This is a genomic window from Cysteiniphilum sp. GTC20157 (genome assembly GCF_055396795.1).
In genome coordinates this window covers 2,362,272-2,476,593 of the sequence record NZ_AP044698.1, presented here as the reverse complement: position 1 = coordinate 2,476,593, position 114,322 = coordinate 2,362,272, and the positions used below count along the sequence as shown (strand labels likewise).

General features: G+C 39.1%; 115 protein-coding genes, 2 tRNA genes and 2 pseudogenes (2 of these 119 only partly in view). 65 read left to right on the top strand and 54 right to left on the bottom strand.

Annotated features, from left to right (window positions below; all coding sequences use genetic code 11):
* The 13 genes from ACZ5V8_RS11215 to ACZ5V8_RS11155 form a co-directional block, all read left to right on the top strand.
* Window positions 1-51: the end of an FAD-dependent oxidoreductase gene (locus ACZ5V8_RS11215; protein ID WP_464217834.1), read on the top strand. The gene continues 1,002 nt to the left of window position 1, outside the view; only the last 51 of its 1,053 coding nucleotides appear in the window; the start codon falls outside the window, past its left edge; its stop codon occupies window positions 49-51.
* On the top strand, window positions 48-251 hold the full coding sequence (gene thiS / locus ACZ5V8_RS11210) for a sulfur carrier protein ThiS (protein ID WP_440615933.1): 204 nt from the start codon (window positions 48-50) through the stop codon (window positions 249-251). The genes ACZ5V8_RS11215 and thiS overlap by 4 nt, the downstream gene beginning before the upstream one ends.
* Complete coding sequence (locus tag ACZ5V8_RS11205) at window positions 252-1,037, top strand: thiazole synthase (protein ID WP_464217833.1); 786 nt, start codon at window positions 252-254, stop codon at window positions 1,035-1,037.
* Between the two features lie 74 nt (window positions 1,038-1,111).
* Window positions 1,112-2,086 (top strand): YbgA family protein, encoded by a 975-nt coding sequence (locus tag ACZ5V8_RS11200; RefSeq protein WP_464217832.1) that lies wholly within the window; start codon window positions 1,112-1,114, stop codon window positions 2,084-2,086.
* The gene (gene thiE, locus ACZ5V8_RS11195) at window positions 2,086-3,600 is read left to right on the top strand and encodes a thiamine phosphate synthase (RefSeq protein WP_464217831.1); all 1,515 of its coding nucleotides are present in this window, start codon (window positions 2,086-2,088) and stop codon (window positions 3,598-3,600) included. The genes ACZ5V8_RS11200 and thiE overlap by 1 nt, the downstream gene beginning before the upstream one ends.
* Before the next feature lie 112 nt (window positions 3,601-3,712).
* Window positions 3,713-3,874: a hypothetical protein gene (locus ACZ5V8_RS11190; RefSeq protein ID WP_464217830.1), complete on the top strand. Its 162-nt coding sequence runs from the start codon at window positions 3,713-3,715 to the stop codon at window positions 3,872-3,874.
* A complete protein-coding gene (gene upp, locus ACZ5V8_RS11185) occupies window positions 3,871-4,497 on the top strand; it encodes a uracil phosphoribosyltransferase (RefSeq protein WP_464217829.1) in 627 nt (208 codons plus the stop codon). The genes ACZ5V8_RS11190 and upp overlap by 4 nt, the downstream gene beginning before the upstream one ends.
* 110 nt (window positions 4,498-4,607) lie before the next feature.
* Complete coding sequence (locus ACZ5V8_RS11180) at window positions 4,608-4,838, top strand: hypothetical protein (protein ID WP_440615925.1); 231 nt, start codon at window positions 4,608-4,610, stop codon at window positions 4,836-4,838.
* Complete coding sequence (locus tag ACZ5V8_RS11175) at window positions 4,831-5,103, top strand: type II toxin-antitoxin system YafQ family toxin (protein ID WP_440615923.1); 273 nt, start codon at window positions 4,831-4,833, stop codon at window positions 5,101-5,103. Before ACZ5V8_RS11180 ends, ACZ5V8_RS11175 begins: the two co-directional genes overlap by 8 nt.
* Before the next feature lie 267 nt (window positions 5,104-5,370).
* Entirely contained in the window at window positions 5,371-6,948 is a 1,578-nt protein-coding gene (gene rmuC, locus ACZ5V8_RS11170; RefSeq protein WP_464217828.1) for a DNA recombination protein RmuC, read from the top strand.
* A complete protein-coding gene (locus tag ACZ5V8_RS11165) occupies window positions 6,935-8,809 on the top strand; it encodes a glycerophosphodiester phosphodiesterase family protein (protein WP_464217827.1) in 1,875 nt (624 codons plus the stop codon). The genes rmuC and ACZ5V8_RS11165 overlap by 14 nt, the downstream gene beginning before the upstream one ends.
* A 3-nt stretch (window positions 8,810-8,812) precedes the next feature.
* Window positions 8,813-9,301 (top strand): 5-(carboxyamino)imidazole ribonucleotide mutase, encoded by a 489-nt coding sequence (purE, locus tag ACZ5V8_RS11160; protein WP_440615918.1) that lies wholly within the window; start codon window positions 8,813-8,815, stop codon window positions 9,299-9,301.
* A gap of 53 nt (window positions 9,302-9,354) precedes the next feature.
* Window positions 9,355-9,639, top strand: a complete 285-nt coding sequence (locus ACZ5V8_RS11155; protein WP_464217826.1) for a LysM peptidoglycan-binding domain-containing protein — start codon at window positions 9,355-9,357, stop codon at window positions 9,637-9,639.
* A 237-nt stretch (window positions 9,640-9,876) separates the two neighbouring features.
* On the opposite strand, the gene ACZ5V8_RS11150 is transcribed toward ACZ5V8_RS11155, so the two are convergent.
* The gene (locus tag ACZ5V8_RS11150) at window positions 9,877-11,343 is read right to left on the bottom strand and encodes a ketol-acid reductoisomerase (protein ID WP_464217825.1); all 1,467 of its coding nucleotides are present in this window, start codon (window positions 11,341-11,343) and stop codon (window positions 9,877-9,879) included.
* A 163-nt stretch (window positions 11,344-11,506) separates the two neighbouring features.
* Here ACZ5V8_RS11150 and ACZ5V8_RS11145 point away from each other — a divergent pair, with 163 nt between their 5' ends.
* From ACZ5V8_RS11145 to ACZ5V8_RS11135, 3 genes are all read left to right on the top strand, one after another.
* On the top strand, window positions 11,507-12,391 hold the full coding sequence (locus tag ACZ5V8_RS11145; RefSeq protein WP_464217824.1) for a LysR substrate-binding domain-containing protein: 885 nt from the start codon (window positions 11,507-11,509) through the stop codon (window positions 12,389-12,391).
* 94 nt (window positions 12,392-12,485) lie between these two features.
* Window positions 12,486-13,136, top strand: a complete 651-nt coding sequence (rsmG, locus tag ACZ5V8_RS11140; RefSeq protein ID WP_464217823.1) for a 16S rRNA (guanine(527)-N(7))-methyltransferase RsmG — start codon at window positions 12,486-12,488, stop codon at window positions 13,134-13,136.
* Entirely contained in the window at window positions 13,133-14,233 is a 1,101-nt protein-coding gene (locus ACZ5V8_RS11135) for a YeiH family protein (RefSeq protein ID WP_464217822.1), read from the top strand. The genes rsmG and ACZ5V8_RS11135 overlap by 4 nt, the downstream gene beginning before the upstream one ends.
* On the opposite strand, the gene ACZ5V8_RS11130 is transcribed toward ACZ5V8_RS11135, so the two are convergent.
* Window positions 14,207-16,159, bottom strand: coding sequence for a putative bifunctional diguanylate cyclase/phosphodiesterase (locus tag ACZ5V8_RS11130; protein WP_464217821.1), 1,953 nt, complete (start codon window positions 16,157-16,159; stop codon window positions 14,207-14,209). The genes ACZ5V8_RS11135 and ACZ5V8_RS11130 overlap by 27 nt on opposite strands.
* 189 nt (window positions 16,160-16,348) lie before the next feature.
* Between ACZ5V8_RS11130 and nusB the strand changes: the two genes are divergently transcribed.
* Window positions 16,349-16,771, top strand: coding sequence for a transcription antitermination factor NusB (nusB, locus tag ACZ5V8_RS11125; RefSeq protein ID WP_440615909.1), 423 nt, complete (start codon window positions 16,349-16,351; stop codon window positions 16,769-16,771).
* Window positions 16,772-16,780: 9 nt separating this feature from the next.
* On the opposite strand, the gene ACZ5V8_RS11120 is transcribed toward nusB, so the two are convergent.
* A complete protein-coding gene (locus ACZ5V8_RS11120) occupies window positions 16,781-17,983 on the bottom strand; it encodes a hypothetical protein (RefSeq protein WP_464217820.1) in 1,203 nt (400 codons plus the stop codon).
* 170 nt (window positions 17,984-18,153) lie between these two features.
* Window positions 18,154-22,527 carry an RCC1 domain-containing protein gene (locus ACZ5V8_RS11115; RefSeq protein WP_464217819.1) on the bottom strand — a complete coding sequence of 1,458 codons (4,374 nt, stop codon included), beginning with the start codon at window positions 22,525-22,527 and terminating at the stop codon, window positions 18,154-18,156.
* Window positions 22,528-22,753: 226 nt separating this feature from the next.
* Between ACZ5V8_RS11115 and ACZ5V8_RS11110 the strand changes: the two genes are divergently transcribed.
* The 3 genes from ACZ5V8_RS11110 (at window position 22,754) to ACZ5V8_RS11100 (ending at window position 27,004) form a co-directional block, all read left to right on the top strand.
* Window positions 22,754-23,686, top strand: coding sequence for a LysR substrate-binding domain-containing protein (locus ACZ5V8_RS11110; protein WP_464217818.1), 933 nt, complete (start codon window positions 22,754-22,756; stop codon window positions 23,684-23,686).
* Between the two features lie 98 nt (window positions 23,687-23,784).
* On the top strand, window positions 23,785-25,518 hold the full coding sequence (locus ACZ5V8_RS11105) for a phospholipid carrier-dependent glycosyltransferase (RefSeq protein WP_464217817.1): 1,734 nt from the start codon (window positions 23,785-23,787) through the stop codon (window positions 25,516-25,518).
* Window positions 25,508-27,004 (top strand): hypothetical protein, encoded by a 1,497-nt coding sequence (locus ACZ5V8_RS11100; RefSeq protein WP_464217816.1) that lies wholly within the window; start codon window positions 25,508-25,510, stop codon window positions 27,002-27,004. Before ACZ5V8_RS11105 ends, ACZ5V8_RS11100 begins: the two co-directional genes overlap by 11 nt.
* A 10-nt stretch (window positions 27,005-27,014) precedes the next feature.
* Here ACZ5V8_RS11100 and ACZ5V8_RS11095 read toward each other — a convergent pair whose 3' ends face one another.
* The 3 genes from ACZ5V8_RS11095 to ACZ5V8_RS11085 all read right to left on the bottom strand — a co-directional run bounded on the left by ACZ5V8_RS11095 (window position 27,015) and on the right by ACZ5V8_RS11085 (window position 29,654).
* Window positions 27,015-27,893, bottom strand: a complete 879-nt coding sequence (locus ACZ5V8_RS11095; protein ID WP_464217815.1) for a hypothetical protein — start codon at window positions 27,891-27,893, stop codon at window positions 27,015-27,017.
* Between the two features lie 189 nt (window positions 27,894-28,082).
* Window positions 28,083-29,045, bottom strand: coding sequence for a queuosine precursor transporter (locus tag ACZ5V8_RS11090; protein WP_464217814.1), 963 nt, complete (start codon window positions 29,043-29,045; stop codon window positions 28,083-28,085).
* Between the two features lie 21 nt (window positions 29,046-29,066).
* Window positions 29,067-29,654, bottom strand: coding sequence for a hypothetical protein (locus ACZ5V8_RS11085; protein ID WP_464217813.1), 588 nt, complete (start codon window positions 29,652-29,654; stop codon window positions 29,067-29,069).
* Window positions 29,655-29,936: 282 nt separating this feature from the next.
* On the opposite strand from ACZ5V8_RS11085, the pseudogene ACZ5V8_RS11080 reads away from it, so the two are divergent.
* The 3 genes and pseudogenes from ACZ5V8_RS11080 to ACZ5V8_RS11070 all read left to right on the top strand — a co-directional run bounded on the left by ACZ5V8_RS11080 (window position 29,937) and on the right by ACZ5V8_RS11070 (window position 33,009).
* Window positions 29,937-30,643, top strand: a pseudogene (locus tag ACZ5V8_RS11080) (ISAs1 family transposase).
* A gap of 109 nt (window positions 30,644-30,752) precedes the next feature.
* Window positions 30,753-32,078, top strand: a complete 1,326-nt coding sequence (locus ACZ5V8_RS11075) for an MFS transporter (RefSeq protein WP_464217812.1) — start codon at window positions 30,753-30,755, stop codon at window positions 32,076-32,078.
* 37 nt (window positions 32,079-32,115) lie between these two features.
* Entirely contained in the window at window positions 32,116-33,009 is an 894-nt protein-coding gene (locus ACZ5V8_RS11070) for a hypothetical protein (RefSeq protein WP_464217811.1), read from the top strand.
* Between the two features lie 8 nt (window positions 33,010-33,017).
* On the opposite strand, the gene ACZ5V8_RS11065 is transcribed toward ACZ5V8_RS11070, so the two are convergent.
* On the bottom strand, window positions 33,018-33,839 hold the full coding sequence (locus ACZ5V8_RS11065) for an outer membrane beta-barrel protein (RefSeq protein WP_464217809.1): 822 nt from the start codon (window positions 33,837-33,839) through the stop codon (window positions 33,018-33,020).
* Between the two features lie 180 nt (window positions 33,840-34,019).
* On the opposite strand from ACZ5V8_RS11065, the gene ACZ5V8_RS11060 reads away from it, so the two are divergent.
* A complete protein-coding gene (locus tag ACZ5V8_RS11060; protein WP_440615902.1) occupies window positions 34,020-34,532 on the top strand; it encodes a hypothetical protein in 513 nt (170 codons plus the stop codon).
* A 10-nt stretch (window positions 34,533-34,542) separates the two neighbouring features.
* Here the strand turns inward: ACZ5V8_RS11060 and ACZ5V8_RS11055 are convergent, their stop codons facing one another.
* Together ACZ5V8_RS11055 and ACZ5V8_RS11050 are read right to left on the bottom strand one after the other, a co-directional pair.
* Window positions 34,543-35,061 carry a hypothetical protein gene (locus ACZ5V8_RS11055; RefSeq protein ID WP_464217808.1) on the bottom strand — a complete coding sequence of 173 codons (519 nt, stop codon included), beginning with the start codon at window positions 35,059-35,061 and terminating at the stop codon, window positions 34,543-34,545.
* 4 nt (window positions 35,062-35,065) lie between these two features.
* Window positions 35,066-36,070 carry a hypothetical protein gene (locus ACZ5V8_RS11050; protein WP_464217807.1) on the bottom strand — a complete coding sequence of 335 codons (1,005 nt, stop codon included), beginning with the start codon at window positions 36,068-36,070 and terminating at the stop codon, window positions 35,066-35,068.
* A 714-nt stretch (window positions 36,071-36,784) separates the two neighbouring features.
* Here ACZ5V8_RS11050 and ACZ5V8_RS11045 point away from each other — a divergent pair.
* Entirely contained in the window at window positions 36,785-37,348 is a 564-nt protein-coding gene (locus ACZ5V8_RS11045; protein WP_464217806.1) for a hypothetical protein, read from the top strand.
* On the top strand, window positions 37,329-37,718 hold the full coding sequence (locus ACZ5V8_RS11040; RefSeq protein WP_464217805.1) for a hypothetical protein: 390 nt from the start codon (window positions 37,329-37,331) through the stop codon (window positions 37,716-37,718). The genes ACZ5V8_RS11045 and ACZ5V8_RS11040 overlap by 20 nt, the downstream gene beginning before the upstream one ends.
* Window positions 37,719-37,903: 185 nt before the next feature.
* Here the strand turns inward: ACZ5V8_RS11040 and ACZ5V8_RS11035 are convergent, their stop codons facing one another.
* From ACZ5V8_RS11035 to csrA, 5 genes are all read right to left on the bottom strand, one after another.
* Complete coding sequence (locus ACZ5V8_RS11035; protein WP_464217804.1) at window positions 37,904-39,979, bottom strand: ATP-binding cassette domain-containing protein; 2,076 nt, start codon at window positions 39,977-39,979, stop codon at window positions 37,904-37,906.
* Complete coding sequence (locus tag ACZ5V8_RS11030) at window positions 39,939-40,829, bottom strand: efflux RND transporter periplasmic adaptor subunit (protein WP_464217803.1); 891 nt, start codon at window positions 40,827-40,829, stop codon at window positions 39,939-39,941. Before ACZ5V8_RS11030 ends, ACZ5V8_RS11035 begins: the two co-directional genes overlap by 41 nt.
* A complete protein-coding gene (locus tag ACZ5V8_RS11025; RefSeq protein ID WP_440651767.1) occupies window positions 40,810-42,126 on the bottom strand; it encodes a TolC family protein in 1,317 nt (438 codons plus the stop codon). The genes ACZ5V8_RS11030 and ACZ5V8_RS11025 overlap by 20 nt, the downstream gene beginning before the upstream one ends.
* Before the next feature lie 6 nt (window positions 42,127-42,132).
* Complete coding sequence (locus tag ACZ5V8_RS11020; RefSeq protein WP_440615896.1) at window positions 42,133-42,564, bottom strand: LysM peptidoglycan-binding domain-containing protein; 432 nt, start codon at window positions 42,562-42,564, stop codon at window positions 42,133-42,135.
* Between the two features lie 188 nt (window positions 42,565-42,752).
* Window positions 42,753-42,938, bottom strand: coding sequence for a carbon storage regulator CsrA (gene csrA / locus ACZ5V8_RS11015; RefSeq protein WP_117001530.1), 186 nt, complete (start codon window positions 42,936-42,938; stop codon window positions 42,753-42,755).
* 295 nt (window positions 42,939-43,233) lie between these two features.
* Between csrA and ACZ5V8_RS11010 the strand changes: the two genes are divergently transcribed.
* Window positions 43,234-45,321: a RelA/SpoT family protein gene (locus ACZ5V8_RS11010; RefSeq protein WP_464217802.1), complete on the top strand. Its 2,088-nt coding sequence runs from the start codon at window positions 43,234-43,236 to the stop codon at window positions 45,319-45,321.
* Here ACZ5V8_RS11010 and ACZ5V8_RS11005 read toward each other — a convergent pair.
* The 5 genes and pseudogenes from ACZ5V8_RS11005 to ACZ5V8_RS10985 form a co-directional block, all read right to left on the bottom strand.
* A complete protein-coding gene (locus tag ACZ5V8_RS11005; protein WP_464217801.1) occupies window positions 45,318-46,514 on the bottom strand; it encodes an FAD-dependent oxidoreductase in 1,197 nt (398 codons plus the stop codon). The two genes, ACZ5V8_RS11010 and ACZ5V8_RS11005, sit on opposite strands and share 4 nt — an antisense overlap.
* Window positions 46,515-46,528: 14 nt before the next feature.
* Entirely contained in the window at window positions 46,529-47,509 is a 981-nt protein-coding gene (gene truD / locus ACZ5V8_RS11000; protein WP_464217800.1) for a tRNA pseudouridine(13) synthase TruD, read from the bottom strand.
* Window positions 47,509-47,874, bottom strand: a complete 366-nt coding sequence (locus ACZ5V8_RS10995; RefSeq protein ID WP_464217799.1) for a ZapG family protein — start codon at window positions 47,872-47,874, stop codon at window positions 47,509-47,511. Before ACZ5V8_RS10995 ends, truD begins: the two co-directional genes overlap by 1 nt.
* A gap of 8 nt (window positions 47,875-47,882) precedes the next feature.
* A complete protein-coding gene (gene ispF, locus ACZ5V8_RS10990) occupies window positions 47,883-48,365 on the bottom strand; it encodes a 2-C-methyl-D-erythritol 2,4-cyclodiphosphate synthase (protein WP_464217798.1) in 483 nt (160 codons plus the stop codon).
* Window positions 48,366-48,382: 17 nt separating this feature from the next.
* Window positions 48,383-48,742, bottom strand: a pseudogene (locus ACZ5V8_RS10985) (rhodanese-like domain-containing protein); the annotation flags it as partial.
* Window positions 48,743-48,897: 155 nt separating this feature from the next.
* Between ACZ5V8_RS10985 and ACZ5V8_RS10980 the strand changes: the two are divergent.
* The gene (locus ACZ5V8_RS10980; protein ID WP_440615890.1) at window positions 48,898-49,137 is read left to right on the top strand and encodes an Arc family DNA-binding protein; all 240 of its coding nucleotides are present in this window, start codon (window positions 48,898-48,900) and stop codon (window positions 49,135-49,137) included.
* 55 nt (window positions 49,138-49,192) lie between these two features.
* Here ACZ5V8_RS10980 and ACZ5V8_RS10975 read toward each other — a convergent pair whose 3' ends face one another.
* Both ACZ5V8_RS10975 and ACZ5V8_RS10970 read right to left on the bottom strand, forming a co-directional pair.
* Complete coding sequence (locus ACZ5V8_RS10975) at window positions 49,193-49,441, bottom strand: hypothetical protein (RefSeq protein ID WP_440615889.1); 249 nt, start codon at window positions 49,439-49,441, stop codon at window positions 49,193-49,195.
* A 26-nt stretch (window positions 49,442-49,467) separates the two neighbouring features.
* On the bottom strand, window positions 49,468-50,097 hold the full coding sequence (locus tag ACZ5V8_RS10970) for an LOG family protein (protein ID WP_440615958.1): 630 nt from the start codon (window positions 50,095-50,097) through the stop codon (window positions 49,468-49,470).
* A gap of 250 nt (window positions 50,098-50,347) precedes the next feature.
* Here ACZ5V8_RS10970 and ACZ5V8_RS10965 point away from each other — a divergent pair, with 250 nt between their 5' ends.
* Window positions 50,348-51,133, top strand: coding sequence for an enoyl-ACP reductase FabI (locus tag ACZ5V8_RS10965; protein ID WP_464218737.1), 786 nt, complete (start codon window positions 50,348-50,350; stop codon window positions 51,131-51,133).
* A gap of 1 nt (window position 51,134) precedes the next feature.
* Here the strand turns inward: ACZ5V8_RS10965 and glnD are convergent, their stop codons facing one another.
* The 3 genes from glnD to uvrB form a co-directional block, all read right to left on the bottom strand.
* Window positions 51,135-53,684, bottom strand: a complete 2,550-nt coding sequence (gene glnD, locus ACZ5V8_RS10960; protein WP_464217797.1) for a [protein-PII] uridylyltransferase — start codon at window positions 53,682-53,684, stop codon at window positions 51,135-51,137.
* 106 nt (window positions 53,685-53,790) lie between these two features.
* On the bottom strand, window positions 53,791-53,934 hold the full coding sequence (locus ACZ5V8_RS10955; RefSeq protein WP_464217796.1) for a hypothetical protein: 144 nt from the start codon (window positions 53,932-53,934) through the stop codon (window positions 53,791-53,793).
* Window positions 53,935-54,126: 192 nt separating this feature from the next.
* Window positions 54,127-56,148 carry an excinuclease ABC subunit UvrB gene (uvrB, locus tag ACZ5V8_RS10950; RefSeq protein WP_464217795.1) on the bottom strand — a complete coding sequence of 674 codons (2,022 nt, stop codon included), beginning with the start codon at window positions 56,146-56,148 and terminating at the stop codon, window positions 54,127-54,129.
* A gap of 202 nt (window positions 56,149-56,350) precedes the next feature.
* Here uvrB and ACZ5V8_RS10945 point away from each other — a divergent pair, with 202 nt between their 5' ends.
* Window positions 56,351-56,608: a helix-turn-helix domain-containing protein gene (locus tag ACZ5V8_RS10945; protein ID WP_440615883.1), complete on the top strand. Its 258-nt coding sequence runs from the start codon at window positions 56,351-56,353 to the stop codon at window positions 56,606-56,608.
* A gap of 114 nt (window positions 56,609-56,722) precedes the next feature.
* On the opposite strand, the gene ACZ5V8_RS10940 is transcribed toward ACZ5V8_RS10945, so the two are convergent.
* From ACZ5V8_RS10940 to ACZ5V8_RS10920, 5 genes are all read right to left on the bottom strand, one after another.
* The gene (locus tag ACZ5V8_RS10940; protein WP_464217794.1) at window positions 56,723-57,697 is read right to left on the bottom strand and encodes a KpsF/GutQ family sugar-phosphate isomerase; all 975 of its coding nucleotides are present in this window, start codon (window positions 57,695-57,697) and stop codon (window positions 56,723-56,725) included.
* A 112-nt stretch (window positions 57,698-57,809) separates the two neighbouring features.
* Entirely contained in the window at window positions 57,810-59,552 is a 1,743-nt protein-coding gene (locus ACZ5V8_RS10935; protein WP_464217793.1) for a proline--tRNA ligase, read from the bottom strand.
* Between the two features lie 36 nt (window positions 59,553-59,588).
* Complete coding sequence (locus ACZ5V8_RS10930) at window positions 59,589-59,840, bottom strand: hypothetical protein (RefSeq protein WP_440615879.1); 252 nt, start codon at window positions 59,838-59,840, stop codon at window positions 59,589-59,591.
* Between the two features lie 77 nt (window positions 59,841-59,917).
* Window positions 59,918-60,337, bottom strand: a complete 420-nt coding sequence (locus tag ACZ5V8_RS10925) for a type II toxin-antitoxin system VapC family toxin (RefSeq protein ID WP_440615878.1) — start codon at window positions 60,335-60,337, stop codon at window positions 59,918-59,920.
* Window positions 60,334-60,573, bottom strand: coding sequence for a FitA-like ribbon-helix-helix domain-containing protein (locus tag ACZ5V8_RS10920; protein ID WP_440615877.1), 240 nt, complete (start codon window positions 60,571-60,573; stop codon window positions 60,334-60,336). The genes ACZ5V8_RS10925 and ACZ5V8_RS10920 overlap by 4 nt, the downstream gene beginning before the upstream one ends.
* 186 nt (window positions 60,574-60,759) lie before the next feature.
* On the opposite strand from ACZ5V8_RS10920, the gene ACZ5V8_RS10915 reads away from it, so the two are divergent.
* Window positions 60,760-61,410: a 4'-phosphopantetheinyl transferase family protein gene (locus ACZ5V8_RS10915; protein WP_464217792.1), complete on the top strand. Its 651-nt coding sequence runs from the start codon at window positions 60,760-60,762 to the stop codon at window positions 61,408-61,410.
* A 52-nt stretch (window positions 61,411-61,462) separates the two neighbouring features.
* On the opposite strand, the gene ACZ5V8_RS10910 is transcribed toward ACZ5V8_RS10915, so the two are convergent.
* The 3 genes from ACZ5V8_RS10910 to ACZ5V8_RS10900 form a co-directional block, all read right to left on the bottom strand.
* Window positions 61,463-61,936: a TUL4 family lipoprotein gene (locus tag ACZ5V8_RS10910; protein ID WP_464217791.1), complete on the bottom strand. Its 474-nt coding sequence runs from the start codon at window positions 61,934-61,936 to the stop codon at window positions 61,463-61,465.
* A gap of 146 nt (window positions 61,937-62,082) precedes the next feature.
* Window positions 62,083-62,454 (bottom strand): Mth938-like domain-containing protein, encoded by a 372-nt coding sequence (locus ACZ5V8_RS10905; RefSeq protein ID WP_440615872.1) that lies wholly within the window; start codon window positions 62,452-62,454, stop codon window positions 62,083-62,085.
* An 18-nt stretch (window positions 62,455-62,472) separates the two neighbouring features.
* On the bottom strand, window positions 62,473-63,117 hold the full coding sequence (locus tag ACZ5V8_RS10900; protein WP_440615871.1) for a site-2 protease family protein: 645 nt from the start codon (window positions 63,115-63,117) through the stop codon (window positions 62,473-62,475).
* A 94-nt stretch (window positions 63,118-63,211) separates the two neighbouring features.
* Here ACZ5V8_RS10900 and ACZ5V8_RS10895 point away from each other — a divergent pair, with 94 nt between their 5' ends.
* The 9 genes from ACZ5V8_RS10895 to rlmH all read left to right on the top strand — a co-directional run bounded on the left by ACZ5V8_RS10895 (window position 63,212) and on the right by rlmH (window position 69,769).
* Window positions 63,212-65,230 (top strand): M3 family metallopeptidase, encoded by a 2,019-nt coding sequence (locus tag ACZ5V8_RS10895; protein ID WP_464217790.1) that lies wholly within the window; start codon window positions 63,212-63,214, stop codon window positions 65,228-65,230.
* On the top strand, window positions 65,231-65,569 hold the full coding sequence (locus ACZ5V8_RS10890) for a YraN family protein (RefSeq protein ID WP_440615868.1): 339 nt from the start codon (window positions 65,231-65,233) through the stop codon (window positions 65,567-65,569). It begins immediately after the preceding gene.
* Between the two features lie 94 nt (window positions 65,570-65,663).
* Complete coding sequence (locus ACZ5V8_RS10885) at window positions 65,664-66,740, top strand: tRNA (5-methylaminomethyl-2-thiouridylate)-methyltransferase (protein ID WP_464217789.1); 1,077 nt, start codon at window positions 65,664-65,666, stop codon at window positions 66,738-66,740.
* Window positions 66,740-66,964, top strand: coding sequence for a sulfurtransferase TusA family protein (locus ACZ5V8_RS10880; protein WP_440617922.1), 225 nt, complete (start codon window positions 66,740-66,742; stop codon window positions 66,962-66,964). Before ACZ5V8_RS10885 ends, ACZ5V8_RS10880 begins: the two co-directional genes overlap by 1 nt.
* A gap of 3 nt (window positions 66,965-66,967) precedes the next feature.
* On the top strand, window positions 66,968-67,156 hold the full coding sequence (locus tag ACZ5V8_RS10875; protein WP_117001503.1) for a Trm112 family protein: 189 nt from the start codon (window positions 66,968-66,970) through the stop codon (window positions 67,154-67,156).
* The gene (kdsB, locus tag ACZ5V8_RS10870) at window positions 67,149-67,913 is read left to right on the top strand and encodes a 3-deoxy-manno-octulosonate cytidylyltransferase (protein WP_464217788.1); all 765 of its coding nucleotides are present in this window, start codon (window positions 67,149-67,151) and stop codon (window positions 67,911-67,913) included. The genes ACZ5V8_RS10875 and kdsB overlap by 8 nt, the downstream gene beginning before the upstream one ends.
* A complete protein-coding gene (locus tag ACZ5V8_RS10865; RefSeq protein WP_464217787.1) occupies window positions 67,891-68,292 on the top strand; it encodes an HIT family protein in 402 nt (133 codons plus the stop codon). The genes kdsB and ACZ5V8_RS10865 overlap by 23 nt, the downstream gene beginning before the upstream one ends.
* A 236-nt stretch (window positions 68,293-68,528) precedes the next feature.
* Window positions 68,529-69,302, top strand: coding sequence for a peroxide stress protein YaaA (gene yaaA / locus ACZ5V8_RS10860; protein ID WP_464217786.1), 774 nt, complete (start codon window positions 68,529-68,531; stop codon window positions 69,300-69,302).
* Complete coding sequence (gene rlmH, locus ACZ5V8_RS10855) at window positions 69,299-69,769, top strand: 23S rRNA (pseudouridine(1915)-N(3))-methyltransferase RlmH (RefSeq protein WP_464217785.1); 471 nt, start codon at window positions 69,299-69,301, stop codon at window positions 69,767-69,769. The genes yaaA and rlmH overlap by 4 nt, the downstream gene beginning before the upstream one ends.
* On the opposite strand, the gene ACZ5V8_RS10850 is transcribed toward rlmH, so the two are convergent.
* The 3 genes from ACZ5V8_RS10850 to ACZ5V8_RS10840 form a co-directional block, all read right to left on the bottom strand.
* Window positions 69,760-70,059, bottom strand: coding sequence for a hypothetical protein (locus ACZ5V8_RS10850; protein ID WP_464217784.1), 300 nt, complete (start codon window positions 70,057-70,059; stop codon window positions 69,760-69,762). The two genes, rlmH and ACZ5V8_RS10850, sit on opposite strands and share 10 nt — an antisense overlap.
* 119 nt (window positions 70,060-70,178) lie before the next feature.
* Window positions 70,179-70,255, bottom strand: a tRNA-Asp gene (locus ACZ5V8_RS10845).
* A gap of 8 nt (window positions 70,256-70,263) precedes the next feature.
* A tRNA-Thr gene (locus ACZ5V8_RS10840) sits at window positions 70,264-70,339 on the bottom strand.
* A 344-nt stretch (window positions 70,340-70,683) separates the two neighbouring features.
* On the opposite strand from ACZ5V8_RS10840, the gene kdpA reads away from it, so the two are divergent.
* The 5 genes from kdpA to ACZ5V8_RS10815 are packed head-to-tail and all read left to right on the top strand — an operon-like array spanning window position 70,684 to window position 78,455.
* Window positions 70,684-72,396 carry a potassium-transporting ATPase subunit KdpA gene (gene kdpA / locus ACZ5V8_RS10835; RefSeq protein WP_464217783.1) on the top strand — a complete coding sequence of 571 codons (1,713 nt, stop codon included), beginning with the start codon at window positions 70,684-70,686 and terminating at the stop codon, window positions 72,394-72,396.
* A gap of 21 nt (window positions 72,397-72,417) precedes the next feature.
* Window positions 72,418-74,454 carry a potassium-transporting ATPase subunit KdpB gene (gene kdpB, locus ACZ5V8_RS10830; protein WP_464217782.1) on the top strand — a complete coding sequence of 679 codons (2,037 nt, stop codon included), beginning with the start codon at window positions 72,418-72,420 and terminating at the stop codon, window positions 74,452-74,454.
* Window positions 74,455-74,462: 8 nt separating this feature from the next.
* Window positions 74,463-75,023 carry a potassium-transporting ATPase subunit C gene (locus ACZ5V8_RS10825; RefSeq protein ID WP_464217781.1) on the top strand — a complete coding sequence of 187 codons (561 nt, stop codon included), beginning with the start codon at window positions 74,463-74,465 and terminating at the stop codon, window positions 75,021-75,023.
* A 35-nt stretch (window positions 75,024-75,058) separates the two neighbouring features.
* Window positions 75,059-77,776, top strand: a complete 2,718-nt coding sequence (locus ACZ5V8_RS10820; RefSeq protein WP_464217780.1) for an ATP-binding protein — start codon at window positions 75,059-75,061, stop codon at window positions 77,774-77,776.
* The gene (locus ACZ5V8_RS10815) at window positions 77,751-78,455 is read left to right on the top strand and encodes a response regulator transcription factor (protein WP_464217779.1); all 705 of its coding nucleotides are present in this window, start codon (window positions 77,751-77,753) and stop codon (window positions 78,453-78,455) included. The genes ACZ5V8_RS10820 and ACZ5V8_RS10815 overlap by 26 nt, the downstream gene beginning before the upstream one ends.
* 120 nt (window positions 78,456-78,575) lie before the next feature.
* Here the strand turns inward: ACZ5V8_RS10815 and ACZ5V8_RS10810 are convergent, their stop codons facing one another.
* Window positions 78,576-79,091, bottom strand: a complete 516-nt coding sequence (locus tag ACZ5V8_RS10810) for a cytochrome b (RefSeq protein ID WP_464217778.1) — start codon at window positions 79,089-79,091, stop codon at window positions 78,576-78,578.
* A gap of 145 nt (window positions 79,092-79,236) precedes the next feature.
* On the opposite strand from ACZ5V8_RS10810, the gene ACZ5V8_RS10805 reads away from it, so the two are divergent.
* From ACZ5V8_RS10805 to vapC, 4 genes are all read left to right on the top strand, one after another.
* On the top strand, window positions 79,237-80,031 hold the full coding sequence (locus tag ACZ5V8_RS10805; protein WP_464217777.1) for a hypothetical protein: 795 nt from the start codon (window positions 79,237-79,239) through the stop codon (window positions 80,029-80,031).
* Between the two features lies 1 nt (window position 80,032).
* Entirely contained in the window at window positions 80,033-80,902 is an 870-nt protein-coding gene (gene lpxC, locus ACZ5V8_RS10800) for a UDP-3-O-acyl-N-acetylglucosamine deacetylase (RefSeq protein ID WP_440617800.1), read from the top strand.
* Window positions 80,903-81,074: 172 nt separating this feature from the next.
* On the top strand, window positions 81,075-81,938 hold the full coding sequence (locus tag ACZ5V8_RS10795; RefSeq protein ID WP_440617797.1) for a LysR family transcriptional regulator: 864 nt from the start codon (window positions 81,075-81,077) through the stop codon (window positions 81,936-81,938).
* A gap of 8 nt (window positions 81,939-81,946) precedes the next feature.
* Entirely contained in the window at window positions 81,947-82,375 is a 429-nt protein-coding gene (gene vapC / locus ACZ5V8_RS10790) for a type II toxin-antitoxin system tRNA(fMet)-specific endonuclease VapC (protein ID WP_464217776.1), read from the top strand.
* A 44-nt stretch (window positions 82,376-82,419) separates the two neighbouring features.
* Here vapC and ACZ5V8_RS10785 read toward each other — a convergent pair whose 3' ends face one another.
* The 5 genes from ACZ5V8_RS10785 to ACZ5V8_RS10765 form a co-directional block, all read right to left on the bottom strand.
* Window positions 82,420-83,436, bottom strand: a complete 1,017-nt coding sequence (locus ACZ5V8_RS10785; RefSeq protein ID WP_464217775.1) for a bifunctional UDP-4-keto-pentose/UDP-xylose synthase — start codon at window positions 83,434-83,436, stop codon at window positions 82,420-82,422.
* 13 nt (window positions 83,437-83,449) lie between these two features.
* The gene (locus ACZ5V8_RS10780; RefSeq protein ID WP_464217774.1) at window positions 83,450-84,448 is read right to left on the bottom strand and encodes a glycosyltransferase; all 999 of its coding nucleotides are present in this window, start codon (window positions 84,446-84,448) and stop codon (window positions 83,450-83,452) included.
* Window positions 84,449-84,465: 17 nt separating this feature from the next.
* Window positions 84,466-85,620, bottom strand: a complete 1,155-nt coding sequence (locus ACZ5V8_RS10775; protein ID WP_464217773.1) for a DegT/DnrJ/EryC1/StrS family aminotransferase — start codon at window positions 85,618-85,620, stop codon at window positions 84,466-84,468.
* A gap of 31 nt (window positions 85,621-85,651) precedes the next feature.
* Window positions 85,652-86,023 carry an EamA family transporter gene (locus ACZ5V8_RS10770; RefSeq protein WP_464217772.1) on the bottom strand — a complete coding sequence of 124 codons (372 nt, stop codon included), beginning with the start codon at window positions 86,021-86,023 and terminating at the stop codon, window positions 85,652-85,654.
* A 171-nt stretch (window positions 86,024-86,194) separates the two neighbouring features.
* Window positions 86,195-86,635: a CBS domain-containing protein gene (locus tag ACZ5V8_RS10765; RefSeq protein ID WP_464217771.1), complete on the bottom strand. Its 441-nt coding sequence runs from the start codon at window positions 86,633-86,635 to the stop codon at window positions 86,195-86,197.
* Window positions 86,636-87,021: 386 nt separating this feature from the next.
* Here ACZ5V8_RS10765 and ACZ5V8_RS10760 point away from each other — a divergent pair, with 386 nt between their 5' ends.
* The 4 genes from ACZ5V8_RS10760 to leuD are packed head-to-tail and all read left to right on the top strand — an operon-like array spanning window position 87,022 to window position 91,605.
* Window positions 87,022-87,924 carry a branched-chain amino acid transaminase gene (locus ACZ5V8_RS10760; RefSeq protein ID WP_464217770.1) on the top strand — a complete coding sequence of 301 codons (903 nt, stop codon included), beginning with the start codon at window positions 87,022-87,024 and terminating at the stop codon, window positions 87,922-87,924.
* 54 nt (window positions 87,925-87,978) lie between these two features.
* Window positions 87,979-89,631 (top strand): LeuA family protein, encoded by a 1,653-nt coding sequence (locus ACZ5V8_RS10755; RefSeq protein ID WP_464217769.1) that lies wholly within the window; start codon window positions 87,979-87,981, stop codon window positions 89,629-89,631.
* Window positions 89,624-91,042, top strand: a complete 1,419-nt coding sequence (gene leuC, locus ACZ5V8_RS10750; protein ID WP_464217768.1) for a 3-isopropylmalate dehydratase large subunit — start codon at window positions 89,624-89,626, stop codon at window positions 91,040-91,042. Before ACZ5V8_RS10755 ends, leuC begins: the two co-directional genes overlap by 8 nt.
* On the top strand, window positions 91,039-91,605 hold the full coding sequence (gene leuD, locus ACZ5V8_RS10745) for a 3-isopropylmalate dehydratase small subunit (RefSeq protein ID WP_464217767.1): 567 nt from the start codon (window positions 91,039-91,041) through the stop codon (window positions 91,603-91,605). Before leuC ends, leuD begins: the two co-directional genes overlap by 4 nt.
* 126 nt (window positions 91,606-91,731) lie before the next feature.
* Here the strand turns inward: leuD and ACZ5V8_RS10740 are convergent, their stop codons facing one another.
* Genes ACZ5V8_RS10740 through ACZ5V8_RS10710 form a run of 7 tightly spaced genes read right to left on the bottom strand, consistent with a single transcriptional unit; the run spans window position 91,732 to window position 95,862 of the window.
* Entirely contained in the window at window positions 91,732-92,361 is a 630-nt protein-coding gene (locus tag ACZ5V8_RS10740) for an outer membrane lipoprotein carrier protein LolA (protein ID WP_464217766.1), read from the bottom strand.
* Window positions 92,354-92,779 (bottom strand): acyl-CoA thioesterase, encoded by a 426-nt coding sequence (locus ACZ5V8_RS10735; protein ID WP_464217765.1) that lies wholly within the window; start codon window positions 92,777-92,779, stop codon window positions 92,354-92,356. The genes ACZ5V8_RS10740 and ACZ5V8_RS10735 overlap by 8 nt, the downstream gene beginning before the upstream one ends.
* A complete protein-coding gene (locus ACZ5V8_RS10730; protein ID WP_464217764.1) occupies window positions 92,769-93,728 on the bottom strand; it encodes an LpxL/LpxP family acyltransferase in 960 nt (319 codons plus the stop codon). Before ACZ5V8_RS10730 ends, ACZ5V8_RS10735 begins: the two co-directional genes overlap by 11 nt.
* A complete protein-coding gene (locus ACZ5V8_RS10725; protein ID WP_440617863.1) occupies window positions 93,721-94,479 on the bottom strand; it encodes a glycosyltransferase family 2 protein in 759 nt (252 codons plus the stop codon). Before ACZ5V8_RS10725 ends, ACZ5V8_RS10730 begins: the two co-directional genes overlap by 8 nt.
* The gene (locus ACZ5V8_RS10720; protein ID WP_464217763.1) at window positions 94,476-94,838 is read right to left on the bottom strand and encodes an ApeI family dehydratase; all 363 of its coding nucleotides are present in this window, start codon (window positions 94,836-94,838) and stop codon (window positions 94,476-94,478) included. The genes ACZ5V8_RS10725 and ACZ5V8_RS10720 overlap by 4 nt, the downstream gene beginning before the upstream one ends.
* Window positions 94,831-95,472, bottom strand: coding sequence for a phosphoribosylanthranilate isomerase (locus ACZ5V8_RS10715; protein ID WP_464217762.1), 642 nt, complete (start codon window positions 95,470-95,472; stop codon window positions 94,831-94,833). Before ACZ5V8_RS10715 ends, ACZ5V8_RS10720 begins: the two co-directional genes overlap by 8 nt.
* Before the next feature lie 6 nt (window positions 95,473-95,478).
* Window positions 95,479-95,862 (bottom strand): hypothetical protein, encoded by a 384-nt coding sequence (locus tag ACZ5V8_RS10710; protein WP_464217761.1) that lies wholly within the window; start codon window positions 95,860-95,862, stop codon window positions 95,479-95,481.
* Between the two features lie 352 nt (window positions 95,863-96,214).
* On the opposite strand from ACZ5V8_RS10710, the gene ACZ5V8_RS10705 reads away from it, so the two are divergent.
* The 6 genes from ACZ5V8_RS10705 to ACZ5V8_RS10680 all read left to right on the top strand — a co-directional run bounded on the left by ACZ5V8_RS10705 (window position 96,215) and on the right by ACZ5V8_RS10680 (window position 101,981).
* Window positions 96,215-96,769: an L-threonylcarbamoyladenylate synthase gene (locus ACZ5V8_RS10705; RefSeq protein ID WP_464217760.1), complete on the top strand. Its 555-nt coding sequence runs from the start codon at window positions 96,215-96,217 to the stop codon at window positions 96,767-96,769.
* Window positions 96,770-96,872: 103 nt separating this feature from the next.
* A complete protein-coding gene (locus ACZ5V8_RS10700) occupies window positions 96,873-97,379 on the top strand; it encodes a DUF2760 domain-containing protein (RefSeq protein WP_464217759.1) in 507 nt (168 codons plus the stop codon).
* The gene (locus tag ACZ5V8_RS10695; RefSeq protein ID WP_464217758.1) at window positions 97,380-99,164 is read left to right on the top strand and encodes an Hsp70 family protein; all 1,785 of its coding nucleotides are present in this window, start codon (window positions 97,380-97,382) and stop codon (window positions 99,162-99,164) included.
* Window positions 99,165-99,262: 98 nt separating this feature from the next.
* Window positions 99,263-100,270 (top strand): nucleoside-specific channel-forming Tsx family protein, encoded by a 1,008-nt coding sequence (locus ACZ5V8_RS10690; RefSeq protein WP_464217757.1) that lies wholly within the window; start codon window positions 99,263-99,265, stop codon window positions 100,268-100,270.
* An 81-nt stretch (window positions 100,271-100,351) separates the two neighbouring features.
* Window positions 100,352-101,020: a hypothetical protein gene (locus tag ACZ5V8_RS10685; protein ID WP_464217756.1), complete on the top strand. Its 669-nt coding sequence runs from the start codon at window positions 100,352-100,354 to the stop codon at window positions 101,018-101,020.
* A gap of 265 nt (window positions 101,021-101,285) precedes the next feature.
* The gene (locus tag ACZ5V8_RS10680; RefSeq protein ID WP_464217755.1) at window positions 101,286-101,981 is read left to right on the top strand and encodes an outer membrane protein; all 696 of its coding nucleotides are present in this window, start codon (window positions 101,286-101,288) and stop codon (window positions 101,979-101,981) included.
* Window positions 101,982-102,009: 28 nt separating this feature from the next.
* On the opposite strand, the gene ptsP is transcribed toward ACZ5V8_RS10680, so the two are convergent.
* Together ptsP and ACZ5V8_RS10670 are read right to left on the bottom strand one after the other, a co-directional pair.
* On the bottom strand, window positions 102,010-104,268 hold the full coding sequence (gene ptsP / locus ACZ5V8_RS10675; RefSeq protein ID WP_464217754.1) for a phosphoenolpyruvate--protein phosphotransferase: 2,259 nt from the start codon (window positions 104,266-104,268) through the stop codon (window positions 102,010-102,012).
* Between the two features lie 5 nt (window positions 104,269-104,273).
* Window positions 104,274-104,756 (bottom strand): RNA pyrophosphohydrolase, encoded by a 483-nt coding sequence (locus ACZ5V8_RS10670; RefSeq protein WP_440617835.1) that lies wholly within the window; start codon window positions 104,754-104,756, stop codon window positions 104,274-104,276.
* Window positions 104,757-104,906: 150 nt separating this feature from the next.
* Between ACZ5V8_RS10670 and glnA the strand changes: the two genes are divergently transcribed.
* From glnA to ACZ5V8_RS10650, 4 genes are all read left to right on the top strand, one after another.
* The gene (glnA, locus tag ACZ5V8_RS10665; protein WP_464217753.1) at window positions 104,907-106,319 is read left to right on the top strand and encodes a glutamate--ammonia ligase; all 1,413 of its coding nucleotides are present in this window, start codon (window positions 104,907-104,909) and stop codon (window positions 106,317-106,319) included.
* Between the two features lie 271 nt (window positions 106,320-106,590).
* A complete protein-coding gene (locus tag ACZ5V8_RS10660) occupies window positions 106,591-108,168 on the top strand; it encodes a cytochrome ubiquinol oxidase subunit I (RefSeq protein ID WP_464217752.1) in 1,578 nt (525 codons plus the stop codon).
* Window positions 108,168-109,343 (top strand): cytochrome d ubiquinol oxidase subunit II, encoded by a 1,176-nt coding sequence (gene cydB / locus ACZ5V8_RS10655; protein ID WP_464217751.1) that lies wholly within the window; start codon window positions 108,168-108,170, stop codon window positions 109,341-109,343. Before ACZ5V8_RS10660 ends, cydB begins: the two co-directional genes overlap by 1 nt.
* Before the next feature lie 23 nt (window positions 109,344-109,366).
* On the top strand, window positions 109,367-109,531 hold the full coding sequence (locus tag ACZ5V8_RS10650) for a hypothetical protein (protein ID WP_440617830.1): 165 nt from the start codon (window positions 109,367-109,369) through the stop codon (window positions 109,529-109,531).
* Window positions 109,532-109,549: 18 nt separating this feature from the next.
* Here ACZ5V8_RS10650 and dksA read toward each other — a convergent pair whose 3' ends face one another.
* From dksA to ACZ5V8_RS10635, 3 genes are all read right to left on the bottom strand, one after another.
* A complete protein-coding gene (gene dksA, locus ACZ5V8_RS10645; protein ID WP_117001483.1) occupies window positions 109,550-109,963 on the bottom strand; it encodes an RNA polymerase-binding protein DksA in 414 nt (137 codons plus the stop codon).
* Window positions 109,964-110,134: 171 nt separating this feature from the next.
* On the bottom strand, window positions 110,135-111,379 hold the full coding sequence (locus ACZ5V8_RS10640) for a dicarboxylate/amino acid:cation symporter (protein WP_464217750.1): 1,245 nt from the start codon (window positions 111,377-111,379) through the stop codon (window positions 110,135-110,137).
* Window positions 111,380-111,448: 69 nt separating this feature from the next.
* The gene (locus ACZ5V8_RS10635) at window positions 111,449-112,834 is read right to left on the bottom strand and encodes an APC family permease (protein WP_464217749.1); all 1,386 of its coding nucleotides are present in this window, start codon (window positions 112,832-112,834) and stop codon (window positions 111,449-111,451) included.
* Window positions 112,835-113,006: 172 nt separating this feature from the next.
* Between ACZ5V8_RS10635 and ACZ5V8_RS10630 the strand changes: the two genes are divergently transcribed.
* Both ACZ5V8_RS10630 and ACZ5V8_RS10625 read left to right on the top strand, forming a co-directional pair.
* Window positions 113,007-114,116 (top strand): hypothetical protein, encoded by a 1,110-nt coding sequence (locus ACZ5V8_RS10630; RefSeq protein WP_464217748.1) that lies wholly within the window; start codon window positions 113,007-113,009, stop codon window positions 114,114-114,116.
* A 120-nt stretch (window positions 114,117-114,236) separates the two neighbouring features.
* A protein-coding gene (locus ACZ5V8_RS10625) for a hypothetical protein (protein ID WP_464217747.1) crosses the window boundary here: on the top strand, window positions 114,237-114,322 show its beginning. 571 nt of this gene lie beyond the right edge of the window; 86 of the gene's 657 nt are visible here — the first part of the coding sequence; it begins with the start codon at window positions 114,237-114,239; the stop codon falls past the right edge of the window.

Genomic DNA, 114,322 nt, shown 5'->3' with positions numbered 1-114,322 from the left:
GATAAAATAAAAAGTGATATAAAAGATATAAAAATAGTGGAGAAAGTATGATAGAGATCGTATTAAATGGTGAGAAAAAGCAACTGAAAAATCCGCAAACATTGCAGGCGTTATTAACTGATATTGGCTTTGCTTCAAGCTATGCTGCAGTTGCGGTCAATAAATCAATTATTGATCACAGTGCTTATGATACAACACAAATTAAACAAGGTGATGAGATCGATATTCTCACACCAATGCAAGGTGGTTAAATGGAGCAATTACAGCTTTATAATATTAATCTTGATTCGCGCATGCTTTTGGGCACCGCGCTCTATCCAAGCTTGGAGAGCATGTGTGATGCGATTAATACGTCACAAACGCAAATGGTTACCGTGGCATTAAAGCGTGAGTTACATGGCGGTAAAAATAATTTTTTCTGGCAGAGAATACAGCGAAGTGGCTGCCATGTGTTACCCAATACCGCAGGCTGTAAGACAGCAGATGAAGCGCTGATGATTGCCAAAGCAGCAAGGCAAATCTTTAACACGGATTTTATTAAGCTTGAAGTGATTGGTGATAATCATACATTACAACCTAATGTGTTTGAGCTTATTAAAGCAGCAAAAATCCTGATTGATCAAGGGTTTAAGGTATTGCCTTACTGTACTGATGATTTAATTATCTGTCAGCAATTAGTCAATATAGGGTGTAAGGTGATTATGCCATTAGGCTCGTATATTGGCAGTGGGCAAGGTATTGTTAACCCGTCGGCATTTAAACTGTTACGTTCACGCTTGAAAGACATTACACTAATTGTTGATGCCGGTATTGGCACGCCATCAGATGCCGTCTTAGCTATGGAGCTTGGTTTTGATGGTGTGTTGTTAAATAGTGCGGTGGCATTAGCTGAAAACCCGTCACTGATGGCAGATGCTTTTCGTTTAGCGATTGAGTCTGGCAGAAAAGCGTATTTAGCTAAACGCATGCCACAAAGAGAGTTAGCTGAAGCAAGCACGTCATTGCAAGACACACCATTTTGGCATCAAATAAACTAAGTTAAGCTATATTGTGTTATGTGATTTTGTGCTCATGATAAGCATTTTGAACATTTAGGTTGCAAGGAGTAAATATGCCAAATACGAAGGAAACGGAAGTAAGAAGTAAACCAATGATTGCAGTCTCAAGCTGTCTTTTAGGTAATAATGTTCGTTTCAATGGTGCGAATTCGCATAAGAAAATGATTACAGAGGAGTTAGCACTTGTTTTTGACTATCAGCCTGTTTGCCCAGAGATGTCAGCAGGTTTTGGTGTGCCACGTGAGCCTATTTATCTTGAGTTGAAATATAATGATAAAGTCGCGGCAGTGAAACATGATCAAGTGACGGATGTCAGCGCGCAATTGCAACAAGGAGTTGATAAAGTTATATCAAGTCTACAGGATAGTGATGGCTTTATTTTAAAAAAGTCCTCACCCAGTTGTGGCAATGGTAGCGTTAAACTTTACAATGATAAGCATGGGATAATTCACAATAAAGCAGATGGTTTTTTTGTGACAACTATTAAAAAGCACTTCCCTTTTCTGCCACTTGAAGATGAAGGTCGCTTAAATGATCCCTATTTGAAGGAGCACTTTATCAAGCGTGTGCTGTTGACCAGACAACTCAAAAATGAAGTATTACATGCTCAAAGCATTAATGAACTGATGGCTTTCCATACGCGTCATAAAATTATCTTACGCTTACATCATCCTAATTTGCAAAAAGCGCTGGGTCGCTTGCTTGCTAATGCGCATCGGCAAAACTTTGAATTGGTTAAGAAGAGCTATTATGAAATGTTCTTGATGGCGCTTCAACGCGTGGCAACACGTGGCAAACATCATACGATTTTGCAGCGTATGTTGCGTGAAATTAACAAATTGATTTCAAAGCAAGAGCGTGATGATTTGCAACATAAAATTAAACAGTATCATTTAGGCATTTTGCCATTAGCAGTACCTGTTGAAATTATTAAACACTACCTTAAGCGTTATGATATTGAGTTTTTAGCGCAACAAAGTTATCTAAATCTATACCCAGAGTCTTTGGGGTTAATGAGTAAAATGTAATGATGAAAAATAATAATACGAGCCTTTTAGTCATTGGCGGAGTTGATCCAACGGCACACGCAGGTGTATTGCAAGATATCAAAGTAGCCAACTATTTTAAGGTGGATTGTGCTGCAGTGATATCGGCAAATACTGTGCAAAGTGATCGTGATTTTGGCTACCTTAATACGATGGATGATGTTATTTTCTGTGATCAATTTGCCACTATTGTTAATACTCATAAACCGCAAGTGATCAAAAGTGGAGTGCTAGCTTCGATTGCTCAAATTAAGATGCTAAGTAAATTCTTGCAAGTTAATCCACAGGTGAAATATATCTGTGATCCAGTGCTAATGACAAGCTCAGGTGGTAATGTAATGAGCACAGAGGTCGTAAACGTATTAAAGCAGCAACTATTGCCATTATGTTATTTGCTAACACCGAATTTGCCTGAAGCGGCTATTTTATTAAATGACGGGAATATCCATCAAAAATCGCCTGTTGAGGTTGCGAACACATTAAAATCCTTATATGGAATAAAGCATGTTTTACTAAAAGGCGGGCATGCTTTATCAGAAGATCAAAAAGGATGTGACTACTTGACACTTGCATCTCAAGAAGGTGTGCATTATCAAAGCAAAGCGGTCTATGTGGGAGATATACGTGGGACAGGTTGTGCCTTGGCAAGTAGTATTGCAGCCCTTGTCGCGCAAGGTGAAAACATAACTGAAGCGATATGTATTGCTAAATATCATCTATCGCAACAAATGGATAGCGCCGTCAATGATTTATCACAGCTAGATGTTAAGCATTTGAGTTATTATGCTCAAGGTGTAATGGATGATGTGTGTTATTTACCAAAGGTTTGGCATCATACATTTGAAAAAGTGAACTTTCCACAAATGCCTCATGCAATAGGCTTTTATCCAGTTGTTGATCATGTTGATTGGTTGGAGAAGTTGGCGAAATTAGGCATTAGAACCATTCAGTTGCGACTAAAAAATTTATCACCAGATGAGTTGGAAGCTCAAATTAAGAAGGCAAATAGTATTGCTAAAGCCTATAACTTATCGTTATTTATTAATGATCATTGGCAGTTAGCAATTAAATATGGATGCTTTGGTGTGCACTTAGGGCAAGGGGATTTAGATACTGCCAATTTGCATGAGATTGCAAAAGCAGGTCTGCATCTAGGAGTTAGCACGCATAATTATATTGAATTAGCGCGAGCATTAACACTTAAGCCTTCATATATTGCGTTAGGCCCCATTTACCCGACAACGACCAAAGAGATGAAGTTTAACGAACAAGGATTAGATAAATTGCGTCTTTGGCGCAAGCTCTGTCAAGAAACACCGCTTGTCGCGATTGGTGGAATCTTTGAGCCACAAATGCTTGATGTATGGCAGTGTGGTGTCGATGGTGTTGCGGTTGTGAGCTATATAACTAAAGCTCAAGATGTGCAAAAAGCAGTGGAAAAGGCGCAAAGCTTTGAGCAGATAGCGCTGGGAAATCGTATTGAATGTAGTATATGATGACATGCGTTAATAAAGATGGAAATGGCATATCAGGAGCACATAATGCAAGTTCAAAGAATTAAAAAAATCATTTTTACAAGCTGTGCAGTAACAGTATAATGCAGATGTTGTGACACGATTGCAGCAACAAGCAATAAAACAGCAATTTCTAGCAACGCATAGTAAAGAAGAATATCAAGAATGTATTGAAGCCTATGGCTGGATTTCACAGGCTTTTGCACAAGAGAGTTTGTTATTAAGACGTTTTGTAAGCAGGAAAACCAAACAATGAAAACCCATGAAATCATACATCCCATTGTTCAGCATAAATTAAGCCTATTAAGGGATGAATCGACTTCAAGTCGTGACTTTAGAATGATCACCAGTGAGCTTGCCATGCTGTTATGTTATGAAGCATTAAGTGATCTAATGGTTGAAGAGGAGATTATTGAGCATTGGCAAGGATCACTTGCAGTACCTATGCTTAAAAAACCACTACCAACTTTTTGCCCAATATTGCGTGCCGGACTTGGCATGTTAGATGGTGCATTATCTTTACTACCTAATGCACCCGTGACAATGATCGGTGTCGAGCGTGATGAAAATACTGCCAAACCACGCGAGTATTACTTCAAAGCATGCGCTGATCTTAATAGACGCACTGCGGTTATTCTAGATCCAATGCTTGCGACTTCGGGGTCAATCATTAAGGCTATTTCAATGCTTAAATCAAAAGGATGTAAGCGGTTTATTGTCGTTACATTTTTAGCAGCTCCAGAGGGTATTGCGGCGCTTGAGAAAGCGCACCCTGAGGTTGAGCTTTACACGGCATCAATTGATAAGTGCTTAAATGAAAATGCGTATATTATTCCTGGTTTAGGTGATGCAGGTGATAAAATTTTTGGAACACTTTAAGTTGTGTCAGTAATAAAGTTATTGGTTTGTTGCGAGGAGTCAGTATTGTGCGTCAATAATTATGCTAAAATGAATCACAAAGATGTTTTATTGAATCTAAAGGTGTTGTTATGAGTGGAAAAATTCAAGTTACAGTCGATGAAAGTTTAAATAAAGCGATTCATGTTCAGGCGCAAAAAATGGGACTGTCTGTTAGTTCTTATGCAAGATACGCCATTAAGGATTTTATGGAACGAACTAATTCTAAGAAGACATTGCTGGAAAAGGCGTTGGAATCTGAAAGCGAAGAAATTACGCTAGCTGCTTTTAAAGCACAAATTAAGGCGCTGAAAGGTGCTTAAGTTATATCAAAAGAAGGAATTCAAAAAAGCGCTTAAAAAATATCGTCATAAGCAAAAGGTACTGAGTGAATTAGAGGAAGTCGTTGAACTACTAATACATGAGAAGGTTTTGCCTATGAAATACAAAGATCATGAATTATCAGGAAACTTTAAAGGAATTAGGGAGTTACATTTATTTCCAGATGATCTTTTGATGTACATTAAAGTCGAAAGGGACAGCATCACCTTGGTTGCGATAGGCAGTCATGCTGAGTTATTTGGTTAAATAAATTACCTTTGACAGTTTCCTGTGATATTTACAAGCGGTAGCATCAATTTTATGGCATGATATAGCCCAAATTGTTAAAGCATATGTAATGAATCAAGAATAAGTTGCGTCAGTTAGTACCTCTCCCCTTGCGGGAGAGGTCGTGCAGTTTAAGCTGCACGGGTGAGGGGAGTAATTGAATCTCAACTTATTTTTGAATTATTACTATACTATCGTAAATACTTTAAAATGATTTGCGGTGGTTGTAAATAAAAGGGAAAAGTTATGTTGATCGCGCTGATCATTGCCGCCTTTATGTTGGGTCTTATTATTGGGGGTTTATTTGTCAAAGTTTCTAGTAAATCACAACAAATAAAGTTAAAAGAACTTGAGCAGCAGTTGCCTCAAGTTGAAGCGTTACTTCAGGATAAAGACGATCAATTGCAGCAAAGCCAGCAACAGAACTTGGTGTTGACAACGGATCATAAGCATTATCAAGAACAAGAAAAGCGCTTAAGTCAAGAGCTCAGTATGACGAAACAAAAATTTGAGATTCGCAGTGAAGAAGTGCTCAAACTTCAAAATAAGCTGGCGAGTGATGAAGTCAAGATCGATTCGTTAACTAAAGATGGTGAGCGTTTGATGGTTGAGCTTAATAAGCTCTCAACTAAGCATGATGACTTAGTTGCTAAAGTTGATCATTTAACCGAGGAAAAATCATCACTGCAGGCGGAGCGCTCAAAACTCTTAAAACACATCGAAGCACAAGAGCAAAATGCACAGGAAAAAATTGCACTGTTAGAGAATGCCAAAAAGAGTTTAACCGAGCAGTTTGAAAATTTAGCTAATCGTATCTTTGAGGAAAAAGGTGAGAAGTTTGCCAAACAGAATAAAGTCAATCTTGCGGAAGTATTACAACCCTTTAAAAATGATATTAATGAGTTCAAAAAGAAAGTAGATGATGTCTATGTAAATGAAGCTAAAGAGCGAGCTTCGTTGCAAAAAGAAGTTAACAAGTTGTTTGAATTGAATCAAGAAATGAATAAAGAGGCAAAAAATCTTACTAAAGCGCTTAAAGGTGATAAGAAGTTGCAAGGTGACTGGGGGGAGGTCGTACTTGAGCGTGTCCTTGAGTCATCAGGATTACGTAAAGGTCATGAGTATGATGTGCAGACAAGCTTCAAAGCAAGTGATGATGAAGACAATACTAAAGTCATGCGTCCTGATGCGATTGTTCATTTGCCAGATGGCAAAGATGTCATCATTGATGCTAAGGTTTCCTTGGTGAGTTATGATGCCTACACGCGTGCTGATTCAGAGAGCTCAAAGAACGAGTATCTTAAAAAACATATTGAAGCGATTCGTCAACATATTGCGCTATTATCTTCAAAAAACTACGAACGTTTATCGCAGGTTAACTCATTAGATTTTATTTTGATGTTCATGCCAATAGAGGCGGCATTTGTTGTGGCATTTCAGCATGATGATAGCTTGTTTCAAGAAGCCTTTAAAAAGCGCATTATTATCGTAACACCAACAACTTTGTTGGCAACATTAGGCACGATTCGTAATACATGGAAATATGAAAGCTTAAACAAAAATGCCAGCGACATTACTGATCGCGCGACTAAGATGCTCGATAAGTTTCGTGGCTTTGTTGAAGATGTCGAAACACTTGGTAAGCAGTTAGATAAAACCAAAGAAACCTATGATGGCGCACTGAATAAACTGACTAAAGGGCGTGGAAATTTAATTTCGCAAGCGGTGCAGTTGGAAAATATGGGGGTGCATATGAAAAAATCATTACCTCAAGATATTGTTGAGCAATCAGAGTTGGAGTTGTCACAACATGAAGATAAGTAAGTTTATCGCTCATCGAGGGGCAAACAAAGTTGCACCTGAGAATACCATGTTGGCATTTGAAAAGGCCTATCAAGCAGGTATGTGTTGGATTGAGCTAGATGTGCAGCTAAGTGCAGATAATATCCCTTTTATCTTTCATGATAACAATGCTAAAAAGCTCACCGGATTAGACGTTGATCTCACGAGTCAAGCTTGGACTGATATTAGTAAGCTTCATGTGTTAAACGATCGTTTTCCAGAGGTGCATGCTAAGATTCCAACGATGGAAGAGTATTTAGCGTGGATGGCAACTAAACCGGATCTATATACCAATATTGAGATTAAGGACAAGTCTGAGTTTGATGCGGACTATGAGGCGCGCTTAGTTAAACATTTGCTAGATCTTGTTGAGCGTTACCCACAATTACATTCACGCATTTTATTATCAAGCTTTTCAGAGTACGTTTTAGATCAATTGGTAGAAAGTGGAACAAAACTGGCTTGCGAGTTTTTACTTGAAGTTAAAGATTGGCACAGCGAAAAACACACGATTTTTACTGAAACAAAGAGGAAGTTTGATCAGTGGGGCTGTGTTGCTCTTGGTATTAATAGCGCTGTACTTAATCGTCAACGTATTGCCCAGTTAAAAGAAGTCTTTCACAGCGTGTTGGTTTATTCAATTGATTCACTACCAGATGAAGAAATTCATAAGTTACTTAGCGATGGCGCTGATAGTGTATTTATCGATAGTATGACTGTATTGCAATCTGACGTAAAACGCATTGGTTTTTTAGCAACAGGGGATGAGATTACCACCGGTGATGTTATTAATACTAACACCCCTAAGTTGGCTGAGAAGCTGTATGAACATGGCTTTCAGCCGGGGTTACATCTAGCGTGTTTTGATGCTAAAGAAAAGCTCAAAACAAGTCTTCGATTTTTACTACAAGAGCATGATGTGGTTATTACTGTTGGTGGTTTGGGACCCACCGAAGATGATAAGACCTGCGAGGCGATTGCCGAAGTTTTTAATAAACCGTTAGTGTTTAATGAAGATTCTTGGCAGCGAATTTTCACGCGCATTTCCAGTCGCTTTGCAACCGTGCCTGATAATAACAAAAAACAGGCGTATTTTCCTCAAGGTGCTGAAGTGCTTGTTAATGCGCAGGGTACGGCAGATGGTTGTTATGTCAGTATTGATAATAAGCATTTGTTTATGTTACCAGGACCGCCACATGAGTGTTTGCCGATGTTTGATCAGGAAGTATTGCCTAGATTGATCGCATTGGGTTTACATAACACACCGACACGCTATCAATGGCAATTATTGGGTGCCTCAGAAGCACATATTGCCAAGACGTTGAGTCCATTGGCAGCTGCATATAAGCTAGAACTTGGTTATCGCGCGGCATATCCATATCTTGAGGTCAAGCTACATGTCACAGCCGCGCAAGACGTGTCGTTACTTGCTAATGAGATCACGAAGGTGGTTGAGCCGTTTTTAGCAACAACGACTAAGCAACATGCCAGTGAAGCGCTTAAGGCTTATCTTAAAACAGGTGAAGTCAGTATAAGCATGCAAAAGGATGTAACCAAAGGATATGTATATAGCCATTTAGCGCAGTTGATGCCAGTCATCGAAACTAAGCCCAAATTAAGTATCCAGTTGCAAACCAATGGCATGCTTGGATTTTGGAGTAAGAGCGCGCAATTGGTTGATGATCTATCTTTAGTCATTAAGGCAAATGATCATGTTAAAAGTAGGTTCTTTGAACAAGAACATCATGTGCGCTTTAGCAATAAAGGCAAACATAGTTTTCAATTTATATATGAGTGGATTTGTGCACAAGTCTTACATGTTATCGAAAAAGAGGGGATTTAAAGGATGAGTAAACCATTAGTTGGTGTGGTTATGGGTTCAAAGTCTGATTGGGAGACAATGAAAAATACCACGGAAACCTTGAAGCAATTAGGTATTCCTTATGAGGTGCAAGTTGTGTCAGCGCACCGTACACCTGATTTATTATTTGAATATGCACAAACAGCAGAACAAAAAGGCTTAAAGGTAATTATTGCAGGCGCTGGAGGTGCTGCGCATTTGCCGGGTATGCTTGCAGCAAAGACGCATATTCCTGTGCTTGGGGTGCCGGTGCAGTCTAAAGCTTTATCGGGACAAGACTCATTATTATCCATTGTGCAAATGCCAGCAGGTATTCCTGTGGCAACATTCGCGATTGGACGCGCGGGTGCTGTTAATGCTGCTTTGTTTGCATGCAGCATGTTGGCTGTTGAGCATCATAAATACAATGAAGCAATTAAAAAATATCGTCAGGCACAGACGGATAGTGTGTTAAAAGATACAGCTTTAGAATAATTTGCTATACTCGATTTTGCCTATTTATAAAACATTAAACAAAGGAGTTAAAAATGATGAATAAAAAAAGTCTATTGAGCTTAAGCGCTTTAGCAGCAGCTGGTTTGTTGTTAGCGGGATGTGCGACAAAGACGGTTTATCTCACACCGGATCAATATTGCCAAACGTCCACCTTGCAATCCTATACAGTGAAGAAAGGTGATAGTTTAAGCAAGATTGCTCAAGCAAATAATACGACTGAAAGCTGCATTAAATCATTGAATCACTTGAAAGGAAATGTGATTAATCCGGAGCAAAAACTCTATCTTCCTGTCGTGCCTAAAAGTAGCTGGTTATAGTATTTCAAATAAATTTTCTTAAACAAATGCCATGCTGTGATAGTGTTTCCCTATCTGGTATCGGTAAAGCATGTGCAGAAGAAGTAAGCTTAGTAATAATGCAAAAATAAGTTAACTACACCCCTCACCCGAGCAGCTTAAGCTGCACGACCTCTCCCACAAGGGGATAGGTACTAGTTGACGCAACTTATTATTGATTCATTACTTAGCTACAACTGAGTAAGCTTCGATCCTAATTTAGTTTACAACACTGATATCAACAGAAGGGCGTAGTGTTGAGCAAACAGCTAATGCTTCATGTACCGGGTGATTTGTAAATTTTGTAAATGGCGCATCGGCTTGCGCTTTTTGATCAATCGCAGGGATGGCTTGTTGCATTAAGTTGTAATCAAAGCGTGGCGCCCATTTGCGTGCGCCGAGACGCGCGGTAGTTGAGCAGTTGTCAACCATGTGCGCAACACCTTTGAAGTGCATGTAAGGATTCAGTGAGTCAACGGCTTCGATAATTGATTCATTGACAATTTCTGAATAGCTATGACCCTTTTCAGCTAAGACATCGACTTGGGCAATAATGCAAGCAAGGTAAACTCCTGCAGTGATTGGGTCATTTGGTATATTGTTATTATCGCGCTCGTTGCGCACTTTCTCACCAACTTTCCACATATCGGTTCCATCGATTTTGCCCATTGGTAGACGTGAATGGCGTTTGCCTGCTAACGTAACTGAGCGAAATTCATTGCCACTTTCTACATCTTCATAGATCTCGAAAAGGATATCTAAGCATGGTGTATAGGCAGCATTGTAGGCATTCTCAAATTTTTGTTTGTCTTCTGGGCTAAAGCTATCATAAACCTTTTTAAGCCCTTGTGTTGAAATGGTTTTTGAGATATTTCCAGTAATTGCTTCAGCAGTACGCTTAAAGGCTTCTTCAGGGTCAACCCCATTATCGGTAAAGTGGCGATAAAGCACTTCGATGATTCCATGCACGGCACCTAATAGAACACCGCGTTCACCAAAAATATCAGAGCGATATTCCATCTCCATAGTGGTTGGGAAAACAAATGGCGCACCACAGGCAATTGCCCAAGCAAGGGCGTAGTCGGTTGCCTTGCCGTTGATATCTTGATAAACAGCAATGCTGCTGTTTATGCCAGCACCATTGACCGTTTTGCCTTGTTCGTAAAGTCGTCTTACCGAAGGTCCCATACCTTTTGGACACATCGCCACAATATTAATATCATTGCGAATGGGTGCATTGATTGTTTTCATATAGCCGATTAAAAAGCCATGGGAAAAGCCAAGTGTGCTACCTGGTTTTGCGGCAGCAAATATTTCTTTGTAAAGTTCAGCCTGTGCTGCATCAGAGATTAAGATAATTGCTAAATCAGATTTAGAAATAACGTCAAACATCTCACCTAATGTGCCATCTGCTTTGGAGAAGCCGGCTGCTTCAGCAGATTTCTCTGATTTGGAATTAGCGCGTAAACCAACGCATACTTTAATATCCGTATCAGCGAGTGAATCACGCAAGTTTTGCGCTTGCGCAGGACCCTGAGAGCTCCAGCCAATCACACCGATTTGTTTGATACCATCAAATGCCTGTGGTAACTTCGAGAATAAATGACGACCTCCGGCAACGATTGTTTCATTGCTACCGCCTAAGTTGTACTCTTTAACTTCAAAAATATTGCTTTGGATTTTCATGTGGTCTTACCTCGTTGTTTTTGATAATAAAATAAAAATTCGCCGATAGACTTATTGTGCTATAAAATTCATGTTGAAATAAAGTGAATTATCATCAATTATATATTGCGTATTTTGCAATAAAGTAATGTTGGCGGGATGTTGGATGTTGGAGCCATAGTTAATGAATGTGAAAAGTTTAGAAGTGTTTAAAACATTGGCAGAAACGCTAAGCTTTAGTAAAACCGCAGAGCGTTGTTACTTAAGCCCTTCGGCGGTGACAAGAGTTGTTCAAAAGCTTGAAGAGAGTTATAAGGCAAGCTTTTTTGAGCGCAATAATCGCAATGTTTCTCTGACGGATGCTGGTAGGCATATGTATGACTTTAGTGTTAAGGTTCTTGATGCAAATGATGAATTATTTGCGTTATTACATCCAGATGAGGGGAATTTGCGCGGTGATATTCGCCTGTTTTGTACTGTGACGGCGTCATATGTGATTTTGCCACGGATTATTGCCGCACTTAATATGCGCTACCCTAATATTCAGTTGCAATTAGAGACAGGATCAATGCAAAATGCGCTTAGCCTTGTTGCTAGTAAACAAATGGATGCCGGCATTTCATTTGTTGATGAACGTAAGCTTGATGATAGTCTCTGTGCACATCCTGTGCTTATTACTAACATGGTCTTAGTCGTATCGCAAGAAAGCGGTGTCCAGTCAATTGATCAAGCATTAGCGCAATATCCTTTTATTATGCCAATTCAGTTTTTAAACGATAACACGATAGATAAATGGTTAATAGAACAAAAGCGATCACCGCGAATATATGGCGAAGTGGATGGCAATGAAGCGATTTTATCACTCGTATCTTCTGGTGTTGGTATATCGGTGCTGCCCAAGGTGGTGGTAGAACATAACCATTTGGCTAGCAAAATAAAAATGTTTGCACTTAAAAATATGGCGCCAGTAACCGTAGGTATTGTGATGCGTAAACAGGCGATAAAATCACCGGTTAAGCTTAAATTTTGGCAATTATGCAAGAGTTTGGAGATATTGGATTGTCGTTGATTAAATAATGAAGTGATAGAAATGTTGTAAAATAATTTATGGGCGGTATATACTCAAAAATGCAAATTAGGATCTGGAAGGGTTTGTAAATAAAATGATTACATTAGATTGTTTAAATAATATGCTTGACGATAGTAAGGTCAAAATTCGTCAAGCAGCAGAGAAGTTTAATCTCACCATTGATGATGAACAAATTAACCGTTTGATTGACTACTTATCACTATTGAAAAAATGGAATAAAACTTACAATATGACAGCGATTACCCAGTGGGATGACATGCTGGTGAAGCATGTTTTTGATAGCATGTCAGTGGTTTCCTTTATCAAAGGCAAGCATGTTGTTGATGTCGGTAGTGGTGGCGGTTTGCCAGGTATTGTCTTGGCAATTTTGTTACCTGAAGTTAACTTCGTATTAATTGATAGCGTTGGCAAAAAAGTGCGCTTTTTAAGTCATGTCAAAAAAGTGCTAGATTTGGAAAATGTGACAGCTGTGAATATCAGGGTAGAGGCATATCAGCCAGAGGTGTTATTTGATACGGTAATCTCTCGCGCCTTTAGTTCTATTGCTGATTTTGAGCGTTTATGTCAGCATTTATTGGCTGTTGACGGGCAAATGATTGCGATGAAGGGTGGCAAGATTGAGCAAGGTGCATTAGATGCATTGCCGCTAAAGTATGAGATATTTGAAGTTGATGTGCCGCTGTTAGATGCTACGCGTCACGTGATTCGGATGTATAAAGCATGAGCAAGATAACAGGGCTTTTATTTTGCGCGTTACTGGCAGTTATTGCCTATGCTGTTGCCTACTTGCCATTTGCGCCTTTTACCATCTATCATCACAATTTAGAAGTTCACCCATTAGAACCGATGGTACTGTCGATTATTATAGGTATTATCTGTGGTAATGTATTCTTTCGACATAAAGCGCCAGCTCATCAACAGGAAAATTTGCAAGGCGTGATCAGTTCAGCACGCTTGTGGCAGAAGTTGACCCCGGGGGCTAATTTTGCGGCAAAGTCGCTATTGCCTTTAGGTATTGTGTTAATGGGGGTGAAGTTTGATTTACTCTCGGTGCTTAAAGTCTCAGGTCAAGCGTTATTGATCAATCTCATTTGTCTCTTAATTGCTTATGTCGTTACACTGTGGTTATGTAAACGCTTAGGTGTTGACGAGAAAATGTCAGCACTTATCACTATTGGTACGGCAATATGCGGAGGATCAGCAATTGTCGCAGCAGCTCCGGTTGTCAAAGCCAATCAAACGCAAGTAGCAATTGCAATGACTATTGTGTCATTATATGGCTTAATTGCGATTTTTGTTATGCCGCTATTGGGGCATGCCTTGGGATTAGATGAGTTTCAATTTGGCGTATGGGCAGGGACATCTATTCAAGCAGTACCACAAGTGGTGGCAGCTGGTTTTGCTTTTGGCGCAATTGCCGGACAAACAGCAACGATTGTGAAGATGGTCAGGATTTTGCTCCTTGCGCCGATGGTGATGTTGATTGGCATTAAACACCATAAAGCCAATAAAACTAATGATGAAGTGCAAAAAAAGGTCGCATGGCATCAGTATTTCCCTAAATTTATTCTATATTTCTTGGCAGTGGTTGTTCTCAATACCTTGGGGTTATTTGGTTTTCTAGATCGATTAACTGATTTGTCAATAAGCCATTATATTGCCGAAATTTCTGCATTTTGTATGACAATGGCAATGGTCGGTGTCGGTTTAAATACAGACTTAGTTGTCTTGCTTAAATCAGGGGGGAAACCATTATTAGCCGGTGGTTTAGCGATGATTATCCTGCTTATCATATCACTGGGCTTGATTATTGTGCTGTGACCAGTTCTCGGTTAAATTTTGTATGAGCTCTTTAATTGGCATTGGTCGATAGAAATAATAACCCTGGATGCAATCACAGCCTAGCTCAATGAGTTTATCCACCTGTGCTTTGGTTTCAGCGCCCTCAGCAATCAGACTGATATTGAGCTCATTGGCTAATAGCACAATGGCTTTAACTGCACCAATGACGGGTTGATTGTGTGGTTGATCGAGGCGTTGGGTAAAACTCTTGTCAATCTTGATGGTGTTGAAACTATAATTTATAAAACGATTAAGGGATGAGTATTGTGTGCCAAAGTCATCCATGGATAATCCGATATTATGCATTTTAAGTTGCGCAAACATTTGGCTGATGTTTAGCGAGTTACTCTCCAAGTGCTGCATTAGCTGAGACTCGGTGATTTCAAATTCGATATTCAGCCACTTCGGAATGGGGTGCTGCTTGATCTGTTCAATCAATGATTGCATATGTGCTGGAAAGTCATATACAACAGGGGAGATATTAAGGCTTAATTTAAAGTTTTGGTTAGGCGCCAAATCTAACAGACAGAAATAGCATAATACTTCATTAACAACATAGTCATTGAGCTTATCGGCAAGTCCCATACGTTCAACAATTGGAATGAAAATATCAGGTCGAATATTGCCAAGCTCAGGGTGGTTTAGTCGCATTAGGCTTTCACAACCAATAATTTTGCCGCTGCGCCCATCAACAAGTGGCTGAAAGTTAAAATAGAAAGATTTCTGGGCAAATGCTTCATACATATATTTTTCAAGGGTTTGTTCAGTATGATAGAAGTTATCGATGGTTTCATCATAGATAACGCATTCTTGTTTATGACTCTTGGCATAAAATAACGCCAAATCAGCGCGCCGTAAATTTAAGGTGTAATCTAGCTGTGGCGTAAACAGTGACATTCCTAATGCTGTGGTAATACTGAGTGTTTTGTGGTCTATACGATAGCTTTGTTGTATCTGTTCTTGTAGGTGCTTGCCAAATGCTTGTATATCCTCGCTCACAGGAAGCGCTATAAGAACACTAAATTCATTGCCGCCGGTGCGTGCAATAGTGCTTTGTGTTGGTAACACTTCAATTAATCGCTGTGCAAAGGCAATTAATAGCATATCACCTGTATAATGTGAGTACGTATCGTTTATGCGTGCGAAGTGGCAAATATCAATCATTAAAATATAGTGATGATGTTTTGTTCTGGGGAGCTGTTTCTTAACAACAGTCAAAAAAGCTCTGCGGTTATAAAGCTCGGTCAAACTATCCGTCATCGCGAGTTGTTCCAAAAGGACTGCTTTTTTGCTAAGTAATGCATTGCGATCATTGACGTGTCGTAATAATCGTGTCGTTAAGCGACGCATTGAAATAATCACAAAGCTAATAAACAGTAAACTAAATGTCAGTAAGCCTATTAATAAAAGCCACGAATAAATCGAACCAAGATAAGTCATAGGCTGGCTATACTCATCGTGCCATATGGTTATGTGCAGATAGGTAATAATTGCAATAGCAATAAGTATTGTGCTTAAGAATATCAGTGCAGATTTCTCGATGTAAAAACTTAAGGCATAAACGATGGCAAGACCATAGATAATACTAAGAGGCGATAGTAAGCCATAAAATAAATAATCATTAATGATGGCTATAGCTGCAACAATGAGAACAATGTGTGATTTAGTTTGATTGTTTAGCTTAGCGCGAAAAAGCATCAAAATAACTAAAGCTAAAGCCAACAGTAAATCTAGCGTATATTTAAGTGACCAACCACTATCAAAAGCGCGGAATACCGAAAGTGTGCTTAATAGAACCGATGAAATGGCAATTAAGATAAGCATTGCATTAATCAGACGAGTATGTGCCTTTAAGGTGATGACCTCCTCAAGTGTACCCTTTGATCGAATAACATGCTTTGCCATAGATTGTCCTTATCATCTTCCATGGAGAACTAACCAAACTAACCATAAGTATAGATTAATAATCATTGAAATCAGCAATTGACGCTCAAAGTTTAATAAAAAAATAATTAGCGCTATCACATTATCGAGTGATTAGGTATAATTTGCGATCGTATTTTAACTGAGCTAGCATTTTTTAAGGTTTTGCCGATGTCATTAAAAGTCAAAGAGCGCAGACGCGCGCGTTTTCATGCCGTGCAGGCTCTATATCAGCAATCATTGGCGCATACACAAGTCAACGAATTGAAATTGCAATTCTATGCTGACAATGTTGATCGTCATTCCGTTGAGTGGGATTTTTTCTATCGCTTAATCGATGGAGTTGCTAAGAATAAAGACGCCATTGATCAGAAAATCAATCATTATGCGATCAATGATTTGGCGTCAATTAATCCGATTGATTTGGCGATTTTACGCTTAGGCGCTTATGAGCTCATCGATTGTTTAGATGTACCTTATCAGGTTGTTCTAAATGAGTATGTTGATCAAGCAAAAGAATTGGGTACTGAAGAAGGGCATCGTTTCGTCAATGGGCTCTTGGATAAAATTGCTAAAGAAATGAGAAAGCAGTAGTTAACTATTTTAGCTTGATGGTAAGCTCTCGCACAGTGGAGTATATTTAATTTGATTATAATCATTAAATGTTGCAGGACAGAAATCACACAATGAAGAATAGCATTCTTTAACAATGTCACTGCCTTGTTGTTTCACATCTTCACATGAACTTAAATAGGCATTATATGTGCTTTCAACACTGCTACTGCTTTCAACGCTCCCTAGTACACCAACGACAATTGTGCTAGGTGGTGACTTTGTTTGACATAGATTATCAGCAGGTCCATTGTCTGCCCAGTCAACTGTCCAGTAAACAATTGCATCTGTTCCATCATCTGCCTGACATGTCGTTGTGTATGCAGGTGTTGCTGTCAGATAAGTTGTATTACCAACTGTAACGGGAATATTAACAACCGATAAGTTTCCTCCTGTGACGTTAAAGTAATAGTAGTATTCATAGGTATGGGATAATTTTTCTGAAATTACTAACCCTTCAAGGAATGAAGCCACACCTCCAACCAACATTCCTGGAGAGCCGGCTATCAGTTCAGCAATACCAATAGCTATTTTGGCATATTTGAGATCATTGCCAGCAGAATAAGCTTTCCAAGGTGAAGATTCTGGTGTTTTTGTAACAAAAAAGTTTATTGACTCAGAGCAAGTGACTGTAGTATTGCCATTTCCAAGGTTAGCATTTAAGGTGATATTATTGAAAGAAAAACTTATGTTTGCCGAAGTGGGCATACTATGATGGGTAATCGAGGCGTTATAGATTCCAACTTTGTTAGATGAATTATCTCCATACCAACTTGTGGCGCCACTGCCATATTCTGCATTCAATTTTACGTTCCAGAAGCCGAAATCAGGCGATGCCACTTCAGGAAACGTCACTCCTGAAACTGAGGAGGAAGTGAAGTTACTATCATCTATGCCATAAAACCGAATAGAGAGAACTGTACTAGAATCATTTATGCTTATAGATGGTGTTGATGCATTATTTTCAGGACAATTAGCGCCACTAGTACCAGTAAAGGTGGTACAACTTCCTGATCCTTGACTGCTGCCTCCCGACACTTGATACATAAAAGAAGGAAGGTTGCTTGGCATAGTATCGTTTTTGATGTAAGATTCAAAGCTAACACCATTGGCAGCTTTAATGTACATTGGGGGTGGTGTACCAGCAAAGCATATTTGCGCTAAAAGAATAGAAACGAGGGCTGTAGGTCTCATAAAGAATATCTCCTTTTTCATTAGTTTATTAGTTTTAAATAGGGAGGATAAAGGCATTCAAGTTAACTATACCCACTAATCTTTTGTTGATCAGTTTAGTTGAACATGCTGATAATGCCATGATAGATGCCTTAATCCTTGGCAAGAAGTCCATTGATATTTTTAATCAGTTAATTATTGTAAGGCTTAGCAAGTTTAGGAGAATATGCATCTTGGGTGCTGTTATTACCTACTTGCCCATCATTGTTGTTACCAAAGCAATATGCTTTTTGGTCGTTACTGACAAAGCAGTAGCCGCTATAAATCTTTTCAATGGTTTCAGAAACTGAAACCTCACCTTGAATAACTGCAACAGGTGTTTTTTTGCTTGAGGTATTACCTGTGCCAAGATTACCATCACCACCTTTGCCAAAGCAGTACAGCTTATTGTCAGCCTGTATGCACGTTGCCCTGGTTCTGACCATAACATCTTGCATAACAGCCGCTGTTGGAATGGCGCCTGCATGAACTCTAACGGGTACTTTGCTATCGGTTTGATTGTTGATTCCAAGCTGTCCATCACTATTTTCTCCCCAACAATAAACGTAGTTATCATTAGCTATTGCACAAGAATGACTGCCTCCAGTAATTACTTTGGTATAATAAGCACCTTGAGTGAGATCACCCTGTGCAATCGCGACAAAACTATTTTTAGATTGAGTGCTATTATTACCCAAGCGTCCGTTGTCACCTCTGCCGCTACAATAGATCCAGTTATTGCTTGCAAGCACACACGTATTGTCACCAGAAATACTGACTTGCTTGATAGTCTCTCCTGATGGGATGGCACCTTGTGGTACTGCGGTCGGGATATATAATTTAGTGTTTTGAGTGCTTGCCCCAGCTAGTTCACCGTTGCTATTGTCACCCCAGCAATATAACTTTTCGAGATCAGTTGTTGCACAAACATGATCATCACTAACCACAATATCTTGGTAGTTCAGCCCATCCTGTATTACTTTTTTGGGACTAGTTGTTGAAGACAAAATATTATCATTAATACCTAATTGACCATCACGGTTATTTCCCCAGCAGTAAGCCTGACCATTGCTATCAAGTACACAGGTAGTATCTGTCCCTGTTTCAATGCTATGAAGCGTCGCGTCAACAGGAATCTCGCCTTGTGAAACCGCAACTGGTTTAGTTGCAGAACCTGAAAATGAGCTCCCTAATCTGCCGTTATCCGAGGCTCCCCAACAATAGGCTTTGTTATCATGCCCAATACCGCAAGTACCCAAGGAAGAGTAACTGCTAGATAAAGTCTTCCAAGCATAACTTTGGATATTAAATTCAACGATAGAATTGCTGATTGCCATATCATTATTGGCGTAGATGTTAAGTGTATAACTGCCAACAGCTAATGATCCACTGGTGGTGACGTGCACTTGACAGGTTAAGCTTTGCTCAGATTGCGATAAGGTGCAGATACCACTCTCCGCGCCATCGATTAGAATATCTGGTGAACTTGAGCTAATGGTAAAGCTTTGATCGGTTGCTGTTTCAGTAAACCAATTTTCAGGGGCATGAATCAAAAGATCAAAGCTCTCACCAGCGACAACAGCGGTGATATTTTGACCGTTGGCAACAAGCTCAGCTGAAGCAATGCCATGATCAATAATGCTTACCGTACCAATATTAAAATCATTTTGTGCCAAGTTACTGTTATTCCCCATATCCAAGGCGAATCCATAGTCTGTAGGGACGCTATTAGCAGAAACTTCTAAACCAATATAACAATAATTACCACTGGCAACGGCAGCACCACTTAAACAGCTTGGGCTAAGGCTGGAGTCAGTTAATTGTAAACCAGTTAGATCATCACCTGTAAGTCGATAATTAGCATTATCTGTTGAGGGTAACCAATCAACATAAGGTTCGTTGTTAATAATTTTTAAATCATAATGTTTAGTACTTGTTAGTGGAACATTAATAGCTGCCTCTGGTGCAGCATAGCTTAATTCATTAACAAAATTTGTTTTGAAGGACATCTCTAAGGTCGTTGCTAGTAGTTCAGATTCAATATTAGGAGTTAGTGTTAGATTAAAATAATTCCCTGACTGTTCATTGGCATCAGGTGTGACATCAAAAGCAACATAACAGATTGCCCCACCTGCCAGCGTCATACTATCTTCGCACAATGTCATCTCGGGTGACGAGGTTTGTTGCGACAAGGTAACTCCTGTAGGTAAATTGTGATCAAACGTTATAGTGTGCGCTTCATTTGAGGTATTAATGATAGGGATATAACGTAGACCAGCTTGGCTAAAAACAACTTCTTGGGTTAATAGCCCATCATCAAATGTCGGGTACAGCAGATTGCTAATGGCTGGATAAAAAGTATCTATGGCGTTATTTGAACTAAAGCCAAACACCTTCTCTAATGAAGCATTAGGATTATTGTTATTTGTTACTTCTGCTTGATGTGCCACAAGTGCTTGCTGTAAATCTGCAATTGTTTTTCCTGCTAATAACGGTAATGTCACCGATTGTGTTTCATTCGCTGTCAATATTGTCATGTTATCAAGCGCTTGAAAATCAACGATATCCTGTAGCCACTGAGGAGAGGTGGCATCTAAATATTGTAGTACCTTATTGGTATTATTTGTTAAATTGATATGCAAGCCTTCGGTGTCAAATGTGATCACATTGTTAGGTGTTTGTGATAGCTGACTTAAATACACGAGCCCCTCAAGAGAGGCGTCTGGATCATTTAGATCAACAATATTGATCTGAGCTGTTAGCGAATCTGTTGTTGAGTCAGCCCATAAAACCTCTACGCTAGTAATTTCACTCAATAACCCAAGGTCAGAGCTCGAAATATCAAGCTTGGCAGTGCAAGGTACATTGATTTTATCCCCAATTTGACAACTATATTTGACGCTTGTATCTAAAGTGTATGGTATGTCAAATGGCAGTTTAAAGCCGTATAATACCTTAGCTTCAAGCGGTGATAAGAGCAAATAAATCGAGAGATCTTTTCCCGTTGCGATGGTTTTTGGCGTGCGTTCATTATCGATAGAAATGCCATTGCTAGAATATTGTGGTAGTATGATTTCATCAACAGTATTGCTATTGCTTATTACAAGTTTCAAAGGTTCAGGGTGTGTACTTGCTACGGCAGGATTTATAATAAGAGAGCAGCTTGCGCCTGGTGATACAACCTTGCCCAAGAGGCATGAAGAGGAGCTTAAAATATTAACTTGATTGCTAATGTCTACACCTGCATCATCGTAGATTTTATAATCATCGATTAATGTTGAAGGTTTGAAATTAACATTGCTATTATTGATTAACTTGATGATATTGTCGTGCTGGTGAATCAATGCGCTTAACGGGTCAACGTTTAGCTTTACATTCGTATCCATTGCCAATGTTGTGGTTATATCGTCAAGCTGATATTTTGAGTCGGTGACAAAGGTGATATCAGTCTCAAAACTTGAAATACCGGTATTGCTAACATATTGACCGACAATTAGCTTTACCTGACAGCTTGCACCAGCGGCAAGAGGTAGAGTGCACAAAGAGAAATCAGCGCTGACACCATCTATTTGCGGGGAGAATTGTGCATCAAGGTTATGTATTGGGTCACTGGTTAGGTTTTTAAGTGTGATGATTTTCTCTAGATTATTGTCTGCATTGAGGTGATATTCGCTTTGGGTGTTGTCAGCAGATAAAGTCATCAGACTAAAAGATGGCGTTAGATCGACTTTTTGCCCTCTTTGTTCATTGGTTTTAACGTATAAGAAATTGCTTATTGAGGCTTGATCTAGTTGATCTTTCCAAGCTTTTAATGCTGCAAGCGCCTCTGCTGAGTTATCCGTTTCAAATTTTAGCGTTGTAGCTTGTCCGCTTTTCAATGTTGTAATACTATTTAAAGCGTGGATATACCCGCGCACCGACTCAGGGAAAATGATTTGTGGGTTTTGTAATACTTTTGCCGATGCGTTAACGATTCCAATGGCTGTTTGTAATCCTGGGGAGAATGCGCCGACACTTGTGACTTGAATATCTGAGTGATTAAATAAATCGTCACTCTCAGGTTTGAAGTCGATATCAATTGGTGTTGTTACGGTACCTGTGGTTGTTTCATAGACAAGTTGACCGTGGTAACTTACATTATCAGTTGTTGATGTAATTTCATAATGATCTTCACAGTGTTCACCAGCCTTTAGCTGTAATCCTTCATAGCAGCCACTATTGCTTTGAAGTGTATTGGCTTGTACATCGCTTAATTGTGGCGAGAAGTATTTGGCAGTGATTTGTGCAGGTTCTGCGCTCATACCAAAGGTTGAAATTTCTGCGCTAAGCTGTGTACTGTATAGTGCTTTCTCACCATTGATAACATTATCTGGTGTATCCATTGTTACTGCAGCATTAATTTTTGTTTGTGCTGTTGGTGTTGCTTCTTCTGAAGTCCCGCCACCTCCACAGGCTGCTAAAGATAAGCCACTGAGTGTCAGTGTGCATAGTGTGTAAAGTTTGTTAAATTGAGCGATCTTTTTCATGATGTTTTCCTCAGAGTTGTTGAACAGGGCAAGGTGATAGATATAGCTAGCCTTGGTTGAATGCATTATGGTCAGTTTGTCTTTGGAATAATATGTCAAAGTGTGCACTCGGGTGTGCGGGTGTGCACCGAGGTAGATCGTGGATAGATTTGGTGTGGTTCGCTTTTTGAAGATAATTGACTATATTCAATGCATATTGATGAATATGCACGCTAAGGAATGCAGTATGTATAATGATTTTTTTATTGATGCGGCTACATTGGTAGAGTTAATTAAAGCTGGATCTATTTATGCTTTGGCTGAAGCAACAGGAGAACATAGAACAACGATTTCACGCAGAATACAACGTTTGGAGTTTCATCTTAAAAATAATGTTATCAATAATAGAGGCGGGAAAATAGAGCTAACTTCTTATGGTGTCGAGTTAATTCCACGCTTAAACACGATGACTAATCAAGTGAATCAATGTTATTCCGCACTGATGAATCAATCAGAAACTAAAGCAACACAAATTCGCTTTTTTAACAACATTAGTATTTATTATTTTTTTCTTGAATCATGTCTTAAATCATTACTAAACATCGATCGCAAGCTCTCAATTGAAATGGTGAGTTATAGCTATTACCAGATGCTAAATTTTGGTTTGGTCTCAAAGGCATTATTTGATCAGTTTGATGTGATATTCATTCACGAGTCACTTATTCACTTAATTAATGATCAAGAGTGGATCATGAAAATAAAGCTAGAAACCACTCATAAATTATATGCAAGTCAATTATATTTAAAAGATCATTCATCAATCAATAGTATCAAGGATTTAAGCCAACATGTCTGCATCTATAATAATCTCTTCCCAACTAAGACATGGCTATTACGCGATGCTGATTCTGAGCATACCTTGAACATAGAACAAAGCATTGGCTGTGACTCGGTCATTATGCAACATAAGCTAACAAAGGCAGGTTATGGTATTAGTTTGATGCCTGAATCAATAATAAAAGCAGATGGCGATCAAATAGTTAATATTTTACCGGAGTTTTCTAGTGGTTCTTCCGGTAGTTACTTTTTGGTGAATAGTGAATCGTACAAAAATCCAATTATAAAAAAAGCAGTTGACGTTATTTCCTCATTCTTACAAACATCTAATTTCTGGCAATAGTTTATGAATGAATATCTCAATGAATGGTATATGCCACTATAAAATATAACCTAAGATGTATATAATCTGTTGAGCTTCAAATATAGGTTATAGACACGATGGAAAAAAAGATAAGCCGTCTTCGCTGGCAAATGGATCGCGTATTTTGGTGTGATTTACTGTTGATAACAATCATTATGGCAATCGCCTTGTGTCTTTATGGTCTGCCGGTGCTGTTTACGCCTGATGAAGGACGTTATGCTGAGATTGCACGCGAGATGGTCGTTAACCACCAATATATCGTACCGCACCTAGATGGAGTGATTTATTTTGAAAAGCCGCCAATGATTTATTGGTTAACAGCTTTGTCGCTCAAGATCTTTGGCTTCAATATTTGGGCGGCTCGCCTACCTAATCCGGTGTTATCGATTATTGGTGTGTGGTTTGTATATCTCGTTTGTCGTATTGTCTATCAAAAGCGCCGTGTATCACTATGGGCTGCACTGATTACGGGGACGTCGATTTTATATTTAGGTGGAGGACGCTATTTAAACCTTGATGCCGGTGTCGCCTTTTTCTTAACGATAACCATGTTGTCATTTTGGGCATCAAGACAATATCGCCAGACAAGTTGGCAGGCAAATATATGGTTATTAAATGCCTTTATTTTCTCGGGGCTTGCAGTGATGACCAAGGGTTTAATTGGCATTGTCTTTCCGATGATGATTATTGGTTTATGGGCGCTTATCGTTGGCAGATATCGCCTGCTGTTAGATTATCGCTTATATCTTGGCTTAATCGTCGTTTTAATCATTTCAGTGCCATGGATTGTTGCGGTTAATAACGAGCACCCTGAGTTTTTCCATTATTATGTGATTGTTCAACAAATCTTGCGTTATGCTACGGATGAGCAAGGGCGACAAATGAGTAAATTTGTCTATTTTGGTATTTTTATTATTGGCTTTTTCCCTTGGTTTGGCTTTTTACCACAAGTCTTTAAATCAGTATTAACTAAGCTCAAAACACGTAAAAAGCATGAAAATGAGTGGTTTTTATTTGTCTGGGGCATGGCAATTTTACTATTTTTTGCGTTTTCAAAATCGATTTTAATGGGCTACTTAATTCCGGTGGTGACACCCTTTGCGATCTTGATCGCGCGACGCATTGACAAGATACTTAATGAGTCGACATTACGTAAGTCAACCAAGGCAAGTATTATTGTTTCATTGGTGTTTTTCATTATTATTGCGATTGCTTTTGTGATCTTGCCATTTATTCCTAATTTTGCGATGTTCTTTAATGAAATTGCAGGGTTTTATTGGCCGGCGGCACTTGTGTCTCTTATCACTGCGATTGCAGGATTTGTTTATTTAAAGCGCAATAATCTCAAAGCGATTATGTTATGGTTTGTCTGTGCGATGATGATTATATTGAATTTGGGCTGGTCAGGTTCGCAGTATTTTGCACAAAAAACAGTGCGTCCACTGACGAATATTGTCGCCCCTTTGCTTAAAACCTATCCGCAGGCGATTGTCGCAAACTATGGTGGTTACTATTATGATGCACAGTTTTATTTGGATCGCTTGACGTGGATTGTTGCCAATGAAGGTGAGCTTGCCAATACTGCCAAAATGCCAAACTCAGGTGCTGATAAAACGCTAAGAACCGCAGATCAATTCTGGCCAGTATGGCGAAGTGATCGTCGTGTTTTTGTATTAACTGATGAGAATAACTACAACGCATACTTTAAGGCAGGGCAGCCTTATCAAGGGTATTTGTTGGCAGAAACACCAAAGCGCTTTTTGTTGACAAACCACCCCTTAGCAGAAGCAGCCTTTATGCATGGAGCGTAATACAATGGATAAAAACTATCAGTATTTACACGATAAGTTCAAGTATATTCATGATCTTAATCACGCACTTGAGATGCTGTGCTGGGATGAGGATGTAATGATGCCAACAGGGGGTGCCAAAGCACGTAATAGTGCATTAGCCAGTCTCACAACAACCATTCATCAGCAGTTAAACTCACCTGAAGTGGCGAGTCGTTTGCAGGATATCGATGAAAACGCTTTAGATCAATGGCAATTGGCTAATATTAAGCATATGCGTAAAGCTGTTGTTAATGCGACGATTTTGCCTGAGCGCTTAGTGGCTGACTTGGCAGTGACAACCAAAGAGTCGACACAAGCATGGCGCACGCTACGTGGTCAAAACAATTGGCATGACTTCATGCCGCTTTTGAGCAAAACCGTTGCCTTGGTAAAACAAAAAGCAAAGATCAAAGCGGAGTATTATGGTGTTGATGCCTATGATGCGCTGCTTGATGAGTTCTCCCCAGGAGTTAATGGGCAATATATCGATCCGATATTTGATGAGCTTAAACACTTTTTGCCGCAAGCTATTCCAATGATTGTTGATAAACAAAGTGGTAAGGTGGGTTTGCCATTTAACCAAACCTTTGCCATCGATAAGCAATATGCATTATCACATGATCTGATGCGTGTTATTGGTTTTGATTTTAACCATGGTCGCATTGATACCTCACAGCATCCTTTCTGTGGTGGGGTGCCTTCTGATGTGCGTATCACCACACGCTATAATGAGCAGGACTTTTTATCCAGTGCCTTAGCGGTATGTCATGAAACGGGGCATGCCTTGTATGAAATGGGTTTGCCGCAAAAGTATATTACACAACCTGTAGCCAAAGCGTTGGGTATGGCAGTACATGAGAGTCAATCATTGCTTGTTGAAATGCAAGCGTGTAGTAGCCCTGAGTTTATTGGTATTCTCGCGCAATATGCAGAGCGTCATTTTGGTCAAGATGACAGCCTATCAACAGATAACTTGATGAAGCATTTACTAAAAGTGAGACCTGATTTTATCCGTGTTGACGCCGATGAAGTCACTTATCCACTGCATGTGATCTTGCGCTATGAGATTGAAAAAGCGCTCTTTGCCGATGAGATTACTGTGGCAGATCTGCCGGCTATCTGGCAAGAGAAAATGAGCGCTTATCTCGGGGTTGATACAACGAATAATTATAAAGATGGTGTAATGCAGGATGTACACTGGTCATCTGGTGATTTTGGATATTTCCCATCATATGCATTAGGGGCGTTATTAGCGGCACAATTATTTGCCGCAGCTAAGCACAGTAATCCCGCGATTATGTCTAGCATTGCGCAAGGTGATTTCAAGCCATTAATGATGTGGCTTAATCATAATATTCACCAATATGGCGCGCTATATACTTTTGATGAGTTGGTCACAAAAGCTAGTGGCAAAAGTTTAGATGCGAGCGCTTATATCGCGCATATTAAAGCACGTTATATGTAGCCTTTGAATTTTAGAATTGTTGAACACCGGCAACTTGCCATAAGTGTTCGCCATCTTTGCGTGTGAAGTGCCAGATTTCTTCAAAGTTTTGCCAGTCACTATGAGCATCTTCTTTAACCTGTCCAACAAACATGACACTGGCAATATATTGATTTGCTTGACGATCACAGCTCATGACTTTGCAGCTAAGGTCTTTAAATTGCGCTAATTCCTCATTGTGCTCAATGTCATTTAAGACACTATGGTAGAGATCTTCAGTAATATAGCTTCTGATCTTTTCAAGACCTTCTTTATTGTTCAAGGCTTGTAGTTGATTAAATAAGTTTAACGCTTGGTGATTAAAGACGGTCTCAGGTGTACCATCAGCTAATTGACCATTAACAATGCCATTACTTGACTGTGTTGATTGACTGTGCTCAGCCGAAGCTTCTTGGGCATTGCCAGTAAACGCATTGGTAGCGGTATGTAGTGGTGATGCTTGATTATGTGATGCATTATTATGATTGTTATTGTGCATTTGTTGCTGCATTGCCTTTCTACGCATAAAGAAAACAAACAGTGCGATCAGTGCAATAACAATGAGTAATCCCGTCATACCATGCGCACTAAAAAGCCAAGCAAAAAGCGCACCTAATCCAAGCGCGGTTAAAATCTTACCAAAGGTGCCCATGCCACCTTTTTTCTGAGCAGTGCTGCCAGCAGCTGTGCTATTGTGTGTTTGTGTTGGTGCTGAGCGGCTAAAGCCATGGCTTGAACCACCGCCAAAACGCTTGGCTTCAGCTAACTGAAAGCCTGACATTGCTAACAGCATAAATGAGAAGATCACGCCAATTTTCTTAAGCATCGTATCGTATCCTTTGGTTTTGCTAAATGAAATCTTGCCAATCATAACCAAAAGCTGCTATAGAAACCAGTTGAATATTTCAGCAGGGTAATTGTCGAATTGAATCAAATTAAAAGGCATTGAAATATAAAATTAGGTGGTCATATGAAGTTTGCAAGTTATTTTAGATAAACATCCAAATTACAAATTTCCATATATGGCAAGTCTAGTCTTCTTAATTTCAAAGTAAGCTAATCATAGTAGGATACAGCTTTTTTCTTTTTTATTATTGTATTTATTGGTATCAGCTGAATAATTGGTTTCTGTAGTGAAAAAAATAAAGTTAGTATTTAAGTCATATCTATCCATTTGCTCAAATTGTTTAATTTTCTTAGTGAGTGGGATAGAGAAGCTTAAGCCGATAAGTTCAATGCCGACCTTAACCAACCACATGACAATAAGCAAAGACCATAAGTCGTTGTAACTAAACAAAGTAATAAGTGCTATATGCGAGAAAATAAATGAATCCAAAAAGGCAGCGACAAAAGTGGAGCCAACGAATCTGCCCGCCATAAATTTACCTTTCATGAGAATTTTGAGCTTTGCCATAATAAATGAGTTCATTGGTTCGGCTATCCAGTAGCTAATAAAACCCGAAATAATAAATAGCATATTTAGAGAGACCACCTGATCAAACATAGCGTTTTGATCTGCTGCAAAAGCGGGGCTACCAGATTCCTTAACTAAAAATCCATAGGCAAAAAAGAATATGCTAAATAAAAACCCAAACCATATGCTTTTTCTTGCGTATTTATAGCCATAAACCTCGGTAATAATGTCGCTAATTAAGAAGGTTAATGGAAAAATTATGGTGCCAGCATCAGTAGATATTCCAAAAAATTCGACGATTCTAGGGTTAAACCAATTGGCAAGTAAGATGACAATGACGTAAATCATCATAAATAGCCATAATAATTTAAAGTCATTTACTCCAGATAAAAGGTTTGCAAAAAAACTTTGTGTGTCAGATATATTATTTCCATTTTTGATGAAGGTTGTAATTCTTTCTTGAATTATATGCTGTGAATCGCGATTAAAATATTGTAACTTGTCTTTAGAATAGTGCATTGAATGCACTATTCGACAGCACTCTTCACGATAATAAAGTTTGAACCCATTCTCCGCAGGAGTTACATCTTCAATAATATAGTTATGCATTCTCAAATACCTTTAAATTTCCTAAGCGAAAAAAACATCAATAATTTTTCCTTTTAGAGTTATTTCTTCCTGTTTATAAGTTAGCGTATTAAAAATATCGATATAATTTTTGCCTGATTTCCTAGCTATGCAAAATTGGTATTTTACACATAAGAGATAGTTTCCTTTTCCTTTGTTTTTACTGTCGACAATGATTATCTCATCCTTACTCAACGCATTGTAAGGACTGTTGGTAATTTGATAAGCCTCAAGATTATCTGGGTTTACAGAGGATGTGATTTTTATAGTTCTAGTTTGCAGAACATTATTATCAGCATCTTTTATTTGAATGGATCTTTGTATGTAATGATTGTTTTCTTCTACATCAACCTCAAGAAAATCTTTGTATTGAAAGATAAAGCCTTCCTCTTTAAAGTATTGTATCACTTTTGCCAACACTGAAATGGTTGGCTCGTGTGACTTCCCATTGAGTAAATCATAAAAGCGTTTTCTTGATATGCCCATATGTGAGCAAGCCTTAGCAATATTAAAGCGCTCGCCATCTTTATTTTCTTTGAATAGCAAGGCATCACTTAAAAGCTGCGATGTTTTAATTGCATCATATTTCATTTTTTTACCATGCCCTTGTTGACTTAGTTATTTTATGCCTTTATAGTGTGCGTATATGCACATATTCTACCAATGAATAACTTAAGTGTAAAGGCGGGGGCAGGCAGGTGGCTAATCTTACAGTGGGGACTGGAAAATAGGTTAGCTCACCGCCAAGTGAAATCATACCATACTATAAAATTAATAATATAGGCTATCTGCTTTTGTTATCAGGGCAATCGCATTTAAAAGTTGTTGATTTCTGGTGAGTTTTGTGAAAAATTCTGGAAATAAAGCCCACCCATGACAAAAAGTACAGCAACTTCATCAGTATTCACACATTTTGAGACTATAAAAGATCCGAGAGTTAATAGATGCAAGAAACATAAGCTGATGACATCTTATTTATGACTTTAATTGCTGTCATTTGCGGCGCGGATAATTGGGTGGCAATAGAGGTATTTTGTAAAGCAAAGAAAGATTGGTTAACAGATGTGCTTAAACTAAAGAATGGTATTCCCTCGCATGACACATTTGGTAATGTATTTGCCATGCTTGATACAGAGCAATTTAGCGAGTTTTTTACTCATTGGATGCGTGATATTGATTGGTTACAAGAGCATCATAATTGACCATATTTAAAAAGTATAACAGCAGTGACCTCAAAAAGAGAAGTTAGGGATAGCGAAGCTGAGTCAGGTTATAAAGAAAGTCTGGAAACACGCTATTTTATTAGCTCAGTAAGTGCAGATAAAGTTGAGAAGATATCGACTGCAATTAGGGCGCACTGGGGCATTGAGAACCAATTACATTGGTCATTAAATATGTCATTTGATGAAGACCATTCACGAGCGAGAGTTCGTAATAGTGCTGCCAACTTGAGTACTATTAGGCATGTTACATTAAATTTAATAAACAAAGAGAGGACAGCTAAAGTTGGCGTTAAAACTAAACGCTTGAAAGCTGGATGGGATGAACAGTATTTACGAAAAATCATTCAGGGGATTTAAATGCGATTGCCCTGGAAACCAGTTGAATATTTCATCGCGAAATTGATGGTCTTGCAAATTTGACAAGTCAGTTTCAATAATGTTAGGGTAAAAATAACAATCGATCATTATGGAGATGTTATTTTATCTTGAGGACTTTTCCTCAAAATTTAATATAGTTATGTTTTATCAAACACTAAGATTATTAAAAATTTCACTTGGAAACGTTATTGAATGGTATGATTTCAGCCTTTATGGTTATTTTGCAGTAGCGATAGCAGCAACGTTTTTTCCTAGCTCAAGCCCTTTTATTTCATTATTGGCCACTTTTGCAGTCTTCGGAGCTGGATTTCTAGCCCGCCCTGTAGGTGCTTTTGTTTTTGGGCATTTAGGCGATAAAGTTGGTCGTCATTATGCAATGAATCTTTCTATTGCTATGATGGGATTGGCAACAGTTGGAATGGCATTTTTACCAGGTGTCTCAACGATAGGTATTATGGCGCCTGTGTTGCTAGTTTTACTTAGAATGATTCAAGGCTTATCCGCTGGTGGTCAGTTTGGCAATCTGTTAACGATTACGACAGAAGATGATGATTATCGTTTAAAAGGTTTAAACATAGGTATTGCATATTCAGTATCCGTTATTGGGTTCTTGTTGGCAGCCTTTGTTAGCGTTACCGTTGTTAAGTTAATTCCTGATTCATTGTCTGAATATGCTTGGCGAATTCCATTTTTAATAAGCGCTGTTCTTCTAATAGCTCAGATTTTTTTAAAAGAGAAGGATGTCGATCAAGATATCGTAGACTCCAAAGATAAAATGAAAGTCTCACCAATTAAAATAGTCTTTACAAAGCACAGAAGAAGCCTTTTTTGTGTCATTATACTTTCGGCTGTTGCCGCATCTTTGTTCTATATTCTGGCAACTTACCTTGTGACTTATATGACGCAACATATTGGGTTAAGTCAAGCGACAGCTTTAGGTATTAATAGCTTGGCTCTTAGTTTGATATGTATTATGGTTCCGCTTTCAGGGCTGCTTTCAGACTATTGGGGCCGAAAGAGATCCTTAAACGCGTGCCTCATATCAATGATAGTGTTGTCGGTGCCGGCAATGCTGTTGTTCAACTCAGCAAGTTATGTGCTTATTATTGTAGCCACTGTTTTAATAACAGCACTTGTATCCTTGCTTCAAGGAGTTGCCACGCCTTTGTACTCTGAGCTTTTCCCAAAAGATGTGCGTGCTTCAGGTTGCTCAATTGCATATGGCATAGGAGTTTCCATCTCTGGCTTTGCACCAATGTTTGCAGATGTGTTTGTTAATATGTCACCATCATATGGTTTAATTTATTTTATTTATGCATTGATTATTGTTGGTGTTATAACCACCTTTTACTTGCCAAGTAATAAAGTCAGACACATAGAATATCTTCGTGTTCGTTCATTATTGGTGGCATAGGTAATTTATCAACTATACTCAATCTAAGAATGATTAGATGGAACCTAAACAAACGATGGATATAAGAAACAAAATCCCTTTTTATAGTGGATTATGCTTGCTGCTAGGCTTAGTTGAATCTGCTATTGCAGTTAATGTTGTCGATAATCATGACCAAGATGATTTGCATCCTACTATGGCATTGCATAATTCAGATAATCGCTTGGATAATCACTGGTATTTTGGTCCAACGCTAGAAGCGCGCTATACGCATACGCGCTTGAATCTTTTTAATGTTGTTGGTACGGCGGCAACGTCTGAGTGGATGGGTGGTGCTATTTTTGGCGTCATTAGTACTTATAATCACTGGCAAGCGCATTGGTATATCCATGGGGCGGCAGGGACAGGGCGCGTTAATCTGCGAGCAAATGATTATAATATTGATCAGCACACTAACCTTGAGCATTACTTTGCCGTTTCAAGTTTGAGTTTTGGTTATGAATTTATTCAAGGGCGATTTCATATAACACCAGGAGTTTATACTACGGCAAATTATTCAAGATATCGTACGACTGAGCCGATGATGCTGGCATTGGTCAATACCAGTGGCACGAAACAGGATGATGTGTATTTGCATGCAGGGGTATTACAATCTAGTACGTTTCATTTTAATCGCCATTTTTCAATCTCAAGTCGTACTGAGCTTGGTTATATTTATTACAACAATACGCAGGTTGATTTTTATCAAGCCAATGGTTTGGGGACGTTGTCACAAAATACCACGAATCACGGCGGGTTGTATTCACTATTAGGTATTGGCTTTAATTTTGATAGCAGTTATGGGCGCTTTATTATTGCGCCATGGGCAAGCTATATTTATGTTCCTGCAAAAAATCATAGTATCAATAGCAATGTTAGTGCTATTGGCTTAAAGCTTTTGTATCTTATGTAGTGTAATGATTAGCAAGAGTGGACTGCTGGAATCACAAGCTTTTGACCCACGCGAATCTTAGATGGGTTAGTGATGTTGTTCTCTTTTGCAATGCAGTTAGCGCCTTTAGTTTTTGATAAGCCATGTGCTACAGCGATGTCATATAAAGTGTCGCCTTTTTTAACCGTATACGTTGCATTACCAATAGCTATTGGTGCTTGCGCTGCAGCTGGCTGATTATGCATTACAGGTTGTTCTTGACCGATAGCATTGTTCTCTTGGCTTGAGAAATAGTTGCTTGGCCCCATTGGAATCGTATAAGTCAAGCCAACAGAAGCTGTTGCTTGCCCCATGCTGTGACCACCTTGTGGCAACCAGTTGTATTGGTACTGAGCGAATACATTCAATGTGCGAGACAACTGGTAACCAGCACCCACTGCAACAACAGGTCTGAAAATTTTGCTATAGTTATCATTGGCACCAACACGGTTCCATGCATAACCCGCTTTACCAAATACATCAAACTGTCCATTACCGCCGAAGTAGTACTTACCAACTAAGAATAGTGGTACATTCCAGACATTGATTTTGTTGCCTGCTGTTTTTGAAACTTGGTTTGCGTATTGCAAATCCATTTCCGCACCAACGCTAACACTGCGATTTAAAGCGTAGTCATAACCTACTAAACCACCGAAAGCTACACCACCTTTGTGGTTTGCAAAACCATTTTGTGCAAATGAGTAACCAACGTTGCCGCCAACGACTAAACCACTTTGTGCGCTAGCATTTGCTGCAGAGATGCTTAGTAAAGCAATCGCTGATAAACCAATTATTTTGTTCATTTTTGTCATGAGATAAACCCCCTATAGATTTGTTTTGTACCAAAGACCTATTTTTGGTTCGCGCAAATTAACGTAAAAATTTGGAAAAATCAAATACGATACGCTTATTTGTGTTAACACTTTATTTTTTGGGATAATCCTTTGCTATACTTGCTTAGGCGTTCATGGAAAGATAAAAAGGAAATTGTTATGCCCATTATTCAAATATACTTTGGTCGGAGGTATCATCCTCTCAGTTATGGTATTCGCTGGGTAACACGTTCACATTTTTCACATGTCGAATTGCAAATTGATGATGATTGTTATAGTAGTAATGGTTCATTGGGTGTTTATAAGCGTAGCTATGATGACTTGCGCAAATCTCAAGATATGTTAGAAACTTGGCGTACAGAAATCAGTGATGCACAAAAGAATGATCTGATTATTTTTTTAAACAATCAACTGGGCAAGAAATATGATTACTCATCTGCCTTAGGGCTTGGCTTGTGGCGTCGTGACTGGATGGATGAACATGATAAATGGTTCTGCTCAGAGCTTATTGATGCAGCATTTAAAGCAGCAAAATCCCCTTTGACCAATAATGATTTTGCTTCACATCGTTTAACGCCAAATGATTTAAGAACTTCTCTTGCGATTAAGCGTGAAAAGCTCGAGAAAAACATTCACAACAAGAATTGGTGGCAGAAATTGAAGTTTTTTTAGAGTGGTATTGTTAATGCGATGATGACTTGTCATCAATCTTTTGTTGATTTTTCGCTTGGAGATAGCTTTTTTCAATTCGACCAAAAAGATCAAAGTGTGATTTAACCTCTTTGCATGGGAATGTTGCCTCCATAACGCCAAGCACGTAGTATGTAAAAGGCAATACATCCTTTATTGACAAAATATTATTGTATGCATCCAAGCGTGATAGGTTTGCCATGATGATGCTATTAAATGTATCGATATCTAAATTGACAGGCTCATCTTTGGCATTGGCGCAAAACAATGGTTTTCCTTGTATTTCGCGGGAAAAGACATCAGCGGCAATAAGCCAATTCTCAGTATCATCGAGGATTCCACGCACGCGTTGATTATCAGCAGAGTTATCTGAATAATAAAGCTTAAGATAATCGGCAACGGTCATATCGTTCAAAGATGATTGGACTGCCATGCTTGCTGCTGCCGTGCTATAAGTTGGCAGTGCAATATATAGCATTGAGAGTAAGAGAAAGAAAATAGGCTTTTTCATATGCTTATGGCTTTAATTTTTTTAACGCATCAATAATTGATTGTGTTTCAGTAATTGTCACAAAATCAATGGCGGCAGTGGCAGCATAGACTGGGTATGCGTGATCATTTGTCACATTTAAGTCTTTAGAAAATTTACTTAATAAGTCTTTATAACGATCAAAACCTTGCATATAAGCTTGCATAAATTGATTATTTTTCAGTGTTTCAATTGCTACTTTATAGCTACATACTTTTGCGGGATCTGCCGTGTAATAAAACTGCATATACACATTGGCATCATGCAAAAACTTAATGCTATCCAGCAATTTATTGTTATCCAGTAGTTGTTTGAAGGCGTTTACAGAGCCTGAAATATTCTGATACAAATCTGTATCACGTGAGGCTTTAACTGCTAATACACAATCAGCTTCTGAAAAACGCTGATAATTATCAACGGATTTAATCGTTGATGTATATGCGATACCGGCTGCTTTGATGATCTTCTTAGGCACAGCATATGCTTGTGCCATGCCGTCATAATAACGAACTTTAGCAGTGTCTAAATCTACTTTTTGTATTTTACCAATGGTACCTAACAGTGATTTCGTGGTTGTGTAGGTCATCGGTTGCGCTGCCCCTGTCATCATGTTTTTCATAATGGCATGGTATTGATCCATGTTTTGATCGGCGTTATCAAATTTCATTTTTGATAAGTTAGTCCCTAATTCAATCGTATTAATGCCCATTTGCATAGAGAGCCCCAAAAAAGGCCAGAATGACTTAAATTTTGTCCAACCACTATATGAGCTTAGCGCTGCAGTATCAGCCCATTGTTTATGATCAGCAAGCACAACTTGGGCTTGTTTATTTACTTCCGCATTGCTTTGATTGATTGCATTAACAAGTGCCTCAACCCTTGCTGTTGGATCCACATATGTATTGGATACATCACTAGCTGCATAGGCTAGTGAACCACTAAATATTAATGTACTACACACGCCTAATGTTGTGATTGCTTGCCTTCTCATTTTTGATTCCTTTTATGATTTTTACTATAACCTACTTGTCAATATCATCATGCAACCAACATTGCTGTTAATAACTTAGCACAATAACAGACGTTATTAATACAACTTAGCTGCAAAATGCGTATTACTACTCATTTGTTGATGTGGTGCTTGACATAATTTATATTAAATGTTTATAAATGTTATGTAATAGATCCATTAGTATGAAATGACATATCTAACTCTAAAATTCTACATTATTCCATATACTTTAAGGCGTCGTTAGAGACATACAAAAGGGTATTTCTGTATTGCGTTGTTGGCAAAACCCAGCTCCCTAAAAGTGTGATGAGTTCAATGACTGAAACATAGTAAAATGTGTCGCGATGGGTATATTGATATGATCAAATTGTTGATTAGGTAGTTTTCCGGTGGAAACGACAACAGTGATAGTTTATAAATAAAAGAGTAGGTTAAGTGCTAGCTTTTTTAGCTTTGATGAGAGGTTTTAATCAAAGCAATAAAGACATACTTCTAATCCCTTTAGTAATAATTCGGAAATAAGTTGAGCTTCAATTACTCCCCTCACCCGTGCAGCTCAAGCTGCACGACCTCTCCCGCAAGGGGAGAGGTACTAGCTAACGCAACTTATTCTTGATTCATTACTTAGGGTGAAAACAACAATGTGCGAAGATTTAGAAGAATTAATAGCATTATAAATGGAGACCATTACTCATGAATATAAAAGTAGATCTGTCAAAAATATTACAGACATATGAAAAAGTGAAAAAATCTGGGATAAAGAAGACTTTTAAGTCTGGAGGGATCGAGGATTTTGATTGGCAGAAGGTTGATAATATTGATGTTTCATTGAACAGTATATCACCTAATGCTTCATTGAAGTTTGTGAAAAATACCACATCAAATGCATGGGAAATAAATATATTTCATGTGAACAAAGATGGGTTAAGTGGAGGCAATCTGGAAATGCATGTTTCAGACTTGATCGAGTATTCAATTTATCATATCCTCAAAAACACAGATACTCAGTTCATATCCAATATTCGCTATCATAATGTTTGTAATACCCAATTTATTGAAGCGTATGATAAGCAAAAACTTTTTGGAGATAAAAAGTCAGACTTGGAAAATTTAACGGAAACTATGCAGGGAACATCACTTATAAAACTTATAAATAGAGTATTAAAAAATTTGGCTAAGACTAAATGCTCACCCACAAGTGCTCACCGTACCCTGAGCGTAAGTCGAAGGGTAGCTTGTGAAAATCATACTTCATAAAGGCTTCGACTTACGCTCAGCCAACGCTTACACAATCAAAGTGGGCAGGAATATGGTCATAGCCAAAAATTTAAATGCTGAATCTCACTATCAAATCAATGATTTTGAACTTTCAGACCCGTATGTTGGACATAATGCTATCAAGGAAGCTTTAGATGGGGAAGAATATAAGTTAGAGGATTGTGAGTCTGGCTATTACCAAGAGTTGCTTAATGATCTTGGTCTCGGTTGTCAAGGATATGGCACCATGAACCTCTCCATTAATGAAAGAAAACCTCAAAAGCAAATAGAAAATAATAGCTCTAATATCGGTTTTTTTGAGAATTATACTTATCACAGTCTAACTAATTCTTCTAATTACTGTAATTAACTTGTATTAGCCTAAGGCAGTATCTGTGACGAGGATTTTCTTTCAGTCTGTGCTTGATGGTGGTGTTTGATTTCACCATTATATTCACCACTTTCTGTGACTAACAGGTTGCAAGCAAAACAAAGTGACCTGGTAGCATCTGTTTATTTACAGTTTGAAATCGACAAAGTTTTTAAACTAGGGTTTTAATGGTTTAAACACTTCACCACATCTAAAGCTGCAGCTTTACGTGCCGGAAGCAAGCCGCTTAGTATCCCTAGGCTGACGACAGAGATAAATGCCAGTAATACCGCAAAGGGTGAGATGAACCAGATAAACTGAATCTCTTGCACGAACTTTGAAGCGATATATAAGATCAACTCATAGCTACCAACTCCCAGCACAAAGCCGATAATGCCAGCACTTAAACACAGTAAAATGGCTTCAATCAAATAGCTCCAAAAGATCGTGCGATCTCCGGCACCAATGGCTTTGAGTAAGCCGATTTCATATAGGTTCTCAGAAATTGATGCCAGCATCATATTGGTAATACCAATGCCTGCAACAACAAGCGATACGATTGAAATGACTGCAAGCATTAAGGTGAAAATGTTTAAAAAAGTCTGAATGTTGTGCAATAGATCAATGTCCGGTGACACCATGAAGGTGCCGCTGTTGCCATATTTGCTGGTGAAGTAATTCTTAAGGGCGTTACTCACTGGAATGACAGCGTTTACATCATCGACACTAAAATAAAATTGCGCTAAAAAACTCCAATTGACCTTTTGTAAGTAGGTGAAAGGTAGGAGAACCTGAGTATTGATATTATTCCAAGCATCACTGCTTGAGCTTGATTTTTTCTTTAGCACGCCAATGACAAAGCAGGTATAACTGCCACCATAATCACCGATCTTAATGACATTGCCAATTGCGCTTTGTGTTGGGAAAAGCTCACGGTTAATATCATTACCAATAATGCAGACGTTATCGGCATTTTGAATATCCAGTGCCGAGAAATTTCGTCCTTGTGCTAGGTGGGTATTAACAATCGGCAAGAAATATTCATTAACGCCTTGAATTGAGATTCTATTTTGATGCACCTTGTTACTATTAAAAATCACACTGTTGGCATAGCTACTAATCGAAGGCGATAGCATGGTAATCTGTGGGAAAATCCGCTTTATCGGCATGAGATCATCTTTAACCGAAAGCTGTTCAAAGGATGAATTATTATGATCTGATGCCGATTGCATCCAGTTCTTATAGGCATAGAATAATACCGTTTTTGCGCCCAATTTATCATAAGATGCTAGAATTTTATCCTTAGCGTATTGTCCAAGCGTCATCATCACAATAATGGAAGCAACACCGATAATTACACCTAAAGCAGTCAATAGTGTTTGCCCTTTTTTGATCATCAAGGTGCGTAAGGCTAAAGCAAAAAGTCGTGTTAAGGCATGTGTGTAGCTGCTGCTTGAGCTTGGCTTTTGTTTATTGTCATGGATTTGAGTTATATCCTGCTTGGCAGAAGAATTTATTTGGGTGTCCTTTTTAATATCTGCAAGCACTTTACCATCTTTAATCTCGATAGTGCGCGGTGCAAATTCGGCAATTTCCTTATCATGCGTTACTAAAATGATTGTTTTGCCATTTTGATTCAGCTTGGTTAAGAGCGCCATAATGTTCTGGGTATTGTGACTATCCAAATTTCCCGTTGGTTCATCAGCAAGGATAATGTCCGCATTACGCATCAATGCTCTGGCAATTGCGACACGTTGTTGTTCACCGCCTGAGAGCTCTTTAGGGTAATGATCTAAACGATGGGCAATGCCAACTTCTTTGGCAATATCATGCGCTTTTTGTTTTAATGCTTTACGATCATGCTGAACATTAATCGGATAATTCATCGGTAACAAGATATTGTCCAACACACTTAGCTTGGGCAATAGATGAAATTGCTGAAACACGAAGCCAATATGTTTAGCGCGTATTTGTGCCAATTTGCGACTATCAGCATGCGCAAGGGATTCATTATTTATTTTGATATTACCTGATTCAAGTGTCAGCATTGCACCTAATAAATGCAGCAATGTTGACTTGCCTGATCCTGAAGCCCCTACAATTGCAACAAACTCACCTTGCTGGATTTTTAAATTAATATCATGCAACACGGGCGTTGATTTCATTGCACCGTGATAACTAAAACTAAGATTACTTACCTCATACGCCAAACTCATATGGCTATACTCCGCTGAAGTAATCGATTGGCTCAACTTGATCACCGACCGTTAAGCCTTTGGTGATTTCAACATCTTGTGTGGTTTGTATGCCTAAGCTGACTTCTTGCATTTTTCCGTTGCTCAATTTGACATAGTTATGCCCATCTTGAATGCGAATATATTGCTTAGGCAGCGCAATGACATCTTGTTTTTCATCAATGTAAATATCACAAACAACATTCATTCCGGGAAGCAAATCAGCATTCTTTGTTGTAATAAGCACCCTAATCGGGTAAGTAGTTTGTTGTGTCGAATTAAATGATGTCCCTGAATTATTTGGTGAGGGCGCTAGAGCAACGCTGGTGATTGCACCATCAAAGCTAGTATTATTGTTAGCGGATGCTTTGATCATGACTTTTAAGCCTTTTTTCATTTGCAGTATGTTTGATTCGGCAATGTCTGCGGTGACATAAAGTTTTGATAAATCATCGACTTTGAGAATAAAGTCACTATTTTGAGTGTTGCCTGAACCTTGAGTGACATACTCACCTTCAGATTTTTTGATATAGACCACAGTTCCGGCATAGGGTGCTCTAATTGGGTAGACTTTCTCCGGTGATTGTAGTGAGCTAACTATGCTCACAAGAGGATCGCCTTGAACGACATGTTGCCCCAGATTGACGTAGATTTTTTGGATATAGCCTGCATAGGGTGCGGTGACGACGGTTTCTTTATTGGCACTAACTTCTCCTGCAGCGGAAATTTTATTTATCAGTGTTTTTTTGCTTACTATATAGGGCGTATCCGTTGTAGTTAATGGCTGACTGGTTTTAACAGCGAAGTAATAAAGCCCGTATCCAAGCGCAATTAGGATAATAATGATAATGAGCCATTTAATGATTCTTGAAAACATAACGCTCAATGTCTCCTTTATAGAAATGATATTGATAGGTGTCTTTTAATAAACTTGCATAGAGATTAAGCATCGTTTGCTCAGCTGTTTGTAAGCTACGTAATGCATTGATTAAATCAAGATAAGACTGGCTGCCCGCTTGAAAATTACGCTTTACCGAGGTGTAACTTTCTTTGGCATATTTCTGAAGTTCAATGGCTGTTGGTAGCGTATCATATTGGTTTTTGAAATCATTGAGCAAATCTGCCAGCGTTTTTTGTGCATCGAGTATGTTGCCTTGATTGTCATACTGGTTTTTAAGTTTTGTTTCCTCAGCAATGACAATATTGCGATCCAACGTGCCGCCATCAAACAGGTTAAAACTTAACGTTAAGGTTGCATTCCAGCTAAATTCTTTGCGTGCACCAATGCCACCAAAAAAACCATTTTGCGCATAAGGGTTTTGATACCCCCCATTGATGGCAAATGAAGCATTTGGCCAGTAATTACGTTTTGCTTGATTGATACTCCAATTGTCTTTTTGTTGTTGTAATTGCCATAATTTGTATTGGTATAGATATTGCTCAGAAAAATGCGTTAATGCTTTAGGGATGTCTTTTAGATCTTGTAATGCCAGTACACTAAAATTGAAATCCTGAGGGCTAAAAGCGCTAACACCCATGCTTTTAAGTAATTTCTGCTTGGAAACTTTAAGGCTTTGTTTTTGTTGCTTTAACGTAATCTCGGTACTTAAGAGCTGCGTTTTTAAATTTAGCTCGTCCGAGCGTGATTTAAGTCCTTGTTTATATAAGGTGTTGGCACTTAAATACTGCGTTTGATATTGCTGATAAAGTGTTTCTTGCAACTTAAGGTTGTGAACACTGAGTGAATATTGGATAAAATTTTCAGCCACCTCTTGGATCAATTGATCCTTAGCATAGCGATAGTTAAGTTGATCGATCGCGGTTTGAATCTTTGCTTGGTAATAATTGGTGATCTTAATACCATTTTGACTAAAATCTTCTGATAGCTGCAAGCCAAAGGTATTGCCGGTATTAAGCCCTGTGCTATTGGCTGTACTGTATGTTGTATCACTTGCTGTTGATGTGCTGATTAAGTCAAGTTTTGGCAAGAAGGCGGCAAAGGCATTGTCTTTTTGCAAAGCGCCAATGTTGAGTTGTGATTGCTGCGATTTTAAACTCGGGGCATGCTCAATCGCATATTGCACTGCTTGCTGTAAACTGAAGCTTTTGCAAAATCCAAAAGAAACCGTTGTGCTTAGCATGCATAGGCTAAGATATTTCAGATATTGGTTCATTGGAGTTTAGCAGTCAGTAGGCTTTGGGATGATAAGCGTTTGTCCTGCCGCTAGGCGATTAGGATCTGTTATTTTATTGGCTTTAGAAAGACAGGTTATACTGATGTTATTCTTGCGGGCAATGCTATATAAGCTATCGCCAATCTCGACTTTATAAGTTACGGGCTTATTATTCTCTGCAACGTTAGCAACTGCTGAAATTTCCTCAAGTTTAGTTTCAGGCGCGCCTGCTGCTTCAACAACTTTGGCTGAGTCATCCTCAGTTGATACCTTGCTTGTTGTTGCTTTGTCATTGTTTCTTACTGTTGAAGATGTATTATCTTTAATCGCTTGATCTGTTGGTGTTATAGCAGTTGGTTCTTTGTGTTGACTGCTAAATTGTGCACAACCTGCTAACAACAGTATTCCAGCTGCAATGATATAAAGCTTCTTTTGCATAACTGACTCCTTCTTTTGATGATACTTCATCAGTGTAGCTATAAAGCATAGGCGCTGCAAAAGGTTTACGGCTGAATTGTGGAGAACCAACCATCAGCTAGATAAGTGGTTGGTATCTTAATAGATAACATAAATCAGCTTTTGATAATGGCTTGTTACTCAATACGAGTTGTGCGTATGGTGGTATGTTATTCCATATCGCCTAATGAGTGCTCACCTTTAATGCGCACAAAGATTTCTTCACGATGTACGGACACCTCTTTAGGCGCGTTTATGCCTAGACGAACTTGATTTCCTTTGACGCCCAAAACAGTGACTGTTACTTCGTCCCCAATCATGACAGTCTCGCCAATTTTTCTTGTTAAAATTAACATGTTAAAGTTACTCCTTATTATATAGCTTTATCTTCCAAAGCTGATCAAACCTATACCAACCCTTTGCAAAGTAAATGCACAACCCCAAGCTTAAAATGCTTTTAGTCCTTGCAAAAAGTATAGACTTAAAATATTTATATGCATCTAAAAACTGGATAATTCTAAACAAATAAATAGTTTTTGCCAGAATTTTATGCATTTAAATTGAAATTGATCGGTTTTGCCACAGCAGCAGTAGGGCTTTGGCTAAATTATCGTTATACTGAAAAACATTATTAAGCTGCGCTGATATTAGATGTTTTTATTTTATAAGTTAAATAAAATTATTCATAGTTATCTAAATGATGAGCAGCGTGCGCTCGTGGCAGATGCTTTTTTGTTTGGTGCTGATGCGCATGAGCTGCAGGTTAGAAGCTCTGGCGAGCCTTACTTTACGCATCCAGTAGCAGTTGCTTGTGTATTGGCAGGTATGCGCCTTGATTGTGAAACGGTGATTGCTGCTCTTTTGCATGACACGATTGAAGATACTGAAATTTCGTCAGAAATGATTGCTCAACGTTATGGTGAAAAAACGGCGCAATTAGTTGAAGGTGTTACCAAATTAAGTAAGATTGAAACGCATTCAAAGGCAGAATTGCAAGCCGAGAATTTCCGTAAAATGGTTTTGGCAATGGTGCAGGATATTCGTGTTATTTTGATTAAGCTTGCTGATCGACTACATAATATGACAACGCTTGCGCCACTTCGCCCAGATAAGCGTCGACGGATTGCATTAGAGACTTTAGAGATTTATGCTCCTATTGCGCATAGATTGGGGATGCATCACATTAAAAACTCATTTGAAGAGTTAGCTTTTGAGGCAATGTATCCTTATCGCTATAAAACACTAAAAACAAAAGTATTACATGCACAAAAGCATCGTGATCGCTTGTTTCGTAAAATTAAAGAACGATTACAGCATCATCTGACTGAGCTTTTAGAAGGTGAAAAGCCAGTCTCAGGTCGCAAAAAACGTCTATATAGCATTTATCGCAAGATGCGAGATAAAGAGATGTCATTCTCTGAAATTATGGATATCTATGCTTATAAGGTCATTGCGCCAACACGGCGCGATTGCTATATGATCTTAGGTGCAATTCATGAGATCTTCAGACCTATTCCTGGACGCTTTAAAGATTATATTGCTACCCCAAAAGCCAATGGTTATCAGTCACTACACACCACCGTTTTTGGTCCTTATGGTGTGCCAATTGAAGTGCAGATAAAAACTAAAATAATGGATGACACGGCAGAGAAAGGGGTTGCCGCACATTGGATTTATAAGGCGAAATCATTAAGTCACGATAATGCTCAAAAGTGGCTAGAGAAGCTGTCTGATTTGCAACAACATGTCACCAAATCAATGGACTTTGTTGAAAGTGTTAAGCTGGATTTATTTCCTGACGAGGTTTATGTGTTCACGCCAAATGGCGAGATTATTGAACTGCCCAAAAGTGCAACATGTGTTGACTTTGCTTATCACATTCATACCGATATTGGTAATCACTGCATTGCGGCAAAGGTGAATCGTAGGATCACGCCATTGAGTTATGTATTAACGCATGGTGATACCGTTGAGATCATTACCTCACCTAATGCCCACCCAAATCCTGCGTGGCTTGAGTTTATTAAAACGGCGCGTGCTAAACACGCGATAAAGCATGCTTTAAAGCGCTATGAGCATGAAGAGTTTGTGCATATTGGGCAGCAGATTCTCACACAAGCACTACTGAAAAATCATATGGATTTTTCGACTATTTCAGCGGAGTTATTACAAGAGGCATTAGTTGAGTTTAATTTCCCAGCTATTGCCGAGCTACATGCTGCCATTGGGCAAGCAAATTTCTCAGCGAATACGTTTGTGCACTTTGTTGATCAAAAACAGCAGCTTGAAAGTGATGATTATGATGCGCAACGCAAATTGCTGATCGATGATAGTTATCTTCGCCAATTAGCAAGCTGCTGCACACCGATTCCTGATGATCCAATTACGGGTGTATTAATCTCTGACAAAGGGTTAATGATTCATCGCATTAAATGCAGTGAGTTATTAAAACTTAAAAAAACACATGAAATTATTGAGACACAATGGGCAAAAGACTGCACGGGCTATTATCCGGTGAAGCTGCGAATTAGTTTGCAAAATGTACAAGGTGCAATTGCCAAAGTCACCGCTAATATCTCACGCCATGATGCACAAATTTTAAGTTTCAATATTCTAGAGTCTGACGCGCAATATGGTATCGTTCAGACGATGCTTGAGGTCAAAGACCGTGTGCATTTGGCGCGTGTCATCCGTGGGTTGAAGCATTTGAAAATATGCATTAAGATCGAGCGAATTTAACTCAAGATTCTTTGGGCTTCCTCAAAAGAGCGTTTAACACAATCCTCAACAGCTAGACGGGTAAAGTAGTTACCCGTTAATGCTAGACTGTTGTCTTTGATCAGTTCATTATTAATCCCGTCAATAAACTGTTGGTGCTGTGATTGATAGCATGGCACGCTATTTTTTTTGTGTTTTAGATCAATCAAAGCATCTTTAGGAATGTTAAGTTTCGATAAAAACCCACCAACTAATTGTTGATAAGGGATGTTTGTGTTTTTAAAATGCACTGTCATGCCGCGATACTTTTCATGCGTTATTGTATCGCGCGTCACCATCGAAAAGAAATCTTGATTCATACCAATTAAACCATTGATCGGCTTGATATGTTTGACTTTGTCTTTGTCAAAAACTAAAGCGACTGTTATGAGTTTAGAAACTTCAGGTTGATGCTTAAGGTGGACAAGTGGGTGATTAAGTTGCGCAAGTAATCGGTAGCAAACATGCCAGGGTGTTGCTAAAACTAACTTATTTGCTATGAATACACCATTATCTGTGGTGATATGCCACTGTTCGTTTTGCTGCTCAACGGTCATGACTTGAGTGTTTAGATTGATCTTTGTATTTTGATTGTCTATGTCTCTAAACAGGCTTGACATGCCGTGCTCAAAAGTAAAGCTGCGTGGTAGGCTTTTATCTTTAGCGCGTGTTTTAAAAAGAAAATCAGCAGGGAACTGTCGACTATCTTGGCACAGTACGGCATCAAAGCAATAACGTAGTGTTTTTTGATAATTTTGAGATCCAAAGACAAAGCTAAAATATTCTTCAACGCTGCGATCATTAGCATGACTAAATTTAAATAGTGGCAAGCCAAGACCTGCGCGAATTGGGTTGAGTTTACTTAAAATGCTGGCAATTTGATTTTGTGGTGTCAGCAGTTTAAAAGGATGTTTCTCGCGTCGTTGCAACTGATTCAACAGTCCATTATCACGACAAAAACTAATTAAATGCTGATAAGAGTTGTAAATGGTATGCGCGCCCAACTCAAGCCAGAAATCACGTGTTTTTGGGCTGTGATAGGTTTCAATGCAGCCACCAAGCTTGTCATTTTGCTCAAGGATAATGCTCTTATATCCTTTAATTGCTGCAAAGTGCGCAAAGCTTATACCTGAGATGCCGCCACCAATGATAGCAATGGGATAGTGTTCTGACATGATAAATATTCCTTTTATGCAGATAATGCCTCAATTAATGAGGTGGCGTACGCGCCAGTTCCTAAGCTAAAGCTAAGTGTTAAGGTGTTTTTTGATACATCATGGCTATAATCTAAGTTTTTCGCATAAGCATAGATGCTGCGAAATTGCATTTCACTATGTGCAGCTAAATAATCAATAAATTTGCCATGAGTTTGAGTAAACTGCTCATATTGGCTCAATGCCTCATTACTGAAGAATAACTTTTGCTGTTTTCCAATTAATGGTGCGGCAATGCTTAACTCTTTGGACTCAATACGCTGTTGGATTTCATCTTGATTCTCCGCAGTGACTTGAAAGACACTATTACCATCGCTAAAGCCAACAATGTCACCGATTAAAGCCTTTTGATCTGTATGATTTTGTTGGCGAAACTGGACATAAGCATTAAACAAAAAGCTGCGCATAACGGATAATAAAAAGCCATGGTCTTTTGGGTTAAGCTTGATGTTGCCATCAATAACATCATGTGCTTGTTGTAGATTATCATGACCAAAACGCTGCTCACCAAAAAGATTAATAAAGCCGTGTTGCACAATATGTTTAATCTTGGGCTCTATTTCTGGGAATGGTAACGTTAAATCACGCAATACAAGTGTAAAACGATTGGCTTTGTGGCTGCCAATTTTAAGCTTTTTATTGTGGCGACTGATGCGTAGGATGTTGCAATTTTCAACATTAAACTCACTAAAGTCGATATCAGCTTTACCAGGATAATATAGCGAGAACCATTGTCTGGTGATCGCGTGTTTATCTTTCAAACCACTATAGCCAATATCGCGCTGCTTAAGACCTGTATATCGAGATAGTGCGCGAATAATATCTTTGGTGTTTAAACCATTTTTTTCGATAAACAGCCAAATATGCTCGCCATTACCGGTTAAGTCAAAATCAAAAATTTCTTCAACCAAGAAGTCTTGATTATATGTTTTCAGTCTGCCAATCGGTTGACTCATTATTTTTCTTCGCCTTCAGAAGCATAGTCTTTAGGGTATTGTGGCTCATTGTTGAGCTGATGGGTTTTCTCTTTATCGCGATAGGCTTTGGGTTGCAATAAAGACTGCCTTGATGGATCAAGATTAAGCTTAACACTGTATTCTTGCGAATGTTTCTGCAGCTCAGAAAATTGTTGGTAAATGTTTTCCATAATTTCATGTGTTTTATGCACATGTTCATTGATGGTGTTTTGATAGTGTGTTAGCAGCGTCTTAGTTTCATCTAGTTCATTGCTAAGATTTTTGCTACTTTTACGTACACTTAATCCAATCACAAGTCCGATGATAAAAGCGGCGATGACACCTAAAATTAACGAAATAAGCATGTTTGCTCCTATTGTTGATAAATAAGGGCAACCGCATGGCAGGCGATACCTTCTTTTCTGCCGGTAAACCCAAGTTTTTCAGTCGTGGTTGCCTTGATGTTAACTTGATTTAAGGTAAGCTGCAACAGCGTTGCAATACATTGACGCATTTCAAGAATATAAGGGGCAAGCTTTGGCACTTGAGCAACAACCGTCACATCAATATTGGCAATGTGATAACCTTGTGTTTTGATGCCGTGTTGCGCATGCACTAAAAAATCTTTGCTTGCTTGGTTTTTATGTTTGGGGTCAGTATCAGGGAAATGCTGACCAATATCGCCTAAACCTCCAGCACCAAGGATTGCGTCAGTAATAGCATGCAAAATAACATCACCATCAGAGTGTGCCTCAAGAGAAAAGGGCGCATTAATCTCAATGCCGCCAAGCATTAATGGCTTATCTTCGTTGCTGATGCGATGCACATCATAGCCGTGACCAATACGAAACATCATTAATCCTCGATACTTAATGGGAAGCTATTGCCAACCCATGCACGAAAACCACCATCCACGGAGATAACATTGTCATAACCCATTTTTTGTAGGTTGTCAGCGCTTAATGCTGAGCGAAAACCGCCACCGCAATATAAGTACATTTTTTGCTTTTTGTTAGGAATGAGTTGTTCAATTTTAACTTCAATAATGCCGCGGCTTAAATGATTGGCACCTGGCAAGTGCGAGTGCGCAAATTCAGATTCTTCACGGACATCAATAAGAAGGCCATCTAATGTGTTATTATCAATCATATTTTTGATGTGAAAAACATCGCACTCTTTGATGCGTGTCTTGGCATCATTGACCAATTTAAGAAATTCAGTATTGTGTTGCATCTTACGTCCTTTGCTTTTTGCCTGTGTGTAAAAGGTGTTATTGTACCTTAGTCTCTCAGCAACTTATAGTTTTAATGACAAAGGAATAATATCAATATAAGCTAGTAGCCGATGGCATGCTGTGAAAATAATACTAGATACTAAGGAGGCTTATCATGGCTAATTTTGCATTAAGATTACCTAATTCAATCTATGATGATTTAAAACAAGTTGCTGAGATAGAGGGAGTCTCTATGAATCAGTTTGTTATGAGTGCAGTATCTGAAAGGGTTGCTTTAGCTAAAGTAATGTCGAATCTTAACAAAAACACCGTCAAGATGGCACCAAATGAGCTAGTCGCATTTTTGGATGAAAATGTAAGTAATAATAAGCCTTTAAGTAAAGATGAGATGTGATAGAATTGCTACCTAAATCAGCATCACTCTCTATTGTGATGATTGTTTTTTGTCACTAGCGTCGTGAAAGGCTCGAATGATGCATAATCCAGTAAATAAACAACCCCCAAATACCGCTAATAAGAACGGTGATAGTCCAAGCAAAGCCTGGCATCATTTGTGGTGTTACATTATGTTTGGTGAAATTGTTTAAATCACGAATGATCGCTAATGTACAAACAAGATGCACGATTACAGTGAATGCGCTGATAACGTAGTAAATGTTTTGATAGAGATTGATCACGGCTTGATGAAAATAATCCATAGTGATTTCCTAATGCTTGTAAGTGATTAAAAAATAAACTCGGGTTTCTTGTCAATATCTTTGCGTTGATTATGTTTGTGATGTTCACTAATAATCTCAACAACTTTGTCAATCGAGTCCGTCATAATCAAAAGCTTGGTGTCTTCCTCACCAATAACACCCTCGGCGACAAGCTTTGTTTTTATCCATTCGACTAACCCGCCCCAAAAACTAGTATTAAACAGAATGATCGGCATATGACGTTTTTTCTTGGTTTGTACTAAAGTGGCAATATCAAATAGCTCATCTAATGTGCCAAAGCCACCGGGCATGCCGATATATGCCATTGAGTGTTTGACAAACATCGCTTTACGTGTGAAAAAATAACGATAGTGTAACGAAATATCTTGATGCTGGTTTGGCACTTGCTCAAAAGGTAAATGAATATTTAAACCAATGCTTAAGCCTTCACCTTTTGATGCGCCGATATTACCTGCAGCCATAATGCCATGACCGCCACCTGTAATAATACTGAAGCCCTCATTAGATAATCTGTGCGCAATTTCCTCGGCATCCTTAAAGTGAGGTGATGTGCTTGGAAGGCGTGCAGAACCAAAGATGCTTACAGCCGGTTGGATGTCATCAAGACACTCATAACCCTCGACAAGCTCTGACATGACTTTGAAAATATTCCAAGTAGCACGTGATTGATCAAAATGGACATTGCCATACGTTGTTGCCTCAGTATGTGAGCGTGGGTGAACGGTTTTTCTTGTTTTATTCATTTTTTAGTGTTGTATTCGATAATGATAGCAAGATATGGTAACACAAACTTTGATGTATGCTATGTTAGGTGCTGCGTAATTTAAGAAATTATTGCATAATAAGTACCAATTGCGCATATCATTAAAAATAAAAGGAAACATGATGGGTTTTTTAACGGGTAAAAAAGTTTTAATCGTCGGTCTATTAAGTAATAAGTCAATTGCCTATGGCGTTGCCGAAGCCATGCATCGCGAGGGTGCTGAGCTTGCATTTACTTATCAAAATGAGCGTTTTAAAGAGCGTATTGAAAAGCTTACCTCACATTATAATCCTGCAGCGCTTATCGAATGTGATGTTACCAATGATGAACAGATCGATAATGTATTTGTTGAGCTTGGCAAAAAATGGGATGGTTTAGATAGTATTATCCATTCAGTAGCTTATGCGCCAGCTGATCAGCTTGAGGGTGATTTTATTTCAGCCGTTAATCGTGAAGGATTCAAAGTTGCACATGATATTAGCGCTTATAGCTTTGCGGCATTAGCAAAAGCGGGACGCAGCATGATGCAAAATCGTAATGGCTCTTTAGTGACGTTAACTTACTTAGGTGCTGAGCGTGCGATGCCAAGCTATAACACAATGGGTATTGCCAAAGCCTCTCTTGAGGCAACTGTGCGCTATACTGCATTATCTTTGGGTGGCGAGGGCATTCGCGCCAATGCTGTTTCAGCAGGACCAATTCGCACATTGGCAGCATCGGGTATTAAGAGCTTTAGAAAAATGCTCGATTATAATGCGCAAGTAGCACCGCTTAAGCGTAATGTTGATATTATTGAAGTCGGTAATACGGTTGCATTTTTAGCATCTGACCTTGCCAGTGGGATTACGGGTGAAGTGGTATACGTTGATGCTGGATACCATTGTGTGAGTATGGGTGGGATGGAGTAATTTACTCATCCAGTGTCTTTAGATATTTCAAAAATTTATGTGTCAGTAATTGACGCTTGTTCTGTTTGATGATCGGTTGATCATTACTATCTGTAATATAAAAACTATCTTCAATTGAGAACCCTGATGTGTGAATCCGTGCACGAATAATATTAAGATGATGTGTTTCAAAGAAATAACAAAGGGCGGCTAACAGTCCTGGTCGATCAGGGTGTTTAACGATTACTTTGCTATAGTTTTTATGTCGATGACTAAGCCATTGAATATTTTTCTTAAGGCGCTTTGTGGTTGATTTATCGACTAATGCATTTAATTTAGCCGGTGTATAATCAATTTTTTGATGTGTCAGCTGTGCTTTTAAATGCTGTTCTAGCCATAGAAGCTCTTGCTCGCTTTGCAATGGATGGTAATTTAAATTAGTGACGTTAAATTGATAAATCATTTTATTATCGGGGCGTTTGAAAAAACTTGCTTCCGTGATGTTGATGCTTGCTTTATATAGCAAGTAGCAGAGTGCAGACAGTCTGATTTCTTTATCTGAAGCTAAAATAAGTAATAGCGTTTGGTTTAAACTGTGATCAAAATGCGTATGGATTGATAGGTTATGACTATTGCTTACTATATTTTGACAGAGTATATTATTTTGCCATATCAAGGTTGCTAATGCTTGCTCTGTAAAGTAACGAGCGGGTAGGCATTCCCATAATGCTTTAATTGCATTGTGATCAGTGCATTCTAGCTGCGCCAGAACTTTCTTTTGCGTTTCGCCAACCTGCTCTTTAAGTGAGAGATTGACGGATTTGCTCAATAACTCGCTAGTGCGCGTATACAGATGCTCAAACATCGTCTGTTGCCAACGTGTCCACAATGTGGGGTTAGTGCCTTTAATATCGGCAATGGTCAAAAGAAACAAGCTATCCAGATAGTATTGGCTTTGGCAGAATTCAGCAAACTGCGTGATAATCGTGCCATCGTAGATATCTTCTTTTTTGACCATACGTGAAAATGCCAAATGATGTTTAACCAACCATGATAGCAAATGAATCTCATCTTGTTTTAAACGCCAAGTTTCAGCATATTTTTGCACAAGACGTGCGCCGAATTTACTATGATCGACACCGGATCCTTTGCCAATATCATGAAAGAATGCGGCAATATACAATAGACGTTGCGCGGGATGCTTAAGCATCACCTGATAAGCTAATGGGAAGTCTTGTTCAAAATGAACTGTCCGCATGCTGCGCAGGTTGCTAATTACCTCAATCGTGTGGCGATCCACCGTGTATTGATGATATAGGTCAAACTGCATCTGTCCTTTGCTAATGGCAAATTCTGGAATGATTTTTTCAACAATCCCTAAATCCATCATGATACTTAGTGCGCCTTTAATATTGTATGGATAGGTGAAAATCGCTAAAAATTGTTGCTGTAATGTTTGGTTAGAAAGTAAGTTTTTCTTAGCTAATTGTGAAAGAAGTTGCAGTGTATTACGAACAATATGAGCATCAAGTGTTTTAATCTCTTTATGTTGGCAAAAATATTTAAAAGGCGTCAAAATATGATTTATGTGGTTGGGGTAGTCGTTTTGTACATGCTTTAAAATACCACCATAAATACTAAAACCTTCATTAAGCGCGATGTTGTTGCTTATCACTTGTGATGCCATTAGCTCATGGAAAATAATGCGGTTAATAAGTTTAACGTGACGAATACTGTTGTAATAATGCTGCATAAATAGCTCAATGCTTTTATGTGGCTTTTTATGCTTAAAACCAAAAAACTCAGCAATCATAAGTTGTTTATCAATCAGTAGTGAGTTTTGCTCGCGTTGATACAAAATATGTAAATAAAAGCGAATAGCAGAAAGCAAACGGTGCGCTTTACTCAAGCTTGCTAATTCATCGGCAGTAATATAATGATGCTCAACAAGATAATGTAGATTCACGTTGGGATGAAGGTAAATCAACAGCCAATGAATACTTTGTAAATAGCGTAAATTACCAACAGTGTTTTTAAGATCTGGTTGTTGATTAATTGGGAAGTTACTGTCACGATCAATTTGCTCAGCATATTTGCTATAAATAAAATCGCGATGAACAGGGAGGTTTTGTTTGTTCTCAACCAATGATTTAAATTGGTCAAAAAGGGTGTTATTACCACAGATAAAACGTGCATCCAAAATAGCAGTGAGTAAATTAATGTCATCATTGGCACACTGTATGATGCTGCTAATATTATGCGTTGAATAGCCAACTTTAATTGGCAAGCTTTGTAATTCTTGAATAAATGCCAAAAGTTTGGGACTTGCTAGTGCCTGATCATTTTCTGCCAAAAACAATAAATCAAGATCTGAATATAATGCGCGATCTTGACGACCATATCCACCAATGGCAATCAGAGAAATATGTGCTATTTGCTGCGGGAAATATTCTATCAATAACTTATCGATGCGCTTGCTATAAATGAGCAATATCTTATAGATAGAATGCTTTTTCTTAAGAAAAATCTCCGTGACATCGTGCATAATGCTTTGGCAGTGTTGTTTCATCATGGGGCAGATAAAAAGCTAATATAAGAATAACTCTAGATTTTATACTCATTACAAACTGCTAGGCAACGAAACATCGCAAATGATTTACGGGCAGTATAGGTTAGTATTATTTGCTTCTAAGGAACCTGCGAATGCGTAGGATCAGATAAGAGATAACAATAAGTGCCGCAATAAGCGCAATAATTGGGTGATCTTGCACAATTTGTGGAATAAATGATAGCGTTGTTGGAATATTCATCTCTGTGATCATTCGTTCTGCTGCTATAGAGCATTACCACGAATGTTGCAAAACATAGTAAAAATCGCATCGCACACCTTTATCGCCATGAAGATGCAGAGATTGTAGCATATATGTGTGAGATATTAACCATCGACAAGTAGATTTTTTCTTAAATCTTGTGAAAAATACGCTATTTTAGTGATAAATAAATTCAGTAAGTGTTTAAAATAGATACTTTTCTTTGATGGCTTTGATTTGATCGCGCATTTTTCCCGCTTGTTCAAACTCAAGATTGCGCGCATGCTCTTTCATTGTTTTTTCAAGTTTTTTAACTAGTGTAACGGCTTCTTTGACACCAAGAATTTCATCAATGGCAATATCTTTAACTTTCTTACGAGCATTGTTTTTTGCACTCTTTTTACTAAATTCAGGTGATAACTCCAATAAGTCACCAACCTTCTTTTTAATGGATGTTGGTGTGATATTGTGATCAATATTAAATTGCTGTTGTTTGTTGCGTCGCCGCAATGTTTCATCCATCGCGCGTTGCATGGAGCCGGTAACCACCTCAGCGTATAAAATGGCTTTACCATTAACGTGCCTAGCAGCGCGACCAATAGTCTGGATCAATGAGCGCTCAGATCTTAAGAAACCTTCTTTATCTGCATCAAAGATTAAAACCGTACTGACTTCAGGCATATCCAAGCCTTCACGTAATAGATTGATACCAACCAATACATCAAAGATGCCCATGCGTAGATCGCGAATAATCTCAACACGTTCAACCGTGTCAACATCAGCATGAAGATAACGGACATTGACACCGTGTTCCGATAAGTAATCCGTTAGATCTTCAGCCATACGCTTAGTAAGGGTTGTGATAAGAATGCGTTCATCTTTTTGTACCGCTTTGTTGATTTCAGATAATGCATCCTCAACTTGAATGCTGACAGGTCTTACTTCAACCAAGGGGTCAAGTAATCCTGTTGGGCGTACAACTTGTTCCGCTATGTTTTGTTGATGCTCTTTCTCATAATCAGCAGGTGTGGCTGACACATAGATAGCTTGCGTAACTAATGCCTCGAATTCATGGAATTTAAGTGGGCGATTATCTAGTGCCGAAGGCAGACGAAAACCATAATTAACAAGGTTTTCTTTGCGTGATCTATCTCCTTTATACATGCCACCAAATTGTGGAATAGTAACATGTGATTCATCAATTACAATAAATGCATTTTGTGGCAAATAATCCAATAATGTCGGTGGTGGTTCGCCAGATGAGCGAGCCGATAAAAGGCGTGAATAATTTTCAATACCTGTGCAGTATCCTAATTCATTAATCATCTCAATATCATATAATGTACGTTGTTCAATGCGTTGCGCTTCAATTAGGCGGTTTTCCTTTTGAAAATACGCAACACGCTCACGTAATTCATCTTTGATTTCTTCAACCATGCTTTTTTGGCGCTCTTTTGAGCTGACATAATGTGTGCTTGGAAATATCGTTGCGCGATACGTATTGGCAGTGATTTTACCAGCAAGTGGATCGATGAGTTTAATGCTTTCAATCTCATTATCAAATAGCTCAACTCTAACCGCATCTTTATCGGAATCTGCAGGGAAAATGTCAATAACTTCGCCACGTACGCGATAAGTGCCGCGTGAAAAATCCATGTCATTGCGATGATACTGCATGTCACTTAGGCGTCTTAAAATACTGCGCTGATCGATTTGTTCACCTACTTTAAGGTGTAGTAGCATTTGCATATACTGCTCAGGATCGCCCAAGCCATATATTGCCGATACAGTAGCAACAATAATCACATCTTGGCGCTCTAATATTGCTTTGGTGGCGGATAAACGCATTTGCTCAACATGTTCATTAATTGATGAATCTTTTTCAATATATGTGTCGGACGCAGCAACATAGGCTTCTGGTTGATAATAATCATAATACGATACAAAGTATTCCACGGCGTTTTTCGGGAAGAATTGTTTCATCTCGGCGTATAATTGCGCGGCAAGTGTTTTGTTGTGCGCAAGAATCAAAGTAGGGCGCTGAACATTCTGAATGACATTAGCGACTGTATAGGTTTTTCCCGAGCCGGTGACACCAAGTAATGTTTGATGCTTTAAGCCTTCTTTTAAACCTTGCGTTAAGGATGCAATTGCCGTTGGCTGATCTCCGGCAGGAGTATAGTTTGTATGGAGTTCAAAGGCATTTTGTTTTCTTTCTAAGTGCATCGTAAGGTCGCTAATTTCAATTCAAACACAAGCTATAATAGCAAAGCTGTGAGTTTATGCGACATTAAAACATAGCAATTTGATTACAGTTATTTCAGCAAAAACTCAAGCATCAAAGTGTTGATCTCTTTATGCAAGCTTTAAATTTACTTCTATCTTTAAATTACAAGAGACGTAACAAACTTAGATAAGGATATTCATCATGAGTAGCAATATAGAAAGATTCATTTATGCCATTGCTGAGATGCGTTATGAAGAAGCAAGACGTAATCCGCAAGACGAGCCACGCTTTATGTTAAGTCTAGTCACTGAGGAAATTGAACGCGGTTTAATTGAGGCAACTTTAGCGTATACAGGATTTCATTTAAGTAATACCGCTGAGGTATTGGGTATAAGCCCTGCGACTTTGAAATCTAAAATCAAAAAGTATGATATTTTTGTATTGGATTTTTCAAGTTAGTCATAATGAAAAAAGTTGCAGCAACGGTTACCTCGCCCCATGCGGGAGAGGTCGTGCAGCGCAGGCTGCTCGGGTGAGGGGTAATTAAAATTGAACTTATTTTTCGTTAGCTAATTAAGCGATACCCTCGCGCACTAAGTCATGCATATGGATAATACCAGCAATTTCATTTTGATGATTTAAAACCGCTAATGTGGTAATTTTCAATTGATTCATAATAGTCAATGCTTCAATTGCCATTGCATCTTCGATAATCGTTTTGGGTCTTTTGCCCATAACTTCTGCAATGTTAAGCCCTTTTTGATAAAGCGACTGCTGGAAAATTCGACGCAAATCGCCATCGGTGAAAATACCATTGAGTGTTTTGTCATCATCAGATATAAGCGTCATTCCTAAGCCTTTAGAGCTAATCTCTAAAATCGCATCTTCTAGTGTGCTTTGAGATGTAACAATGGGTAAAGATGCACCGCTTTTCATAAGATCTGATACTTTTAACAGCAAGCGTTTGCCCAGAGCACCACTTGGATGTGAGTTAGCAAAGTCTTCAGCACTAAAATTCTTGGCATTTAATAATGCAATTGCTAAAGCATCACCTAATACTAAGGTTGCGGTCGTGCTTGATGTCGGAGCTAAGTTATGTGGACAAGCCTCTTTTTCAACGCCAAGGTTCAGCGAAATATCCGCAGCTTGTGCCAATGCTGATTGCGGTTTGCTAGAGATAGCAATCAGCGGAATATCAAGACGCTTAATCATTGGAATGAGTGAAGTCAATTCCGGTGTTGAACCAGAATTTGAAATAGCAATGACAATATCTTGACGTGTAATCATACCAAAATCACCGTGTCCAGCCTCAGCTGGATGGACGAAAAAGGAAGGGGTTCCAGTGCTAGCAAGGGTGGCTGCGATCTTTGAGGCAATATGTCCTGATTTACCCATGCCGATGATAATCACACGCCCCTGACATTTGAGAATCAACTCACAAGCGGCGATGAAATTGTCACCAATATGTTGTTTAAGCTGTTCAAGTGTTTCAATTTCTAGATTAATTGTTTTTAGTGCGTCTTGAGCAAAAGGATGGTTGTTTGACATAACAAAATCAAATAGTAATGCATTTTTAATGCGTGTTATTGTAAGTGAGTATAAGGCAAAGTCAAAATGGTTTGTGATGGGTATGGTTATACCCTGCATAAACTACATTAGATTAGTGACATGGACTTAGTTTGGCGTTGCTAGTTTGCTTGGAACAAACCTTTTGCAAAACAGCGTCAATGGTATAAGAGATTTCAGCTTTTTGCTGTGTTTTGCGGCATTTGTATTCGATGATGTCATTTTCCAGTCCACGTTCACCAATAATAAGCTGATGTGGTGCGCCAATTAAATCAGCATCGGCAAACATAATACCAGGTCGCTCTTTGCGATCATCAAATAAAACATCAAAACCAGCAGCACGAAGATCATTATAAAGTTTATTGGCAACCTCAAAGACTTTGCTTGATTTGTGCATACTCATTGGAATGATAGAAATATCATACGGTGCGATTTCACTTGGCCAAATAATGCCATTATTATCATGAGATTGCTCAATTGCAGCGGCAACAATCCGCGTGACACCAAAACCATAGCAACCCATAATAAGATCTTGCTTCTTGCCATTTTCATCTAGAATATTAGCATTCATCGCTTTGGAGTAGTTGTCACCCAGTTGGAAAATATGCCCAACTTCAATGCCGCTTGTAAGTTCAAGTGTACCTTTGCCATCAGGGGAAATGTCCCCAGCAACCACATTGCGCAGATCAGCAACATCATAGTCTTTAACGTCGCGATCCCAATTTGCACCAAAAAAATGGAAATCATCTTCATTGGCGCCACATACAAAGTCATGTAACATCGCAGCGCTATGATCAACAATCACTTTAATCGGTGAGTTAGCAGGACCTAAAGAGCCGATATTGGCATTAAATGCTTGCTGGATTTCTGCTTCCGTGGCAAAAGTAAAAGGCGCGTTAATTTGAGGCAACTTTTCAACTTTGATTTCATTTAACTCATGATCCCCGCGCAGCACTAATGCAAAGAGTGTATTATCACTATCCTTGATAATAATCGTTTTAACCGTTTTTTCAGGTAACAAGTCAAACTGCTGACAAATATCGCTAATAGTCTTCAAATCAGGCGTTGCTATCTTTTCAAGTGATCGAGAAGGAGGCTTACGTGTTGTGAGATCTGGTTTTAAGGATTCTGCCATTTCAATATTGGCAGCATAATCACTTTGATTGCTGTAGCAAACAATATCTTCGCCAGCTGCGGCAAGCACTTGAAATTCATGCGTTTTGCTGCCACCTATGGCGCCTGCATCGGCATTGACAACACGAAACTTAAGTCCCATGCGTGTTAAGATATTGCAATATGCTTGGTGCATTTTCTGATAAGTATCTTCTAAGCAATCATAATTGCTGTGAAATGAATAAGCATCCTTCATAATAAACTCACGTGAGCGCATTACCCCAAAGCGTGGACGTATCTCATCGCGGAATTTTGTTTGGATTTGATATAGGTTTAGTGGTAGTTGCTTGTAGCTTTTAATTTCTTTGCGTGCGATGTCAACAATCGGTTCTTCATGTGTTGGTCCATAGCAAAAATCACGCTGATGGCGATCTTGCATTTTTAGAAGTTCTGGACCAAATTTTTGCCAGCGATGGGTTTCTTGTAATAGCTCAGCAGGTAATATGCTAGGCATTAAAATCTCACATGCTCCTGCATTCTCCATCTCCTCACGGACGATTGTTTGGACTTTTTGTAGCACCTTCATACCCGTAGGTAGCCATTGATAAATACCTGAGGCAAGTTTGCGAATTAAGCCGGCGCGCAACATATACTGATGACTAATTAATTCAGCGTCTTTTGGGGTCTCTTTTTCAGTGGCAAGTAAAGTTTGTGATACTCTCATATTAGGATCTTGTGAAAAGCAATGTGTGGGGTTACGTTAGCTCGTTTTTTGAGTCGGTTCAAGCGGATTTTCGGAATTTGTGTCATTTGGTTTATCCGTTAAGAACTGGTTACGCAAAAAAGCGTAGAAGAATAGCATCAATGGCGCTGCATAAACCCAGTAAACAACGTGTCCTTTAACGATAATGCTAAAGTTATTGAAGTAGAAAATAGAGGTTAGTGTGGCAATAAAAGTGATGCAAGCAAGAAAGAAGATAGCATCAGCGATATAACGGAGTTTTTGTTTCATGGAGGGTCTCCAATTAGGTAAACTGTGTCAATTATATAATGCAAGCATGCAGTTGGGTAGTCGTGTTTAATTAAATACTAACACTCCCAAGGATTAATATAAGGTACTTCAAGTGCCTGAAATGGATTTGTATCGCGTGTTGCAATGGTCATTGAGTTTGCTTTTGCAATAGCTGCAATATAGCCGTCCGCTGTACCGACGGTGATACCGTTTTTTCGCGCTTTTGCCATTGATAACGCATAGATTTTTGCAGCATTCTGATCAAAGCTTAAAATTCTATTGGCAAACAGCGGCAGTATGGTTGATTCTAGGCTTTCTTCTAGTATCGTCTTTTTCTTGCCTGAAGGTAATGCTGCAATACCAAATCGAATTTCTGCAATGCTGATGGTTGATAGATATAGTGCATCGATGAGTTGATGATCAAGCCATTTGATAACGCTTACATTCGGTCGAGGCTTTAATGGCTCTGAAATAACGTTAGTATCGACAAGTATCATGTGAAATCCAGTGGTGAAGGTGGTGTTTTGTCACGGTGTGTATCAAGTCTGATAACTCCAACCTCTTTGCGAATGGTGGATAATAAGCTGCCTAGTTTCACTTGATTTTGGTGCTCAACAGCATTTTTTAGTATTTCTCTAATTTCAGCCTCAGTGCTCCTTCCGTGCTTTAATGCTTTTGCCTTGAGTGCGCGATGCACATCATCTGGTACGTTACGGATAGTTAGTACAGCCATATCATTCTCCTAGAGTTTATATACCCATCACAAACTACTTTACAAGCAAACATCGTAAAATAATCCACGAGCGATATAATGAAATTCGTGCTGTCAGTATATGAAAATGCTTTCATTTCTGCAAGTTTACGTTTAAATTCCTAATTTAATGATTAATCTAAAGTGTGTCTGATATATAAACTTATAATGATGATTGATATATATGTTCTTAAGTTGAATAACTTTGATGCTATGGAGGCACTTAATCTATTACCGCTTGAAATTAGAGATTATGCTAGAGACTTGAAATTGGAGCGCAAGCGTGTCGAGTATATTGCATCACAATGGTTGCGATATAAGTTATTAAGTGAATGCTTAGGCGTTGCTACTACTGAGTTGCGATTTTCAAAGACCAGTAATGGTCGACCATTTCTTGTTGGTAGTATGCTTGATTTTAATATTAGTCATACGCGTGATTATGTTGTTATAGCAATTGCCCAAGGACAGCGTATTGGTATCGATGTACAGACCAAAAAAGAAAAAGTCGATGTGCTAGCGATAGCAAAGCAGTATTTTGCAAAGAGCGAGTATGACTTGATTGCTGCTAAGAAAGGTGAAAGTGTGCAACGAGATTTGTTTTATTGGCTATGGGCATATAAAGAAGCAAGCCTTAAACTGACGGGGCAAGGGATTGCCAATGGGTTAAATCGTTATATTTTTGAAGTAACTGAAAGCGGCGAATGCAAAAAGAAAAATGTCCAAGATAAATATTATTTCCATCAACAATTAGATGAAAATACACCACTGTGCTTAAGTTTTGAGAGAAGCAATAGCAAAGTTAGATTGAATTTTTTGTAGAATTTAAGAGTATTAGTTGCTAGGAAAGTTACTGCTAAGGCGCTGCAGCACTCTATTGAGAAACGTTAAGCTCAGCTTGACCAACAACTACTTTAGTTGGCGTGTAAAGCACCTCAGCTTTCCATACGCCTGGGCATGCGATTGTGCCATTAGCGCTTTGGTGAGAAAGCGTTCTATAAGCCCAAGAGTAGTCACTTGCTTCTTTGTATTTCATGATTGGGAAGGTTGTACTCACGCAGTGTGATCCACTCGGTGCAACCCAGTGAAGTTTTAGAGATCCTTGTTTTGCACCATTCCAGTCAGTGTATATTTTTGCAATCAAACGCCCATCTTTAGCACTTAGCTTAACCGTCGAGCTTGGTAGTGAACTGTTATTTGCTGTTTGTGTTGAGTTGACTGATGCAGGTGCTGACATTGCCGTAACAGACGTATCTGTGGTTTGTGGCGCAGGTGCTTTAGGTGATGTGGCACAAGCGGATAATAATGCGGCACTAGAAACAATGCCAAGTAGTGTAATTTTTCTCATCGTTGTCTTCCTTCTGTTGTATGAACCTATAAGAATCACTGATTACTATAGACCTAATCCTAGCGTATAGCAAAAAGATATCAAGGAGGTTAGAGAAAATTTAAGAAAAAGTGGCGAAAAATTGATTTGTGCCGAGTATTTTGATGTTAGACAATGATAGCAGCGGCAACACGGCGCCCTTCATTTGCTAGAATATTAAAAGTGCGACATGCGGCAGCTGAATCCATAAAATCAATGGATTTCCCCAAGCGAGCGAAAGCGGCAATAATCTCTTGCGGTGGAATCAGTGACGTTGCCCCGGTGCCAAGAAGATAAACATGGGCATCAAGCTCAATCAGGGCTTCAATAGCGTCAAGATTAAGCTCATCAATAGATTTGACATCCCAGTTATCATTAATGATTTTATCGGGTGTAATGATCACACTGTGAGAAAATCTCTGCTGTGATAGTGTCAGTTCGCCAGATTTATAGTGTTTAACAAAAATCGGTGTATCCGGTTTTTCATGTTCTAATTGCATTATTTGCGCCTTGAGAAATTAAAAGATAAATTGAATCAGTAAAGCGAGCTTATTAATCAATGGTAATAGTATGCTTGCGAGTAAATTTGATTGCCCAAAGGGAATAAATAGTAGCAAAAGTACGATCAAAAAACCCCAGCGCTCTAAGCGGTTGTATTGTAGTGCCGCTTTATAAGGCAGTAATGCGCTAATAACGCGACTACCATCAAGCGGTGGAATGGGTAGCAAATTAAACACCATTAACATCAAGTTAAGCACGACACCAAATTGCGCCATCTGGTGAAAGCCAAAATTGGGTACAAATTTCCACAATAAAAACCAGATAATTGCCATAATAAAGTTGGCTAAAGGTCCGGCAATTGCTACAAGAATCATATCTTGGCGTGGTTTCTTCAGGTTGTTGAAATTAACCGGTACAGGTTTTGCCCAACCAAATAAAAAGCCAGTACCCAATAGAAACATCGCAGTTGGTAGAATGATTGTGCCAAGAATATCGATGTGTTTAATCGGATTTAAAGTAACTCGCCCCATAAGATAGGCGGTTTTATCACCTCTCAATTTGGCGATGTAAGCGTGTGCTGCTTCATGTAGTGTGATAGCAAAGAGCATTGGGATGATAAACATCGCAAAACGCATTAAATAAGTGTTAAGATCAGCAGGCATTATCTATTAGTGCTTTTTTCATATTTTTTCGCAGTGAAATAAGTGTATTATAAAGCCTTAGCAGAATGAAGAATTTATGCCAAGGAACATATAGATGAGTGATGTAATTACATTAGATTTACCCAAATTTTCACAAATAGATATTAATAACGCTAAAACTGAAGTGGAAAAGTGCATTGCGCATTGTCGTGATTTAAAAGAGCAATTACTTAAAGCGAATGATTATACGTGGGATAATTTCATTTATCCTTTGGAAGAAGCGGAAGACGAGCTTAGCAAAACCTTTGGTCCGTTGGGGCACTTAAATGCTGTTAAAAATACACCGCAGTTGCGTGAAGTCTATCAGTATTGTGTTGAGAAAATATCAGAATATTCAACGCAAACGGCGCAGGATGAACGTATGCTAAAGGCGTATCAAACTATTTTGCAACATGATCAATCTTTGGATCAAGCGCAGATTAAGGCGATTAATGATGCTATTCGCAGCTTTAAATTATCGGGTGTGGATCTGGAAGGTGATAAGCGTCGGGAGTTTGAGCAAATTGTTACCAAGCTTGCCAAGTTACAAAATGATTTTGAGAATAATGTGCTTGATGCGACAATGGCATGGCATTATCACACATTAAATGAAGATGAACTAAAAGGTTTGTCAGACAGCGCTAAAGAGCAGGCGCGTTTAAAGGCGCAAACACAAGAAAAGGATGGGTTTATTTTGGGACTTGACGCACCAACCTATATTTCTGTGATGCAGCAAGCGGATAATCGCAAGCTGCGTGAGACTTTTTATAAGGCGTATGTCACGCGCGCCTCGAGTGAGGCGGACAATAAAAACTTTGATAATGCCGAAATTATGCAAGAAATTATGCGCTTAAGGGCACAAGAAGCTGAGCTTTTAGGATTCAAAAACTATGCTGAAGTTTCACTTGCGACTAAGATGGCAACATCCGTTGATGAAGTGATGCGTTTTATGCATGATTTGCTACAAAAGGCAAAGCCGCATGCACAAAAGGAGTTTGGGGAGCTTAAAGCATTTGCTAAAGAGTATGGCTTAGATGATGAGTTTAAGCCTTGGGATAGTGTGTATTATTCAGATAAAATGAAAAAAACGCGCTATGATTTTACCTCTGAAGAGCTGCGCCCTTATTTCCCTTTGAATAACGTGATGAAAGGTTTGTTTAGTGTATTATCATCCCTTTATGGCATCACAGCGAAGAAGAATGATGACTGGGATCGCTATCACTCACAAACAGATTTATATGAGTTTTATGATGAGAGTAAGCAACTTCGTGGGGCGATTTTAGTAGATCTCTTTGCAAGAGAACACAAGCGCGATGGCGCTTGGATGGATGAGTGTCGTACGCGCTATAAACGTCTGGATCATTCAGTGCAAACGCCTGTGGCTTATGTGACGTGCAATTTTATGCCTGCTAATGAAGGGGCTGATGCCTTATTGACACACAGTGATGTCTTGACCTTATTTCATGAGTTTGGGCATGCATTGCAGCACATCTTAACGCAGGTGGAACATTTGCCTGTTTCAGGTATTAATGGTGTTGAGTGGGATGCCGTTGAACTACCTAGTCAGTTTATGGAGAATTTCTGCTGGTGTGAAGAAGGGTTACAATTACTGTCACAGCATGTTGAGACCAAAGAAAGCCTACCAAAAGCGCTATTTCAAAAGTTAGTTGCCTCACGCCAGTATCAATCAGGCTTGGCAATGTTGCGTCAGCTTGAGTTTGCATTATTTGATATGCAATTACATCAAAGTGATACGCAAAATTTAGACATTCATCAGGTAATAGAGGATGTGCGTCAATCAACAGCATTGTTAGAAGTACCGAAGTTTAATCGCTTTGAAAATAGCTTCTCTCATATTTTTGCAGGTGGTTATGCCGCAGGTTACTACAGTTATAAATGGGCGGAAGTTTTATCAAGTGACGCTTTTGCTGAATTGGAGCAGGGGCAGTCAGTATTAAACAAAGCCATTGGTCAGAAGTTTATGCAAATTATTTTGGAGACGGGCGGCTCAGCACCAGCTGCCGAGCTCTTTGAAAAATTTAAAGGTCACAAACCATCAGTTGACGCGTTACTGCGCCATAATGGTATTGTTTAGATGAGTCGAGCCATTGGTGGTGAGGCGGAAAACAAAGCCTTAGTGTTTTTAGAGACCAAAGGCTTTAACCTAATTGCTAAGAACTTTCTGACACCATTAGGTGAGATCGACCTAATTGGTCAAATTGCGGATGTATTGATATTTGTTGAGGTTAAGGCGCGAAGGTCAGCGCAATTTGGCTCGGCATTAGAAATGGTGACAAAAGCCAAGCAGATCAAAGTGCGTAAAACAGCACAAGTTTTTCTGCAACAACATCCACATTATCAATATGCCGAGTGCCGTTTTGATGTCATTGGTATTACAGCCGATGATATTCAATGGGTGCAGGCAGCTTTTTAAGCAGAAAGTTGTAGAAAATTCTATTTGAATAATGAAAAAATTGTCTACAGCGCGTACAATGTGCGCAAATTTTAAAGTAGACATAAAATAATAAATGACATCATTACATAATTCTCATTCAGAAAAACCTAAACAATATAAGGCGGTTTCGCTTATTTCCGGTGGTTTAGATTCTATGTTGGCAACCAAGGTAATTGCAGATCAAGGCATTCATGTTGAAGGAATTAATTTCTTCACCGGATTTTGTGTTGAAGGGCATACACATGCCATTCGTAAGAAAGATCAAAGTAAAGAAAAACGCAACAATGCCTTGTGGGTTGCTGAACAGCTTGGGATTAAACTACATATTATCGATGTGATTGAAGAGTACAAAGATGTGCTATTAAATCCCAAATATGGCTATGGTGCCAATATGAATCCGTGTTTGGATTGTAAGATTTTTATGGTTAAAAAAGCCAAGGAATGGGCGCTTGCAAATGGTTTTGATTTTATTATTACCGGTGAAGTAATTGGTCAGCGCCCGATGTCACAACGTAAAGACACCATGCCAGTTATTCAAAAACAATCAGGTGTTGATGATTTATTATTGCGCCCATTATGCGCTAAAAATCTACCTGAAACTAAGCCTGAGCGTGAAGGCTGGGTTGATCGTGAAAAACTATTTGGTTTTCATGGACGTAATCGCACACCACAATTTGAACTAGCAAGTTCATATGGCTTTACTGATTATGCGACACCTGCTGGTGGTTGCTGCTTTTTAACCGATAAGCAATATTCAGATAAACTCGTTGATTTATGGAAAGGTCGCAATGACAAGCGTGATTATGATTTTGATGATATTATGCTGTTAAAAGTAGGTCGACACTTGCGACCAAAGCCTGAGTTTAAATTAATTATTGCGCGCGAAGAAGGCGAGAATAATTTCCTAAATGGTTATAAGCGCCAATTTCCACATATCATCGTTGAAAGTCATGGCGGACCACTTACTTTGATTGATGGCAATTTTGACATCCAAGATGAAGCGTTTGTCGCCAGAATCATTGCACGCTTTTCACAAGGCAGAGAGGCTAATGAGGTGACTGTGCGCTTTGTTTATCCTGATGGAGTCGCGCGTGAACATGCTGTGAAACCTTTTGCAGTTGATGAAGTGCAACAAGCGTGGTATGTCTGATGGAAGTTAATCTTGAGCTAGATTTGCGTCGTTTATTATGTCCGATGCCTGTGATTAAAACGCAAAATGCGTTAAAAAAGATGACCGCGGGTGAGCAGTTAAAGGTGATATGCACCGATCCGGGTGTCAAGCATGATATTCCTGCTTGGTGTAAGATCAATGGCTATGCTATCTTAGAGCAACTTGAAATAGATAATGAATTTATTTTTGTGATTAAGGCGTAACAGATGGATCAAGGTTTATTAAGTATTTTAGTGTGTCCTGAGTGTCAATCATCATTGATATATGATAAACAAAACAAGATGCTTGTGTGTAAAGCGGATAAATTGGCATACCCTATTATCGATGGTGTGCCACGCATGTTATTAGAAGAAGCTAAGAAGCTAACGCTTGAAGAAGTCAAACACTATGAGTAAGCGTCATATTATTATCCCAGCGCGTTTGCAATCCAGTCGCCTTGCCAATAAATTACTCCTTGATTTAGCAGGTAAACCCATTATTGAGCATGTTTATGAGCGCGCATTGCAATGTGGCTTTGAGCAAGTGGTGATTGCGACGGACAGTCAAGAGATTCAACAGATAGCGCACAACTTTGGTGCGACAGTATGTATGACCGCAATAGATCATCAATCAGGCACTGATCGTTTAGCTGAAGCCGTGCAAAAATTAGCAATTGCTGATGAAGATATTATTGTGAATATCCAAGGGGATGAACCATTAATTCCTATGGAAAATGTGATTCAAGCAGCAGATTTGTTGGTTGATAGATCGCAAGCGGTAATGGCAACCTTGTGTGAGCAAATAAGTGATGAAGTTGACATTCATGATCCAAATTGCGTAAAAGTTGTCTTTAATCGTGAACAATATGCATTGTATTTCTCAAGAGCGCCGATTCCATGGCAACGTGGTGTATTTGATCAAGGTGAGATTAAAATGGGAGATCATTATCGTCATATTGGTTTATATGCCTATCGCGCGGGATTTCTAAAAGTATATGCACAGATGGAAAAAAGCCCATTAGAACAAATCGAGTCTTTAGAGCAATTACGTGTACTATGGCATAATCAAAAAATTGCAATTGCTGAAGCTAAGGCGTCAACGCCACCTGGGATTGATACACAAGCTGATTTAGATAAAGTAAGGAAGATATATGACAGCTTTTGTGCTCGATAAACGTTTAGCTGATACCAGTAGCCTTATCAAAGATCTTGGAGATATTCAATTACGGTTGTCAAACAACGCACTGGTGACGTGGTTTCTCATCGTACCTAAAGTGACCGTCACCGACTGGTTTGAGCTTGATCTGGAGATGCAGCTAAGACTCAATTCCTTGATTAATACATTATCTCGCTTTTTAAAAGAGGATTTGCGTGTTGACAAAGTCAATGTTGCGACAATTGGCAATGTCGTATCCCAAATGCATATTCATGTAATCGGACGCAAAAAAGATGACTTTTGCTGGCCAGATGTAGTGTGGGGGAAAAGCGAAAGCCAAGCTTATTTGGCGCATGAAAAAGAGAGTTTATGCACCAGAGTGCTTAAGCTTATCTAGTCTGTTACTTCCCGCAACTTGCCATGAAAGGGCATACTTAACTACGCTTGGAATGCGTGGTTGGTAATGATTTTTTAAGCGTCCGACATTACACGTGGCTTATTGTTTTTATTAACGCTGCGCATTAAGAGATCAGTTGCTTGTTATATCAGAAAATTTTGGCGGTTGGGATTTTATATTTTATTGACGACAAGTTTTGTTACAATGGCAGAAATATTTTAAAACGGATAATCACTATGCTCAGTCTTATTTCACCAGCAAAAAGTCAAGACTTCAGCCATAACGCACCAACAGATCTTACAAGTAAAGTATTGTTTCCTGAACAAATCAGTCAGCTTATAAGTAAGCTTAAACACTATACACCAGATGAGTTTGAGCGCTTAATGAAGATATCACCTAAGCTTGCCGAAGGTGTTTTTGATATGTATATCAACTTTGATAGTAAAAACTACGGCAAAGACAATGCCAAGCAAGCACTCTTTGCTTTTACAGGTGATGTTTATCGAGGTTTGGATGCGCTTACTTTATCGCCAGCGCAAATCGATTATGCGCAAGAGCATTTACTAATGATCTCAGGCCTATATGGACTGATTCGACCATTGGATTTAATTCAAGCCTACCGTTTGGAAATGGGTACTAAGTTTTATATTGATAATGTGCTGCTATATGATTTTTGGCGAGAAACCTTAACGCAGAAGCTAAATGATATTATTAAAGAGAATAATCATCAAGCAATCGTTAATTTAGCATCGAATGAATACTGTAAAGCGATTGATAAGAAAAAGATTAAAGCAACATGGCTTGAAGTTGATTTTAAAGAATATCACAAGGATAAATATCAAACCATTGCGCTTTTTGCCAAACGTGCACGTGGTAGAATGATGCGTTATATCATCGATCATAACATTGATAATATAGAGGCACTTAAGGACTTTGATTATGATGGTTATATCTTTAATCCAGAATTTTCGCGTGATAAATCATTTTGTTTCACGCGAGTCAAACCATGAAGATTAAATTACTTGCCTTGGGTGAGAAAGTGCCAGCATGGGTGCAAGAAGGCGTTAATGAATATCAAAAACGATTAACAGGTTCCTCAATTCAGTTGCAGGTGATTGAGTTACCTATTGCCAAGCGTACAAAGACAGGAACCGTTGATGGTTGGTTGGCGCAAGAAGCAAAAACAGTATTATCTAAGCTCAATGAGCAAGATCATTTGGTTATCTTGGATGTGCAATCGAAGCTTATTAGCACTGAGGAGCTTGCGCAAAAAATGGAAAGTTGGCAGCAAAATACGCCAAATATTGCGATTTTGATCGGCGGACCAGATGGGATTGATAATTCGATCAAACGTTTGGCAAAGGAGAAAATATCTCTTTCAAAGATGACATTTCCACACCCGATTGTACGCATTATTTTTGCTGAGCAGATCTATCGTGCGTGGACGATTTTACAAGGTCATCCGTATCATAAATAGCGAATTGCTGAGAAATAATGATGGAATATGTTTAATACATTCTCTGGGTTTTGCTCACATTCATCATAAATGAAATCAAGATTCTTGGGAAAATGCATAATCTTTTTTTTGGTCACTGATTCAAGCCAACCATGAATGTTTCGCTCTTCAGGGTAGGTTGCCTTCATTTCAAGATAGCTAAAAGTAATACCATCATCTGAATAAGAAATATAGATAATCGTCAGCTGTCCTTTGTGATCACGAATTTTGATCGGTAATTTGAGTGCATCATCTTCATTAGCTAACTTCATATATCTTGCAGTGGATTACTAATGAGTTTAAGTCTAACAGGTATTTTAATACATGCAAATCAGGTAATTATTTTGAATTTAATTTATGGGATTAAATCTGGGAAAATACTTAGATATCGTGGCGGAATGGACGGGACTCGAACCCGCGACCCCCTGCGTGACAGGCAGGTATTCTAACCAGCTGAACTACCACTCCGCTTTTGATGGTGCCGACACCAGGACTTGAACCCGGAACCTGCCGATTACAAGTCGGCTGCTCTACCAGTTGAGCCATGTCGGCAACAGAAAGGCATTCTATAGATTTCCGATTAGATGTCAACGCCTAATTTTTAAAAAAAATGAAATATTTGTCAAACTGATTAAGGATTGATAACAATTGATTGCGCAAAGCTTTTGCTGATTAACTAAGGGCGAGTAGTCGCTGAAATTTATACTTTTTTTATATTTTCAAACAAAACCCCTATCGAATTTTTATTCTTATCATCGGTACAATTTAGCCTGAGTGATTATTGTCAATATTAAGCGAGGTATTTCAATGACAATATTTTCAGGAATCATAATGGCGTTATTAGCCATTTATATGATTATTGTTTTAATTTTTCCAGAGCAATTTTAGGTAATAGCATGTATCACAATATTTGGTTATTCGTTATTTTTATAGGGGTCGTGATACTAATCACTAAGCCTTTAGGTGTGTATATTTATAACGTATATCATGGACGAAGAACGTTTTTAGATTGGTTTGCTTTACCACTTGAACGTGGTTATGGCAAGTTAATTGGAGTTAACCTTAAAAAAGAGCAAAGTGCTAAACAGTATTTATTGAGTTTGTTCGTGTTTTCAGTGTTTGCATTTTTATTTGTATTTATTATGTTGCTGTTACAAGCTTTTTTGCCTTTAAATCCACAGCATATTGAGAGCATGACTTGGCATCAGGCATTTAATACCGCAGCAAGCTTTGTTTCTAATACTAACTGGCAAAGCTATTCCGGTGAAACTGGGGTGAGTTACGTATCACAGATGGCAGCATTAGCTGTGCAAAATTTTGTGTCAGCAGCGGTGGGAATATCGGTAGCTATTGCTCTGTTTCGCGGCATTGCGAGAAACAGTGAGACAACGATTGGTAATTTCTGGTCAGATCTGGGTAAGGCTGTCTTTTGGATTCTATTGCCTTTGTGTATCGTCATTACGATTGTTTATATATTGCAAGGGGTACCGCAAAACCTTATGGACTATGTGCATGCGCATACCTTATCAGGTGCTGAACAAGTGATTCCTCAAGGGCCTGTTGCATCACAAGAAGCCATTAAATCGTTAGGAACCAATGGAGGTGGTTTTTTTAATGCCAATTCAGCACACCCGTATGAAAATCCAACGGCATTAACCAATTTTATTCAAGTACTGAGTATCTTTGCAATTGGTGCTGCATTAACTTACACCTTTGGTAAATGGGTAGGAAACACCAAACAAGGCTGGTTTATTTTAGCAGTGATGGGTGTGCTATTTATCTTATCGTTAAGCATTATGACTCATGCTGAGCTTAAGGGTATGCCCAATCAATACAATACACATATTGCAGATTTATATGGTCAATCAGGGCATCTTGCCAATATGGAGGGCAAAGAGGCACGTTTTGGTATTTTCCAGTCTACGCTTTATAACACCGTGTCAACGTCAGCGTCTGATGGTGGTGTCAATAGTGTGCTTGATAGTTATACGCCAATCGGTGGTGCCGTCGCATTAGTCAATATGGCATTAGGAGAAATTATCATCGGTGGTGTTGGCACGGGGATGTATGGCTTTTTACTATTTATGCTGTTAAGTGTTTTCATTGCTTCACTTATGGTTGGCAGAATTCCAAGCATATTAGGCAAGCGTATTGAAGGCACGCAAATGAAATGGGTGATGCTTGGCGTGCTTATTTCTCCTTGCTGTGTGCTTATATTTACTGCGATTGCTGCTTTGTTGCCGAGTACTTATGCAAGTCTTACTAATACGGGTGCGCATGGCTTTAGTGAGATACTTTATGCTTACACATCAGCGGCTAACAATAATGGTAGCGCGTTTACAGGTTTAAATGCTAATACCGTGTTTTTTAATGTGACATTAGGTTTGGCAATGCTATTGGGGCGGTTTGTAACCATTACAGCCGTGATTATGCTTGCGGGAAGTTTGGTTGCGACCAAACGTGCCACGGAAAGTGAGGGCTATAGTTTGCTATCAACGACAAGTGTATTGTTTGGCGTGTTGGTATTATTTACGATTCTTATCGTTGGTGGACTAACGATTTTCCCCGCCTTATCTCTAGGTCCAATTTTAGATTATGTAACTTTTTAAGAATATTTTGGAGTGGTCAATATGACACATAAAAGTGAATCAATCTTTTCAAAAGTATTGATCATGCCGGCGATTAAAGCGGCATTTATAAAGTGTAACCCGAAAGAGATGTATCGCAATCCAGTCATGTTCTGTGTTTATGTCGTCACAATTTTATGCTCGCTTTATCTCATGCAAGCATTCGTTAGCGGCAAAGAGATTGGTTTTACATTACAGATCACCGTATGGTTGTGGATAACCCTCTTATTTGCTAATTTTGCTGAGAGCATTGCTGAGGGCAAAGGTAAGGCGCAGGCCGATAGTTTACGTGCTACAAAATCACAATTAAGTGCCAAGCGTTATAATGAAAGCGGTGAGCTTGAAGTGCTTGCTGCGGAGTTATTGTGCGCAGGCGATATTGTCTTGGTGCAAACCGGTGATTTTATGCCAGCTGATGGCGAGGTGATTGAAGGTATTGCCACCATTGATGAGTCAGCAATAACGGGAGAGTCTCAACCGGTTGTCAGAGAAGCAGGCTCTGATAGCTCAGCAGTAACAGCAGGAACCAAAGTAATATCCGATGAGATTAAAGTGCGCATTACCTCCAACCCAGGTGAGAGCTTTTTGGATAAGATGATTGCTTTGGTGGAGAATGCCAAGCGTTTAAAAACACCTAATGAAATTGCCCTGACGATTTTATTGTCAGGTTTAACCTTGATCTTTATTGTTGCTGTTTGCTCATTATATGGCATGGCACAATTTAATCATGTGACCTTGTCGGTTGTCGTATTGATTGCACTGTTTGTCACCTTGATTCCAACAACGATAGCAGGTCTTTTATCAGCCATCGGGATTTCAGGGATGGATCGTTTAATGAAAGCCAATGTTATTGCATTATCAGGGCGCGCTGTTGAGGCATCGGGTAACATTGACGTGTTGCTATTGGATAAAACCGGCACGATCACATTGGGCAATCGCTTTGCAACTGAATTTTTAGTTATCAGTGGTGTCGAAGAACGCGATTTAGCCTATGCCGCGTGGCTGTCATCATTGGCTGATGAAACGCCGGAAGGCAAATCAATTGTTAAATTGGCTGAGAAACGTTTTGGTTTTAATGCAACTGAGATTAATTTGGACTCTGCTGAAATGATTCCATTTTCCGCCTATACACGAATGAGTGGGATTAATTATCAAGGTGTGAATATCCGCAAAGGCGCCGTAAGTGCGATTACTAAGCACTTAGGTAATTACTCGCCAGAAACAGTAAGTCACTCTTTTACGCTAATGGTTGAGCGTATTGCACAAGCAGGTGGTACACCTTTGGCGGTTTGCCAGAATAATGAGTTATTAGGCGTGATTTATCTTAAAGATGTGATTAAACCCGCGATTAAAGAGAAGTTTAATGAGCTAAGAAAAATGGGGATTAAAACCGTGATGATCACAGGAGACAACTCATTAACTGCAGCGGCAATTGCCGCTGAGGCGGGGGTGGATGATTTTATTGCGCAAGCCTCGCCACAAGATAAATTGGATTATATCAAAAAAGTGCAAAAAGAAGGCAAAACAGTGGCAATGTGCGGTGATGGCACCAATGACGCACCAGCTTTGGCGCAAGCTGATGTCGGGGTGGCGATGGCAAGTGGCACAACTGCGGCACGCGAGGCAGGCAATATGGTCGACTTGGATTCAGACCCTAAGAAGGTGATTGATATTGTGCGTATCGGTAAACAAATTCTAGTCACACGTGGAGCTTTGACAACCTTTAGTATTACCAATGATGTTGCTAAATACTTTGCGATTATTCCAGCGTTATTTGTGACAAGTTTTCCTAACCTAAACGCATTAAATATTATGAATCTGCATTCGCCTACGAGCGCTATCTTATCTGCTGTGATCTTCAACGCCTTGATTATTGTATTTTTAATTCCAATGGCATTGGTTGGTGTCAAAAATGTTAGCATTAGCGCGCATAAATTATTACAGCGTAATTTATTGGTTTATGGCTTGGGTGGAATTCTAGTGCCATTTTTGGGTATTAAATTAATTGATATGATTATTACGGCAATGGGCTTGGTGTAGGAGTGGATATGATCTTTTATGAAATTCGTCGTGGGTTTATGGCAATGTTGTTTTTTACGCTTGTTTTAGGTCTTGCTTATCCATTATTAATGATGGGAGTTGGCTTTGTTGTTGCTAAAGATCAAACGCAAGGATCATTGATTAGTTTGAATGGACAAGTAATTGGTTCGAGCTTGATAGGGCAGAATTTTGCAGAGAACTTATTCCAGTCGCGCCCTTCAGCCAGTAACTATGACGGTCTTGTCTCAGGTGGCACAAGTATGGCATTAAATAACGCGACATTAATTAAGACGGTAGATGATCGAATTCAAGCATTGCAGCATAAGTATGGTGAGATGAAAATTCCTGCTGACTTAGTGTTTTCCTCAGGCAGTGGTCTGGATCCAGATATCTCAGTTGCGGCAGCCAAATATCAGGCGTCATATATTGCCAAGGTCAATCATTTACCTGTTGATGAAATCCTTAAGCTGATTGATGACAACACAGATCACCACCTATTTAATCCTGCTACGGTTAATGTGCTCAAATTAAATTTAGCACTGCAAGCATTTAAACAAAAGTTGGGTTAAACTAGTGCATAGGTTGTTTTTTAGTGGAATCATCTATGGCGAATGAGCACATGGCGTCTCATGAAAATTCTAACGGTCATAAAGTCGATGCTTTACTGAATCTTGCAAATAAGTCGGAGAGATCTAAACGTGGACGGCTAAAGATTTTCTTAGGAGCAGCTCCGGGTGTAGGCAAAACTTATGCTATGTTAACACGTGCGCAAGAGCTTAAGCGTGCAGGACATGATGTGGTCATTGGCTTAGTGGTGACACATGGGCGTAAAGAGACGGAAAATTTAGTATCTGGTCTTGAGAAAATCCCACTAAAAGCAATCGCTTACAAAGGTAAGGTGTTTAATGAGCTGGATGTTGATGCCATTATTCAGCGCAAACCAGAAACAGTGATCATCGATGAATTGCCGCATAAAAACCTCGCAACAGAGCGTAACAAAAAACGCTATTTAGACATTGTTGAGATTCTAGAAGCAGGGGTTAATGTCTATACCGCGATTAATATCCAACATATCGCAAGCTTAAGCTATGAAGTCGAAGAGATTACTCAGGTAACGGTTGAAGAAACTGTCCCTGATAGTTTTATTCAATCAGCAGATGAGCTGATGATTATCGATATCACCCCTGAAGAACTAATTAAGCGCTTAAATGAAGGACGTGTATATCATCATGATATGGCGAAACGCGCGCTATCACGCTATTTTCAATATACTAATCTTGCGATACTTCGAGATTACGCACTTCGTTTAGCAGCTTCTCACGTCGGCGAAGATGTACGTGCATATAAAAAACTCTATGATCCATATGCCAATATTGCCGCGTCTCCTTGTGTTCTAGTTTGCTGTGCTTATGACGCATCAACACCAAGGTTACTTAGAAAAGGCAAGCAGTTAGCCACAATTGCTAATGCGCGATTGTTAGCAATATTTATCCACAATCCGCAAAAGCAACTATCACGTGTCAAACTAAGAGAAATTAGGCGTTATAAAAGCTTAGCACTCGAGTTGGGTTATCAATTAGAGCATATCTCAGGTGGCAGATTATCAAAAGCGATCATTCGCTATGCGAATGATCATAATGTCACTGATATTGTCATTGGTAAATCAAGACGTTCTAAGTGGCTGGATTGGCTGTTGGGTTCAGTCGTTTATGATGTTATTCGCCATAGTGAGCACAAGCAGGTGCATGTGGTCAGTACGCATAAAGTGCGGGCCTCTGATCTTCTTTCACGGGTTAAGGGTGCTAAGAAAAGTAGCAATACAACATCGATGAATGTCATTAAAGCACTGGCAATTACGTTTGTCTCAGGACTCTTTATTTTCTTTGGGTTGAGTTTGGTCGGTCTATCTGGGCAATCGCTTATTTTGGTGCTGGTTTTGATACTATGCGCTTATCGCTATGGGCTTAAAGCATCGATTGCCTCATCAATTCTAAGTTTTATAATGTACATGTATATGTATTTGACGCCTACTTTCCAATTTACCATCGGCACACTCTCTCAAGTGGTTACCTTTATCATATTTATGTTAGTTGTCTTGGTAGTTAGCCAATTAACGGCACGTACGCGCCGCTCATTAAAGGCACTGCGCTCACGTGAAAAGACTTTATCGATGCTTTATAAATTCTCAAATGAGATTACGATCAAGCAAAAAGAGCAGTCGTTTTATCAGCGCTTTTTAAAAGCATTAGCGCAATATTTCGATTATGAGTTTGCGTTTATTGTTGCTGATGATCATAAGTTATATGAGACCATTCCCAATTCGTGTCAATTAAGTGATAAAGAGCAAGCGGCAGTGCGCTGGTGTTGGAGTAATAAAACAGCCTGTGGCAAAAGCACGCAAACTTTTAGTGCGTTACCATGGTATTTTGAGCCACTGATTGTTGATGGACGTATGCTTGGCATTATTGCCATTTGTGTGAAGTTTGAATATAAAGTCGAAGCTTTCATGTTTGATCAAATACTCATTAAAACAATGCTATCACATGTCGCTAATGCATTGTTGCAACAACGATTATCTCAACAAGAGCAAGAGGCTATAATTTTAAAAGAGCAAGAAAAATTGCAAAAAACATTACTATCATCGGTGTCGCACGATTTAAAAACCCCGTTGGCATCGATCACCGGTGCACTATCTAGCGTATTAAGCTATGAGAGTATGTTTTCCAAAGAGGATAAAGCTGAAATGCTTACGGTTGCTTTAGAGGAAAGCAAACGCTTAGATCAATATATCGATCATATTTTACAGATGTTGAAGTTTAGCTCAGGTGTTACCATTGATAAGCAAAGCATGTCGTTAAAGACATTAATTAATGAGGTTTTGGCTATTGCCAGAAAACGCTTCGTGAGTCATCAATTTAAGCTGCAATGCCTTGATGAGGAGCTGCTTATTAGTGGTGATAAACTACTATTAGAGCAGGTTTTTATTAATCTTATATCCAATGCGGTTAAGTTTAGTGCTGCCAATAGCCAAATCACTTTGAGCTTAAAGTGTATAAACACCTGGGCAGTTATTGAGGTCATTGATCAAGGCATTGGACTTGAGCAGGTGGAGCTAAAGAGTGTATTCTCAATTTTTCATCGACTCAAAAAATCAGATAGTTATACTAAAGGACATGGACTGGGTCTTGCCATTTGTAAGGATATTGTTACAGCCCATCATGGCGAGATTTATGCCACCAGTGAAGGTGCTCATAAAGGCAGTACGTTTATTGTTAAATTACCTATAGTGGATCCAAATGAACAAGAAAATATTATTAATTGATGATGAAGCACAAATTCGCAAATTCTTAAAAAAAACCTTATTAATACTTGGATATGACGTATATGACGCGGTGAGTGCTGAGCATGCCACCGAGATTTTAAATCAGCAGCATCCAGATTTGATTTTGCTTGATTTGGGGCTTCCTGATCAGGATGGACAAAAATGGCTAGCAAATCTAAGAGTTAAGCACATGCATGTGCCGGTGATCGTGGTATCCGCAAGATGTGATGGTGATGAAGTAGTTAAGGCACTTGAGAATGGTGCTAATGATTATGTCAGAAAACCGTTTGATATGCCTGAGCTAGTTGCGCGTATCAAGCGTAACCTTGAACTTATCGATGCGTTTAAAGCTGAAGATAAGTCAGCAGAGTCTGTGTATCAGTTTGAAAATATGCGTGTTCATATTGCCGATCATCGTGTGATAATCAATGATGAGGTGATTCATTTATCAAAAAAAGAATTTTTGCTGTTGAGTGTGTTTTGTCAAAATGCGGGGAAACTATTAACTCAAAATCAGATTTTGCAGCAAATATGGGGCGAGTATTTTGCCGATGAAGTGCAGTATTTACGTGTTTATGTCGGGCAACTTAGGAAAAAGCTCGCTGCTTGCACTAAACAACCACTGATTACTACCGAATCAGGGGTTGGTTATCGGTTTGCAAAGGTGGATGTTTGCTAATAGATAATGATCAAAAAGTAAGTGGCGCTATCTCTTATCTCGCTCCTTGCGGGAGAGGTCGTGGAGTATAAGCGACACGGGTGAGGGGGTAACCTATTATTTATTTGCTAACAGTTTGATTTACAGCATCTTTTTAACAATATCATCTTTAGCAATATACTTATGATACAGCGCTGCTAAGATGTGCAGTATGACAAGCGCCAGTAAAATATAAGCAAGCCAAGGGTGCCAGCTAAAAATTTCACTCCCAAGCTCTGGGTTTTGCGGCAGTAAAACAGGCACGTTAAACCAATAGAAAAATTGCCATTGACTTTGAAATAGTTGTGAGGCAATAAGTCCTGTCATTGACATGCAAAAGACACAAAGGTAAAGACCGAAGTGGACAAGCTTGGCAAGGAAAATATGTAAAGATGACATGGTTTTAGGATAAGGGATTTTCTTAGATAATGAGCGGGTAATAATCAGTAGCACAACTAAAATAGCTAAGGATAAACCAATTGATTTATGCATGGTCATAAAAAATGCGCCATTGAGCTTAGCGAACAAGCCATCAAAGAAAAAACCAATTAAGAGTTGCAAGATGACACCAACAGCAATGAGTAAGTGTAACAGTCGAATAAGCAAATTATATTTCATTTTACAGTCCTTATTTTCAATAAATTTCCTAGGTTATATTGCTGTAGTATAAACAAAAAATCATAAATCACCATCAACTGCTAGGCGATGCTCGAAATAGTTTCTATACTTAGTGCTATCATTGGTAAAGAAGGACTAAGCTGCAATGAAGAAGTTATTTGGTTCATTAAGTAAGAAAACACAAGATCAAGCATCTGATGTAGAGCTAGAAAATGACGAGTTTGATTCTGAAGAAGTATCAAACCAACAAAAAGGTAAAACCCCGCTAACAAAACAGCAGAAGCTTATGATTTTAGGTGGTCTGGGTGTGGCATGTGTGCTGGTATTTCAATTGTTTATTATCACTAATCAAAAAGAAATCCAAGCGCATCAAAAAGTGCTACAGTCGCATATTGAGGATCAGGCAGGTGCCATTAGAAATACGCTGTCAAATATCATTCACGCGGAAGCTGAACAGGTGAGAAAGTCTGCAGATGCCAAAATTGCTGAATTAAAACAGATGATTTTAAACAGTAATACCGAGGCAGTAACGCAGTTACAGCAAATGCAAATGAAGCTAGATGAAGTGCAAAAACAAACAAAGAGTTTAGATAAAGTCAGCGATGATTTAGCAAAGCAATTCTCAGCCAAGCTTGCGCAGATAGCAACAAGTAGCGCATCAAGTGACAAAAGTGCAGCTATGAAGTCAATTATAACTACGCCAATAACAGCGGATAAAGTAGCGACAAACTATAAGATTTATTCTGCTAATAGTTATGGTCTTGTATTGCAATCTGATAATGGTACATTCACCATTGCCAATATTGGCAAGATGTTGCCAGACTTGGGCGAGATTACGTCAATAACTGCAAACGAAGTAATTGCTGGGGATTATAAGATTATTGCTGACCCAAAAGGGTTTAAGCTTGATGAGTCAGCCGCAATTTCAGCGTATCAATAGCATGGAGAAAAATGTGCAGCAACATACGATTAATCATCCTATTGAAATTCAAGGTATTGGCTTACATTCAGGAGTCAATGTCAATATGCGCTTGTTGCCGGCTGCTGTTGATCAGGGGATTGTTTTTCGGCGCACGGATTTATCACAAGTGCATGATATTAAGATTACGCCATTTAATATTACTGAAGCAGTGATGTGTACATTGCTGGTCTCACCAAATGATAAAACGATAACGGTATCTACGATTGAACATCTAATGTCAGCGCTTTGTATGTTTCAGATTGACAATGTTATTGTTGAAGTTGATGCCCCAGAGCTGCCAGTCATGGATGGTAGTAGCATTGCCTTTGTTGAGGCTTTACAAGAAGTAGGCGTTAAAGCACAGGACAAAAAGCGTCAAGTGATTAAGGTGTTAAAGCCGATACGCGTCACTGATGAAGATAAGTTTGCAGAAATTTCCCCGAGTGATGAGACGAGTTATCGCTTTGAAATCAAATGGGATCACCCAGTGATTGCCGCTACTCCTTTAGTTGTCGAGTTCTCAGGTGAGCAAGAGGAATATATAACGCATGTCGCTAAGGCGCGTACTTTTGGTTTTGTTGAACAACTGGAATACTTGCATGCAAATAATCTGGCAAAAGGAGCATCACTTGATAATGCCGTTGGTGTCACTAGTGAGGGTGTTGCAAACCCTGAAGGTTTAAGATATCCCGATGAATTTGTAAAACATAAACTGCTAGATGCCATTGGTGATTTTTATGTCGGTGGCGCGATTTTGGGACATTTTAATTGTTACAAATCAGGACATACGCTCAATAACAAACTCTTAAGAGCTTTGTTTGCAGATAATAGCGCATGGAAGTTGCTTTAAAAGAGATAATATTGATCTCAAATAAACTTAGAATTGCTTTTGACTAAGGTAAGGGCAGAGATGCTGCCAAGCTTGTGTTAATATGGTTGCGTTCACCTAGTGAATACTTGATAATTGGTGACAGTTGTAAAGTTTCTAGTTGAAACTGTTAAAGTAAATCATGGTAAACGTAATGGATATAAGCTCGGTTACATTGAATAATCTCTATGTTTTTAAAGCGGTTATTGAAGTCGGTTCAGTATCGGAAGCCGCTAAGCTTTTAAATAAGAATCAGTCAACGGTAAGTGCTGCATTGAGACTGATTAGAAAGACATTTGGTGATGATGTGATGCAGATTCAGGATGGGCGCTGTGTGGCAACTGCCAAGGGTTTGCAGTTATGCAGCTATATTGGTCATATTGTTGGGCTAGCAAAACACAGTAGTGCGCAATCTGAGAAAAAGTGTTACAAAGTACTGACCAGTGATTTTTTCGCGCTGTTGTATATGCCTGAGTTTATTGAAGCTTGCAAAATCCATGATATTGAAATCGAAATGGAAGTATTGAAGCTTAAAGACTTAAATAAAGCACAATGCGATGTGAGCCAATTTGATTTATTTATTGGTATGGAAGATCGCGTGCTGAGTATTCCAACGCAACCATTGATGGAAACGCAATCTGTTGTGATCACAAGTCAGCAAAGTGATTTTGATAAAATGACTTTGGTTGATTATCTGCAGGCAAAACATATTACTATGCACGATAAAGAGACACCTTATATTCGCCAAACGATAGGACATCACCCGCGCAGTAAGGTGGTGCTGTCTAACAGTATTTTGACATCGATGAGTTTATTAAGCAGTATGCCTAATACTGTGATGTCTACCGAGCATCATTTATATGAATACTACCGTGATATTTTTAAGTTAAAGCGCGTGAACTTTGACTTTTCATTTGAAAAAAAGTTGGTTTTTTATAGTTGGCGAAAAACCGTGCATAGTGAGGAGCTGGCAAGGTTTTTTATGCAATGGTGGGAAGATAGGCTGCTGTCGGCTTAAAGTAGCTTATGTTAGATACTAACATTTGTATTTTTATCATTAATGAAAAGCCTCCGGCGGTGCTTGAAAGGTTTAAGCAATATAAGTTTAATGAAATAGCAATATCCTCTATTGTTTATTCTGAATTAGTTTATGGCGCCTATAAGAGCAAAAGAATTGATCAGAATATATCAGCATTGGCAGGATTTGTTGCTCCGCTGTCTATCGTCGAATTTGACCAGAATGCTGCGAATGAATATGGACTTATAAGATCATCTCTTGAAGCAACAGGGAATTTGATCGGTGCAAATGATTTACTTATCGCTGCACATGCTAAATCTCTAAATATTCCATTAGTAACAAACAATACCAAAGATTTTAAAAAAGTAGATGGTCTTACTGTCCTTGACTGGGTTGATTTGCATATGTTTTGTTGGGGTGGCAAAGCTACCATTTAAAATGTCCGCTAAAATCGAGAAAAATAAAGCACTAATAATCGTTATTACAGTAGATGATAATCAAATGTTTTTCTTAGTGCATCTTGCATTGACACTTTAGGTGCCCAATTAAGGTGTGTCTTGGCATTCTCAATGGATGGCACACGACGGTCAACATCTTGATAGCCTTCACCGTAATAGTCTCCTGCAGTTGTCGCAATAATTTTAGTGTTCTCGGCACGTGCTTGATACTCTGGATAACGTTTCATTGCATCAACGGTTAACTCTGCGAGTTCTTTGATTGAATATTCATTATCTGGGTTGCCAATATTAAAAATACGTTGATGCGCTTCATTATCACGTTTTTTAACAATTTCCATCAAAGCATCGATGCCATCATCAATATAGGTAAAGCAGCGACGTTGTGTGCCACCATCAACCAGTTGTAAATCTTTACCATCGATAATGTTTGAGACAAATTGCGCTAATACGCGCGCACTGCCTTTTTTAGACGATTTGATTTCATCTTGCTTGGGACCAATCCAGTTAAACGGTCTAAATAACGTGTAATTAAGCCCCTCTTGCATGCCATAGGCGTGAATGACGCGATCAAGTAGCTGCTTAGAGCAAGAATAAATCCAACGTGGCTTATTGATAGGCCCTGTGACGAGTGCGCTAGTTTCTTCATTAAATGGAATGTCCTTACTCATGCCATAGACTTCTGATGTCGATGGGAAGATAAGGTGTTTTTTATGTTTCACACACAACTTCACAATATCAACATTTGACTCATAATCGAGTTTATAGACAAATAATGGATCAGAGACATAAAGCGCTGGATTGGCAACAGCAACAAGCGGGAAAATAACATCACATTTTTGGATGTATTCCTCAACCCACGCCATATTCTCAAGTACATTATCTTTGACAAAGTGTAAGCGTGGGTGATCCAAAAACTCAGTGATTTTATGATCAGAAAGATCCATGCCATAGATTTCCCAATCGGTATCCTTCAAGATTTTTTCAACCATACTGCTGCCAATAAAGCCATTGACACCTAAAACTAATAATTTAACGGACATATTGTTACCTTTTTTATTCATTTTCTTTTGTGTTTTCACTTTTTTCAGTTTTTTCAGCGTGCGACTTATTTTTTGATTCAGTCGTTGTTATGTAGTCTTTGATGATAAATCGTGGTCGCTTGCGTACTTCTTCATAAATCCGTCCGATATATTCACCAACAATACCAAGCCCCATTAAGAGCATGCCAATGAGGAAATACATGATTGCAAAAAGCGTAAATACGCCATCGGCATCAGGACCAAAGGCAAGACGTTTAACAATCAGATAAATAAATAGCAATATACTCAAAAATGACACGATCAAACCGGTCATTGTAAAGAATTCAAGGGGGGCCTTTGAGAAGTTGGCAAAGAAGTCAAAGTTATAGCGAATTAATTTGTACAAGTTATAGCTTGAAGTCCCTTCTTCACGTGCCGCATGGCGCACACCAACATCAGTTGGGTTTGACGAGAAGCTATGTGCTAATGCGGGTAAAAAAGTTGAGTTCTCACCAGTTGCAACAACGCGATCAATCACTTCACGCGTGTAAGCTCGGAGCATGCAACCCTCGTCAACCATATCAATGCCAGTTAATTTCAAACGCAATGAATTATGCAATTTGGAGACAAATAGACGCCATTTTTTATCTTGGCGATCCATGCGATAACCGCCAACAACATCATGCCCTTCTTCAATCTTTTCTAACAATAGTGGAATATCTTCTGGATAGTTTTGTAGATCGGCATCCATGGTTACGATAACATCACCATCAACATGCTCAAAGCCTGCCATAATTGCCATATGCTGACCAAAGTTGCGATTAAAATTAATTACCTTAACTTCACTTGGGCGCTTGTCATGCATTTCACGCAATAGATCAATTGATTTATCCTTACTGCCATCATTGGTAAAGACAACCTCATAAGGTTTGTTAATTGCATCTAGTGCGGGGAAGAGGCGCTCAAAAAGGGTGGGCAGCACTTCTTCTTCATTGTATATCGGTATAACCACACTTAAATAAGGTTTGGTCATTTTAGCTCCTTTATTACTTAAATTTTTAATATCTTATACAGTGCTTCAAGCACATCATCTTGTTCGGCAAAGGTCATATCTGGGAAAAGAGGTAAGCTAATCACATTAGCACCAATTTCCTCGGCATTTGGAAAGTCACCTTTTTTAAAACCATATTTATTGGCGTAATAAGGATATAAATGCGCTGCTTCATAATGCACGCTACAACCGATATTATGTTGCTTTAGCTGACTCATTAATTCATCACGCGTGATTTTAGTCACTTGTGGATTTAAGGTCGGTGCAAATAAATGCCACGCATGCTTATGCTCAAACTTAGGTGCCTTTGGCAGAATAAGGGCATTAAAGTCTGCCAGTTTCTCATAATATCGTCTTGCTAATTGTGTGCGTTTTTCAATAAAACCATCTAAAGCAGGTAGCTGATGTATCCCAAGTGCTGCTTGCAAGTCCATCATATTGTATTTAAATCCGGGGTAAACGATCTGGTAATGTGCACTGCCTTCTTTACCAAAACGATTCCATGCTTCACGATCCATGCCATGAAAACGTGTCAAAGAAATATGTTTAGCAATCGTATCATCACGCGTCACAACACAACCTCCTTCACCAGTGGTCATGTTTTTATTCGGGTGAAAACTAAAGACTTGCATATCGCCAAACGTTCCCAGTTTTTTCCCCTTATACTCAGCACCAATCGAATGCGCAGCATCTTCGATCACCGTTAAATTATATTTTTTTGCTAACGCATAAATAGGATCCAAATCAACAGGTAATCCTGCGAAATGTACCGGCATAATCACTTTTGTATTAGGCGTGATTGCCGCTTCAATTTTTGTCACATCGATATTGTAAGTATCACGCTCCACATCGACAAGTTTCACTTTGGCGCCAACGATCTCAATGACATTTAAAGTGGCTGCAAAGGTCATTGGTGTCGTGATCACTTCGTCTTCCGTTGTTAAATCAAGTGCCAACAAAGCCAAATGCAATCCGGCAGTTGCGGAATTTAAACATAAGGCATGAGGAGCATTATGATATTCTTGAAGCATGCTTTCAAATTTTTTAAGCTTGGGCCCTGTTGTTAACCATCCCGAGCGTAAGCTATCAACGACATCAGCAATGGCTTCTTCTGAAATGCTTGGCTTGGCAAAGGGTAAAAATGTATCTCTCATTGATTGATCTCTATTATTGATTGATGTTGGTTTATGGTTTTGCAACCAGATAAACCCCTAAAATAATCACAAAAATTCCGGCAAAACGTGTTGCAGTGAGTGTTTCACCCAATAAAAAATATCCAGCAATTGCCGTGACAATATAACCAATAGACACCATCGGATAGGCTAAGCCAACAGGCACACGTGACAGTACCATCAGCCACACGACAACACTGATGACGTAACACATAAGCCCTAAAATCACAAAATAATTTGTTGCCACCTTCCAACCAATCGGCCAAATGTTAGCAAGTGTGAAACTAAACTCACCAATGCGATCCATGCCAAACTTTAAAAACAACTGTGCTGAGGCATTTAATAGCACGCCACACAGCAATAAACTCCATACAACAAGGGTCATTTTTTATTATCCTCTTACAGCTTAAATGAAAACTTAAGCCGAAACCATATTCAATAGGTTAGCATTGTAATGACTTTAAGGATTAAAGACAAACACATCGCATTAAGAAAAACAACAACTGATCATAAGCTTTATATTACAAGGTTTGAGAGCACTTTCTGCCTCAGCAAGTTACTGCTGAATATAATTAACCAAGCTTTCTACTTCATCATGCTTTTGGTGATAGCGTGAGCTTGCCCATTTGGTTAAATCACCAATGGATAATAGTCCTAAAAAAGCTTTGTTGTCATCATAGATTGGTAAGTGACGGATGCGTTTTTCGGTCATGAGTTGTAAGGCTTCTTGTGCTGTTTGATTGTGGTTCATCGAAATGATCTGCTCGCTCATAATATCGGCGACAATATGCTTTTTTAAGTCCTGATTGCGCGCTGAGACTTTAAATAAAAAATCACGTTCAGTGATAATGCCATGAAATTCGTCGTTATCGATAACGAGTAGTGAACCGACTTTATGCTCAGCCATTTTTTGTGCAGCCTCAAATAAACTGCTATTGGCACTAATGCTAAAAACGCGTTTTTCTTTGTTAACGATTTCCTTGAGTTTGCTATGCATGGGGTTGCTCCTTATGGTTTATGTCAGAACATCGTGTTCTAGAGTATAGCCTAACGTTTGCAAGATAATTGTAAAGCGCAAATTTTGCCAGTGATGGAAAAAGTGCTTTTTTATTCCTGTTTATTCCTTTTTATTGTTGCGATTCGCTGATGATGATGATAGGTTGTGTTTATTGTCATTGAAAAAGCTTAAGGAGGCTTGTGATGTTAAAAACAATCAAAAAACACATGATGCTTCCAGTTTCTTTTTTCCTTGAACTATCTCTTCTACGACTGCCTCGCTGGTAGGCAGCTATTTAATTTTCCCTTTATACTTTACAGTTGTATTTTATTATTACATTTAGGCAAACTAAGTAAATCACCTATTATTTTTGGAGGATAACGTAAGTGAGTGAGCAGGTCTATATTTGGCAAAATGGTCAATTTATCGAGAAAGAAAAAGCGGTTGTTAGTGTAATGACGCATGCGCTACACTATGGCTCAGCAGTTTTTGAAGGGATTCGCGCTTATAAAACAGTAAAAGGCACCGCGATTCTAAAGCTAAAAGAGCATATGCAGCGTTTTGATTATTCAATGCGCGCTTTGGGCATGAATCCACCCTTTGATGTTGATCAAATGTGCCAAGCAATTATTGAGACCGTCAAAAAAAGTGGACTTGAGTCGTGTTATATTCGACCGTTGGCGTTTTATGGTGATAATCAAAGTGTGGGTGTGTTGCCAAAAACTGATCATCCAATAGAAGTCATTGTCTGGTGTTTGCCGATGGGACGTTATTTGGCAGCGGAAAGTGTTGATGTGATGGTCAGTAAATATATTCGTATTCATCCGCAATCAACGATATGTGACGCTAAAATATCAGGTCATTATGTCAATAGTATGCTTGCCAGTATGCAGATTCGTGGCACACATTATCATGAGTCTTTGCTATTGGATGCGGATGGCAATGTTGCCGAGGGTGCTGCGCAAAATATTTTCTATGTTAAGCATAATGAAATCTTTACCACACCATTGGGTACGATCTTAGATGGTATTACACGACGGATGATTATCCAAATTGCTAAAGAGCAAGGTTATACAGTCCACGAAAAATATTTCAAAGTTGAAGATATTATCGATGCTGATGAGGCATTCTTTAGTGGCACGGCTGCCGAGATTACCCCAATTCGTAGTATTGATGATCAAAAGATTGCCGGTCACGGTGAAATCGGACGTGTTACTAAACATATCAAGCAGTGTTTTAGCGAAATCACGCAAGGCATTAAAGCATCTGATGCTTTAACTTACGTGTAGGGGTGTATGGCATACGCCCATAAACAGAATTATTTTGAGGAAGGAGAGTTGACAATGAATACACAAACCAAACAAAAAGAGCAAACCCATAAACAGCGTGTTTATATTTTTGATACCACATTACGTGATGGTCAGCAATCGCCAGGGGCTGGCATGAATTTTGAAGATAATATTGCTTATGCTGATTACGCGCATGCGCTAAATATCGATGTCTTAGAAGCCGGTTTTCCTTCGGCAAGTCAGCTGGATTTCCAAATCGTGCACACAATTTCTGAGCGTATGGCAAATCGACAATCCAATATGATTATTGCCGGACTTTGCCAGCTAAGAGAAGCACAGGTTTTAAAGACAATGGAAGCATTAAAACCATCACTTGCTATTGGTAAAGCACGTATTCATGTTTATTTGCCGGTTGATCCTAATTTGGCTCAAGCGAGTTTAGGCGATAAAAATGATGAGCAAAAACACATTGATGAAGTCTATCGTTTGATTAAAATTGCAACGGATCAAGGCTATGAGGTCGAGTTTAGTGCTGAAGGTTATTCACGTTTAGCAGATGGTTTTGACTATGTTGCCGAATTATTTAAATCTGCGGTGAAAGCAGGAGCAACGATTATCAATTGCCCTGATACCATTGGTGGTGCTTGTGAGCGTGAAGGCAATGAGTATTTTGTGAAAAATATGACAAAACATGCTCAGATTATCAAAGAAGCTTTCCCTGATAAAGAGATTATATGGTCAGCACATTGCCATAATGATTTTGGTTTGGCGTTAGAGAATTCGATGAATGCAGTCTTTGATGGCCCGGCGCGTCAAGTTGAAGCCTGTATTAATGGTGTAGGTGAGCGCGCGGGCAATGCGGCATTAGAGCAGTGTGTGATGTTTATCGATGCTTTTGGTAAACAACAAGACGTGCATTATTTCACTAATATCAATATCAATGGCTTGAAAGAAGTCTCGGATTTTATTGCCCAAAAAATGCTCCCTAAACAACCGCACTCACCGATTGTTGGTTTAAATGCAACACGACATACGTCAGGCGGACATACCAATGCGATTTTGAATAACCCCTTGGCTTATCAGCCATTTGATCCAAAATCCATCGGTAGTGAGATTTCCTTTGTGTTTGGTCCGTTATCCGGTGGTAATCATGCTAAGAAAATTATTGAAGATTTTGGCTACGTTTGTGAAGAACATGAAAAAGCAAAAATCGCTCAACAGATCAAAGATATATATCACGAGCGTCGCAAAGGGGTAACTGATCTTGAGTTATTAAGTGCCTATAAAAAAATACGTGCACCGATTAAGGCGAGCAAAATTGCGTATGGTAAATCAGAGGACAGTAGTTCTGTGACGATTACGGGACAGTTCTTTGATCAAGAAAATCTAAAAGTCGAGTTAGCAGGCGAAAACTCAGCACTTGCAGCATTACTTAATGCGACGGATAAATACATTCCAGGCATTGAGGTTAAAGATTATTATGCAAAATCTTTAACAGAAGCGGGAGTGCGTTCAAGCTCAGAGGCAACGATTATTGTTAGTGCGCCAAATCATAGTGCGCATAAAGGCATTGCCAAAGATCATGATATTGAGATATCAGCATTGAAAGCATTTATCGAAGCAGTTAATCAGATGTATGTAGATGCTAACTATAGGACTCACAGCGAATCGATACAAATAAATCAACAAGAGGTGTCCCATGGCTAAAAATATTATTGATAAAATCTGGGATCAGCATGTGGTGGAATCAAAAAAAGGCTTTCCAGATATTTTTTATATTGATCGAATGTTGATGCATGAGGTAACATCTGCTCAAGCATTTGATAAGTTACGTGAATTAAATATCCCAGTACGTAACCCACAATCGATTGTGGCGACTTTAGATCACAGTATTTCTACCTCACCGATCGATCGCACACAAATGAGTGATCCAGTTGCCAAGGCGCAAGTAGAAACGTTGCGTAAAAATGCCAAAGAGTTTGGTGTCGAGCTATATGATTTTGACAGTCAATATCAAGGCATTGTTCATGTAATCGGACCTGAGCTTGGGTTTACTTGGCCAGGAAGTACGATTGTCTGCGGTGATTCACACACTTCAACCCATGGCGCCTTTGGTGCATTGGCATTTGGCGTTGGCACTTCCGAAGTCGGACATGTTATGGCGACAAATTGTATTTTGCAATATCGCCCTAAAACCATGAAAGTTCATTTCAAAGGTAAGCCATCAAGCTATGCAACGGCAAAAGATATTGTGATGAAGCTCATTGCTGAGATTGGTATTGGGGGAGCTACTGGGTTTGTGATCGAGTATAGCGGTGATGCAATTAAGGCATTATCGATGGAAGCACGAATGACTTTATGTAATATGTCAATTGAGTGTGGCGCAAGAGCCGGATTAATCGCGCCAGATGAGACAACCTTTAACTATCTCAAAGGGCGGAAGTATGCTCCTGTCGCTGAGCATTGGGAAAATGCAGTGAACAAATGGCGTACCTTAACAAGTGATGAAAATGCTAGCTATGATAAGGTTGTTGAGATTGATATTGCGGGCTTGCAACCAATGGTTACTTGGGGGATTAACCCACAGCATGCTGTGGCAATTAATCAGGTAATTCCAAGCTTAGCAAGTATTTCAAAACATCAGAAAAAATTAGCCGAAGAGGCCTATCGTTATACAGGATTTAGTGAGAATGAAGCCGTTTTAGGCAAAACAATTCAGTGGGCATTTGTCGGCAGTTGCACCAACGGACGCATTGAAGATATGCGCGCTGCCGCTGATGTATTAAAAGGGCATAAGATTGCAGAAGGGGTAACGATGTATATTGTGCCAGGCTCTGAAAAAGTCCGCGCACAAGCGATTGCTGAGGGATTGGATAAGATATTTATCGAAGCAGGTGCTGAATTTAGAATGCCCGGTTGCTCAATGTGTCTTGCAATGAATGATGATAAAGTGCCCGCAGGACAGCGCTGTATCAGTACGTCAAATCGTAATTTCATAGGTCGTCAAGGCACGGGGAGCATTACCCATTTGGCATCACCGCAAACGGTAGCAGCCAGTGCAATTAAAGGTGCGATTTGTAGTGTGGCGCAGTTAGAACAAGAAGGAGTATTGGCATGAAAGCATTTAAAACACTGACAAGTAAAGCAATTCCAATGTGGTTAAGCGATGTTGATACCGATATGATTATTCCGGCACAATACTTAACACAAACGACGACTGCGGGCTATGGCGAACATCTTTTTACCCGTTTAAAATCAGCAGATTCTGAGTTCGTGTTTAATCAAGCACGCTTTCAAGGTGCGCGAATCCTTATCAGTGGTAACAACTTTGGCTGTGGTTCCTCGAGAGAGCATGCCGTTTGGGCATTACAACAAGCCGGTGTTGATGTGATCTTGGCACCTTCTTTTTCGGATATCTTTTTCAATAACTCGGCTAAAAACGGTTTGTTATTGATTGCTTTAGATGGTGAACTATTAGAAAAATGGTGTGAAAAAGCACAAAATGAAGATCTCGATATAACAGTTGATTTAGCTGCGCAAACCATTACTGCAGATGAAGCATCTTATCACTTTGACTATGATCCTTTTCGTAAAGAGTGTTTACTTAAAGGTCAAGATGATATGGGCTATTTATTGTCTAAAGATCATGAGATTAGTCGGTTTGAAACTCTATCAAAATGATGAATAAGTTTAACTGCCCCTCACCCGCGCAGCTTATGCTACGCGGTCTTTCCCGCAAGGGGAGAGGCAGATCAACTTGGCGTTTGCAAAACTAGCAGCTATCAAACTGGATTTAAATTTATACATTTAATCGATTGATTTCACATCACTAAACTCAATCAGCATTTGATTGCCTTGTGACTCATTGACAAAGATACGTGAAGCATATTTAGTCCCTGTCATCTCAATGCTTTTAATGGCTTTATCAAGTGGTGACCCTAATGGCTTAAGGGCAATATGCCAAGTATCACCATTTTGCATAAAATAAATTTTAAAATACTGTTTTAAGGCATCGGTATTACCTTTGAATATTGATAAGAATACGGTCGTAAATGAAAAGACGATCGGTTGCTCTTTCTTGGTGATAACAACGGCAGTTTTGCCTTCAATCGATTGTTTAATGCTATCTTCAGTAACAATCAAGGTCGATTGGAACGGCTTTTCTTGCAGCCATTTTAAACCTTGCGTTTTTGATAACTCAAAGCGACCACTGGATTTAAGTGGTTTGGATAACAGCTTCATAAAGCGGGTTTGTGTGAAGTTGCCTGTAACATGGCTGATTTGTGCTTGTTGTTTTTGAACTTCAGTAAATGCCTGTTCATTGTGTGCCGATAGTGGATGATCGAAGATATTATCTGTCGAGGCGTGAGCTAAGTTCAATAGTATAAATAACATAAGAAAGGTAATGCTTAGGCGTTTAAAGAAAGCGTTAATCATGATGGAAACCTTCTATTTTTTGGATAAGAATTTTGGGTGATTGAAATTGTAATTCGTGATTGTGCAAAGTCACTGCAAGTTGGGTTGTTTGCCCTTTACTTAACTTTTGTTCTGTCGCTTTATCAAAGATCTGATAGCTTATTTTTAGCCGATTTCGATATTCGATAACTTGGCTGTGCACCTCAATAATCTGTCCAAAGCTTGCCGGTTTGATGTATTTGATCTGCAAATCAACCACTGGCCACATATAACCACTTTGCGCCATAGCGTAGTAGTTATAACCGATTTTATCTAAAAGCTCACAACGCGCGATTTCAAAATATTTGACATAATGACCGTGCCAAGCGATTTGTAAACTATCAACATCAAAAAATGGTATCACGATATCGGTGATATGAGTGATTGTTTTATCCGTCATTAGACTGCCAAAAATCAAAAAAATTAAACCACTGTGTCGGGTATTTTAGGCAATATTCAGCAAGGAAGTCACTATATTGTTGCACATAATCAGCCAACTGCTCATGACGTTTATTACGTGGCAGGTTAATAGACTTAGCAAAAGGCTTGAAAACAACATCAAATTGTTTGCCCTTCTTAAGGCATAGCATTGTGTAAACGGGTGCTTTGAGTAGATGTGCTAATAAAAAACCGCCCTGTGGAAAGTAAGCATTCTTTCCTAAAAATTTAGCTTTTATGGTGCGTTGGTTATTTGTCAGATTAGTAACTGGTGTACGATCACAAGCGATAATAATGATTTCGCCTTGATCTATCTTATGCTGCAACTGCATTGCTAAAGCCATATCAAAATGATTAACAGAGATTAGGCTCAACTGTGAGTTAGGATTAATTTGAGATAAGGTGTCATTGAATTTTTGTGCGTGTTGATTAAACACTAAAGCATTGATTCGGCTATTAGGATATGAGTTAGAAATCGCACGCATGACCTCAATTGTACCAAGGTGAGCAGTAAATATAATTGTCCCCTTTTTTTGATCAATGAGCTCAATTAACTCATGACGATTAGCAAAGTTTAAGTTTTTACGTGTAACCTGCCCATTCCAAACAGCTATTTTATCCACCAGACTTTTGCCAAAGTCAATAAAAATAGGCAACGGCTTGACCTCTATATCAATAGCTTGTTGTTTTGCATAAGCATGCAAATTTTGACAATAAATACAAATTGCTTGGCGTGCCTTACGACTAAATAGATAGAAATAGTATATGACCGGATAAGTCAAAAGATAGGCTAAATGTCGACCTAAAAGCTTTACTGTCCACAGTGTCAGCTTAAGTCCAATGGCATTCCCTTTTTCACGATGCTTTGACCAGTGAGTCTGTTTTGATTTTGCTTTGTCTGAATCATGCATGTTTTTTTATTTTGCGATTTTTACGTTTTCTAGACTTGAAATAATGTCGTGGCATATGATAAAACATGCCAAAAAAAAGTCGAGTGTGTAGCCAAGAAATACGCAAATTATCGCGCCATAAACGAAAGTGTGAGCGTCCACCAATAGGATAAATCACCTTGGTCGGAATATAATTAACATCAACGCCTTGCCAATATGCTTTTATTAGAATCTCAATATCAAAATCCATGCGCATGCCACGAATTTTTAACAGGATAGGTTGAAGTGCTTGTAGCGGATACACCCTAAAGCCACACATGCTTTCAGTGAGCCTTTTACTCCATGTCTCAATAGCGACCCAGAAATTGGTAATCTTGCGCCCATGCAAACGCGACTTAGGAATGCTTTGATCATAAATGGGCGCACCTGATATAAGTGAATAAGGCATGTCATAAGCCATTTGCAGAAATTTTGGGATATCTTCTAAATTGTGCTGATTATCCGCATCAACTTGTAAAGCATGTGTATAGCCACATGCTAATAACCATGCAAACCCAGCTAAAATAGCAGCACCTTTGCCAGAATTTTGAGGGAGTGAGATGCTTTTGACCCAATCAAATTTTGCAATGATATCATCAATAAAAGACTTTGTTTCGTTGTCACTACCATCATCGACAATAAGACAAGTTAAACCGTAAGGCTGTAATGCTAAAACAACCTGCTCTAAGGTGTCACCATGGTTATAAACAGGGATTAAAAAGGCGGGTTTCATAGTTTAATTTTACCGCTTGAGTAAGTAGCGTTGTCTTTATCAATATAGCGAAATGCCAAAAGGTTTGGTTTTTTGCTAATGCATAATTTTAATGTAGATCCGGGTAAAATCACGCGACTAAATTTAAGTTGTGGAATATTAGCAATGGTTTTTTTGTCAATTCCCAAAAAATGAGCCGCAAAAGCAATGACAAAGTCAGTCTGCGCAATACCGGGCAAAATAGGTGCGTTTTCAAAATGCCCTTTGAAAAAGATAAGATCACGATGAAAGTGAATATCCAGTTCAAGCCTTGTTTCATCCTCATTTTGTGTAACGCTTTGATGAATGATCTGTGGCAGGCGGGTATGATCGTTAATCATGAATATCACTTATTGTATTTATGCTATGAACAGCATCACAAAATGCTTTGATTTTTTGGCGACATTTTATTCCTTTTTGTGACTCAACGCCACCGCTAACATCAACTGCATAGGGCTGGAGAGTTGTAATTGCCGATTGTACATTGTCTGCAGTGAGCCCTCCTGCAAGAATGATTTTTTGGCGCATGTCACTTGGAATAATTGACCAGTCAAAGGTTTGCCCTGAGCCGCCATAAAGTTTTGGGTCATAGCTATCAATCAATAAAGCTCGTGCCCTCGGGTGCGTATTTTGTGCATTGATAAGTGTATCAACGTCTTTGGCACGAATTGCGCGAATATAAGGGAAATTAAATCGCTCACATTCTGAGGTGGTTTCATCGCCATGAAACTGAATAAGGCTGATATTGGCATCAATACCTGCTTGAATCGTTTGTTGTCGCGCATTGACAAAAAGCCCACAGCAGCTAACAAAAGGTGGTAGTTGACTGATGATTTGTTTGGCTTTAAGAGGATCAATAAATCGTGGTGATTTATCATAAAAGACAAACCCCAACGCATCAGCCCCACAGTCAATAGCATACAAGGCGTCATCAAGGTTGGTAATGCCACAAATTTTAATTCGGGTTTTAGGCATATTGGATTATGCCATAAAGTTAATCAATGCCGCGGCAACCATTGATGCGGTTGCAACAGTAACACCTGTAGTTGCTAGAAGTCCATCGACTTTAGTTAGGTGGAATTTCTTGCGATCTTCAACTTGAGGGTCTTTTTCACTGGTGGCTTCTTCGGTAAGTATCGAGATATATTGTGGGAATAGTGGCTCATCACCGAACTCGCCAGCTTCAAACCCTTCTGCCCAGTAATTGTGTTCTACTGTTTTCTCTGGAAATGGATTGAGTTCATCGGATTGATTTTGTTGGCCATGGGCATAGCCTGACATCCATACTTTTTCCAACTCATCAAGTTTATCAACTTGAGCAGAAAGAATAAGTTTTAATCTAGAATCAATTTCATTGGTTTGCATAACAGCTCCATGTTGCTGGTCATTTACCATAAGCGTGCCTAAAAGTTTATACCCATTACAAATCATTTTACAGAATTTTTTGCTTTGTATTTTGCGTGCTTTTGACAAGTTTAATTTTGATAATAGTCCTAGCTATTACCTGCAATTCAACTTGTCAAAATCTTCACAAACTACTTTACAAGCAAACACAGCAAAATGATTTGTAATGGGTATAGGCATAATCAAGTGTAAACTTGGACAACCTAACGAAGGTGCCTAGATTGAAACCTTTATTTAGCAGTCTACTATCACCTTGATGGCCAGTTTGTTATAGTACTAGGAGTTTATCGTTAATCGTTATTGATAGAATAAAATGCATCAGAATAATCTTGAAAAGCTCGTTTTGTTATTAAAAGCGCAAAAAGTTTTAGCCTTACCAACGGAATCGGTATATGGCTTAAGTACCATCCTTGAGTCAGATGCGGTGGCAAAAATTGTGACATTGAAAAAACGCAGTGCCAACAAAGGATTTATTGTGCTTTCAAGTAAGATAGAACATTTGCTACGTGTTATTGATGTAGCACGTTTAACGGACGAGCATCTTGCGAAACTACAAAAACACTATGATAGGGCAACGACTTGGGTGGTGCCTGTTAAACCAGAGTTTCGCTGGTTGACAGGTCCTTTTGAAAGCATTGCCGTGCGCTTAACCACTCACCCTTTATTAAGTGAATTAACCAAGCTGCTTGATCAAGCCATTGTTTCAACCAGTGCCAATATTTCCAATATGCCTGCGGCAACATCGATGGGTGAGGTGTATGACTACTTTGCTGAACAGGTTGATTATATTTATCCACAAGCTGATTTTGTTGCAACGAAGCCATCGAGGTTAATTGATTTATTAACGGGTCAGATATTGCGTGAATAAGCAAGATTAAACTTCAGCAATAAAAGCTTTGTCGCTGCCAACGGCATAGGCTAAACTAACTTTCATGCATGACGAGTGATTTTTTATTCAAAGAAAATAATATATGCCAATAAAACTAACATGGCGGCAACGCTTAAGTTGCCTAATAAAAGGTAAGCTTGAAAATGTCATAGCTAAGCCTGCAATTGATGCTAAGCAGGAGATAGGGAAATCTGAAGAAGGTGTAGATGATGCGGACTCCGCTAAGCAGCTATTGTCTATTCTGCAAAGAAAGGGGCGCTTATTAGATTTTTTGGCGCAAAACCTAGATCACTATGATAATGAACAGGTGGCAACTGTGGCACGCGTTGTTCATGATCAGTGCAAAAAAGCCCTCGAGTCGTACTGTACTTTGGCGCCGGTTTATCACGATCAGGAGAATGATGAGATTGTACTTGAGGCAAATTATGATAAGTATAGTGTTGAACTCACGGGGAATGTTGTGCACAGTACGCGCTTTAAGGGTAAGTTAATCCATCAAGGTTGGAAAGTAGAGGAAATACATTTACCCAAAGTAGCCAAAGAAGCAAATTTAGATATATTACAGCCAGCGGAAGTGGAGGTGTTATAGATGTCGCATCATGCAAAATATTTGATTGGAATTGATTTGGGTACAACAAATTGTGCAGTTACCTATAAGAAAATAGCGGATGATGCCGTGATTAGTACGTTGGCTATTCCACAGTTTATAGCAAAGAATCAGTATGAATCTAAAACCCTAATGCCATCGTTTTTATATTTACCTAGTACGTTGGAATTGAGTTTAGATGATATTGCTTTGCCGTGGCAAAGTGAGACCACTATCTTGGTGGGTGAATATGCTAAAACAAAAGCGCAAACAACACCAAATAGAGTGATTGCAAGCGTTAAGAGTTGGCTGTGCCAAGCCACGATTGATAAGCGCAAAGCGTTATTACCATATCAGGCGGCTGAGGGTGTTGAGCGCATATCACCACTTGAGGCATATACCCATTACTTTGAACATATTAAAAAGACATGGAATAGCACCTTTCCTGATGCGCCATTGTTTCAGCAAAAAATTATTATTACCATTCCTGCATCCTTTGAGCCTGCAGCGCGCGATTTGACAGCTGAGGCGGCGCGTTTGTGTGATTTTGAAGAGGTTACTTTGTTGGAAGAGCCACAAGCGTCATTATATGGTTGGATTCATGATCATGAAAAGTGGCGTGACCAGCTGACTGCTGATGATGTGATTTTGGTTATAGATGTTGGTGGAGGCACGACGGATTTTTCATTGATAAAGGTCGAAGATGAAGAGGGGACTCTCGCATTACGACGCATCGCCGTTGGCGACCATATCTTAGTTGGGGGTGATAATATTGATCTGATGTTGGCGCATACCGTGCAGCAAAGATTGTTAGATGGCGGTCAACGTTTAGAACCATGGCAGATGCAGGCATTAGTACATAGTTGCAGGAATGCCAAAGAGAAGCTATTAAGTGATCAAAACTTAAATGAAATTGCCGTATCCATTCCTGGACGCTCGTCAAATATCTTTGCTAATGCGGTATCAGAAACCTTGACGAAAAAAGATGTTGAAAAAACGATGCTGCAGGGCTTCTTTCCTGAAGTCACTATTGACGATCATCCGCATAACGCGCCACGCACAGGATTGAGCCGTTTTGCGTTAAGTTATACTCAAGAAGCTGCGATTACCAAACATCTGGCGTTGTTTTTAAGCAAACAAGCAAAGGCGGATGAAAAATTCATCACCCCAACGGCAGTATTATTTAATGGCGGTGTGTTTAAACCTGAGGTTTTGCGTCGCCAATTAATGCAGATTATTAATAAATGGCTTGCCAAAGAAGGGCATCCAGAAGCTTGCGAACTTGAGCATGCAGCTTACGATACCTCAGTCGCTATTGGCGCTAGTGTGTTTGCCGATGCCTTACAAGGCAATGGTATTCGTATCAAAGGGGGCGCGTCGCATTCATTCTACATTGGGATCGAGTCACCAATGCCAGCTATTCCAGGTTTTCAGCCGCAGATCGAGGCATTATGTATTGCAACACAAGGCATGGAGGCGGAAGAAGAGCTTGTGTATGAAGCTGAGACGTTCTCATTGGTTGTTGGTGAACCAGTTGAGTTTAGATTCTTTGCTGCAAACCATCGTGCTGATGATTGCTTGGGCGATATCTTCACTGACTGGGAGCAAGCAGGATTGATTGAGCTATCACCACTGCGACTGACCTTGTCTGCGGATAACTACGCCAATGGTACTTCAGTTCCTGTGCATATTAGTGCGATGCATACTGAAATTGGTACATTGGAGCTAACTGCCAAAGCCTTAGAGAATAACGATCAATGGAAGATTGCATTTGAAACGATTCGATGACTTTTAATAACATAAAAATATAGTTTTAAGACTTTTAAAAACATCCAAATTAGCTTAACATGCCGGCTCTTATGGTTTGAATGTAATAAAAACTCCCGATGAAATATCAAAAAATAACCTTGAGTCTAGCAAGTTTAACTTCACTTTTTGCCGCAGGCATAACCTATGCGAATGATGCCAAAACTGTTGAAGATACTAATAATCAAACAGCGACAGTTGTGAGTAATACGCAAAGCGATAATGCTACGGAGAAAACAGTAGCAACTGATGCTATCACGCCTACTAAGGGTAAGGCAGAAAAAGCAGAAACTCAGTCAAAATCTACAAAAGCTAAAAAGTCAGATGGTAGTGATCAGACAATTTATAATCAATATTACAATTTCTTGCAATTTAATCTAATGCGTAGTGAGAACGCACGCCTGCCATATCACGCAGCGGATACAACCTATCTTGAGATGGAGTTTGGTGGACGCTCAGGATTTGTTGATTTGTATGGTTATTTGGATGTGTTTGATATTTTCAATCAACGCTCAGATGATCGTCATGATGGCGATAATATGTTTTTTAAAATTCAACCAAGATTTTCTATCAATGATATTTTGCACAAGGATCTAAGCATTGGTCCCATTAAAGAGTGGTATGTCTCAACCCTAGCAGAAGTCGGAGACAAACAGCTTTTTAATGTCTATATTGGACCGGGTGTTGATGTTGAAGTACCGTGGCTTGGTAAAGTTGGTGTTAACTTGTATGCGCGTTATGTGCGTGAAAACTATGGTGCACCGAATGAAAATACATGGGATGGTTACAAGTTAGCAACCAACTGGTTTAAGCCATTTTATACTTTCGGTAATGGTTCATTCTTATCATATCAAGGCTACTTCGATTACAGTTTTGGGATGGATAAATATGATGCAACACGCTCAAGCTATTCAATAGAGTGGTTCAATGGACTATATTGGCATAGCAAGCGATTTGCTGTGGGCTATGGCTTGAAATATTTTGGTAATATGACAGGTATTAAAGATGGCAGTCCAATAGATAAAGGAGGTGTGCAAAATACTACCGGTTGGGGACAGTATTTTGATATTAGCTATGTTTTTGCATAGAGATTTGCATATATATTTTCTGATTGAAAAAAGATCATGGAGTGATATTATTGTCAGCGTTTTAAATGCAATGGAGTCACTATGAAGCTAAAAACAATCATGATCGTATTATCCTCTAGCCCTTTTTTACTATTTGCAAATATTGAGGGGCAACCACAAGACACACATAATGTTCCCAGCGGTTTCTTTATGAGTGCGGCAGGTGGTGTGGCGCAAACTCAGTCGTATTATGAAGACTCATGGGTGACGATTTGGGGTAATACCAGTCAAAACATCACATTTCCAACACAAAACAAAGGGGCTGCAAGTGTTTCTATGGGCTATCAGTGGGGATTTGGTCAAAGCAATACTTGGAAAAATATCTATATTGGAGTCAGTCTTAATTATTATTATTTTGGCAAGGCGATTGATCCAAATGCGAGTAATTACAGCAATGGTCAGGTTGTTAAAACTGAATATACCCAGTTAAGTGGTGGCACTGTTGAAGGCTTTGTCGGTATGTATCTATCTTCCCCGTTAAGTGCTGAGCTTGGTTTAGGTGGCGGTGCAGCGGCTGATGGTCAAGGTGCGCTTGGCGTCTTTAAACTTAAACTCGCCTATGATATCACTCCAGGACTTAGTATCTTTGCACAATACATTAGTGCAGGTTTTACAACCTTTGGTTTTGTTCCATTTGGTTTTGCAAATGCGGTTGTTAATTCAGGTATTAGTGTTGATTCTGAGCAAGTGGGTATTCGCTACGTATTTTAATGTATGATTTGAATGTTATTTTAAATCATTTATTGTCTTAATAGTTGTAAAATTACTAAATTGTTATAAATATTATTTTCCTTAATTTTCCCTTAATTTTTGTGTATAAAAATGCCCTTTACTTGATTGAGAGTATATGGGGGCGTGCTAAGTCTAGTAAATAGCAGATTTTATTAGGCAATGCTGGAGTTTTTATGTGTATGAAAAGCACAAACAATACAAAAGATACAAAAAATATAAAAAGCACAAAAATTAAGGAGCTATTATGTTTAAAAAAATATCACTAGTCGTTATATCTTCATTGGCAGTATCATCGATAAGCTACGCAGCAAGCGCACAAAATACAGCAGCAGATAACGATAGCAAAGCAAACACCATTAATAATATCAATGTACAGCCTGCTATGAGTGCTAGCGATACGGATAATGATCAAGACTCAAAAGCGCCATATGGGTTGGTGCTCGGTGTGCAAGGCGGTTATGGTAAAGTAGCAGATATTGCACGCACTGATCTTAATAATGCCAGCAATGGCAATGTCTTTGGTGGTGCCATTGTCGGGTTTGATTTTGCTTTGAGTCATACAATTTCATTTGGTGTTGAATCTGGCTATGACTATGGTTATCACATTATCAAAGACAGTAATTCAAATCTAAATTACCAGATGATTCCTGTACTAGGTACTTTGAAATTCACTTTACCATTTGGCTTACAATTATTCGGTAAAGGTGGTATGGCTTATGTTACAGAGCAAACTAATATTGGTGGTACAGGGTTCTCGGCAACCTCCCATGCGTGGAAACCAATAGCAGCAGCAGGTGCTGCTTATACTTATGAGAACTGGACGGTGTTTGCCCAGTATCAATATGTATTTGGTGATAGTGAAGTCAATAACAAAGATCAGGTTAGTAAATTTAATGCATTAACCGCAGGTGTGACCTATACTTTCCCAATAGCTTTTTAGTGCGAAGATGAAATGATTTTTTATCGTGTTAACTAATCCCTGCGCGAATCAGACCACCTAGGTCATTTTCAACAAGGAAGTTTTCTAAATAAGTATGTACCTCTTCAGTGGTGGCAAGTTTTAATACTTGTTTTAATACATTGCGACACTGCTTTTTAGTGACAGATCGTAATACGTGCTTGACCTTAAGAAGTACAGAAGCGTTCATGCTTAAGCTATCAAAGCCCATGCCGATAAGAAGTGCGGTGGCAATTGGGTTGCCGCCAAGCTCACCGCAGAGTGAAATTTCTTTGTTGTGTTTTTTGGCTACTTTAACCAAATGGTAAAGTGTGCGAATCATTGCTGGATGTAGTTGGTTGTATAGGTTAGCGACTTTTTCATTGGTGCGATCAACGGCTAATACATATTGTGCCAAGTCATTTGAGCCAATGGATACAAAGTCAACCAGACTAATTAATCGCTCTGCAAGTATAACTGCAGCTGGAACCTCAATCATGATGCCAATACGTGGTTTATCAATATCAAACCCTTCTTCAATGACTTCTTTGTAGGCTTGGCGAATAAGCTGTTTTGCTTCTTTGACTTCCTCAATAGTTGTAATCATTGGTAGCAATATATGCAAATTATCATGATGTAAACTGGCTTTAAGCATCGCTCTTATTTGCATTAAAAAAAGGTTGGACTGATCAAGCAGCATGCGAATGCCGCGCCAACCAAGTGCCGGATTCTGTTCTTCTTCGTAGAAGTAGGGTAATGTTTTGTCCGCGCCAACATCTAGGGTTCGTAAAACAGCAGGTTTATCAGGGAATGTTGATAAAATTTGCTGATAAATAATGCGCTGCTCATCCTCACTGGGGAAGCGCTCACGAATCATAAAGGGAATTTCAGAGCGATATAGACCAACGCCTGCGGCTCCTTGGCTTAAAGCTCGATCCAAGTCAGCAATTAAACCGACATTTGCTTTAAGTGTTATTTCATGACCATCAAGTGTTTCGCTCGATAAATCCTTAAGCGCTTGCAGTTCAATGGCTTTTTGGTTTTCATGCTTGATTAAGCGTTCATAGGCTGATTTAAGCCCTTTAGCAGGTTGAATATATATGCGACCAACATAGGCGTCAACAATAACTTCTTTGCCATCAATAAAGCTAATCGGTAGTGCCTTGATGCTTGTGACAAAAGGAACAGACAAGGCTTTGGCTAGAATCGCAGCATGAGAGTAAGAGGAGCCGTGCTCCGATATAATTGCCTTTAAGCGTCCTTTGGGTACTTCAGCAATCATCGATGCAGTAATTTCGCTAGCAACAAGAACAGTATCAACAGCGTAGTGACTTTTCTTTAGAACTTTATTCTCAAGTGCCAAGAGGATACGCTTGCCTAAATCACGAATATCACTAGCGCGTTCGACAAAATAAGGCTCATCCATTTGCTCAAAAATCGTGGCTTGCTCGATGACAACACGTTTAATCGCGCTTTGCAACCAAACGCCTTGACGAATATAGTCAATGATGGCGTCATAAAAACGACTACTGTCTATCATTTGCAAATAGGCTTCAAATAACTGTGCTTCTTCACTACCTGCAAGGAGCGTAACACGTTGGAGCATCTCCTTTAAAGACTCTTTGACATCCTTTACTGCACTGATAAATAAACGTTCTTCATCGTCTGATTGAGTTGGTTTATCAGGAATTTCTTCAATGTCAGTAATGTTATAACGCGCAACTGCAATGCCTTTTTGTACGCCATCATTGGCGCTAACGCCATCAAAGTACATCGGACTTTGTGGTTTATATTCAATTTGCTCGGACACATCTTCAATATGGATGGCGCGATTTAGTGGTAGCGATAAATTAGCACACAATGTTGCAACATCAGTTTGTAAGCTTTCAGTAATCTTGTCTTTATCATTGAGTTGTAGCGCAATAATGGCAATAACATCACCTTTATGAACAACGGGAGCCGCTAGCAAAGATTGTAAGCGCTTGCGTGAAAGTGTTTGCAGAACACTATAGCTTGAGGTCTTTGACATATCGGTAATAATAAGTGCCTCTTCACGCAAAGCAACTTTACCTAGAAGATCATCTTTGGCACTGATGTAGATCATGCCAGATCGCAGTGTTGGTACTAAAGTTGAAGCGCTTAATGTGTAAGTGTGTTCGGTTTCATCCAAAATAAAAACACTGCATGCATCAACACTAAGCACTTTACATGCTTCTTTAGCAAACATTGATAATACAACATCAAGCTCATGCTTAAGCTCAACGATTTTAACTAAAGACTGCCACAGCATGATAGTTACTCGCGAGGCCAATCTTTAAGCACGGGAAAGAAATGTTCAAGTGCCTTTTGATAAACATGGCGCTTAAAAGAAACCACTTTGCCGGCTGGGTACCAATAGTTAACCCAACGCCATTCATCAAATTCTGGTTTGTGACTGGCATTAAGATTAATTGCACTATCGGCAGACTTTAAACGCAATAAAAACCATTTTTGTTTTTGACCAATGCACAGTGGGCAATTTCTTCTAATTAGCGACCTGGGAAGTCGATATCTTAACCATGTTCTTGTGGCAGCGATCACTTCAACATCATAAGGCATAAGTCCTACCTCTTCTTTGAGCTCTCGATACATTGCTTCAATCGGTGTTTCTCCGGAATTTAACCCACCTTGCGGAAACTGCCATGAACTTTGGTTGACGCGACGACCCCAGAACACTTTGTTTTGATCATTCATAATAATGATCGCCACATTTGCTCTGAAACCTTCTTGATCTATCACGATCATTTCCAAACCTAGTACTATCCTGTCGTTTAGCATACCGTAAAGATGGTAACTTTTCCTTGAAAATCTTGCTAAATTTTGCAAAAAAACTCTGATAGAATAGATTGCGGTAAAACAATCAACCAAATCTCAAGGAGCGTTATTAGTATGTCTGACTTTACACATTATCAAGCCATGGTTAGTGAATATGGGATCGAATTTGTCGATCTGCGTTTTACCGACACAAAAGGCAAAGAGCAACATGTTACCATTCCTGTACGTGCTGTTGATGAAGATTTCTTTGCTGATGGCAAAATGTTTGATGGTTCATCTATCGAAGGCTGGAAGGGGATTAATGAGTCAGATATGATTTTGATGCCAGACGCATCAACGATGTTAATTGATCCATTTTTTGAAGCGCCGACATTGATTATTCGTTGTGATATTTTAGAGCCAGCAACAATGCAGGCCTATGATCGTGATCCACGCTCAATTGCAAAACGTTGTGAAACTTATATCAAGTCAACTGGCATTGCTGATACGGCATTTTTTGGTCCAGAGCCTGAGTTTTTTATCTTTGATGATGTGACTTATAAGTCAGATATGGAAGGTTCTGAGTATAAAATCAGAAGTAATGAATCCGCATGGAGCACCAATGACCTGCATGGTGGTCGCAATAATGGACATAAACCAGGTGTAAAAGGTGGTTATTTCCCAGTGCCACCAGTTGACTCGCTGCAGGATATTCGCTCAGAGATGTGCTCTATTTTGGAAGAGTTAGGTCAGGAAGTCGAAGTCCATCACCATGAGGTGGCAACGGCAGGTCAATGTGAGATTGGCACAAAGTTCTCAACATTAGTAGATAAAGCCGATCAAACACAAGTCTTTAAATACGTAGTACACAATGTGGCAAATGGTTTTGGTAAAAGTGCGACGTTCATGCCAAAGCCAATTCCTGGCGATAATGGCTCAGGTATGCATGTGCATCAATCGCTGTCAAAAGAAGGTAAAAACTTATTTGCAGGCAATGGTTATGCTGGACTTTCAGAAGAAGCGCTTTACTATATTGGCGGAATTATCAAGCATGCTAAGGCATTAAATGCATTTACTAACCCATCAACTAATAGCTATAAACGTTTAGTTCCAGGGTTTGAAGCTCCTGTTTTATTAGCGTATTCAGCACGTAATCGCTCGGCATCTATTCGTATCCCGTTTGTTAATAGTGAAAAAGCGCGTCGCATAGAAGTGCGTTTTGGTGATCCTATGGCAAATCCATATTTAGCATTCTCAGCAATGATAATGGCAGGAATTGATGGCATTAAAAACAAAATTCATCCGGGTGAGGCGATGGATAAGAACCTATATGACTTGCCGCCTGAAGAGCTTATTGATATCCCAACGGTGGCAGCATCACTAGAAGAGGCGCTTGCTGCTTTAGATGAAGATCGTGAGTTCTTAACCGCAGGTGGCGTATTCTCAGATGATATGATTAATGCCTATATTGATCTGAAAATGGAAGAAGTGCAGAAGCTTAATATGACACCACACCCTGTTGAATTTCAAATGTATTATAGTTTGTAATGATCTCCATCAGGACTCACTAAGTAATAACTCAAAGATAAGTTGAGCTTTAATTACTCCTCTGACCCGCGCAGCTTAAGCTGCACGAGCAGTCCCGCAAGGGGAGAGGTAATAGCTGACGCAACTTATTACTAAGCTTTTTGCTATGGATAGCAATAAATTTGCTTTATCAGACCTATAATTATTTAAATTGCTGTCAAGCTTGCAATAGGTGAGTAAATCTCTACAATCGAGCAATAAAATTTCATTCACACATTGGGAGTGTCCGCACATGGATATGACACAACTGTTTGTTGATTTATCACGTGGTCAGTTTGCATTTACAGCTATATTTCATTTTATTTTTGTGCCATTGACACTTGGGCTGTCATGGATGCTTTTTATTATGGAAGCGGCTTATGTCAAAACGGGCAAACAAGTATACAAAGATATGACTAAATTTTGGGGTAAACTTTTTGCGATTAACTTCGCAATGGGTGTTGTCACTGGAATTACCATGGAGTTTGAGTTTGGTCTAAACTGGGCATATTTTTCGCGCTTTATTGGCGAAAGTTTCGGTACGGTATTGGCCATTGAGGGCTTGACTGCTTTTATGACTGAAGCCACACTGTTTGGTTTGTTTTTCTTTACCTGGAATAAAGTCAGTAAAAAAACACATTTGTTGATTACTTTTTTCTTGGCATTGGGTACCAATTTGTCGATTGTTAATATCTTAGTCGCAAACAGTTGGATGCAGCATCCGGTAGCAACATTCCTGAACCCTGAGACAATGCAGATGCAATTAACGAGCTTTGTGCAAATCTATATGCAGGAGTTAGCACAAATTCGCATTGGGCATGTGGCTTTTGCCGGTTACTTAGTGTCTGCGGCATTTGTTGTTGGGATTAGCGCATGGTATCTCTTACGTAAGAGAAACACAGGGTTTGCGATGCGTTCACTTGCTGTGGGGCTTGGCTTTGGTCTATGCTCTTCGATCTTTATCTTCTTCTTGGGTGATGCTAATGGTCTTGCCGTTGATAAGTATGAACCAGCTAAAATGGCAGCAATTGAAGGACAGTGGGAAACACAAAAAGCACCTGCTGCTTGGTCAGCTGTTTCTTTGCCGTCACAAGCGCATGAGAAAAATTATTTTGAAATTCAAATTCCATGGATGTTGAGTTTAATTGCAGGACATAGTTTGTCTGCAACAGTAGAAGGGTTAAAACCCATTATGCGCGAAAATAAAGAACGCATTTATGATGGCTTGGTCGCATTAAAAGCATTGGAACAGATCAGAAATGGCAAAGGGACAGCTCATGATTTTGATATTTTTGATCCAAAAAATCCAGAGACCAAAAAGTATCGTGATAATATTGGCTATGCCTTTATATTGCAGGCACATGCCAAAGATCCGCACAATGCAAGTGCGGCAGAAGTGGCTAAGGCTGTTAAGGATACTATTCCAGAAGTCTGGCCAGTGTATTGGAGTTTCAGGGTCATGCTAGCCTGTTGGGCCATTGTATTTTTTGTTATGGTTTTTGGTGCTGTGCATGTGTTGCGTCGCACTTTACTAAAATATCGTTGGTTTTTGTGGTTGGCAGTACTAGCCATTCCATTGCCTTACATTGCAGCTGAGGCAGGTTGGATTATTGCTGAAATGGGGCGACAACCATGGGTGGTGCACGGCATATTGCCAACGAGCATGGGTGCATCGACCTTGGCGTCATGGAATATCGTGGTGAGTCTTGCCTTTTTTGTATTGCTATATATTGGGTTATTTGTCATTGAATTAATAGTGATGCTCAAGGTTGCACGCAAAGGACCAAAATCGCTAGGTAATGGCAATTATGATTATAAGGAGCATAAATAATGTTATTTGATTATATGACCTTGCAAATTATCTGGTGGGCGATTATTCTTTTGGTCCTTATTCTTTATGCGGCAACTGCGGGATGTGACTTCGGTGTGACGATCATGATGCCATTTATGTCTAAGCATAAAGACTTTAAAGATAACGATGTGGAAAGACGCTTAGCATTAAATACCATTGCGCCGACTTGGGATGGTAATCAAACGTGGATTGTCATTGGTGGAGGTGCGCTATTTGGGATTTGGCCAGCTGTTTATGGCACGATTTTCTCAGGGCTATATCCCGCTCTGCTATTAGTGTTATTTACCTTTTTCCTGCGTCCACCGGGGTTTGATTATCGCAGTAAACTTGATGGCGATGGTTGGCGTAAATTCTGGGATTGGGGACTTTTTATCAGTAGTTTTATTCCGGTACTTATTTTTGGTTTGGTTCTTGGTGCGCTATTTCACGGGTTACCATTTTATCATGATGATTTCTTATTAAGATCGGTATATGCCGGTAATGCCTTTGCTAGTGTATTATCACCTTTTGCTATTTTGTGTGCCTTGTTGGCATTAAGCATGGCATTAATGCATGCTTGTTTGCACTTAAATCGTCGTTTGGCAGATGAGCTGGGTTCGCGTTTTCGTCGTTTATCGAATCTGTTTATCATCATTAATATACTTCTTGTCACGATAGGCTTAATTATGTTGGCATATGTTATTCCTGGGATGATTATTACCGACACGCCAGCAAGTCTTGCGTTTAACACACAGGTTGATGTAGTTACCGGTGGTTGGTTGCATAACTATGCTGTTCATCCATGGATGTGGCTGGCGCCTATTTTATGCTATGTAATGCTATTACTTGCTGCCATTACCAAAGAGAAAAATGAAACACTGGCTTACTGGTGTTCAGCCTTGGCAATTGCCGCAATTATGTGCGCTGCAGCATTTGCATTATTTCCATTTATCGTACCATCTAACTGGGTAGGTGCTAATGGTTTTGGCAGTCAGAGTTTAACGATTTGGAATGTGTCAGCCTCTGAATATAGCCTGATGGGTATGCTGTATATTACGTTTGCATTTATGGTATTGATTGTCGCTTATAAGCTTTGGGGATTTAGTGCTGCATGGCGTGGTAAGTCTAAGCTTGATAAAGATGATTTAGAACAAAACAGTCATACATTCTACTAACTGGGTCAACAGAGGAATTTACTATGTGGTATATCACAATTATCATTATGTTAGCGATTTCAATGTATGTTGCTTATCGTTTTACACTGTACGTTGATGAAAAAATTGAAAAAGGGAAGTATAAAGAAATCAGTGATGACCCAAATCACGCAGCTAATAAAGGGGATCATCCTGATAAAAAAGGATAAAAAATAAAATATTTAAGATTAGGCTTTGATAATGCCTTGTGTTCTTTCTTGATGCTCTTGAATTTCTTTGGCTTGCACCGATAAAGTCGCTGTCGGACGTGCTAGTAAACGCTGCACACCAATTGGCTCACCAGTCAGTTCACAATATCCATACTCGCCATTTTCAATATGCTTTAGTGATTCATTAACTTTGCGTAATAACTTGCTTTGGCGATCGACAGTACGTAAATAAAGTTGCTGCATCTCCTGTGAGGTAGCAACATCATTTAAATCGGTATTACGTTCGGATTCAGCCAAGCTTTTCTTTGCATCATCAATCGCTTCACTTAACTCTTGTTTTTGCTGAAGCAATAGTTCCTTGAAAAAAGCCAACTGCTCTTCATTCATATATGCATCTTCGGGCATATTTAGTAGTTCTTTTTCTGTCAGCATAGCGTGTCTCCATTAACGAGTTAGTTTTTTATTAGGGCGTTTTTATATCATAAAAAATAACCTATCACTAATAAATTTACTGCATATAACTAAAAAAAGTAAAACTTAGTCATTTAGTCAAGAAAAGTTCTAAAGAAATGGTTAAATAAGTCAATTAGCAAGAGCATTTAGTTATGATAAGTATGTGCTATGGTCAATCTGTTTTTCACTCTTGGCAACCACCGCAGTAACTGAAACGTCACCTGTAACATTAACAGCTGTTCTGACCATATCAAGAATGCGATCAATGCCGATAATAAGTGCAATGCCCTCAATCGGTAAGCCGACTTGGGTTAATACCAGAGTTAGCGTAATTAAACCAATACCTGGCACGCCCGCCGTACCAATTGAGCTTAAGGTAGCGGTGAGTATGACTATAAGGTAAGCGCCTAAACTTAGGTCAATGTTATATATATGTGCGATAAACACGGTAGCCACGCCTTGCATAATGGCGGTACCATCCATGTTGATGGTAGCACCCAAAGGAATGGTGAAGCTTGCAACTTTATTGTTAATGCCAATCTCTTTTTCAGCGGTTTCTAATGTTACAGGTAAGGTCGCGTTACTACTTGCTGTAGAGAAAGCAAATAATTGCACGCGCAGCATTTTCTTAAAGAAGATAATGGGGTTAAGACGTGCTAATACTCCTACCAGAATACCATTGGTAATAAAAAGATGGATAAACAGCACAACCAGTACGGTAAAGAAGTAACCCAATACATAAATAAATTTATTAAGGTCAGTGGTGATAACAAGCTTAGCAATCAGAGCAAATACGCCATAGGGTGTTAGTGCGATAATAATGCTCACCAGTGACATAATTACTTCATTGATATCATCAAACCAGTGCTTGATACGCGTTCCTGCATCTTTGGCAAAATTTATAGCAATCCCAAATAATAGTGCAAAGACGATGATTTGTAATAGATGCCCTTCTGCTAGTGAGTTAATAGGGTTGGCTGTAAATAAGCTTAAAATGGTTTCTAAGAAGCTTTGTGCAGGTGCTGCATGAAAGCTTAAGTTTTGCGTTGAAATATTCGCACCCTTGCCAACTTGAAACAATATTGACACAACAATTGCCAGTGTGATGGCAATGGCAGTAGTGCAAACATATAAAATAATGGTTTTGCCACCAATGCGCCCTAAGGTCTTAGGGTCGGCAACGTTGCTTGCACCACAAACAATGGATACAAAGACTAATGGAACGACAAGCATTTTCATTAAGGTCAGAAATATTTGACCCACGAGATGCAGTACCCCACCGCTGATATAGGTGTTAACCCAATAGCTATTAGCAAATGGGTGAAAAATAAGTCCAACGATAATGCCTAATGCCATGCCAATTAAGATGTTGCGAGTGAGTTTTTTGTTTGTCATTGTTTTGCCTCCTAGCTTTGTAACTTCCATTTAGCACTATAGTGGAAAAGTTATTTAATGCAAAGAGAGCTACTGTGGATGCTTTCGTAACCAAATCCAGATAAAGGGAATCAGGATAATGATCATATCAGCAATAACGATGGTAGTAACATAAGCATAAATGTTTTGTATATGTGAAAAAGCCGGAGGAAAAACACCCAAGAAAATGCCACATACGCAAGCAAGGACACCAAAAATACAAATGGTATTTAAAAGCAGATTGTTTTTGGCACCAACATGAAAAATTCGCTCAATATGCGGTTCTTTATAACGCAAGCGCATGGCAGCAGCAAAGACCAAAATCCACATAAAAACGGTAAACTGTGAGGTTAATGCGATCAATAATGCAAAGGCAGATTGAATCGTCGGCATAAACAAAAACACAAAGGATAGTAAGCTGCCAATAAGCCCTTGAATCAACAGCACATTAGTTGGCATGTGGTTATTGTTAAGCTTAGCAAAAGCTTGAGGTAAAAGTTTCTGTTGAGCGACCTCTTGCATGGCGCGAGCAGGTCCTAACATCCAAGTGCTAAGGGCTGCAATCATGCCAATAACAATCAGTAGTGCAATAAAACCTTGAAACTCACCGAGACCGGCAAGGTTAAGTACGGCACTAATTCCTTGAATTAATCCGCTCATCGGATTAATCGAGTTTTGAGGTGTAATAATTACTAAGGCAAGGGTTGAGATAATCGACAGTAGCACAATAATCACAATTGATAAGATCATTGCTCGGGGAATGCTGCGTTTGGGGTTTTGCACATTTTTCACATGAAAGCTTGTTGCTTGAATGCCTGAGTAGCTTGCCAAAGTTTTGACAAATAGCGCGAAAGTCACAAATGATAACTCGGGTAACCAATTATGGAAGTGGTTAAAGTGGGCATTGTCTTGTCCCATGATCAGAAAATAAATCGCACCAGCAAGTAACAATACACCAGGCAAAATCATGCCTAAGAGGGCGCCGATGACATTCAGAATAACAATTCGGCGCATGGGCAAACAGTTAAACAGGGTTAATAACCAGAAAATGGCAAGCATAGTAAGGCAAAGGGTCAGCTTACTATGCTCGATCTGATCAAAGCCAATATAAACAATGGTTGCGGCAATTGCTGAGAGGCTTGCTGGGAAGCTTATAACGTTATTAAACCACTCCATCCAGATTGCGATTAAGCCAGTTTTTTCGCCAAATGCGCGCTTAACCCAAGTGTATACGCCACCATTGTCTTTCACCAGCATGCCACCTAATTCAGCACATACTAGAGCGCTCGGAATCAAAAAAAAGATAGCAGCTAAAAGGTAAAAGAAAATAGAGACCAGTCCAATGGTCGCCATAAAGGCAATCGAACTTAGACTAATGATTGCAGTGATGTTCATGAGTGTCAATTTCGACACCGTAAGTGTTTTATCGTAAGACATAAATTTAAATACGCTATAAAATATTAGGCGCTATCTTGCCGTATAAAAAATAAATAGCAAGCTGGAGTATGCGTTAGTTCTTTTTGCTATATCCTTTGCAACAAGAAACTCTGTAAAGTGTTTTGTGATGAGTATATAATGGCTTTTTGAATTTTTGATATGGATTAAGTTAATGGCAAACAATGCACTTGACATGGTAGCTGACAGTAAAGAAACAAACGAGTTAAATAGTTTTCAAGCGTTGTGGCGTAAGATTGAATCATGCGAGCAGAGGAATGCAAAAGCGGTCATAAAGGTTGATAAACTGTATAGTGATTACCAGTCAATTTTGCTGCCACATGAAAAGCTTTATGCTGCATCACACTGTAAGTTGGTGGGGCATTTGTTATCATTCGTTCCCTCAAAAGATTTAAAGAAGAATGATAAGTTATCGTTGTTAGAGTATCTATCAGATCATTTTGATAAGATGGAAAGTACACCGCATTTATATGACTCATCAGAATTATCAAAGCTTCAAGAAAAGAATGATAAGTACTATCAGAAATATTTTGCCAAAGAACTTAAAGAAGATATCGAAGCAGACTATGATGAGCTTAAGGGTATGCTAAGTATGGCTTTGGGTGAAGATATTGACTTGCCAGATGAGGCATTAAAGGAAGCGATTATTGCTGGAGATTTTGGCAAAGTTGAGTCCTTATTAGCAGGGGTTAAGCAGGCATATGCTAATAAACGCTCAGAGGAAAAAGACGATGCTTGGGATGATTATGAATTTAATTACTATCGTGATGAGGATGATGAATCATCAAAAGTTACTGAGATTTTTAAAGCAAGCCAGCTAACTAAGATGTACAAAAAAATTGCGAATGTTATTCACCCAGATAAGGAGCAAGATCCTTTAAAGAAAGAGGAAAGGCATCAGCAGATGCAAGCGCTTTTACTAGCTAAAAAGGAAGCTGATGTATTTACTTTAATCAAAATGTATCAAGAGTTTGTGCCAGATGGTGAGTATTTCTTAGATGATAGTGCGATGGCGCATATTGAGCATCTTTTGCAGATGCGGATCCAGAAGCTTAATCGAGAGCATAGAGAGATATTTAATGCGCAGGGTCATAAGTCTTTTATATGGAAAGAGTATTCGCTAACGAGTAAAAAGAGGACGTTAGAAAAAATGAATCAACATATAGCTGAAATTAAGCAGCATATAGCGATTCTGGACGATAAGATAAAGACGTTGGATTCAGCTAAAAAAGTAAAGAAGATGTTACAGAGCTCTTATTTTTAGTGATGACTTACTTCTGCATATGTGTTTGTTTGGAATAAATCCAGCAATAAAAAGTGGCTAAAATAGATGAAATTCGCTAGGCTTTAGCTTACTTTTGATTAGATGAAATGGATTGGGTTTATGGCAAGGCGTGTATTACTGCTATTGGTTACATTGATTATTATTTTGGGTGGTGGTTATTATTTTTTTGGTGCGCATGATAAGGG

What these genes read in the sequence shown, in the direction of transcription:
- ACZ5V8_RS11100 (WP_464217816.1), top strand. Translation starts at nt 25,508, where the DNA reads ATGGAGCGTAATACAATGGATAAAAACTATCAGTATTTACACGATAAG.
- ACZ5V8_RS10715 (WP_464217762.1), bottom strand. Translation starts at nt 95,472, where the DNA reads ATGCCTAAAACCCGAATTAAAATTTGTGGCATTACCAACCTTGATGAC.
- ACZ5V8_RS10940 (WP_464217794.1), bottom strand. Translation starts at nt 57,697, where the DNA reads ATGTCAAACAACCATCCTTTTGCTCAAGACGCACTAAAAACAATTAAT.
- ACZ5V8_RS11005 (WP_464217801.1), bottom strand. Translation starts at nt 46,514, where the DNA reads ATGTCAGAACACTATCCCATTGCTATCATTGGTGGCGGCATCTCAGGT.
- ACZ5V8_RS11025 (WP_440651767.1), bottom strand. Translation starts at nt 42,126, where the DNA reads ATGAACCAATATCTGAAATATCTTAGCCTATGCATGCTAAGCACAACG.
- ACZ5V8_RS11050 (WP_464217807.1), bottom strand. Translation starts at nt 36,070, where the DNA reads ATGAGAAGGCAAGCAATCACAACATTAGGCGTGTGTAGTACATTAATA.
- ACZ5V8_RS10730 (WP_464217764.1), bottom strand. Translation starts at nt 93,728, where the DNA reads ATGCATGATTCAGACAAAGCAAAATCAAAACAGACTCACTGGTCAAAG.
- nusB (WP_440615909.1), top strand. Translation starts at nt 16,349, where the DNA reads ATGTCATTAAAAGTCAAAGAGCGCAGACGCGCGCGTTTTCATGCCGTG.
- glnD (WP_464217797.1), bottom strand. Translation starts at nt 53,684, where the DNA reads ATGATGAAACAACACTGCCAAAGCATTATGCACGATGTCACGGAGATT.
- ACZ5V8_RS11115 (WP_464217819.1), bottom strand. Translation starts at nt 22,527, where the DNA reads ATGAAAAAGATCGCTCAATTTAACAAACTTTACACACTATGCACACTG.
- ACZ5V8_RS10895 (WP_464217790.1), top strand. Translation starts at nt 63,212, where the DNA reads ATGAGTGATGTAATTACATTAGATTTACCCAAATTTTCACAAATAGAT.
- rsmG (WP_464217823.1), top strand. Translation starts at nt 12,486, where the DNA reads ATGATTACATTAGATTGTTTAAATAATATGCTTGACGATAGTAAGGTC.
- ACZ5V8_RS10695 (WP_464217758.1), top strand. Translation starts at nt 97,380, where the DNA reads ATGTCGCATCATGCAAAATATTTGATTGGAATTGATTTGGGTACAACA.
- ACZ5V8_RS10815 (WP_464217779.1), top strand. Translation starts at nt 77,751, where the DNA reads ATGAACAAGAAAATATTATTAATTGATGATGAAGCACAAATTCGCAAA.
- ACZ5V8_RS10875 (WP_117001503.1), top strand. Translation starts at nt 66,968, where the DNA reads ATGGATCAAGGTTTATTAAGTATTTTAGTGTGTCCTGAGTGTCAATCA.
- ACZ5V8_RS10995 (WP_464217799.1), bottom strand. Translation starts at nt 47,874, where the DNA reads ATGCTTATTTCGTTAATTTTAGGTGTCATCGCCGCTTTTATCATCGGA.
- ACZ5V8_RS10975 (WP_440615889.1), bottom strand. Translation starts at nt 49,441, where the DNA reads ATGGATTATTTTCATCAAGCCGTGATCAATCTCTATCAAAACATTTAC.
- ptsP (WP_464217754.1), bottom strand. Translation starts at nt 104,268, where the DNA reads ATGCTGTGGCAGTCTTTAGTTAAAATCGTTGAGCTTAAGCATGAGCTT.
- vapC (WP_464217776.1), top strand. Translation starts at nt 81,947, where the DNA reads ATGTTAGATACTAACATTTGTATTTTTATCATTAATGAAAAGCCTCCG.
- ACZ5V8_RS11090 (WP_464217814.1), bottom strand. Translation starts at nt 29,045, where the DNA reads ATGCATAACTATATTATTGAAGATGTAACTCCTGCGGAGAATGGGTTC.
- ACZ5V8_RS10865 (WP_464217787.1), top strand. Translation starts at nt 67,891, where the DNA reads ATGACAGCTTTTGTGCTCGATAAACGTTTAGCTGATACCAGTAGCCTT.
- ACZ5V8_RS10630 (WP_464217748.1), top strand. Translation starts at nt 113,007, where the DNA reads ATGGCAAACAATGCACTTGACATGGTAGCTGACAGTAAAGAAACAAAC.
- ACZ5V8_RS10795 (WP_440617797.1), top strand. Translation starts at nt 81,075, where the DNA reads ATGGATATAAGCTCGGTTACATTGAATAATCTCTATGTTTTTAAAGCG.
- ACZ5V8_RS11110 (WP_464217818.1), top strand. Translation starts at nt 22,754, where the DNA reads ATGTATAATGATTTTTTTATTGATGCGGCTACATTGGTAGAGTTAATT.
- ACZ5V8_RS10780 (WP_464217774.1), bottom strand. Translation starts at nt 84,448, where the DNA reads ATGACCAAACCTTATTTAAGTGTGGTTATACCGATATACAATGAAGAA.
- ACZ5V8_RS11150 (WP_464217825.1), bottom strand. Translation starts at nt 11,343, where the DNA reads ATGAAAATCCAAAGCAATATTTTTGAAGTTAAAGAGTACAACTTAGGC.
- ACZ5V8_RS10980 (WP_440615890.1), top strand. Translation starts at nt 48,898, where the DNA reads ATGGCTAATTTTGCATTAAGATTACCTAATTCAATCTATGATGATTTA.
- ACZ5V8_RS11135 (WP_464217822.1), top strand. Translation starts at nt 13,133, where the DNA reads ATGAGCAAGATAACAGGGCTTTTATTTTGCGCGTTACTGGCAGTTATT.
- ACZ5V8_RS10785 (WP_464217775.1), bottom strand. Translation starts at nt 83,436, where the DNA reads ATGTCCGTTAAATTATTAGTTTTAGGTGTCAATGGCTTTATTGGCAGC.
- thiE (WP_464217831.1), top strand. Translation starts at nt 2,086, where the DNA reads ATGATGAAAAATAATAATACGAGCCTTTTAGTCATTGGCGGAGTTGAT.
- ACZ5V8_RS10735 (WP_464217765.1), bottom strand. Translation starts at nt 92,779, where the DNA reads ATGACGGATAAAACAATCACTCATATCACCGATATCGTGATACCATTT.
- ACZ5V8_RS11105 (WP_464217817.1), top strand. Translation starts at nt 23,785, where the DNA reads ATGGAAAAAAAGATAAGCCGTCTTCGCTGGCAAATGGATCGCGTATTT.
- lpxC (WP_440617800.1), top strand. Translation starts at nt 80,033, where the DNA reads ATGGAGAAAAATGTGCAGCAACATACGATTAATCATCCTATTGAAATT.
- leuD (WP_464217767.1), top strand. Translation starts at nt 91,039, where the DNA reads ATGAAAGCATTTAAAACACTGACAAGTAAAGCAATTCCAATGTGGTTA.
- ACZ5V8_RS11045 (WP_464217806.1), top strand. Translation starts at nt 36,785, where the DNA reads ATGAATATAAAAGTAGATCTGTCAAAAATATTACAGACATATGAAAAA.
- ACZ5V8_RS10890 (WP_440615868.1), top strand. Translation starts at nt 65,231, where the DNA reads ATGAGTCGAGCCATTGGTGGTGAGGCGGAAAACAAAGCCTTAGTGTTT.
- ACZ5V8_RS10925 (WP_440615878.1), bottom strand. Translation starts at nt 60,337, where the DNA reads ATGATACTTGTCGATACTAACGTTATTTCAGAGCCATTAAAGCCTCGA.
- kdpA (WP_464217783.1), top strand. Translation starts at nt 70,684, where the DNA reads ATGTATCACAATATTTGGTTATTCGTTATTTTTATAGGGGTCGTGATA.
- thiS (WP_440615933.1), top strand. Translation starts at nt 48, where the DNA reads ATGATAGAGATCGTATTAAATGGTGAGAAAAAGCAACTGAAAAATCCG.
- ACZ5V8_RS10710 (WP_464217761.1), bottom strand. Translation starts at nt 95,862, where the DNA reads ATGCAAACCAATGAAATTGATTCTAGATTAAAACTTATTCTTTCTGCT.
- ACZ5V8_RS10660 (WP_464217752.1), top strand. Translation starts at nt 106,591, where the DNA reads ATGGATATGACACAACTGTTTGTTGATTTATCACGTGGTCAGTTTGCA.
- uvrB (WP_464217795.1), bottom strand. Translation starts at nt 56,148, where the DNA reads ATGCACTTAGAAAGAAAACAAAATGCCTTTGAACTCCATACAAACTAT.
- ACZ5V8_RS11095 (WP_464217815.1), bottom strand. Translation starts at nt 27,893, where the DNA reads ATGATTGGCAAGATTTCATTTAGCAAAACCAAAGGATACGATACGATG.
- ACZ5V8_RS10970 (WP_440615958.1), bottom strand. Translation starts at nt 50,097, where the DNA reads ATGTCAGAGCTTGTCGAGGGTTATGAGTGTCTTGATGACATCCAACCG.
- ACZ5V8_RS11165 (WP_464217827.1), top strand. Translation starts at nt 6,935, where the DNA reads ATGAAGATAAGTAAGTTTATCGCTCATCGAGGGGCAAACAAAGTTGCA.
- ACZ5V8_RS10945 (WP_440615883.1), top strand. Translation starts at nt 56,351, where the DNA reads ATGAGTAGCAATATAGAAAGATTCATTTATGCCATTGCTGAGATGCGT.
- upp (WP_464217829.1), top strand. Translation starts at nt 3,871, where the DNA reads ATGAAAACCCATGAAATCATACATCCCATTGTTCAGCATAAATTAAGC.
- ACZ5V8_RS10740 (WP_464217766.1), bottom strand. Translation starts at nt 92,361, where the DNA reads ATGATTAACGCTTTCTTTAAACGCCTAAGCATTACCTTTCTTATGTTA.
- ACZ5V8_RS10700 (WP_464217759.1), top strand. Translation starts at nt 96,873, where the DNA reads ATGCCAATAAAACTAACATGGCGGCAACGCTTAAGTTGCCTAATAAAA.
- ispF (WP_464217798.1), bottom strand. Translation starts at nt 48,365, where the DNA reads ATGATGTTTCGTATTGGTCACGGCTATGATGTGCATCGCATCAGCAAC.
- ACZ5V8_RS10685 (WP_464217756.1), top strand. Translation starts at nt 100,352, where the DNA reads ATGAAGCTAAAAACAATCATGATCGTATTATCCTCTAGCCCTTTTTTA.
- ACZ5V8_RS10640 (WP_464217750.1), bottom strand. Translation starts at nt 111,379, where the DNA reads ATGACAAACAAAAAACTCACTCGCAACATCTTAATTGGCATGGCATTA.
- ACZ5V8_RS10915 (WP_464217792.1), top strand. Translation starts at nt 60,760, where the DNA reads ATGATGATTGATATATATGTTCTTAAGTTGAATAACTTTGATGCTATG.
- ACZ5V8_RS10910 (WP_464217791.1), bottom strand. Translation starts at nt 61,936, where the DNA reads ATGAGAAAAATTACACTACTTGGCATTGTTTCTAGTGCCGCATTATTA.
- ACZ5V8_RS10635 (WP_464217749.1), bottom strand. Translation starts at nt 112,834, where the DNA reads ATGTCTTACGATAAAACACTTACGGTGTCGAAATTGACACTCATGAAC.
- ACZ5V8_RS11155 (WP_464217826.1), top strand. Translation starts at nt 9,355, where the DNA reads ATGATGAATAAAAAAAGTCTATTGAGCTTAAGCGCTTTAGCAGCAGCT.
- ACZ5V8_RS10720 (WP_464217763.1), bottom strand. Translation starts at nt 94,838, where the DNA reads ATGATTAACGATCATACCCGCCTGCCACAGATCATTCATCAAAGCGTT.
- kdpB (WP_464217782.1), top strand. Translation starts at nt 72,418, where the DNA reads ATGACACATAAAAGTGAATCAATCTTTTCAAAAGTATTGATCATGCCG.
- ACZ5V8_RS11075 (WP_464217812.1), top strand. Translation starts at nt 30,753, where the DNA reads ATGGAGATGTTATTTTATCTTGAGGACTTTTCCTCAAAATTTAATATA.
- ACZ5V8_RS11030 (WP_464217803.1), bottom strand. Translation starts at nt 40,829, where the DNA reads ATGTTTTCAAGAATCATTAAATGGCTCATTATCATTATTATCCTAATT.
- ACZ5V8_RS10880 (WP_440617922.1), top strand. Translation starts at nt 66,740, where the DNA reads ATGGAAGTTAATCTTGAGCTAGATTTGCGTCGTTTATTATGTCCGATG.
- leuC (WP_464217768.1), top strand. Translation starts at nt 89,624, where the DNA reads ATGGCTAAAAATATTATTGATAAAATCTGGGATCAGCATGTGGTGGAA.
- ACZ5V8_RS10680 (WP_464217755.1), top strand. Translation starts at nt 101,286, where the DNA reads ATGTTTAAAAAAATATCACTAGTCGTTATATCTTCATTGGCAGTATCA.
- ACZ5V8_RS11205 (WP_464217833.1), top strand. Translation starts at nt 252, where the DNA reads ATGGAGCAATTACAGCTTTATAATATTAATCTTGATTCGCGCATGCTT.
- ACZ5V8_RS11010 (WP_464217802.1), top strand. Translation starts at nt 43,234, where the DNA reads ATGTTTTTATTTTATAAGTTAAATAAAATTATTCATAGTTATCTAAAT.
- ACZ5V8_RS11055 (WP_464217808.1), bottom strand. Translation starts at nt 35,061, where the DNA reads ATGAAAAAGCCTATTTTCTTTCTCTTACTCTCAATGCTATATATTGCA.
- cydB (WP_464217751.1), top strand. Translation starts at nt 108,168, where the DNA reads ATGTTATTTGATTATATGACCTTGCAAATTATCTGGTGGGCGATTATT.
- ACZ5V8_RS10850 (WP_464217784.1), bottom strand. Translation starts at nt 70,059, where the DNA reads ATGAAGTTAGCTAATGAAGATGATGCACTCAAATTACCGATCAAAATT.
- purE (WP_440615918.1), top strand. Translation starts at nt 8,813, where the DNA reads ATGAGTAAACCATTAGTTGGTGTGGTTATGGGTTCAAAGTCTGATTGG.
- ACZ5V8_RS10955 (WP_464217796.1), bottom strand. Translation starts at nt 53,934, where the DNA reads ATGATCACAGAGATGAATATTCCAACAACGCTATCATTTATTCCACAA.
- ACZ5V8_RS11085 (WP_464217813.1), bottom strand. Translation starts at nt 29,654, where the DNA reads ATGAAATATGATGCAATTAAAACATCGCAGCTTTTAAGTGATGCCTTG.
- ACZ5V8_RS10885 (WP_464217789.1), top strand. Translation starts at nt 65,664, where the DNA reads ATGACATCATTACATAATTCTCATTCAGAAAAACCTAAACAATATAAG.
- ACZ5V8_RS10755 (WP_464217769.1), top strand. Translation starts at nt 87,979, where the DNA reads ATGAATACACAAACCAAACAAAAAGAGCAAACCCATAAACAGCGTGTT.
- ACZ5V8_RS11060 (WP_440615902.1), top strand. Translation starts at nt 34,020, where the DNA reads ATGCCCATTATTCAAATATACTTTGGTCGGAGGTATCATCCTCTCAGT.
- ACZ5V8_RS10930 (WP_440615879.1), bottom strand. Translation starts at nt 59,840, where the DNA reads ATGAAACAAAAACTCCGTTATATCGCTGATGCTATCTTCTTTCTTGCT.
- ACZ5V8_RS11070 (WP_464217811.1), top strand. Translation starts at nt 32,116, where the DNA reads ATGGAACCTAAACAAACGATGGATATAAGAAACAAAATCCCTTTTTAT.
- yaaA (WP_464217786.1), top strand. Translation starts at nt 68,529, where the DNA reads ATGCTCAGTCTTATTTCACCAGCAAAAAGTCAAGACTTCAGCCATAAC.
- ACZ5V8_RS10900 (WP_440615871.1), bottom strand. Translation starts at nt 63,117, where the DNA reads ATGCCTGCTGATCTTAACACTTATTTAATGCGTTTTGCGATGTTTATC.
- ACZ5V8_RS10775 (WP_464217773.1), bottom strand. Translation starts at nt 85,620, where the DNA reads ATGAGAGATACATTTTTACCCTTTGCCAAGCCAAGCATTTCAGAAGAA.
- ACZ5V8_RS10825 (WP_464217781.1), top strand. Translation starts at nt 74,463, where the DNA reads ATGATCTTTTATGAAATTCGTCGTGGGTTTATGGCAATGTTGTTTTTT.
- ACZ5V8_RS10650 (WP_440617830.1), top strand. Translation starts at nt 109,367, where the DNA reads ATGTGGTATATCACAATTATCATTATGTTAGCGATTTCAATGTATGTT.
- ACZ5V8_RS10705 (WP_464217760.1), top strand. Translation starts at nt 96,215, where the DNA reads ATGCATCAGAATAATCTTGAAAAGCTCGTTTTGTTATTAAAAGCGCAA.
- ACZ5V8_RS10765 (WP_464217771.1), bottom strand. Translation starts at nt 86,635, where the DNA reads ATGCATAGCAAACTCAAGGAAATCGTTAACAAAGAAAAACGCGTTTTT.
- rmuC (WP_464217828.1), top strand. Translation starts at nt 5,371, where the DNA reads ATGTTGATCGCGCTGATCATTGCCGCCTTTATGTTGGGTCTTATTATT.
- ACZ5V8_RS11130 (WP_464217821.1), bottom strand. Translation starts at nt 16,159, where the DNA reads ATGGCAAAGCATGTTATTCGATCAAAGGGTACACTTGAGGAGGTCATC.
- ACZ5V8_RS10805 (WP_464217777.1), top strand. Translation starts at nt 79,237, where the DNA reads ATGAAGAAGTTATTTGGTTCATTAAGTAAGAAAACACAAGATCAAGCA.
- ACZ5V8_RS10810 (WP_464217778.1), bottom strand. Translation starts at nt 79,091, where the DNA reads ATGAAATATAATTTGCTTATTCGACTGTTACACTTACTCATTGCTGTT.
- ACZ5V8_RS10920 (WP_440615877.1), bottom strand. Translation starts at nt 60,573, where the DNA reads ATGGCTGTACTAACTATCCGTAACGTACCAGATGATGTGCATCGCGCA.
- dksA (WP_117001483.1), bottom strand. Translation starts at nt 109,963, where the DNA reads ATGCTGACAGAAAAAGAACTACTAAATATGCCCGAAGATGCATATATG.
- ACZ5V8_RS11020 (WP_440615896.1), bottom strand. Translation starts at nt 42,564, where the DNA reads ATGCAAAAGAAGCTTTATATCATTGCAGCTGGAATACTGTTGTTAGCA.
- glnA (WP_464217753.1), top strand. Translation starts at nt 104,907, where the DNA reads ATGTCTGACTTTACACATTATCAAGCCATGGTTAGTGAATATGGGATC.
- ACZ5V8_RS10690 (WP_464217757.1), top strand. Translation starts at nt 99,263, where the DNA reads ATGAAATATCAAAAAATAACCTTGAGTCTAGCAAGTTTAACTTCACTT.
- ACZ5V8_RS11200 (WP_464217832.1), top strand. Translation starts at nt 1,112, where the DNA reads ATGCCAAATACGAAGGAAACGGAAGTAAGAAGTAAACCAATGATTGCA.
- ACZ5V8_RS11120 (WP_464217820.1), bottom strand. Translation starts at nt 17,983, where the DNA reads ATGAGACCTACAGCCCTCGTTTCTATTCTTTTAGCGCAAATATGCTTT.
- ACZ5V8_RS11145 (WP_464217824.1), top strand. Translation starts at nt 11,507, where the DNA reads ATGAATGTGAAAAGTTTAGAAGTGTTTAAAACATTGGCAGAAACGCTA.
- ACZ5V8_RS11180 (WP_440615925.1), top strand. Translation starts at nt 4,608, where the DNA reads ATGAGTGGAAAAATTCAAGTTACAGTCGATGAAAGTTTAAATAAAGCG.
- csrA (WP_117001530.1), bottom strand. Translation starts at nt 42,938, where the DNA reads ATGTTAATTTTAACAAGAAAAATTGGCGAGACTGTCATGATTGGGGAC.
- ACZ5V8_RS10965 (WP_464218737.1), top strand. Translation starts at nt 50,348, where the DNA reads ATGGGTTTTTTAACGGGTAAAAAAGTTTTAATCGTCGGTCTATTAAGT.
- rlmH (WP_464217785.1), top strand. Translation starts at nt 69,299, where the DNA reads ATGAAGATTAAATTACTTGCCTTGGGTGAGAAAGTGCCAGCATGGGTG.
- ACZ5V8_RS10905 (WP_440615872.1), bottom strand. Translation starts at nt 62,454, where the DNA reads ATGCAATTAGAACATGAAAAACCGGATACACCGATTTTTGTTAAACAC.
- kdsB (WP_464217788.1), top strand. Translation starts at nt 67,149, where the DNA reads ATGAGTAAGCGTCATATTATTATCCCAGCGCGTTTGCAATCCAGTCGC.
- ACZ5V8_RS10820 (WP_464217780.1), top strand. Translation starts at nt 75,059, where the DNA reads ATGGCGAATGAGCACATGGCGTCTCATGAAAATTCTAACGGTCATAAA.
- truD (WP_464217800.1), bottom strand. Translation starts at nt 47,509, where the DNA reads ATGAGTCAACCGATTGGCAGACTGAAAACATATAATCAAGACTTCTTG.
- ACZ5V8_RS10725 (WP_440617863.1), bottom strand. Translation starts at nt 94,479, where the DNA reads ATGAAACCCGCCTTTTTAATCCCTGTTTATAACCATGGTGACACCTTA.
- ACZ5V8_RS10770 (WP_464217772.1), bottom strand. Translation starts at nt 86,023, where the DNA reads ATGACCCTTGTTGTATGGAGTTTATTGCTGTGTGGCGTGCTATTAAAT.
- ACZ5V8_RS11065 (WP_464217809.1), bottom strand. Translation starts at nt 33,839, where the DNA reads ATGACAAAAATGAACAAAATAATTGGTTTATCAGCGATTGCTTTACTA.
- ACZ5V8_RS10935 (WP_464217793.1), bottom strand. Translation starts at nt 59,552, where the DNA reads ATGAGAGTATCACAAACTTTACTTGCCACTGAAAAAGAGACCCCAAAA.